The organism is Streptomyces sp. KM273126, assembly GCF_004337435.2.
Taxonomy (GTDB): Bacteria; Actinomycetota; Actinomycetes; order Streptomycetales; family Streptomycetaceae; genus Streptomyces; species Streptomyces acidicola.
Genome location: NZ_SJXB02000002.1, coordinates 1,261,367 through 1,376,709, shown reverse-complemented (window position 1 = coordinate 1,376,709; position 115,343 = coordinate 1,261,367). Strand labels below are relative to the sequence as shown.

Genomic DNA, 115,343 nt, shown 5'->3' with positions numbered 1-115,343 from the left:
GTGGTGCCGGAGGAGTACAGGACCCACAGGGGGTGGTCGAACGGGACCTGCTCGAAGACGGGTTCCACGTCCTCGGAGGTCAGCGCGGACCACTCCAGAGCGCCGTCCGGGGCTTCGGTGCCCAGGAGGGGGATGTGGACGACGGCGCGCAGGGTGGGCAGTTCTCGGCGGAGTTCGGCGACGGTGTCTCGACGGTCGTGCTCCTTGCCGCCGTAGCGGTAGCCGTCGACGGTGAACAGGACGACCGGTTCGACCTGCTGGAAGCGGTCGAGGACGCTGCGGGCCCCGAAGTCGGGGGCAGAGGACGTCCAGACGCCGCCCACGGCGGCCGTGGCGAGGAGGGCGACGACGGCCTGGGGAACGTTCGGGAGGTAACCGCTGACGCGGTCTCCGGGGCGTACGCCGAGGGTGCGCAGTCCGGCGGCGAGCGAGGCGACCTGGCTGCGCAGTTCGGCCCAGGTCACCGCGCGTGGCTCGTGACTCTCGTCGACGTGCAGGAGTGCCGGTTCGTCCGCGCGGATGGCGGCGGCGCGGAGGGCGTGTTCGGCGTAGTTGAGGGTCGCTCCGGGGAACCATTCGGCGCCCGGCATGGTGCGATCGCCGAGTACGCGCGCGTAGGGGGTGGAGAACCGTACGCCGAACCACTCGGTGACGGCTTTCCAGAAGCTCTCAAGTTCGTCGACGGACCAGCGGTGCAGGGCCGCGTATCCGCCTTCGGCCGGGGCCCCGTGGTGCTCGGCGGCCCAGGCCTGGAACTTCGTGACCTGTGCCCGGGCGATGCGTTCTTGATCGGGCTGCCAGAGCGGTGCGGCGTTCGCTGAGGTCATGGGGCGGCTCCCGGGGCTGTGCGCGTCGTGTGCGGCTGTCGCACGGGCTGGGGTGTGCGCGTCACGTGGCTGACACGGACGATGCCATGTGATCGACTTCTACACCAGGGTGCGCCGCACATGGTCGGCGCCGTGAAGATGTGCCCTCACCACGGGTGAACGGCAGTTGAACGACTCACCACCATGGGTGAGTCAGTGGCAGGGTGAGCAGCATGGACGGTCGTGACCTGGTGCGTTCGGTGAAAGCGGTCGGCTCGGCGGGGGCGGCGCAGGGTTTGCGCACCGTGCGGGCCGCATGGCGCAGGAGGCGTACGGATGCAGCCGGGCTGCCCCAGCGGGGTGCCGAGCGCGCGCGGGTGCCCGGGCCCGTGCGGGAGGTGGAGCCGGGGCCCGGTGGCGGCGTCGTCCGGTTCGCCCGGTCCGAGCTGCGGATCACCGTCACCTCGAGCGGCGCTGTGTTCTGGGGCTGGGACGGTGCCGGGCCGGAGCCCTCGTACGCGCTCGCGGACCGGAGCCCGGAGCCCGATCCACGGGCCGTTCTGGAGCCGGACAAGAACGGTGCCTGGCGGGTGGTGGCGGAGCGCGTCACGGTCATCGTCTCGCGGCACGGAGCCGTCGAGGTGCAGACGCCCGGCGGGGTGCCGCTGCGGCGGGACTTGCCGCCCCGCTGGTGGGAACCTGCGGCTCGGGGCGGGGCGCGCTGGATGCAGCGTTCCGAGGTGCCGGCCGACGCGCGGTTCTTCGGTCTGGGAGGGCGCGCGTCGGGGCCTCGGCTGCGTGACGGAACGTACCGCCTGTGGAACACCGACCCCGGACACACGTTCGTTCCCGGTGACGATCCGCTGTACATCACCATGCCGGTGCAGATGGTGGTGGCCGACGCGGGCACACACCTGGTGTTCCACGACACCTCGTGGGACGGCACGGTGACCCTGCGCGAGGGTGAGGAGGGTGCCGGTTCCGGGCACGACCGGGCGGGGACGAGCGAGTTGCGCGTGGACGGCGGCCCGTTGCGGTGCTGGATGGTGGTGGGCACCCCCGCGCGCGTGCTCCACGCCTGGGCCGCGCTCACCGGGGCACCCGCGCTGCCGCCCGCGTGGGCGTTGGGGCACCATCACGCGCGGTGGGGTTTCGGGAGCGAGCAGGAGGTGCGGCGGATCGTCTCGGGCTATCAGGAGCACGATCTGCCGCTGGACGCGGTCCATCTGGACATCGACCACTATGACGCGCACCGGGTGTTCACGGTCGACAAGGAGCGTTTCCCGAAGCTGCCGTTGCTCGCCGAGGAGCTGCGGCGGGACGGGATCCGGCTGGTGTCGATCGTCGATCCGGCGGTGAAGGCCGAGCCGGGCAACGCGGTGTACGACAGCGGGACGGCTGAGGACGCGTTCGTGCGGGACGCGGCGGGCCGGGCCGTGGAGGGCGTGGTGTGGGCCGGGGAGTCGGTGTACCCGGACTTCACGCATGCGCGCGTGCGCGAGTGGTGGGGTGGGCTGTACGAGGAGCGGCTGGCGCAGGGTTTCGCGGGGTTCTGGCATGACATGAACGAACCGACGTCGTTCACGGCCTTCGGAGAGAACACGCTGCCACGGTCCGCGCGGCACGATCTGGACGGCCGGGGCGGTGACCACCGGGAGGCGCACAACGTGTACGCACTGTGCATGGCCCGGGCCGGGTACGAAGGCCTGAGGAGACTCGTCCCCGAAGAGCGGCCGTTTCTGTTCTCGCGCTCCGGGTGGGCCGGTATGCAGCGCTACGGGGGCACGTGGTCGGGGGACGTGGCGACGGGCTGGCCGGGGCTGCGGGCGTCGCTGTCGCTGGCGATGGGGCTGGGGCTGTGCGGGGTGCCGTATTCGGGCCCCGATGTCGGAGGGTTCGAGGGGAGCCCTTCTCCGGAGCTGTATCTGCGGTGGTTCCAGCTGGGCGCGTATCTGCCGCTGTTCCGTACCCACGCGAGTCTGCGGGCGGGGCGCAGGGAGCCCTGGGAGTTCGGGGACGAGGTACTGGCACACGCGCGCGTGGCGCTCGTCAGGCGGCGGCGTCTGCTGCCGTACTTCATGACGCTGGCGCATCTGGCGCGGCGTACGGGAGCGCCCTATGTGCGGCCGGTCTGGTGGGGCGCGCCCGAGGACCGGGCACTGCGCGACTGCGAGGACGCCTTCCTGCTCGGTGACTGTCTCCTGGTGGCGCCGGTGCTGGATCCGGGTGCGGACCGGCGCGCGGTGCAGCTGCCGCGGGGGCGCTGGTACGACACGGTGACCGAGAAGGTGTACGAGGGGCCGGGGCAGGTGCTGATCGAGGCGCCTCTGTCGCGGATCCCGGTGCTCGCGCGCGCGGGCTCCGTCCTGCCTGTCCGGGGCGCCGACGGCGGACTGGAGCTGGAGGCGTGGGCGCCGGAGCACGGTCGGACCGGGGGCGGGGTCGTGGTGGCCGACGTGGGCGAGGGCTGGGACGAACCGGAGGTCGAACGGTATGTGACGCGCTGGAAGAAGCGGCGGGTGGTTGTGAAGCGGGCCGGGGACGACGGACCGGGCGAGCCCCCGTACCCCGTGCGGGTACGCGGACTCGCCCGGTCGTGACTCAGATGTACCGGCCCTCGAAGAACGCCTGGACCGCCAGACTGTGCAGCGGGAAGGCGAGCTCGGCCGGCCTGTGGAGCAGTTGCCAGCCCTCCGTCTCGTCAGTGGCGGCGGACGGGGGCAGGTCGGCGGCCGGGCGCTCCGGAAGGAGCCCGAAGAGGAGCAGGTGGCCGTCGGGTGAGCTCATCGCGTCGGCGAGGCGCACGTCGCGCTCGGGAGCGTCGATGCCCGTCTCCTCCTTGAGCTCGCGCACGACGGCGCCGCGCCAGTCCTCCTGTTGCTCGATGAACCCTCCGGGCAGGGCAGTGCTCCCGCGCGCGGGAGCGATGGTTCGGGTGATGACGACCAGGGCTGTGCCCTTGGTGTCGTACACGGGCTGCAGCGCCACCGCTACGGGCAGCGGGTTGCGGTAAGCGACCGTGTGGCAGGCCGGGCAGGTGCGGGGCCAGCCGGAGACGCCCTCTCCGTAGGGCGCTCCGCAGCTCGAACAGTGGGAGTCCGCCGCGGAGTTGGCGTTTGATTGTTGAATTACGGACACGCGGCGGACTGTATCCGATCGCGTGAGGGGCGTCTCCCGGGGGCGGCTCAATATGCGTGCGTGAGGGATTTCCTGGTCACCGGGAAGTCGAAGTAGGTGTCCGGGTACGATTCCGGTTTATAGGTGAAATGCCACCATTCCTCGGGCAGGTTCACGAATCCGAGGGCTTCCAGAGTGCCTTTCAGGAACTGCCGGTTGGCGCGCTGTTTGCCCGTGATCCGTGGGTCGTCCGTGTGGGAGAGCGTGTCGAAGCAGTCGTAGCCCGTGCCCATGTCGACGGAGTTGTCGGGAAAGCGCTCATTGCGAGGTGCGTAACAGGGCACCAGAGGTTCTCCGGGAATGTACGGGCGGGTCGGCCCGGTGGGGAGTTTCACGAGTGTGAGGTCCACCGTCGAGCCTCGGCTGTGGCCGGACTTCTCCGCGATGTATCCGTCGGTGAACAGGCGGGTCTTGTCGACCTGTGGGTAGAACTCGGTTTTCATCCGCTGATCGTCGAGGTCCTTGGCCCAGCGGACGAAGTGGTCGACGGCGCGCTGCGGCCGGTAGCAGTCGTACACCTTGAGCGTGTAGCCCCGCTTGAGGAGCTTCAACTGGGCCTTGTGGAGTGCTTCGGCGGCGGGGCGGGTGAGGATGCACAGCGGCTGCTTGTAGCCGGTTACGCGGTCGCCCATGAAGTTGTGCCGGGTGAAGTAGCGGATGTCCTGGAGGATGGTCGGGTCGACGGTTCTGAGGGCGACGAAGTCCTCGGGGGCCTTGGGTTCAGGTGTCGCCCGGGCCGGTGTGGCCGTCAGGGTCAGGGCGAGCAGGGACGTGGCAGCGATGAGCAGGGGGCGCAGTCGTGGCGTGAGTCTCCTCATGGGCCTTCCATGTACCAGTCGGCGGGGTTTTCCGACAGATGGCAGTGCGCGGAGGGCGCACGCTCGTTGCGTGTGCGGGACGGGCGTGTGCTCTCGCGGGTGGTACCGCCCTGTGGGACGGTGACGGTACCGAGCACTTCTGCGGAGGTCGGATCGATCATGAACGTCCCACCGGAGCGCACCCCGGATGCCGAACGGCTGGCCGAGGAGGTCGTCACAGGGCTGCGTGCGGCGTTGGAGATCCTCAGCATCGACCTCGGAGTCCGCCGCGGTCTGTACGAGGTGCTGGCCTCGCACGGCTCCATGACGGCCCGCGACCTGTCGAAGACCGCGGGTATCCACGCCCGGTACGCGCGGGAGTGGCTGGAGCAGCAGGCCGTGGCCGGCATCCTGACCGCCTCCGGGCCCGCCGGGGACGACGGCTACGAGCGGCTCTTCGAGTTGCCCGTCGAGCACCAACGGGTGCTGGTGGACCGGGACGACCCGCTGTACCTGGCCACGGGTCCTCAGTTCGTCGTCTCGCTCGCCGAGACCCTGCCCGAGTTGCTGGAGGCCTTCGCCACGGGCGGCGGCGTGCCGTACGAGCGCTACGGCCGGGGGACCCGCGAGGGCATCGCGGGGCTGAACCGGCCCATGTACCGGCCCGAAGTGGTCCGTTCGTGGGTCGCCGCGATGCCGGACGTTCACCGGCGGCTGACGGACGAACCTCGCGCGCGGGTGCTCGATCTGGGTTGCGGGCTGGGCTGGTCGACGATGGCGCTGGCCCGCGCCTTCCCCGGGGCCCGGCTCACCGGCGTCGACCTTGACGCCGCCTCCGTGGATGAGGCACGGCGCAACGCCCAGGAGACGGGTCTGGACGAGCGGGTGGCGTTCGCGCGGACCGACGCCGCGGGCATCGACCTGGACGGCTCCGTGGACCTGGTCACCGTGTTCGAGGCGTTGCACGACATGGCCGATCCGGTCCGGGTGCTGACCGCGGTGCGCCGGCTCCTGGCGCCCTCGGGTGCGGTGCTGATCGGGGACGAGAAGGTGAGCGAGGAGTTCACCGCTCCGGGTCCGGAACTGGACCGGATCAACTATGCCTTCAGCGTGCTGCACTGCCTGCCCGCGACCCGCGCGGAGGGCGCCAAGGTGGAGGCGGGCACGGTCCTGCGGCCGGACACGGTACGCGCGTACGCGCGGGAGGCCGGGTACCGGACAGTCGAGGTACTGGACGTCGAGCACGAGTTGTGGCGCTTCTACCGGCTCGGTATCTGAGCCGTCGCCTCAGCCGCTGCGCCATACGGACGGCAGGGAGGGACGGCCGGAACCACCCCCGTGGGCCCCGGACGCCCCTCCCGATACTCCGACGCCACCGGGGCGCGATTGGTTCACCGTGACGCCCTGCCGAATTGTGGTTCCCCGTGGGAAACTTTCTGACGTTCTGTCAGATTCTTTGCCGGGGAGGGGCTATGGCGCGTACACGCACACCCGTCGTCACGGGATGGTTCACCGGGGAGGGTGACGCCTTCCGGCTCCTCGGCACGCGCTGTTCGGCGTGCGCCTCGGTCTTCTTCCCGCGTGAGGACGCCCACTGCCGCAATCCGGGGTGCGGTGGGGGTGATCTGGAGGAGGTGCCGCTCTCGCAGCGCGGGCGCGTGTGGTCCTACACGGACGGGCGGTACCGTCCTCCGTCACCCTACGTGTCCGATCCGGAACTTCCGTGGGAGCCTCGTACGTTGATCGCTGTGGAACTGGCCGCCGAGCGCCTCGTGGTGCTCGGGCAGGCGGTTCCCGGAGTCACCGTCACCGATCTGGCGGTGGGCATGGAGGTGGAGGTCGTCGCGGGCGTGCTCGGTGAAGACGCGGGGACGGTCTGGACGACGTGGCAATGGCGGCCGACAGGGTCACAGGGGGTGACGGCATGACGGGTGATGTGGCGGTCCTCGGCGTGGGGATGCACCCGTGGGGCAAGTGGGGCAGGAGCTTCGTCGAGTACGGGACGGCGGCCGCACGCGCGGCCCTCGCCGACGCGGGGGTCGACTGGCGGGACGTCGGCTCGATCGTCGGCGCGGACACGGTGCGTGGCGGCTATCCGGGGTACGTGGCGGGGGCGACGTTCGCGAAGGCCCTGGGCTGGCAGGGGGCCCGCGTCACGAGCGTGTACGCGGCGTGCGCGTCCGGGGCGCAGGCCATCGCCACCGCACGGGCGCAGATCCTAGCGGGACTCGCGGACGTCGTTCTCGTAGTGGGAGCCGATGCCGCGCCCAAGGGGTTCTTCCGGCCTGCGGGCGGGGACCGGCCGGACGATCCCGACTGGCTGCGCTTCCGTGTCCTGGGAGCGACGAACCCGACCTACTTCGGGCTGTACGCGCGCCGGCGCATGGCGGTGCACGGGGACACGGTGGACGACTTCGCGCAGGTCAAGGTGAAGAACGCCGCCCTGGGGGCGCTGAATCCGTACGCCCGCTACCGCAAGCGGGTCACCGCCGAGGAGGTCGCCGCCTCCGCGGTGGTCGCCGATCCGCTGCGGCTGCTCGACATCTGCGCGACCTCGGACGGCGGTGCGGCGCTGGTGCTGTCCAGCATGGAGTTCGCCCGGCGTCACGGGGCGGCCGAGGCCGTACGGATCCGGGCGGTGTCCACGGTGACGCCGCGCTATCCCACCGCCGTGCTGGATCTGCCGGACATCGCAACGGACTCGGCGGTGGCGGTGGAGCCCGCCCCCGAGACCTTCCGGGCGTCCATCGCACGTACGGCCTACGAGGAAGCGGGGCTAGGGCCCGAGGACCTGTCGCTCGCCGAGGTGTACGACCTGTCCACGGCACTGGAGCTGCAGTGGTACGAGGATCTCGGCCTGTGCGGTGCGGGCGAGGCGGCGAAGCTGCTACGGGAGGGCGCGACGACCCCGGGCGGGCGAATACCGGTGAACGCCAGCGGCGGGCTGGCCTCGTTCGGAGAGGCGGTTCCGGCGCAGGCGATCGCCCAGGTGTGCGAGCTGACCTGGCAGTTGCGGGGCGACGCGGGTGACCGGCAGATCGAGGGTGCACGGGTGGGGATCACCGCGAACCAGGGGCTGTTCGGGCACGGGTCGTCGGTGATCGCGGTGCGGTGACCTTTGCGGCGGTGGAGGCTCTCTCCGATTCGCCTTCCAGCCGGAGGTCAACCTGACGACCTGAGGGGTCGCTGCACCGGAGAATCCTCATCGCCATCACCAACCGTTGCCGTCCGCGACCTTGACGCTCCCTGGGCGCCGGTGAACACTTCCGGGTGTCAGTCGGCATCGCCACTTTCGAGTCACTTTGCGCACTGCGCCGCTCGGGCAGCCTGCCTGCGTAACGGGCCACCCTCCACGGGCGATTCGGCTGCGACGGACGCTCGACATGGACGCCGGGCGGGGTGCGGGACCCTCCCTGCCTTTGGCGGACGTAGCCATGGGAAACGCACCCTGCACGGAGGACCGGGGTCGATCACCCCGGCCCAGGGCCAAGGAGCCGCCATGAGCAACGGAGACATATTCGTCGGTGAAGTCATAGGTACGGCGATCCTGATCCTGTTCGGCGCCGGTGTGTGCGCCGCCGTCAGTCTCAGACACTCGAAGGCGAGGGCCTCGGGCTGGGTCGTCATCGCGTTCGGCTGGGGCTTCGGCGTGCTGGCCGGCGCGTACACCGCCGCTCCCCTGTCGGGCGGCCATCTCAACCCGGCCGTCACCCTCGGCATCGCCGTGGACACCGGGAAGTGGGACAAGGTCTGGGTGTATGTGCTGGGGCAGATGGTGGGCGCGATGCTGGGCGCGGTTCTCGCGTACCTGGTCTATCTCGCGCAGTTCCAGGCCAACGTCCCCAAGGTGGGCTCGGCGGACGAGCCGATTCCGACCCTCGGTATCTTCTCCACCATCCCGGAGATCCGGAATCCGGTCGCCAACATCGTCACAGAGACCGTCGCGACGATCGCGCTCGTCCTGCCTGTCCTCGCCTTCGGACTCACCAAGGGTCTCGGGGAGTCCGGCACCCAGGCGCTGATCGTGTCCCTGCTGGTCGTCGGGATCGGTCTGTCGCTCGGCGGGCCGACCGGCTACGCGATCAATCCGGCGCGTGACCTCGGCCCGCGCATCGTGCACACCTTCCTGCCGATCCCCAACAAGGGCACCTCCGACTGGGGTTACGCCTGGGTCCCGGTCGTCGGCCCGCTGCTCGGAGGGACGCTCGCGGGGCTCATCTACAACGCAGCCTTCTGACGCAACTGACGTAAGGGGACGTCATGCCGGACAACGCTCAGAAGTACGTCGCCGCGATCGACCAGGGCACCACTTCGAGTCGCTGCATCATCTTCGACCAGGACGGGGCGATCGTCGCCGTCGACCAGCGCGAGCACCGTCAGATCTTTCCCAAGCCGGGCTGGGTGGAGCACGACGCCACCGAGATCTGGTCCAAGGTGCAGGCGGTGGTCGCGGGGGCGATCGCCAAGGCGGGCCTGCGTGCCGACCAGCTCAGCGCGCTCGGCATCACCAACCAGCGCGAGACTACGGTCCTGTGGGACCGCGCCACGGGCAAACCCGTGCACAACGCGATCGTCTGGCAGGACACGCGTACGTCCGCGCTCTGCAACGAACTCGGCGGCCCGCACGGGCAGGACCGTTTCCGCGAGCAGACGGGCCTGCCGCTGGCCAGCTACTTCTCGGGCCCGAAGGCGTCCTGGCTGCTCGACAACGTGCCAGGGCTCAGGGCCCGCGCCGAGCGCGGTGAGATCGCCTTCGGCACGATCGACTCCTGGCTGATCTGGAACCTCACCGGCGGCACCGACGGCGGACGGCACGTCACCGACGTCACCAACGCCGGCCGCACCATGCTGATGAACCTGGAGACCCTCCAGTGGGACTCCTCGATCCTCTCCGCGATGAACGTCCCCGAGGCGATCCTCCCGGAGATCCGCTCCTCCGCCGAGGTGTACGGCACCGCCGTGGGCCAGCTCGCCGGCGTGCCGGTCGCGTCGGCGCTCGGTGACCAGCAGGCGGCCGTGTTCGGGCAGGCCTGCTACGACGTGGGAACGGCGAAGAACACCTACGGCACCGGCAGTTTCCTGCTGCTCAACACCGGAAACAGGCCCGTACCCTCGAAGAGCGGGCTGCTCACCACCATGGGGTACAAGATCGGCGGTGAGGCCCCGGTGTACTGCCTTGAGGGGTCGATCGCGATCACGGGCGCATTGGTGCAGTGGTTGCGCGACCAGCTCGGCATCATCCGGACCGCCGACGAGATCGAGTCCCTGGCGGCGAGTGTGGACGACAACGGCGGCGCGTACATCGTGCCCGCGTTCTCGGGCCTGTTCGCGCCCTACTGGCGGTCCGACGCGCGCGGAGTCGTCACCGGCCTCACGCGGTACGTCACGAAGGCACACCTCGCGCGCGCCGTGCTGGAGGCGACGAGCTGGCAGACGCGAGAGGTCGTGGACGCGATGTTCCAGGACTCCGGGGTGAAGATCACCACCCTGAAGGTGGACGGCGGCATGACCAAGAACAACCTCCTGATGCAGCACCAGGCGGACGTCCTCGACGTGCCGGTGATCCGCCCGAAGGTCTCGGAGACCACCTGCCTGGGCGCCGCGTACGCGGCCGGCCTCGCGACAGGTGTCTGGAACGATCTGGACGAGCTGAAGTCGCACTGGCAGAAGGACGCCGAGTGGACGCCGGACATGGAGGCGCCCGTCCGGGACCGCGAGTACCACAACTGGCGCAAGGCGGTGGAGAAGAGCTTCGGCTGGCACGAGGACGGCGCGAGCTGAAATCGCCAGTCCACGCGCGCGTGCCGCTCGTGCACGTCCGTATGAGGGTCCACGCGCGCGTGCCTCGGCTCACGGCCCGTACCCCGGTCGGCGGGGGTACGGGCCGTGCTCATCCGTCGGGCGTCAGGTCGTCACGCTCGGGCGGCGCTCGGTCGCGTGCGTCATCGCGTGCCGTACGACAGCGACGAGGACGTCCTTGACGGACTCCCGGTCACGTGCGTCGCACAGCACGATCGGTACGCCGGGGTCGAGGTCGAGGGCCTGCCGGACCACGTCGCTGGGGTAACGCTCGGCGCCGTCGAAGCAGTTGACGCCGATCACGAACGGGATGGAGCGCCGCTCGAAGTAGTCGACTGCGGCGAAGCAGTCCTCCAGGCGGCGGGTGTCGGCGAGGACGATGGCGCCCAGGGCACCCGTGGCGAGCTCGTCCCACAGGAACCAGAAGCGGTCCTGGCCGGGTGTCCCGAAGAGGTACAGCACCAGGTCCTCGCGGAACGTGATGCGCCCGAAGTCCATCGCGACGGTGGTGGTGCGCTTGCCTTCCACACCTCTGGTGTCGTCAACCGGGCGGCCTGCCTCGGTGAGTACCTCCTCGGTCCTTAACGGCTTGATCTCGCTGACCGCGCCGACGCAGGTCGTCTTGCCCACGCCGAAACCGCCGGCCACCAGGATCTTGAGCGTGACGGGCTCGACCGGGGACTTGCCGCGCTCAGAACGCCCGAAGATCATCGGTCTCTCTTCCTGCTGGTTCTTGGTCATGCGGCGGTGGCCCGTAGCCTCCGCCGCCGGGGGTTTCGATGACTAGTACGTCGCCGGGGCCGACTTCCGCCGAATCACTTCCGTCGAGTTGTACGACGGCCCCGTCGGCGCGCTCCACCCGGTTGGCGCCCAGGGCACCGGGTGCGCCGCCGGCCATGCCGTAGGGCGGGATCCTGCGGTGCTGGGAGAGCGTGGAGACCGTCATGGGCTCGTGGAACCGGATACGGCGTACGGCGCCGTCCCCGCCCCGCCAGCGTCCGGCGCCGCCGCTGCCGCGCCGTACCGAGAACTCGTCGAGCCGAACGGGCAGGCGCCACTCCAGAACCTCGGGGTCGGTGAGGCGGGAGTTGGTCATGTGGGTCTGAACAACTGGCGCGCCGGGGAAGCCGTCGCCCGCGCCGGACCCGGAGGCGACTGTCTCATAATACTGGTGCCGCTCGTTGCCGAAGGTGACGTTGTTCATCGTCCCGGACCCTTCGGCCTGGACACCCAGGGCGGCGTACAGGGCGCCGGTGATGGCCTGTGAAGTCTCCACGTTGCCCGCGACGACCGCGGCCGGGGGCTCGGGCGCGAGCATCGAGCCGGGCGGGACGACGATGTCGAGAGGGCGCAGACAGCCGTCGTTGAGCGGGATGTCGTCCGCGACCAGGGTGCGGAAGACATACAGAACGGCCGCGTTCACCACCGAGAAGGGTGCGTTGAAGTTGGTGGTGAGCTGCGGGGACGTGCCCGTGAAGTCGACTGCCGCGGAGCGTTTTTCGCGGTCCACGCGTACGCGTACGCGGATGACGGCCCCGGAGTCGGTCTCGTAGGCGTACTCGCCGTCGTCCAGGGCGTCGATGACGCGCCGTACGGCCTCTTCCGCGTTGTCCTGGACGTGTTTCATGTACGCCTGCACGACGTCGAGGCCGAAGTTCTCGATCATGCGGGCGACCTCGTCGACGCCCTTCTGGTTGGCGGCGATCTGGGCGCGCAGGTCGGCGAGATTGGTCCTGGGGTTGCGGGAGGGGTACGGGGCCTCGCTGAGCAGGCGGAGGGTCTCCTCCTCGCGGAAGCCGCCTGCCTCGGCGAGCAGCCAGTTGTCGAAGAGGATGCCCTCCTCCTCGATGGTGTGGCTGCTCGCGGGCATGGAGCCGGGCTGGATGCCGCCGATCTCGGCATGGTGGCCGCGCGAGGCGACATAGAACAGGATCCGGTCACCCTCCGTGTCGAAGACCGGGGTGATCACGGTGACGTCGGGCAGGTGGGTGCCGCCGTGGTACGGGTCGTTGACGGCGTACGTGTCGCCCTTGCGCATGCTGCCGCCGCGGCGCCGGATGACCTCCTTGACGCTGGTGCCCATGGAGCCCAGGTGCACGGGAATGTGGGGGGCGTTGGCGACCAGGTTGCCGTCGGGGTCGAAGAGGGCGCAGGAGAAGTCCAGGCGCTCCTTGATGTTGACCGACTGGGCGGTGGACTCCAGGCGGGCGCCCATCTGTTCGGCGATGGACATGAAGAGGTTGTTGAAGACCTCAAGCAGAACAGGGTCGACTTTCGTGTCGAGATCGGAACTCTCCGTAATCGCCGCGCGTTCCATGACCAAGTGGCCGTCGCCGGTGACCGCCGCCTGCCAGCCGTCGTCCACGACCGTGGTGGCGTTGGCCTCGGTGATGATCGCGGGTCCGGTGACGGTCTCGCCGGGCGGGAGCTGCTCGCGGCGGTGCAGGGGTACGTCGCGCCAGGTGCCGCCCGTGTGGAGGCTGACGGTCTCGGGGGCGGTGGGACGGGATGCGGTGGTGGGGCCCTCATAGGGGGCGAGGGCGGAGAGATCGGGGGGGTCGGTGATGCCGGTGGCTTCCACGGAGAGGGCTTCGACGACGACGGGGCGGTCGAGGGTGAAGGAGTACGTGGCGCGATGACGTTCTTCGAAGGCCTGCCGCATGGTGGCGGGCCCCGCGAGCTCGACGGTGAGGGCCGTGTCGGTGCCGTCGTAGCGGAGCTGGGCGCGGCGTGTGACGCGGATGCGGTCCTCGGGGACGTCCTCGGCGAGGAGTTCGGCGCGGGCGGCGCCCTCCAGGTCGTCGGCGGTCCGCAGGACGCCGGGCATCGAGGCGGGCTCCAGGGGGGCCTCGACGGACTGCTCACGCATGGCCGTGGTGTGGGCGAGGCCGATGCCGAGCGCCGAGAGCACACCGGCCATGGGCGGGACGAGGACGGTCCGGATGCCGAGCGAGTCGGCGACCATGCAGGCGTGCTGGCCGCCCGCACCACCGAAGGTGGTCAGGGCGTAGCGGGTGACGTCGTGGCCCTTCTGGACCGAGATCCGCTTCACGGCATTGGCGATGTTGGCGACGGCGATGTGCAGGTAGCCCTCGGCCACCTGCTCGGGCGTGCGGTCGTCGCCGGTCCGGTCGTGGATCTCACGTGCGAGGACGGCGAACCGGTCGCGGACGAGCGCGTCGTCGAGAGGCTGGTCTCCGTCGGTGCCGAACACGCGCGGGAAGTGACTGGGCTGGATGCGGCCGAGCATGACGTTGGCGTCGGTGACGGTGAGCGGGCCGCCGCCCCGGTAGCAGGCGGGCCCCGGGTCCGCGCCCGCCGAGTCCGGCCCTACGCGGTAGCGGGAGCCGTCGAAGTGGAGGATGGAGCCGCCACCCGCCGCGACGGTGTGGATGTCCAGCATGGGCGCGCGCAGCCGGACCCCGGCGATCTGCGTGGTGAAGACGCGTTCGTACTCGCCCGCGAAGTGCGAGACGTCCGTGGACGTGCCGCCCATGTCGAAGCCGATGACGCGGTCGAAGCCGGCGAGCTGCGACATGCGGGCCATGCCGACGATGCCGCCCGCGGGCCCGGAGAGGATGGCGTCCTTGCCACGGAACTGTCCGGCTTCCGCGAGCCCTCCGTTGGACTGCATGAACATCAGCCGCACGCCCCGGAGTTCGTCGGCGACGTGCTGGACGTAGCGGCGCAGTACGGGCGACAGGTAGGCGTCGACGACGGCCGTGTCCCCACGCGGGACGAGCTTCATCAGCGGGCTGACCTCACTGGAGAGCGAGATCTGCGGGAAGCCCGTGCGGCTGGCCAGCTCGCCGACGGCCTGTTCGTGGGCGGGGTGGAGGTGGCTGTGCATGCAGACCACGGCGACGGCGCGGATCCCGCCGTCGTACGCCTCCCTGAGGGGTCCCGCGAGCGCGTCCAGGTCGGGGGCGTGGAGCACGGTGCCGTCGGCGGCGATGCGTTCATCGACCTCGATGACGCGTTCGTACAACAGCTCGGGGAGGTCGATGCGGCGGGCGAAGATGCGGGGGCGGTTCTGGTAGGCGATGCGCAGGGCGTCGCGGAAACCGCGGGTGATGACGAGGAGGGTGCGCTCGCCCTTGCGCTCCAGGAGGGCGTTGGTGGCGACCGTGGTGCCCATGCGGACGGCGTCGACGGGGTCCCGGGAGCCGTCGAGGAGTTCACGGACACCCGCGACGGCCGCGTCGGCGTACCGCGCGGGATTGTCGGAGAGGAGCTTGTGTGTGAGCAGGCGGCCGTCCGGGCGACGCGCGACGATGTCGGTGAAGGTGCCGCCTCGGTCGACCCAGAACTGCCAGCCCGTCACTTCTCCCACTCCGATTCCGCGCTACTCAGAGCGCCCGGAGGCCGTTGATCACGTCGCGCAGAATACTCTCGTCGACCAGCTCCGCAGGAGGTACGGGGCGTGTCACGTGGACCAGTTCCTCGTCCACGAGGTCGCCCACGAGGACGCGTACCACTCCGACGGGCAGATCGAGTTCCGCGGCGAGTTCGGCCACCGACTGTGGGGTGTCACGGCAGAGTTCGACGATGTGCACATGCTCAGGGGCCAGCGAGTGGTCCGCCTCCTGGTCGTCCGCCCGGCTTTCCGCCACGACCACCGCGATGAGGTCGAGGCGGTGCTGGACCGCATGGCTGGTGCGGCCCCGCGTCATGGCGTACGGACGGACCACGGGTCCGGCCTCGTCGTCGAACCAGTGGCTTCTTCCCTGACCGTCTCCGTTCATGACATCCCACTACCCGCCCTAGGGCACATCGGTGCGCGGAGCGGCACCCAGATGTACGCCGACGCGCTTCACGAGGAGCGTCATCTCGTACGCGATCTGCCCGATGTCCGCGTCGGCGTCCGCGAGGACGGCGAGACAGCTGCCGTCGCCGGCGGCCGTGACGAACAGGAAGGCGTCGTCGAGCTCGACGACGGTCTGCCGGACGTTGCCCGCCTCGAAGTGGCGTCCGACGCCCTTGGCCAGGCTGTGGAAGCCCGAGGACACGGCCGCCAGGTGCTCGCTGTCCTCGCGGGTCAGATCCTTGGAGACGCCGGTGGGCAGCCCGTCGCTGGAGAGCACGAGTGCCTTGCGGATGCTGCCGACGCGCTCCACCAGATCGTCGAGGAGCCAGTTCAGCTCCTTCGACTGCGAGCCGGCGGCGATGGGCCCTGGGCCCTGCGGTGCGGTCATCGACCGTCCCCCTTAGTCGTTCCTGGTGCTGCGCCGTCCCGGGCGTCGTCGCCCGCGGCGTTCTCCTCGCGGCCGCGCTGCCAGCCCCGCTGGAGCGAGGCCATACGGCTGCGAACCTCGTCGGCGTCGCGTTGGGCGACGTCTGCCCGGTCCGGGCCGGCCTTGTCGGCGGCGCGCTGTGCGGGGCCGTCCTTCAGCTGCGGGGCCAGGTTGGCCTGTCGGACGCGTCGGGGAAGCGGCATGCTTCCTGATTCTGCCCCGCCGCGCGCGGTGTCCGCGCCCGGGGTGCCGCCGGCAGTGGGGCTCGGCGGGGTCGTACGGCGGCGTTGGGGCAGCACGGGCGGCTCGTCGGCCGCGCGGGGAAGGGAATCCCTGCTGTCTGCGGCCCGGAGGGCCGACAACCCCGGGCGGTCACCCCGTCGGGCCGACAGCAGCTTCGGCTCCTCCGGGCCGGCCTGCGCCGGCTCGCGGCTCTCCGGGACCTCCTCGTCGTCGCGTCGGGACCTCTCCGCCACGGGGCGGCCGTGGGAGCTGACGAGCTTGGGCACACGGCGCCGCGGCAGCGGTGCGGGGTCGCCCGGCTGGCCGGTGTCCGCGGCAGCGGGACGGGCGGGCTCTCCCCGGCCCTCGCGTTGCTGCGGCTGCTCACTGGGGACACCGGCGATGGAGCGGCGGGGCCGGAACAGACCGCCGCGTTCGCCGTCCTCGTCGTCGAGGGCGCCCGGGAAGGCTCGGAACGCGGCGTCCAGGCCGACCGGCGCCCCGATGTCGACCGGGGCCTCCAGCTCGATCGGGCCGTCCAGCAGGACGGCCGGGAGGCCGGGGAGCCGCACGGGTACGTCGGCCAGGGCCGCCTGGCGCTCCGCCTCAAGCTCGGCCTCCCTGGAGGGATGCGCCCGGTCGAGACGGAAGCCGATGCCGTTGGTGTCCGGGACGTCGTCCGTGAGCAGGGCGTCGGGGATGAAGACGACGGCGGTGGTGCCGCCGTACGGCGAGGGCTGCAGCGAGACCCGGACGTTCTGCCGCTGGGCGAGCCGGCTGACCACGAACAGGCCGAGCCGGTCGGTGTCGGACAGTTCGAACTCCGGGGTCTCGGCGAGCCGCAGATTCGCTTCGAGGAGTGCCTCGGCGGCCATGCCCAGACCCCGGTCGTGGATCTCCAGAGTGAAGCCGTTGGCGACGCGCTCGCCGAGGACCTGTACGGCGGTGTGCGGGGGCGAGAACACCGTGGCGTTCTCCAGGAGTTCGGCCACGAGGTGGGTGAGGTCGGCGACCGCCGGGCCGGTGACGGCGACGCGGGGCAGCCGGCGGACCTCGATGCGCTCGTAGTCCTCGACCTCGGCGACGGAGGCGCGCACGATGTCCATGAGCTGGATGGGTTTGCGCCACTGTCGGGACGGTGCGGCGCCGGAGAGGATGACCAGGCCCTCGGCGTGGCGGCGCATACGCGTGGTGAGGTGGTCGAGGCGGAACAGGTCGGCGAGTTCCTCGGTGTCCTCGGTGCGGCGCTCCATCGTGTCGAGGAGGGTGAGCTGCTTGTGGAGCAGGACCTGGCTGCGGCGGGCGAGATTGACGAACACCTCGGAGATTCCGTCGCGGAGTTCGGACTGTTTGACAGCGGCCTCGACCGCGGCGCGCTGGAGGGTGTTGACGGCCTGGCCGACCTCACCCATCTCGGTCTTGGCGTACTCCAGGCGTGGGGCCTCGGTCTCCACGTCGATCTTCTCGCCCGCGGACAGCCTTCGCATCACGCTGGGCAGGCGGACACCGGCGGCCTCGCTTGCGTCCTGGCGCAGCCGGCGCAGGTCGCGCACGAGGGACCGGCCGATGCGCACGGACATGAAGAGCGAGAACAGCAGGGCGAGGAGGCCGAGGACACCGGCGATGACGGCCTTGAGGACGACGTTGACGACGAGGGGCCGGACCCGCTCCTGGAACCGGTCGCTCGCCTGGACGTTGAGGGCGGCGAGTTCGTCGAGGACGTCTCCGGCCGCGCTGTCCCAGGTCTTCGCGGTGACGCCGCCCGGTTTGCCGGGCTCGGCGTTGATGACGGACTGCTCGATCACCCGCAGGGGACCGGTACCCGCGTTGTTCCAGTACCCCTCGAAGCGGTCGCGTTCCGTGGCGGGGAGCAGCGGCAGGTTGGCCTCGTACATCAGCGTGCGCTGGGCGATCAGGTCCGAGACGTCCCGGATCTCGTCACGCGTGATGCTGCCCGAGACGAGCGCCGAGCCGAGGAGGGCGTCCTCGCGGGAGAGCAGTTCGCGGGCGCGGGCCACGTTGACGAGGGCGCGGCCCTCCTTGTCCATCTCCACGTTGTCCAGGACCTGGAGGTTGGCCAGGAGGACGTAACAGGGGTCCACGAGGCGGTTGTAGAGGTCGAGGGCCTGGGAGACGTTGACGGTGCCCTGCTCGACGCTGCTGCGCAGGGAGGTGAGGCCGTCGAGGGCGTCCAGGATCGCGGTGAGGCGTGCGGACGTGGCCTCGCCCATCTCGTCCTGTACGTCGCCGTCCTCCGACTTCTCCCGGATGGTGGCGACGGCCTTGTCGGTGGCGTTACGGCTGCGCTTCAGCGCGGACAGTGCCTCGGAGGCGCGCGGGTCGGCTAGGTAGACGAGCGTCTGGCGGCGTTCCTCCTGGAGGACCTGGACGGTGTCCTCGGTGGGGTAGCCGACCTCCTCGACGACGTAGGAGACCGTGAAGAGCTCATTGACATCACGGACCGTGAGGTACGTGGCGAAGGCCCAGATGCCTGCCAGGGACAGCAGGGGCACGAGAAGCAGCGCCACGATCTTCCGGCGGATGGACTTCCCGCGAAAGCGCATGGCCTCCCCCAGCTCGGCCCCCTCCGCACCGGGGGCACACACGTACGTCAACAAACTTGCGTGAGCCTACTACTGGGACACAGGTAACTCGAAGGGCAGTCCGGGCGCACACCGCGCGTGCGGGGAACGAGACATGGGGAGTTGTCCGTGCATTACGGGAGATTGCCTCCCGCTGTCCGGCACCGGGGGCGATCACATCCCGTCGGAGAACTTTGCCGGTTGGCCGGAATCCATCGTTCGCCGGGAATCTTCTTCGAGTGTCGGTCGTCTTTCTGTACAGGATTTGGGGGCAGCATCGGCCGCTGGCGCGCATGCCGCGCTCAGGCGGCGTAAATAGGCGTAAGTCGGCGTAAGTCGGGCAGCCGAAGAGGTGCCGGGGCCTGGTGGACCCGGAGAGGGAGCTGTCTGCCGGCGGTGGGGAGGACAGAGTTGATGGGCACGGCGGAGCGGCGCGTGACGCCCGGAGACGGCGTGACGGCGCCCGAGAGGGAGCAGGGCCGGGAGCTCGGCTCGGATCCGGGCGCCCCGGCGGGTGCCGCGCTCCGGCAGAGCGACCCGGCGGGCGGGCAGGACGAAGGGGGCAGCGGCGAGGGCCGGCCGTACTACCGGCCCTTATGGATCGAGGAGCCCGCGCGGAAGCGGCGGTTGCCGGATCCGGTGCGGACGGCGGCCGTGCGCGCGGTGCTCATCACCGCGGTCACCCTGATCCAGGCGATGGTGGCGTTCCTGTGCACAATGGCCGGTTCCTGGCTGGCGTTCCCCATGGTCCTCAGCAGTGTCACCAGCACCGTCGTGGCGACCTGGGGCGTGCTGGACGTGTGGGTGACACGACAGGTGTGGAACCAGCGGAACGGGGTGGTGTCGGTCCCCAGCAGCACGGCTCGCGCCCTGCGCCGGGAGCGCCGCAGGGCGCGCCGGCAGGAGCGGTCCGCGGCGCGGAGTCAGGAGCGAATACGTCGACGGCAGGGCCGAGCCGGGCAGTTGTCACACTCGTAGAGCTCACCGGACCGACGAGCGCACTCGTAGAGCTCACAGGACCGTCGAGACCCTGCCGCCTGCGACCGTGCCTCCGGTGACCCGTCACGGCACGGCCGGCTCCACCTCGCTTGCCGTACGCATCAGTGCGCGTCTCGCCCGCATGAAGGGGCGGGGGCGGTCGACGGAGAGTACGGCTGTCGTCCGGCCGTCGCGTTCGTACACGGCGAGGAAGCCCCCTTCGGCGGGGCCGCCTTCCGCGAGTGCGCCCTCGGTGACGCGGACGGTGTCGCCGTCGTTGCGTCGGCCGGCGAACTGGATGCGGGCTCCGTACTGGTCGGACCAGAAGTAGGGGACCGAGCGGACGGGTTCCACGGTGCGTCCGGCGAGCAGGTTCCGTACGGCGACGCGCGGTTGCTCGGTGGCGGAGGTCCAGTGTTCGACACGCCTGCCGCCGACACGGGCGACGTCGCCGACGGCGACCACCTGCGGCAGTCCCGTCGCACAGCCGTCGTCGCAGAGGACGCCGTCGTGCAGGCCGAGCGTGGAGCCTGAAAGCCAGCCGGTGTTGGGGGTGGCACCGATACCGACGATCACGGTGTCGGCGGGGAGGAGGCGGCCGTCGGAGAGTTCGACACCAGTCACACCACTGACACCGGTCACACCCGTGGCACCCGTGACACCACCGGCGCCGGCGCCGGCGCCGCCGTGCAGTCGGGCCACCCCAGTGCCGGTCACCAGGGCGGCTCCCCCGCGGCGGTGCAGCGTGGCGCACACCGCGGCCATCTCCCGGCCCAGTTGGGGCACGAGCGGCAGAGGGGCCGCCTCGACGACAGTGACGTCATGGCCGAGGGCCGCGCACGAGGACGCGGTCTCCGCTCCGATGAAGCCGCCGCCGATGACGACCACACGGCGCGGGCCGTCGGCGAGTTCGTCACGCAGGGCGCGGGCGTCGTCAAGGGTGCGCAGGGTGTGCACGCCCGTGAGTGCGTCGCCCGGGAGGTGGCGCGCCGACGCTCCGGTGGCGATGACGACGCCGTCCGTGGAGACGGTGCGGCCGTCGCCGAGGAGTACGGTGCGGCCTCTGGCGTCCAGCCCTCGGGCCCGGACACCCAGCAGCCACTCGGCGTCGAGTTCGGCGGTCTCCTCGGCGTCGGTCAGGGCGAGCTGTTCCTCGTCGGCCTTCCCGGTGAGGAAGTCCTTGGACAGGGGCGGCCGGTCGTAGGGGCGGTGGGGTTCCTCCCCGACGATCACCAGCCGCCCGTCGAATCCCTGGGCGCGCAGTTCGCGGGCCGCGTACACCCCGGAGAGCGAGGCTCCGACGATGGTCACGGTCCTCACGAGGCGCACCGTTCCGGCCGTACGCGCCGTATGTGAGCGGCGCCCCTCACGGTCCTCCCGCTCACGCCGCCGTCCCCTCCTCGATCGTGAGGTGCACATGGACGACGCCGTCCTCCACGCTCACCCGGTGCGTACGGACGGGGCGGCGGGCGGGAAGGCAGGTGGGCTTCCCCGTGCGGAGGTCGAATGACGCGGCGTGGAGCGGGCATTCGACCAGACAGCCCTCCAGCCAGCCCTCCGACAGGGAGGCGTCCTGGTGGGTGCAGGTGTCGTCGACGGCGTAGAGCTCACCGTCGGCGTTGAACACGGCGATGGGCGGTGTGGTGTCGATACGGACGGACTCGCCCATGGGGAGGTCTTCAAGACGGCAGACGGGTATCACGTGGCCCCCCTCCAGGTCCGGGACGCGCGGTCCGGGACCTTGTTGGTCCATGCAGTCAGAGAGTGCGGACCGTCGTTGGTCCAGAGGTGCAGCGGTGTTCCGCAGGGTCAGGACGGAGCGGATCTGCGGATCTGCGGTGGTTCCGGCTGTGCGGGACCTTGGCGGTCCGGGACTCTTCGGTAAAATGATGTTTCATATAGCGCGCGAAGGAGCGCTATGCGCAACAGAATCCGGGCGGGACAACCATCGCGTCAAGAGTTTCCCGCAGATGCGGCCCAAAGAGGGCCGTCAGGTGGTGAGAGTTGACCCATGACCCCCACGCAGAAGCGACCCGAGCGAAGCGAGGCGCACGCCGAGAATCCGGAGAGGCAGCAGAACGGCAGGGGCTCGGGCAGCGCCGTCCAGTCGGTGGACCGCGCCGTGAGCGTGCTGGAGATCCTCGCCCGGCACGGCGAGGCGGGCGTCACCGAGATCGCCGACGAGCTGGACGTGCACAAGTCCACCGCGTTCCGGCTGCTCGGCGTGCTGGAGAACCGCGGCCTGGTGGCCCAGGAGAAGGACCGCGGCAAGTACTACCTGGGCGCCGGCGTACTGCGCCTCGCGGGGGCGGCGGCAGTGCGCCTGGACATCTCCCAGGAAGGCGTTCCCGTCTGCCGCGAAGTCGCCGACGAGCTGGGCGAGACCGCCAACATCGCGGTGCTCGACGACGACGCGGCGGTCAACATCATGCAGGTCCGCGGCACCGCGTCCGTCACGGCGCAGAACTGGCCGGGCAGGCGCACCCCCCTGCACGCCACGTCCAGCGGAAAGGTCCTGCTCGCGCACATGCCATCCACGTTGCGCGAGGGCTTCCTCGCCCGCACGCTGCCGCGCTTCACGGAGCGCACGATCACGGGCACGTCCATGCTCCGCGCCGAGCTGGAGGCCGTGGTCGAGCAGGGCTACGGCGTCACCGTCGAGGAGTTGGAGCTCGGCCTGGCCGCGGTGGCGGCGCCGGTGCGGTCGCACGACGGCAAGGTGATCGGCGCGATCAGCGTCTCGGGACCGGTCTACCGGCTCACCCCGGACCGACTGCCGGAGATGGCCAAGCGCACCGTGGCGGCCGGGGCCGAACTGTCCCGGCGTATGGGGTACGGCTTCTGAAGGCGCGCCAGGGCTTCTGAAGACGCATCCAGCCCTTCGGGCGCCGCACGGTTCCTGAGGGCGTATCCGCTCCCGAGGGCGCATCCGGCAGGGGCCCGCACAACACGACTACGACGTCCGGCGGAGGCCGCGGCGGACGTCGAACGCAGCGCGGGACCAGGAATCTCCTGGTCCCGCGCTGCCGTGTGTCCGACAGGTTTCGCCCGGCCCACTCCTTTTGCCAAGGGTTAACCCCACCCTCTTGACGGCTCCATGACGCCGTTCTCAATATGTCTCTCATCGCGCAACCCATCGTGTACTGCGCAACAGCAGAGGAGCCTGTCGTGCCCCACGAGGTCCGTGCCGTAGTCGCTGTCAAAAGGGGCGCACCCGTTGAGGTGCGGACGATCGTCGTCCCCGATCCCGGTCCAGGAGAGGTGCTCGTCACCGTCCAGGCCTGCGGGGTCTGCCACACCGACCTCCACTACCGGGAGGGCGCGATCACCGACGACTTCCCGTTCCTGCTGGGGCACGAGGCGGCCGGCACGATCGAAGCGGTCGGCGAGGGCGTCACCGACCTCAAGCCAGGCGACTACGTGGTCCTGGCCTGGCGCGCCCCCTGTGGCAGCTGTCGCTCCTGTCGCCGCGGCCGCCCCTGGTACTGCTTCGACTCCCGCAACGCCACCCAGCCGATGACGCTCCTCGACGGCACCCCGCTCACCAACGCGCTCGGCATCGGCGCCTTCGCCGAGAAGACCCTGGTCGCGGCCGGTCAGGCGGTGAGGATCAACGCGGCGGCCCGCCCGGAGGCCGCGGGTCTCATCGGCTGCGGAGTGATGGCCGGATACGGCGCCGCGGTCAACACGGGCCAGGTGGGGCGCGGCGACTCGGTCGCCGTCATCGGCTGCGGCGGCGTCGGCAACGCGGCCATCGCGGGTGCCTGCCTGAACGGCGCCATGAAGGTCATCGCCGTCGACATCGACGACAAGAAGCTCGACCAGGCGGAGAAGTTCGGCGCCACGCACACCGTCAACTCCCGTGGTACGGACCCGGTCGAGGCGGTCCGCGCGCTCACCGACGGCTTCGGCGTCGACATCGCGATCGACGCGGTGGGCCGCCCCGAGACGTTCAAGCAGGCGTTCTCCATGCGTGACCACGCGGGCCTGCTCGTCCAGGTCGGCGTCCCCTCGCCGGACATGAAGGTCGAACTCCCGCTGATCGACGTGTTCTCACGCGGCGGCGCCATCAAGTCGTCCTGGTACGGGGACTGTCTGCCGAGCCGCGACTTCCCGTTCCTGATCGACCAGTACCTGTACGGGCTGCTGGACCTCAACGCGTTCGTCAGCGAGACGATCACCCTCGACCAGGTCGAGGAGGCGTTCACGAAGATGCACCGGGGCGAGGTGCTGCGGTCGGTGGTGGTCCTGTGACGGGGAGGGGCCCGGTCCGCGTCGAACGGGTCGTCACCTCGGGGACGTTCAGCCTCGACGGCGAGACCTTCGACGTCGACGACAACGTCCGGCTCGTCGGCGACGACGCGGTGTTCACCGGGGACGCCCTCTTCCACGGTGGCCCGGGCGCCACCGGCCGCTCGTACCCGGACCGTCCCACCACCGAGGCCTCCCTCCGCGAGCGGCTCCTCACGCTGCCCGGTGACAGCGTCGTCCACACCAGGCACGGCCAGGACACGACGATCGCCGCCGAGCGCCACCACGTTCCCGCCGCCTGAGCGACTCCCCAGCGCCTTCACTCCCCACCCCGGCAAGGAGGGGCATGTCCAGCACGCCCGAAAACGGCTCCGCTCCCGGAACCGGCTCCGCTCCCGAGAACAGCTCCGCTCCCGAAGCCCGCCCGCCCGGCCCCAAGGTCGTCATCGTCGGTGCCGGCATCGTCGGCTGCTCCCTGGCCGACGAGCTGACCGCCCGCGGGTGGACCGACGTCACCGTGCTCGAACAGGGGCCCCTGCCCGCCCCGGGCGGCTCCACCTCACACGCGCCAGGCCTCGTCTTCCAGACCAGCCCGTCCAAAACGCTCGCCGCGTTCGCCAAGTACACCGTCGAGAAGTTCGGCTCGCTCGAAGTGGACGGAGTCTCCTGCTTCAACCAGGTCGGCGGCCTGGAACTGGCGACCACCCCCGAGCGCCTGGCCGAGCTGCACCGCCGGGCCGGCTACGCCGCCTCCTGGGGCATCCGCGGCGAGGTCGTGAGCGCGGCCCGCTGCAAGGAGCTCTGGCCGCTCATCGACGAGTCGCTCGTCCTGGGCGGCTTCCACACCCCCGACGACGGTCTGGCCCGCGCGCTCCTCGCGGCCCGCGCGCAGGAGGAACGGGCGACCGGCCGCGGCGCCCGCTTCCTGGACCGCCACACGGTCACCGGCATCGAGCAGCAGAACGGCAAGGTCACCGCGGTCGTCACCGATCGGGGCACCTTCCCCGCCGACCGCGTCGTCTCGGCGGCCGGCTTCTGGGGCCCGGTCATCGGCCGTATGGCCGGAGTCGACGTACCGCTCCAGCCGCTCGCGCACCAGTACGCGAAGACACAACCGCTCCCCGAGTTGGCCGGGGCCGCGGCCGAAGCCTCGAAGCCGATCCTCCGCTTCCAGGACCGCGACCTCTACTTCCGGGAGCACCACGACCGTATCGGCATCGGCTCCTACGCCCACCAGCCCCTCCCCGTCGACCCGTTCGCGGTCCTCGCCTACGACGAGGCCAGGGCCCAGAGCATGGACATGCCCTCTTCGTTCCCCTTCACCGAGGACGACTGGGCTCCCAGCTGGGACGACTGCCGCCGGCTGATGCCGACCCTGCGCGGGTCCGGGATCGAGGAGGGCTTCAACGGTGTCTTCTCCTTCACCCCGGACGGCATGCCGGTCCTCGGCGAGTCCCGGACGCTGAGGGGCTTCTGGCTGGCCGAGGCCGTGTGGGTCACCCACTCCGCCGGGGCCGCCAGGGCCGTGGCCGAGTGGATGGTCGACGGACGCCCCTCCATCGACGTGCACGAATGCGACCTCGCCCGCTTCGAGGACGCCCAGCGCTCACCGTCGTACGTCCGCGAGCGCGGCTGCCGGCAGTTCGTCGAGGTGTACGACGTCCTGCACCCCCTCCAGCCGATGGAGGACCCGCGCCCGCTGCGCGTCAGCCCCTTTCACGCCCGGCAGCAGGAGCTCGGCGCCTTCTTCCTGGAGGGCGGCGGCTGGGAGCGCCCGCACTGGTACGAGGCGAACGCCCCGCTCGTGGACACGCTCGAAGGGCTCCCCGAACGGGACACCTGGTCGGCCCGCTACTGGTCACCGATCGCGGCGGCCGAGGCGAAGGCCACACGCGAGAAGGTCGCGCTGTACGACATGACGCCGCTGCGCCGCCTGGAGGTCACCGGCCCGGGTGCCCTCGCCTTCCTCGACCGCATGACCAGCAACAACCTCCGCAAGAAGCCCGGCGCCGTCACCTACACCCTGCTCCTGGACGAGACGGGCGGCGTGCGCTCGGACCTGACCGTGGCCCGGCTGGCCCCGGACCGTTTCCAGGTGGGCGCCAACTCCCCGGCCGACCTCGACTGGCTCCTCCGGCACGCGCCTGACGACGTTCATCTGAGGGACATCACCTCCGGCACCTGCTGCATCGGCGTCTGGGGACCGCTCGCCCGGGAACTCGTGCAGCCGCTGACCCGCGACGACTTCTCCCACGAGGGCTTCGGCTACTTCCGCGCGAAGGAGACATACATCGGGCATGTCCCGGTCACCGCGATGCGCCTGAGTTATGTCGGCGAGCTCGGCTGGGAGCTGTACACCAGCGCGGACCTGGGCCTGCGCCTGTGGGACACGCTCTGGGAGGCGGGCCGGGAGCACGGCGTGGTCGCGGCGGGGCGTTCGGCCTTCAACTCCCTGCGGCTGGAGAAGGGTTACCGCGCCTGGGGCGTCGACATGACCGACGAGCACAACCCGTACGAGGCGGGCCTCGGTTTCGCCGTCCGCATGGACAAGAACGGCTTCGTGGGGCAGGAGGCACTGCGGGACCGGCCCGACGCGCCCCGCAGGCTCACCCCGCTCCTCCTCGACGACCCCGCCTCCGTCGTCCTCGGCAAGGAACCCGTCCACGTGGACGGCGCTCCCGTCGGGTACGTCACCAGCGCGTCGTACGGCTACACGCTGGGCCGCTGTATCGCGTACGCCTGGCTGCCCCCGCTCGCCACCGGGACGACCGTGCACATCGAGTACTTCGGCGAGAAGGTCCCCGCGACCGTCGCCGAAGAGCCCCTCTTCGACCCGAAGATGACCCGGATCCGCCGGTAGGAGGCCCCTGATGTCCCCCAGTTACGACGTGATCGTGGTCGGTCTCGGCGGCATGGGCAGTGCCGCCGCCCACCATCTGTCGGCGCGCGGTGCCCGCGTGCTCGGCCTGGAGAAGTTCGGCCCGGTGCACAACCGCGGCTCCAGCCACGGCGGTTCACGGGTCACCCGGCAGTCCTACTTCGAGGACCCGGCGTACGTCCCGCTGCTGCTGCGCGCGTACGAGCTGTACGAGGAGGTCGAGCGCGCGACCGGCCGGGACATCGCCGTCCTGTGCGGTGGCGTGATGATCGGGCGCCCGGACTCCCGGACCGTCTCCGGCTCCGTGCGCTCCGCCCAGCAGTGGGACCTGCCGCACGAGATGCTGGACGCGGCCGAGATCCGCCGCCGCTTCCCGACGCTCACGCCCCAGGACTACGAGGTCGCGCTCTACGAGAAGAAGGCCGGCCTGGTCCGCCCCGAGAACATGGTCGCCGCCCACCTCCAGCTGGCCACCCGGCAGGGCGCAGACCTGCACTTCGAGGAGCCGATGGTCCGCTGGGAACGGTACCGGGACGGTGTGCGCGTCCACACCGCCGAGAACACGTACACAGCCGGCCAGTTGGTGATCTGCCCGGGCGCGTGGGCGCCGCGGCTGCTCACCGATCTCGGGGTGCCGTTCACGATCGAGCGGCAGGTCATGTACTGGTTCCAGCCGCGGGGCGGTGTCGGCCCGTTCGTGCCCGAGAACCACCCCGTCTACATCTGGGAGGACGCGGAGGGAGTCCAGGTCTACGGTTTCCCGTCCATCGACGGGCCCGACCTCGGCGCCAAGGTCGCCTTCTTCCGCAAGGGAGAGGTCACCACTCCCGAGACCATCGACCGGACGGTCCACGATCACGAGGTCCGGGCCATGGCGGACCATATGTCGCGCTGCATCCCGGACCTCCCCGGCGCCTTCCTCAAGGCCGCCACCTGTATGTACTCCAACACCCCCGACGAGCACTTCGTCATCTCCCGCCACCCCGCGCACCCGGAGTCGGTGACCGTGGCGTGCGGGTTCTCCGGGCACGGCTTCAAGTTCGTGCCCGTGGTCGGGGAGATCGTCGCCGATCTCGCCCTGACCGGCACCACCGCCCACCCGATCGGCTTGTTCGACCCCACCCGCCTCGCCGCCGCGCCCGCCTGAGGAGTACGCACGTGACGACGACCCCCGCCCCCGAGAGCCCGCTCGTCCCCGGGACCCCGGTCGCAGCCCAGAGCCCGGTCACCACCGAGAGCCCGGTCACCACCGCGATTCCGGCCGTCCCGCACCAGCTCCCGGCGAGCCTGATCGCGACGCTGCCGGGTCACTACTACACCGCCCCGGACATCTTCCGGCAGGAGCAGGAACGTCTCTTCGAGTCGCTGTGGTTCTGCGCGATCCGCTCCGCGGACCTCGCCGGGCCGGGCGCCTTCCGGACCGTGCAGGTCGGCCGGGAGAACGTCCTGATCACCCGCTCCCGCACGGGCGAACTGCGCGCCTTCCTGAACATCTGCCGCCATCGCGGGGCCCGGCTGTGCATGGAGGAGGCCGGCGAGGTCCGGCGCGCCCTCCAGTGCCCGTACCACGCTTGGACGTACGACCTCGACGGCAGGCTGGTGGCCGCCCCGAACCTGGTCAAGATGCCGGACGTGGACCGGGTCGAGTTCGGCCTGGTCAAGGTCGCGCTGCGGGAGTGGCTCGGCTACGCCTGGGTGTGCCTGGCCGACGAGCCGCCCTCCTTCGAGGAGACGGTGACGGGCGCGGCCGTGGAGCGGCTCGGCGACGCGGCGGCCATCGAGCACTACGGCACCGAGAACCTCGCCCTCGGCAAGCGCATCGTCTACGACGTGAAGGCGAACTGGAAGCTGATCGTCGAGAACTTCATGGAGTGCTACCACTGCGCGACGATCCATCCCGAACTCACCGATGTCCTCCCGGAGTTCGCGGAGGGGTACGCGGCCCAGTACTACGTGGGCCACGGCGCCGAGTTCGGCGAGGACATCCAGGGCTTCACGGTCGACGGCAGCGAGGGCTTCGCGAAGCTGCCCGCCCTTGCCGACGACCAGGACCGCCGCTACTACGCGATCACGGTGAAGCCGACGGTCTTCATCAACCTCGTCCCGGACCACGTCATCCTGCACCGCATGTTCCCGATGGCCGAGGACCGCACGGTCGTCGAGTGCGACTGGCTGTACGCGCCGGAGGTCGTCGAGTCCGGTGTGGATGTGACGAAGTCGGTGGAACTGTTCCACCGGGTCAACGCCCAGGACTTCGCGGCGTGTGAGCGGACGCAGCCCGCCATGGCGTCCCGTGCGTACCGGAAGGGCGGTGTGCTGGTGCCCAGCGAGCACCACATCGGGACCTTCCACGAGTGGCTGATCCGGAAGCTGGGAGGCGACGATGCCTGAGCCGTACGACACCCTGGGAGGCGGCAGTGCCGGACCTGTTCGTTGACGACAGTTGGGTGGGCGCTCTCGACGGGCGCACCCGGGAGATCCGCTGTCCCGCCGACGGATCGCTCGTCGCCGTCGTCGACGAGGTCGTACGCCGGACCAGGGAGATCCGGCTCGGCGGCCGTTCGACGAGCGGGCACAGACCGGGCCGCTGATCTCAGCGGAGCACCGCGCGAAGGTCGAGGCGTACGTCGCCAGGGGCCTGGAGGAGGGCGCGGTCCTGCGGTGCGGGGGCGCGCGTCCGGAAGGGCTCGACGAGGGGTAACTACTATCCGCCGACCGTCCTGGACGAGTGCGACGGCTCGATGTCCGTGGTCCAGGAGGCATCGTTCGGGCCGGTGCTGACCGTGGAGCGGTTCAGTGGCGAGGACGAGGCGGTGCGGGCTGGCCAACGCCACCGTCTACGGTCTCGCGGGCGCCGTCTGGACCACCGACGAGGCGAAGACACAGCGGGGGTGGCCCGGCTGCGGATCGGCACGATCTGGATCAACGAGTACCACCCGTACGTCCCGCAGGCCGAGTGGGGTGGGTTCAAGCAGTCCGGCTTCGGTCGCGAACTGAGGCCGTCGGGGGCTCGCCGAGTACCGCGAGGCGAAGGACATCTGGCGGAACACCGACCCCTCGCCGCAGGGTTGGTTCGCCCAACCCTCGCTCAACTCTTCGTAACAATCCGCCAATTGGCCTCGCGGACCACCAGGAGCCCCGCGTAGAACCCCTTCATTGATCACGGCGCCCGCACGAGCCGCTCCCCCTCCCTCCTCCAGGAGTCAGCTCATGACGACAACCGATCACCCAAGAGGCCCACGGGGCCAGGACGACGCCGAACTCGCCGAGTTCGGTTACCGGCCCGAACTGAAGCGCACCCTCGGCAACTTCCACACCTTCGCCGCCGGCATCAGCTACATCTCCATCCTGACCGGCACCTTCCAGCTGTTCTACTTCGGCTACGGCAGCGGCGGCCCCGCCTACTGGTGGTCGTGGCCGATGGTCTTCGCCGGCCAGTTCATGGTCGCGCTCTGCTTCGCCGAGCTGGCCGCCCGCTACCCGGTGGCGGGCTCCGTCTACAACTGGTCGAAGAAAATAGGCAACCCGCACCTGGGCTGGCTCGCGGGCTGGATGATGCTGATCGCCTCGATCGTGTCCATCTCGGCGGTGGCGCTCGCCTACCAGCTGACGCTGCCGCAGATCTCCGACGTGTTCCAGATCGTCGGGGACGGCACCGGCACGTACGACGTCGCGACGAACGCGGTGATCCTGGCCGCCGTGCTGATCCTGTTCACCACGCTGGTGAACGCCTTCGGCGTCAAGCTGATGGCCACCATCAACACGGCGGGCGTCTTCATCGAACTCATCGCCACAGTCGTCCTGATCGTGCTGTTCGCCGTGCACATCACGCGCGGTCCGCAGGTGGTCATGGAGACGAACGGCACCGGCGCGGGTTACGGCGCCGGGTACCTGGGCGCGTTCCTCGTGGCCTCGCTCGCGTCCGCGTACGTCATGTACGGCTTCGACACCGCCGCCTCGCTCGGCGAGGAGTCCCTGGACCCGACCCGCAACGCACCACGCGCGATCATCCGGGCCATCGTCGCCTCCTTCGTACTCGGCGGGCTGATCCTGCTGCTGGCCCTGATGAGCGTCTCCAGCCTGAAGGGCGAGAAGCTGTCCACGGACGGCCTGCAGTACGTCGTGCTCGACGTGCTCGGTCCGACGGCCGGCAAGGCGATGCTGTGGTGCGTGCTGATCGCGGTCACGGTCTGCGCCCTGGCCGTCCACACGGCCGCGGTCCGGCTGGCGTTCGCCATGGCCCGCGACAACAACCTGCCCGCGTCCTCACGGCTGGCCAAGTGCCACCCGCGCTTCCAGACGCCGGTGCTGCCGACCGTGATCATCGGGCTCCTGGCGCTGGCGATCCTCGTGGTCAACATCCGCCAGCCGCAGATCTTCACGGTCGTCACCAGCATCGGCATCATCATGATCTACCTCGCCTACCTGGGCGTCACCGTGCCGATGCTGCTGGCCCGGCTGCGCGGGACGTGGCAGCCGGCGGGCGACGGCCGGTTCTCGCTGGGCCGCTGGGGTCTGCTCGTCAACGTCCTGGCCGTGGTGTGGGGGGCGGCCATGACCCTCAACCTGATCTGGCCCCGGGCCTCGGTCTACAACGCGACCGCCCCGTTCCACTGGTACCTGCGATGGGGTGCGGTCCTGTTCGTCGCGATCATCGCGGGCGGCGGCTTCGCCTACTACTGGTTCGTGCAGCGGCACAGGACCGGCGTGCTGGCGGAGCACCGGCTTCAGGGCGACGTGGCCCCGGCTGTCCCGCCCGCCGCCTCGCCGACGACCGACTGATGGCAGGGCTACTCAAGGAGGTCGATTCCCCGGTGCAGGCAGACGAATTCGACTACGTCGTGGTCGGCGGCGGCACCGCGGGCAACGTGGTAGCGGCCCGGCTCTCCGAGGACCCGTCCGTCACCGTGTGCGTCCTGGAGGCGGGGCCCAGCGACGTCGGCGACGACGCCATCCTCAGACTGGACCGCTGGATGGGCCTGCTGGAGTCCGGCTACGACTGGGACTATCCGGTCGAGCCACAGGCCGGCGGCAACAGCTTCATGCGGCACGCCCGCGCCAAGGTGCTCGGCGGCTGCTCCTCCCACAACTCCTGCATCGCCTTCTGGGCACCCGCCGAGGACCTCGACGGCTGGGCGGCGGCGGGCTGTACGGGCTGGAGCGCCGCCGACATCTTCCCGCTCTACCGGCGGCTGGAGAACAACGACGCGCCCGGCGCACACCACGGCCGTACGGGCCCCGTGAGGCTGCGCACCCTGAAGGGCGACGATCCGTGCGGCACCGCCCTGCTGGAGGCATGCGCCCAGGCCGGCATCCCGACCACGGCGTTCAACACCGGACGGACCGTGATCCGGGGCGCCAACTGGTTCCAGATCAACTCCGACGAGAACAACATCCGCCAGTCCTCCTCGGTGGCGTACCTCCACCCGGTCATGGACAAGCGGCCCAACCTGGACGTACGGACCGGGGTGCGCGCCAAGAAGCTGGTGCTTCAGGGCCGCCGGTGCGTGGGCGCCGAGTACCTGGACCCGGACCTGATCCACAGCCGGACGGTACGGGCGCGGCGCGAGGTCATCGTCTCCTGCGGCGCGATCGACACCCCGAAGCTGCTGATGCTGTCGGGCATCGGTCCCGCCGAGCACCTGCGCGAGGTGGGCGTCGAGGTCGTCGTGGACTCCGCGGGCGTCGGCGAGAACCTCCAGGACCACCCCGAGGGCGTGATCATGTGGGAGGCCCGCCGGCCGATGACCACCACGTCCAGCCAGTGGTGGGAGGCGGGCATCTTCTACGACACCGAACCGGGCCTCGACCGGCCCGACCTGATGTTCCACTACGGCTCGGTGCCGTTCGACATGAACACCGCACGGCACGGCTACCCGACCTCGGAGAACGCGTTCTGCCTCACGCCGAACGTGACGCGTGCGCGGTCGAGGGGGACGGTGCGGTTGCGTACCCGCGACTACCGGGACAAGCCGAGGGTCGACCCGCGGTACTTCACTCACGAGCACGATGTGCGGGTGATGACGTACGGGCTTCGTCTGGCGCGTAGCATCGCCGGGCAGCCCGCGCTGAGCGGCTGGGCGGGCGCCGAACTGGCTCCCGGGCCGGACGTGCGGACCGACGAGGAGCTGCTCGACTACATCCGCAAGACCCACAACACCGTCTACCACCCGTCCTGCACCGTGAGGATGGGTGCGGACGACGACGCCTCGGCCCCGCTCGACACGCGGCTGCGCGTCAAGGGGGTCGAGGGTCTGCGGGTCGCGGACGGGTCGGTGATGCCGGATCTCGTCACGGTCAATCCGTGCATCACGACGATGATGATCGGCGAGAAGTGCGCGGATCTGCTGAAAGCCGACGCCTGAGGCCGACGTGGATCACGGGGCGCCGGCCGGGCGTTTGTACATCCTCGTCGCCGTGATCTCGCTGTGTACCGCCTCTCCTGCCCGGGGCTGCTCCGGCAGTCCCGGGCGGAGGTGCTCCTCCACCCGGATGTACTTGAGGCCGGCGCGCAGGTCGGCGTCGTTGCGGAGACGGATGACCAGCGGGAACTCGGCCAGCGCGGTCGTGTCGAAGAGTCCCGTGGTGTAGAGGAGCTGGACACCCAGCGCGTCCGACACCGCCCGCTGGAGCTCCAGCAGATACGTCGCGTTCGCCCGCCCGATCGGGTTGTCCAGGAACAGCGTGCCCGCGTGCCGGTGCTTGTCGCGGCCCCGGTCATTGCTGCGCAGCGCGGCCATCGTGCAGTAGAGGGCGATGGCGGCCGTGAGCAGCTGGCCACCCGAGAACACGTCTCCCATCTGGCCGACGGGCACGCGCTCGGCACGCAGCACGGCGTCCGGCTTGAGGATCTCGACGGCGACGCCCTTGGGCTGGAGGGCCGCGCCGACCCCTCTGAGCAGCAGGGACATACCGTCGCGGCGCAGGTCGGAGTTCTTCTTGACGGCGGCGCGGGTGGCCTCGTCGATGACCTCGCCGAGCCGTTCGGTGAGGGTGGCCTGGTCGGGCTCCTCGAAGCGGATGCGCAGGAACTCCTGTCCCGACCATTCGCCGAGCCCCTCGGGGAGCCGGGACAGCCGCTGGGCGGACCGGAGGGTGGCCAGGGCCGACTCCACCAGGCCCCGCAACCGGTCCACGATCGAGTCCCGGTTGCGCTCCAGCTGCTCCAGCTCGTCCGTGAGGACCCGGAGCCGGGGCGCGAAGGCGTCCGCCCACTTCTGCGCGTGCTCGGGCAGCGCGGACGCGGGCAGCTCACGGATCTGCTGGCGGGCGGGCGTACGGACCTGCTCGTAGCGCGTGGAGTTGGCATGCCGTACGAGGATGTCGCCGGCCTCGCGCACGGCGGCCTCGGCGGCGGACAGGTCGGCGGCGCAGCCGCGCAGCGAGCGCCGGGCTTCGGCAGCGGCCCTGCGAGCCTCTTCGGGGCCGCCGGGGTACGGCTCGGGCTGCTCCTGCTCCTCGTCGCTCGCGTGCTCACGGAGGAGGTCGCGGAGCAGGGCGGCCGTCTCGTCGAAGCCGCCGGCCGCGTCCTCGGCGGCGCGGTGGGCGTCGAGCAGTTCGGCATGGGCCTCGCGGGCCTGCGCCAACGCCTCGGTGTGAGAGGCGAGTTCGGCGGTGGCGGTGCGCAGCAGGGCCTGGGCGTGGTCGGCGTCGCGCGGGACCAGCTCCTCGGGCGGCTCGGTGTGTGCCTCGCCGTCCTCGGGCGCGTGCCGCTCGGCCTCGCCACGCAACCGGCCGAGTTGCTCGCTCGCGGTGGACATGCGGGTCTCCAGGAGCTGCACGAGCTCCTCCGCGCGCGCGGCGGCCGCCTGCCGGGAGGGACCGTCGGAGCCGTCGGGCGACTGAAGCAGTTGCTCGGCGCGGTTGCGGACCTTGTTGCTGAGCCGGTCGAGGTCCGTGCGCGCGGCGCTCTCGTCGCTCTCCGCCCGGGCCTGCTCGGCCCGCAGATCGGCGCCGACGCCGACCTTCTCGTACACCTGGGAAGCGGCGCGGTACGCCTCGCGCAGGGCGGGCAGGGACGCCTCCGGCGCGCCCGTGCCGTCGTCCGGTACGTCGTCGGGGGCGCCCGCGATCTCGGCGCGCTCGGCGCGCAGGGCGCGCGCCGTACGGCGGGCGTCGTCGGCGCCGCGCTGGGCGGCGCGGCGGTCCTCGTCGGCGGCGCGGGCGCGCTCCAGGCAGACCTGGGCGCGGGTCTCCGACTCGGCGGCCTCGTCGGCGAGTTCGCGCACCTTGACCTGCCAGCCGGAGCGCTCGCGCAGCCGGTAGGCGAGTCCGGCGAGGGCGTCGGCGGAGCGCCGGGCCTTCTGCGCGGCCTCCTGCCGCTCGTCGCGCACCTGGGCGGCCTCGGCGGCGGCTTCCTCGGCCTCGGCTCGCGCGGTGCGCGCCTCGGCGAGCTCTGCCTCGGACTCCTCGGCGAACGCTCGCGTGTCCCGGGCGGCCGTGGCGAGCTCGGTGAGCCGTCCGGCCGGGCATCCCGTGCGCCAGGAGGCGAGCCGTGCCGCCAGTTCCCGGTCCTTGCCGAGCCGTGCCGCGAGGGTGCGGATCTCCTCGTCCCGCTCGGTCGCCCGCGCGCGCAGTGCCTGCCGCTCCTCGTCGGCGGCGTGCTCGTCGTGCATGGCCGGGTTCGGCGGGACGAGGAAGACGCCGAAGACGCCGCTGGGCTCGTCGTCGAGCGCCGGGGTCGGCGCGAGCAGTGCGGCAGCGGTGCCGACGGCCACCGCGGACCTCGGCAGCAGGGCCGCGTCGGAGAGCGCCGCGCGGGCCCGGGCGTGTGAGTCCGGGTCGGTGATGATCACACCGTCGACGAGCTCCGGCCGCGCGGCCAGCACGCGCGCGTGATCGGTGGGGTCGACGGCCTGGGCGAGGTAGCGCCAGCCGGGCAGCGCGGGGATGCCGTGCTCACCGAGGAACTCGACGGTGGCCAGCACGTCCGGGCCCGGCGGCAGCAGCCCGCCGTCGCCGAGGGCGCCGAGGATCCGGGCGTCGTCGGCTGCGGCGGTCCGCAGCTCGAAGAGGTGGCGCTCGGCGGAGGCGACGTTCTCGTCGAGGAGTTCGCGGAGGTCGTCGGCGCAGCGGTCCAGCTCCTCGGGGGTGAGCGGCCCTTCGCCGGTGACGCGGGACTCGGTGCCCGTGGGATCCACGGTCGTCGCGTCGTCGCGCCGCGGCCGGGGTACCGGCTTGCGCACGCCCTTTCCGCCGCCGAGACCCAACAGCTCCGCCAGCCGTTCCTCCCCCGCGAGCGTCTCGGCGGTGCGGCGCTCCGCGGCGTACGCTCGCTCCGCGGCGGTCGCCGCGTCCGCGGCACGGGCCGCGGTCAGCTCGGCCCGCGATTCGGTGGCGGCCGCTTCCCGGGCACGCTCGGAGGCGCGGCGGGAGGCCTCGCGCGCGGTGTCCCAGGCGGCGACGGCCGTCTTCTCGGCGTCGCTCGCCGCGAGCGCGGCCCGCGCGGGATCCGCGTCCGGCGCGCTGTCGTCGAGCCAGCCCGCGCGTACGGCCTCGGCGGTCTCCTGCTCGACCTCGGTGAGCCGCTGCCGCAGGTGCCCGGCCTCACTGCGGGCGCGCTGGGCCTCGGTGGCGGCCGCGGTCGAGTCGCGGTACGCGGCCTCGCCCATCTCCTGGAGCGCGGCGGACCGCTCCTCCCCCTCGTTGGCCAGGGTCTCGGCGCTCTCGGCGGCGCCGTGCAGGGCGCGTACGAGGTCGACGGCGGCCTTGGCGCGGGCGGCGAGCGCCGGGGCCGCGTCCCGCTCGGCCTCCCGGATCGCGGCGGCCACGCGCGCGACCCGGTCGGCGGCCGCGCGGTGGCGCAGCACGGCCTCGGCGGCCTGCCAGGCGGAGTGGAGCGTACGGGCGTCGGCGAGCTCACGCTTCTGCGCCGCCGCGGCCTTCTCGGCGGCGGCGAGTGCCAACGATGCGTGCCGGTAGGCGAGTTCTGCCGCGATCAGGGCGCTGCGCTCGCGGGCGCTCTCGGCATGCGTGACCGCGTACGCGGCGGCGGTGACCCGCTGGGCGAGGTCGGCGCCCCTCAGGCGCTCCTGGGCTGCCCGTGCGGACAGGCGCCGCGCCAGCGTCCGGGTCCTTCGCTCGGCGCCGGCGTGGATGTCCCGCGCGCGTGACCTCGCCCCGGCCGCGTCCACGATCCGGCCGAGCAGGTCCACGGAACCCGCCGTGAAGTCCCGCTCGGCGATCAGCTCGGCCCGCCGGCCCAGCTTGTTGCCGAAGCCGCCGACCAGGTCCGCGAGCCCGTCGGTGTCGCGGGTGTCGGTCACGGCCCGCAGCAGCAGGTCGGTGAAGTCAGAGTCCTTCTTGACCGCGAAGAGGCCGGCGGCCTCGCCCTCGTCGGCGTTCATCTCGCGCTGGTACCGGAAGAGTTCGGGGTCGAGACCGAGCTCCGTCAGGTGCTCGTTCCAGCGGTCGTGGATCTCTTCCCAGTGCGCCTCGAGATGCGGGTACGCCTTGGCCGCCTCCATGAGGGCGTCCCGGAAGCCCTTCATGGTCCGACGCCGGCCCTTCGCGCCCGACTGCCCCTCGACGGGCGGCCGTACGGCGGTGGACTCGGCGACGGGCAGGTTGTCCAGGCTGAGTCCGGGACCTGGCCGGAAGGAGTACCAGGCTTCGGCGAACTTCCGCGGATCGCTGGAGACCTGCCGCCCCCGCCACTCGCTCACCTTACCGACCACGACACACTCACCGGTCAGCGTGTGCTGCCACTCCAGGGCGACGTGCCCGCAGTCGTCGGCGAGCAGGAACTTGCGCAGCACACCCGAGCTGGCGCCACCGAGCGTGTTCCGGTGGCCCGGAAGCATCACCGAGAAGATCAGCTTGAGGAGCACCGACTTGCCGCCGCCGTTCTCCAGGAAGAGCACCCCCGCGGGCGCCGGACGGCGTGGTGGCCCGGTGGGCTCCTCCTCGAAGAACTCCGCCTGCTGGGGTGCTGGGTCGGGCACGGGCCGGCCCACACCCCGCAGGTCCAGCACGGTGTCGGCGTAGCGCGCACCGGCAGGCCCGATGGAGTAGAGGCGGACCCGGGACAGCTCGTACATGGCGGCGGAACTCTCGCAGTCGTAACGGTGGTTCGTGGGGTCAGGAGTGGAACGGCAGCCCGGCGTCGGCCACCAGCTCCAGGTCGTCGGTGTCCTCGGCGGGCAGCAGTGTCGCCGTGCCGTCGGTCACCGGGACGACGCCCAGCTCCAGCAGCTCGGCCATGGCGGCGCTGCCCGCCATGTCGCGCACCTGGAGCTGGTAGCGGGCGGTCGTCCGGTACGTCCCGCCGTTGTCGTCGCCGGTCCGCTGCAGGAACCCGGAGTCGGTGAGGAACGCGACGGCCTTGCCGACGATGCCCGTGGTCGAACCCGCCAGTCTGCGTGCGTCCTTGGTCGCCCCGGTGGCACTGCGTCTGACCCAGATCCGCCAGGCCGCCTCCAGCCCCGGCGCGTCCGTGGCGGGGTCGGTGTTCTCCCCCTGTTCCTCGGCCCGCTCCTCCAGCCGCCGGCAGGCCTGCCGTACGAACGCGTCGACGCCGTTGACCGAGATGCGTCCGATGTACCCGTCGTCGGCCAGATCCTCCGGACGCGGGAACGCCAGGGTGGCTACGGCGAGATGGGCCAGCCCGTGCAGGAAGCGATCGCCTGCGTCGGCCGACGTCCGGCGCGCGTAGTCCCCCATGCGCACGGCGAACACGGAGTCCTCGGCCGCGGTGACGGCCATCCCCGCGCGCGGGGACACCTCCAGGACGACCAGTCCCAGGCCGGCGGCCACGGCGTCGGCGAGCCGGGCGAACGGCGGGTCCTCCCGGTACCGCCGCAGCAGCTCTCCGTACTGCTGGTCACGGGCGGGCTGGAGCTTCGGCTGCAGCCCGAACGCCACGAGCCGGGCCGCGTCGGCGGCGTCGGCGGGGGTGACGGCGGCGGTCGCCGGAGCGGCGACGGCTTCCGGCTCACTCCACTCGACGTGCTCGGTCACGGTTGGGGCTCCTTGGTCTCACGTACCTGACATACGAGGGCGAGGGCACGCGCCCTCAAAGGGGCGCGGGGCTGTGACATATGCGGCTCCGCCGCGTGGGCGCGAGCGACCACGGTCAACCCGCGGCCAGAGAACGTCCCGCTCCACCCCGGCCCTCTCAGCGGAGCGTTCACGCTGCCTCCGTCCTGTCCGCCGCCATCCCCACCGCGTCCAGCAGAGCCGTCCCCACGATCAGATCCGCCCCGCCGAACTCGGGGTCGTCCAGCTCGGTTCCGTCGTCCACGGCGAACAGCAGCTTCTCCTCGCCCTGCCTATACGCGGTACCGACTGGCGGGCTGGCCGCGTGCACGGCCAGCAGAGCGACCAGATAAGGCAGTTCGGGATCCTGGCGGCGCGCGTCCAGCAGGAGCCCGGACAGCCGCCGGGGCGCATCCGCGGGCAGGTCGAGCAGCTCCATGGCCGCTGCCAGCTGCTCCTCGCTGAACCGGCTGTCGTCCGGCGTGGCGATGAGGTCGGGCTCGGGCATCTCCGCACCGAGGTGCTCCCGCTCCACCGGCGGGGTCAGCAGCAGATCGACGAGGTCCGTGAGGCGTACGGAGGCCCGCGTACGGAATCCCGTGCCGCGCGCGAAGAACGCGTCCGTGACGCGGACCGCATGCTCCAGCGGGAGCGGCAGGACGGGTGCGACCAGGTGCCCGTACAGGTCTATCCCCGACGTGGTCAGGGGCGTGGCGAAGGCCTGCCGGTCCTGTTCGGCGCGGAAGAGCGGGCCGGCTTCCAGCAGGCGGGACTGCAACTGCGTATGACGGCGGATGCAGTCCTTCACGATGTCGACGAGCTCGGCGGCGCGCCGCTTGTGCTCGGGGTCCTCGGTCTCGTCGCGGGCCTTGCGGATGTTGGTGAGGATCGCGTTCTCGTGGCGGTAGCGGTCGGCCACGTGGTCGAGGGCCTCGGCGATCATGTCCGGGACGGTCTGGAGCCAGTCGACCGCGCGTACGTTGCGCCGTGTGGCGTCCAGTGCCCTGCGCAGGGTCTCCGAGTACTGCACGGTCCGGTAGCGGGCCTGCTCGGCGGCGAGCTGGGCGTCGGCGAGGCGGCCGCGGTTGATCAGGACCTCCAGCTTGACCTCGGCGGCGATCTGCGCGCTGGTGACGTCGGTGTCGAGGGCGCCGACGAGGACGTTGACGGCTTCGTCGGTGGTACGGAGGTAGACACCGCCCCCGTAGCCGGGGACCTCCTCGATCAGCTTGAAGTCGTAGTCGCGGCGCACATACGTGCCGTCGGGTGCGAACGTGCCGTACACGGCCCGGAATCCGCGGTCCACGCTGCCCACGTTGATCAGGTTCTCCAGGACCCAGCGGGCGACGCGCTCGTGCTCGGTGACGGGGCGCTGCGGGGCCTGGGCGGCGATGCGCGGGATGAGGCGGGCGACGATCTGGTCGTGGTCCGCGCCCGTGTCGAAGTCCATGTTCAGCGTGACCAGGTCGATGGCGGCGAGGGCGACCTCCGCCATGCCGTACACCGAGTACTCACCGGCGAGGCCGGCCTTGCGCGCGTCGAGGTCGTGCAGCGGCGCGGTGCAGGCGAGCGCGCGCAGCCGCCGCGCCAGTCCCTCGTCGGCGGCCGGGCCCGGAGCGGGGCGCGGCCCCGCGCTGAGCTGGGGCGGAACACGGTCCGTCGATGCAGGCGAAGTCACGGTGCACAGACTAGGTCCTGGGTCTGACAACAACGGAAACGCTCTGCTGGGAAAGCCGGGGAACTGCGGGTTTGTCGTCAGGGTGCGGGCCGTCGGCGGTCAATCGCGCCCACGCGGCGGAGCCGCACATCGACACCGCGCCGCGCCCCTTTCCGACACGCCCCCCCACGTTCATCCGACCACGTTCATCCGATCCCCTGTGCTCCGTCCGCCACCCTCCGCCCGTACACCTCGACCAGCCCCTTGCGTGAGTCGTCGAGGTACACCGCGAGGAGATTTTCGGCCTCGTCGCGCTCACCCGCCTGGAGGGTCTGGAGGATCTGCCTGTTACGCGCCAGGTACGGCTCGTGGAGTCGGCGCGGGTCGTCCACCACGTGGAAGGCCAGCCGGAGTTCGGCGAAGACGCTGCGCATGAGTTCGTCGGTGCGTTCGCTGCCGGCGAGGGCGACCAGCTCCCGGTGGAAGTGGATGTTGGCGGTGGACACCCCTTTCCAGTCACCCTCGTGTGCCGCCCTCTGCCCGTCCGCGACGGCGTTGGCCGGCCCCTCCACGGCGTACGGCGGTGCGCCGAGACCGCGGACGACGGCGCACTCGACGATACTCCGGACGCGGTAGATGTCCTCGACGTCCTCGACGGTCAGGACCCGGACGAAGACGCCGCGGTTGAGCTCGTGCACCAGCAGCCGTTCGTGGGTGAGCAGGCGGAACGCCTCGCGGAGCGTGTTGCGGGAGACCCCGAGCGCGCCGCCGATGCCGTCCTCGGACAGCCGCGTCCCGGGCGGGAAGAACCCCTCGGCTATACGGCTCCGGAGGATGTCCGAAACCCGCTCGGCGGTGCTGGTACGGCCCAACAGCGCACGGTCGTCGGCCAGTCCCGTCAGTTCTGCCATGTCCCGGATTCAATCGCAGATACATGAACGAAACAACACGGGTATTGAGGGATCGTTCAACGATCCTCTACCTTGCTGGGAACGCACCTCGATGGGCGCCGAACGCACCGCTACGGCGCCCATCGCTCCCGCACGGCACGGCACGGCACGACTCCTCACGCACCCTCCGTCCCTCATTGCGAGGTGCCCATGAGCACGACTCCTCCCCCTCAGTCCCTGACGGGCGACACTCACCCGAAAGCGGGTGAGACCGGCGCCGATGACGGCGCGTTCGCGTGGCTGCGGGCGCTCGGCCCGCGCGGCCGCCGTGCCTTCGCGGGCGCGTTCGGCGGCTATGCCCTCGACTCGTACGACTACTTCACGCTGCCGCTGAGCATGGTGGCGCTCGCGGCCTACTTCGGCCTGGACAGCGGCCAGACGGGCCTGTTCACCACGGTCACCCTGGTCGTCTCGGCGATCGGCGGGGCGGCCGCGGGGGTGCTCGCGGACCGGATCGGTCGTGTGAAGGCCCTGATGATCACCGTGGCCACCTACGCGGTGTTCACGGTGGCCTGCGGCTTCGCGCCCAACTACGAGACGCTGCTCGTCTTCCGGGCCCTCCAGGGGCTCGGCTTCGGCGGCGAGTGGGCGGTCGGCGCGATCCTGGTCGCCGAGTACGCGAGCGCCAAGCACCGGGGGCGGACGCTCGGTGCGATCCAGAGTTCCTGGGCTGTCGGCTGGGGCCTCGCCGTGATCGTGTACACGCTGGTCTTCCAGTTCCTGGACGACGACATCGCCTGGCGCGTGATGTTCTGGACCGGAGCGCTGCCCGCGCTGCTCGTCGTCTGGGTGCGGCGCCAGGTCAAGGACGCCCCCGAGGCGAAGGCCGCACGCGAGAGGAGCAGTGAGAAGGGCTCGTTCGCGGCGATCTTCAAGCCGGGCACGGCGGACGGTCCGGGCCTGCTGCGCTCCACGGTCTTCGCCGTACTGCTGTCCACCGGTGTCCAGGGCGGCTACTACACGCTGGCCACCTGGGTGCCCACGTATCTGAAGACGGAACGCGACCTGTCCGTCGTCGGCACCGGCGGCTACCTGGCGTTCCTGATCTCAGGGGCCTTCATCGGCTACCTCACGGGTGGCTATCTCACCGACCGGCTGGGCCGCCGACGGAACATCTGGCTGTTCGCGGTCCTGTCGGCCCTGTGCATCCTGGCGTACGCGAACATCCCCAGCGGCGCCAACACCCTGCTCCTGGTGCTCGGTTTCCCGCTCGGGTTCTGCATGTCGGCGATCTTCAGCGGCTTCGGCTCGTTCCTGAGCGAGCTGTACCCGTCGGCCGTGCGCGGCACGGGGCAGGGCTTCACGTACAACACCGGCCGCGCCGTGGGCGCCGTCTTCCCCACCACGGTGGGCTTCCTGGCCGACAGCTGGGGTGTGGGCGGCGCGCTGGTCTTCGGCGCGATCGGTTACGGCCTGGCGGCAGTCGCGCTGCTGGGGCTTCCGGAGACGCGTGGGAAGGAGCTCGTGTGAACGGCACGGAAGAGCGCTCTGCGACGGTCACTGCGGCAGAGGACCGGCCGCTGACCCTCGTCGACGAGCACGCGCACGCGTGGAGCCCGAAAAGCGCCCGGGCCCGCTTCCGGGAAGGGCTCACGGGCCCGACCGCCGGCATCGCGGCGGGCCACACGCAGGTCAATCTGATCTCGGTGCCCGCCGACTGGGCGTACGACATGCTCCTGTTCTGCACGCTCAACCCCAAGCCCTGCCCGGTTCTCGACGTCACGGAAGCCGGCTCCTGGACCACTGTCCTCGCGGACGGGGCGGATCTGCGCACCGATCTGCCGCGCTACCGGGTGTGGCAGGACGGCGAACTGGTGGACGAGCCGACGGACGTGCGCGCGCACTGGCGGGGCGACCTGGTGTCGTTCCTGATCGGCTGCAGCTTCACCTTCGAGTGGGCGCTGGCCGAGGCGGGCGTCCCCATCCGCCACATCGAGCAGGGCCGCAACGTGCCGATGTACGTGACCAGTCGCCAGTGCCGGCCGGCGGGGAGGCTGCGCGGCCCCATGGTGGTGTCCATGCGCCCCGTGCCGCCGGAGCACCTGGCGACCGCCCTGCGGGAGAGCGGACTGCTCCCCGCGGTGCACGGCAGCCCCGTACACTGCGGCGATCCCTCGGGCCTGGGCATCGAGGACCTCGGCCGCCCCGACTTCGGCGACCCGGTGGACGCCGAACCCGACGACATCCCGGTGTTCTGGGCCTGTGGAGTCACCCCGCAGGCCGCGGTGATGGCCTCCCGCCCGCCGTTCGCCATCACCCACGCGCCGGGGCAGATGTTCGTCACCGACGCCCGCGACGAGCAGTACCGCGTGGCCTGAGAAACCACGTGGCCTGAGAAGGAGACACGAAGGATCCATGACCTCGATCGATCTGAACGCCGATCTCGGCGAGGGCTTCGGCCGCTGGCGGCTCACCGACGACGAACAGCTCCTGTCCGTCGTCACCAGTGCCAACGTGGCCTGCGGCTTCCACGCCGGGGACGCGGCCACCATGCGGCGGGTGTGCGAACTGGCGGCCGGGCGCGGTGTACGGATCGGCGCGCAGGTCTCGTACCGGGACCTGGCCGGTTTCGGGCGGCGCGCGATGGACGTGCCGCCCGCCGAGCTGGCGGCCGAAGTGGCGTACCAGATCGGTGCGTTGGAGGTCTTCGCGCGTGCGGCGGGTGCGCGTGTGGCGTACGTGAAGCCGCACGGCGCGCTCTACAACCGCGTCGTGCACGACGAGGAGCAGGCCGGGGCGGTCGTCGAGGGCGTACGGCTCGCGGACGCCGCGCTGCCCGTGCTGGGGCTGCCCGGCTCGCGCTTGCTCAAGCTGGCCGAGCAGGCCGGGCTGCCGGTGGTCACCGAGGCGTTCGCGGACCGCGCGTACACCGACGAGGGCACGCTGGTGCCGCGCGGCCGGGACGGTGCCGTGATCTCCGACGCAGACGCCGTGGTCGAGCGGTCGGTGGGGCTGGCGCGCTCCGGGACGGTCACCTCGCACTCCGGGGAGCTCGTCATGGTCCGCGCCCGCTCGCTGTGCCTGCACGGCGACACGCCGGGCGCGGTGGGGCTCGCCCGCCGGGTCCGGGACGAGCTGGAGTCCGCGGGCGTCCGGGTGGAGGCGTTCGCATGAGGGCGCTGCCGGCCGGGGACCGCGCGCTCCTGATCGAGGTGGGGACGGGCGAGGAGGCACAGGCCCTGCACGCCGAACTGCTGCGCCGCCGCGCCGCGGGCGAGCTGGCGGTGGCCGAGATCGTCCCGGCGGCCCGTACGGTCCTCCTGGACGGTCTGGACTCCCCGTCCCGCCTCGCCGAGCGGCTCGCCTCCTGGGAGGTGCCGCCCGTGCCCCCGCGCGCGGAGGACGTGGTCGAGATCCCCGTGCGGTACGACGGCCCCGACCTCGCCGACGTCGCCGCGCACTGGGACGTGTCCGAGTCCGAGGTGGCCCGCATGCACGCGGCGGCCGAGTTCCGGGTGGCCTTCTGCGGTTTCGCTCCGGGCTTCGGCTACCTCACGGGCCTGCCCCGCGAGGTGCCGCGCCGGGCGACGCCGCGGACGGCCGTGCCGCCGGGGTCGGTCGCCCTGGCGGGGCCGTACACGGGCGTGTACCCGCGCTCCTCCCCCGGCGGCTGGCAGCTGATCGGTACGACGGACGCGGTTTTGTGGGACCACGCGCGCGTGCCGGCTGCTCTGCTGTCACCGGGTACGCGCGTGCGTTTCGTCCCGGCCGGAAAGACGAGAACGACAAGAACGGCGAGCGCGACGAGCACGGCAGGTACGACCAGTGCGGTGAACTCCGCATGACCGACCGTGCCCTCGCCGTCGTGCGGGCCGGGGCCCTCACCACCGTCCAGGACCTGGGGCGGCCCGGCCACGCCCATCTCGGCGTGCCGCGCTCGGGAGCGCTGGACGCGCCCGCCGCCGCGCTGGTCAACCGGCTCGTGGGCAACGCCCCGGAGGCCGCCGTCCTGGAGACCACGCTCAACGGGTGTGCCGTACGGGCGCGTTCGACGGTCACCGTGGCCGTCGGGGGCGCCCCCTGCGCGGTCACCGTGGACGGGCGCCCGGCGGCCTGGGGAGCCCCCCTGCGAGTCCCCGGAGGGGCGCTGCTGGACATCGGGCCCGCCCGCTCCGGAGTGCGCAGCTATCTCGCGGTCTCCGGTGGCGTGGCCGTGGAGCCCGTGCTGGGCAGTCGCTCGACGGACCTGCTGTCGGGGCTGGGCCCGGCTCCGCTGGCCGCCGGCACGGTGCTGCCCCTGGGGCCGCCGGTGAGGGCACGCGCGCGCGTGGATGTCGTTCCGCACCCGGCGCCACCCGCCGAGCTCATCCTGCGCGTGACGTTGGGCCCGCGCGACGACTGGTTCACCGCGGCGGCCGTCCGGGCCTTCACCACGCACCCGTACACGGTGTCCACCGCGAGCAACCGCATCGGCCTGCGCACGGAGGGCCCCGCCCTGGGGCGGGCGGTCACGGGCGAACTCCCCAGCGAAGGCATGGTCCTGGGCGCGGTGCAGGTCCCGCCGGACGGCCGCCCGGTCGTGTTCCTCGCCGACCACCCGACCACCGGGGGCTATCCGGTGATCGCGGTCGTCCACCCGGCGGACCTGCCCGCGACGGCCCAGGCGGCGCCGGGCACCCCGGTGCGCTTCGTCGCTGTGCGCCGGCGGGCCTGAGTCGCGCACGCGTGGGGTCACGCCGCCTCGGGTTGCTCCCCCACCGTCAGCGCGGCCAGCGCCGACGCCACCGCGGCGGAGGCGCTGAGGTCCAGCCGGCCACTGGTGCCGCGGGCCTTGTGGCGGATCTCGGCCATGGCGAGGGCAAGGAGCTGCGGCAGCAGATCGGTGCACCGCCGGGCCACCCAGGCGCTTCCCTTCGTGGCCAGCCACAACAGGCTCGCCGACCGGGTGGGTACGGGGAACTCGGGCTCGGCGGACGGCTCAGTGCCCGTCGCGATGCCCGCCTCGGCGAGCAGGGCGTGGAAACGGACGGCGAGCTGCCGGTGCCCGCGCTCGCTGGGGTGCAGCCGGTCCGCGCTCCACATGGCGCGGTCCATCAGCCACGCGCCCTCACAGGCGTGCAGATGCACCGCCTCGTACCGCTCCGACAGGGCGTGGACCACGGTGTTGACCGCGCGCTGCCGTCGGGCGAGCGGGCGGGCCAGGGAGCCGGGCAGACCGAGCATCGACCCGGGGTCGGGCAGACAGGCGGTGAGCAGGCCGGTGCCCTGGGCGCGGAAGGCCGCGTACGCCTTGTCGAGGCGGGCGGCGACGGCGTGGATGTCGAAGGTGCAGCGCAGGGTGTCGTTGACGCCGATGACGATGGAGACCACGTCCGGTCGCAGGGCGAGCGCGGCGGGGGTCTGGCGCTCCAGGACGTCGCGCGTCTGGGCACCGCTGACCGCGAGGTTGGTGAAGTCCACGGCCGGGTCGAGCCCGTCGGCGAGGAGGGCGGCCCAGCCGCGCCAGCCGTCTCCGGCGGGGTCTCCGACGCCCTCGGTCAGCGAGTCGCCGAGAGCCACGAACCGCAGGGGTCTCATACGACTCCCTCCCGGAGCGGATCGACGCCCTCCCTGACCGGGTCGGCGCCCTCCCGGGCGGGACGACGTCGCACGGCCGCGTCGTGTGCCGCGAGGAACGCCTCCACCGCGGTCGTCCACCCGAAACACTCCGCACGCGCGCGTGCCGCCTCCCTGCGCTCGTGCTCCTGGCGTGCGAGGAGCGACTCCACGGCGTCGGCGAACGACCTCCCGTTGTCGGCCGCCGTGGCCCCGGCAGAGCCGACGACCTCCGGGAGCGCGGACGAGGCGCTGGCCACCACGGGCGTGCCGCAGGCCATCGCCTCCAGCGCCGCGAGCCCGAACGTCTCCGCGGGCCCGGGAGCCAGACACACGTCGGCGGAGGCCTGCAGGGCGCCCAGCATCCCACGGTCGGTCACGTGCCCCAGGAAGGTCACCGGGAGCCCCTGGGCCCGCTGTTCGAGGCGGGCCCGCAGGGGCCCGTCCCCGGCGACGACCAGGACCGCGCGCCTTCCGCGCCGCAGCAGCGCCTCCAGCGCGTCGATCGCCGTACCGGGCCGCTTCTCGACGGACAGCCGGGAGCACATCACCAGCAGCACGTCCCCCTCGCGCGCGTGCCGGGCCCGCAGCCCCGGGTCCCGCAGCGCGGGGTGCCGTCCCACCAGGTCGACGCCCAGCGGAGCCCGTACGACGTTGCGCGCCCCGATCCGCACGAACTCGCGCTCGGCGAACTCGGTGGTGCACACGACCTTCGAGTAGCTGTGGGCCGTACGGACGTTGAGGGCATCGGCGGCACGCCGGGACATCTCCTCGGACAGGCCCCAGGTCCGCAGTACCCCGTCGGCGGTCTCGTGGGAGACCATCATGGCGGGCACCCTGGCCCGGCGTGCCCAGGCGCCCGTCCACCGCAGGGTGGTCCGGTCGGAGACCTCCAGGCGGTCGGGTGCGAGCGACTCCAGGAGCCGGGCCACGCGTCGCTTGTCCGCGAGGACGCGGTAGCCGCCGGTGCCGGGCAGCAGCGGTCCGGGCAGCGTGATGACGCGTCCCTGGTCGGTCTCGCGGTCGGTGTGGCGGTCGCCGGGCACGATGAGGACGGGCTCGTGTCCGGCCTCCTTGAAGCCCTTGCCCAGTTCGCGCAGCGCGGTGCGCAGGCCGCCCGAGGCGGGGGCGACGAAGTTCGCCAGCCGGACGATGCGCAGCGAGTCGCTCATGCCGCGACCACCGTCCGGGCGGACAGCACGTCGGCGTAGTGCCCGATCAGCTGGTCACCGACCGCCTCCCAGGTGCGGCCCTCGACCATCGTCCGCCCCGACGCGCCGTACGCGGCCCGCAGCGCGGGATCGTCGGCCAGGGTCCGTACGGCGTCGCGTACGGCGTTCGCGTCGCGCGGCGGGACCAGCAGGCCCGTCCGCTCGTGCGCCACCAGGTCCAGCGGGCCGCCGGCGGCGGGCGCGATGACGGGCACCCCGCTCGCCATGGCCTCCTGGACGGTCTGGCAGAAGGTCTCGAAGGGCCCGGTGTGCGCGAAGACGTCCAGCGAGGCGAAGATCCGGGCGAGGTCGTGGCCGGTGCGGCGGCCCAGGAAGACGGCACCGGGCAGGGCCTCGCGCAGGCCGGGCTCGCTGGGCCCGTCGCCCACGACGACGACCCGTACCCCGTCGAGGCGGCAGGCGCCGGCCAGCAGCTCCACCTGCTTCTCGGGGGCGAGCCGGCCGACGTAGCCGACGATCAGCTCGCCGTTCGGTGCCAGTTCGCGGCGCAGGTCCTCGTCGCGGTGGTCGGGGCGGAAGCGGACGGTGTCCACGCCGCGCGGCCACAGCTTGACCCGGGGTATGCCGTGCGCCTCCAGGTCCTGGAGGGCAACGCTGGACGGAGCGAGGGTGAGGTCGGCGGCGGCGTGCACGGAGCGGATCCGCCGCCAGGCGGCTCCCTCGCCCGCGTGGACGTAGGTGCGGGCGTATCCCGCGAGGTCGGTCTGGTAGACGGCCACGGCGGGGATGCCGAGCCGGGCGGCGGCGGCCATGCCGCGTACGCCGAGGACGAAGGGGCTGGCCAGGTGCACGAGGTCGGCGCGGTGCTCGGTGATCGCCGAGGCGACACGCCGGCTGGGGAGGGCGACGCGGACCTGGGGGTAGCCCGGGAGCGGAAGGGACGGGACGCGGACGACGGGGCACGGCGCCTGGGCGTCGGTCTCGGTCCCAGCTGCGGTGGCCGGGGCCACGACGAGCGGGGCGTGACCGCGCGCGGCGAGGTGCCGCGCCGTCTGGAGGGCACAGTGGGCCACGCCGTTCACATCGGGGGGAAAGGACTCGGTCACGATGACGACACGCATACCCGTGTTGTCCTCGCGTTGGACGTGGCCGCGTCAACGTGGATCTTTCCGGGCGGGGAACGACGCGTGAGCGTTCCGCACCGCTCCCTTCCGGCTCCTCGGGCCTTTCCCCCAGGTCACCCGCCGTTCATACAGTTGTTCAAACGTTCACACGGTCGTTCGCGTGGCGGGGTGTCCCGCGTGTTCGCACGGCGGGCGTTCCAGGTGTTCACACGGCGGGTGCGTCCGGTCCGATCCGGCTCCGTACGGCTGTCTGGACCTCCGCCTCCTCGGCGGGATCGGCGGCGAGCCGACGCAGCTGTTCGACGACGCGTGCGTCTCCGGTCTCGGCGTGCCGGGCGGCGATCTCGCGGGTGGACTCCTCGCAGTCCCACAGGCACTCGACGGCGAAGCCGGCCGGGAAGGAGGGGTCGGTGGCGGCGAGGGCTCGGGCGGCCCGGCCGCGGAGGTGGGAGGAGGCGGTCTCCCGGTAGATGTGGCGCAGGACGGGGGCCGCGCACACGATGCCGAGCCGCCCGGTGCCGTCGACGAGGGTCCACAGCGTGGGCGCGTCGGGTCCTTCGCCTCGCACGGCCTCCCGGAGCGCACCTAGGACCAGGTCGCTGTCCTTTGCCCCGCCCCGGCAGGCGAGGGTGCGTCCGGCGGCGGCGCCCAGCACGTCGGGCCGGTGCACCCAGCGGCGCGCCCGGTCGACGGCGGCGACGCTGCGCATCCGTTCGAAGGCGTCCACGGCCGCGTCCACGACGGCCGCCGAACCGTCGGCCACGGCGCCCTCGATCAGGTCGAGGGCGTCGGGATCGTTGCTGTCGGCCAGGTAGCGCAGGGCCGTGCTGCGCGCGCCGTCACTGCCGGCGCGGGCGGCTTCGAGGATCTCGGGACGGTCCTCGGGACCCGCGACGGCCGTGAGGCAGCGGGCGGCCGGCACATGGAGTGCGGCGCCACGCTCGATGCCCTGCTGGGCCCACTCGAAGACGGCCCGCACACTCCATCCCGGACGGGGCCCCGACGGCCGCATCTGGCGCTGCCACCGGTCGAAGCAGCCGGTTTCCTGGGCGGTACGCACGCGCGTGGCGATCGATGCGCGGGGATCCTCGGCCCACAGCCGCCAGGGCCGCGGCTCGAAGGCGTCGCGGACGGTCGCCGCGAGTTCGGCCTCGCCCTCGGGGTCGGTGGCGAAGCGCGCCAGCACGGGTGCGGCGAGGGCACGCAGGCCGGCGTCGTCGTCTCTGAGGGCCAGCTCGTCGAGGGCCCAGGCCCAGTTGGTGCCGGAGGCGGCGTACCTGCGCAACAGGAGGAGGGCGTCCCGCCTGCCGTACGAGGCGAGGTGCCCGAGGACCGCGAGGGCGAGTCCGGTGCGCGACTCGCAGGTGTCGAGCACATCCTCGGCGTCGAAGAGGTGCCGCTCGATCGCGTCCAGCTCGCCGTGCAGGTCGAGGTAGAGACGGGCGTAGTACAGGGAGCGGTTCTCCACCTGCCAGTCGTGGCGGGGTCGCTCAGCACACAGTGGTTCAGTGCCGCGAGCGCTTCGGCCCGCGGGGCGGTGAGCGCGTGCAGCGTACCGTCGCCGCGGCCCCGCTGGAGCAGGCCGAGCAGCGTACCGCTGGGCGCTATGACCGGTTCGAACATGGGAAACAGCCTCACATCAAGCGTCGACGCAACCGGGAATCCGCACTACCTGGCCGCGTGACAACACGTCGGAGCGCCCGCCGTCTCTTGCTTGCTGTAGACCATCTTCCTCTGCCTCTCGTCGGTGGCCCATGCGGACCGCATCACGGCCCACGCGGTGCGGCAACACCTGCCCAGCCATCGTGTCCGTGAATCACGACGTCATGATGACTCGCTGGTTCTTCCTGCCGCGACCGAAATTTCCGGCGGCCCCGTACCGCCTCCCCCGTCTTCCGTGTCCTGCCTGGTCAGAACGGTCGGATCAGTGTGCGCCAAACAGTTCGAGCAGTTCTTTCCTCTCGAACATCCGCGCCGTGTCGACGGCTGACGGGGTCCCCGCGAGCGGGTCGGCGCCGCCCTCCAGAAGCACCCGGATGACCGCCTCCTCGCCCTTGAAAACCGCCCCCGCGAGCGGTGTCTGGCCTCGGTCGTTGACGTGGTCGGCCTCGGCGCCGCGCGCCAGGAGGGCGCGCACCGCCTCGGCGTGACCGTGATAGGCGGCGAGCATCACGAGCGAGTCGCCGCGGTCGTTGGTGAGGTTGGCCGGAACGCCCGCGTCCACGTACGCCACGAGCGCCTCGGTCTCGCCCCGGCGTGCCAGGTCGAAGATCTTCGTCGCGAGCTCCACGACCTCGGGGTCGGGGGCTTCACTCATGGGACGGACCGCCTCTCACAGCGAGCGCGTACGAGCCCGGAGGGCTCTGGGGACGACTTCGGGAGCGTACGACGGCAGGTCAGTGCCGCCGTACGGGTGAATCGCCAGAGTACTGGGCTCCGCGCACACATGAGCCGAGCCGCCCGAGGCAAAGTTCACAGCAGACCCCGTCAGGCGCAACGTCCCGCCTCGGACAGCTCAGCAGCGGCTCCACCAGCCGAGCGAAAAGGCCCGCGATTCACCCATTCGCGCCTTTTATCGTATAGATACATCTTGTGACGATGGAAGAACTCATGGTGACTGTCCCCCTCGACCAGGAGAGCACTCATGATCCTGTCCATCTCAGGCGTCGTCCTGCTCGGCGTCATCGTCTTCCTCTTCTTCCGCAAGGACGGCCTCAAGGCCTCACACGCCATCGTGGCCACGCTGTTCGGCTTCTACCTCGCCAGCACGGGCATCGCCCCGAGCATCGAGGCAGGGGGCGAGAGCCTCGCGAGCCTCCTAGGCGGCATCAAGTTCTGATCCCACTCCCGCCCGTACGCACCTCAAGGAGACCTCAGTGGCCCGCCGCCCCCTCCCCCGCATCCTGAGCAACGGCAGTGTGCACCTCGCCCGCAGCCGGGAGCTGGCAAAGACGGCGGCCGACGGTGCCACCGACGTCCTCCACCCGCTGATCACGATCACCCGTGGGATGCGTCGCCTGGCGGCCGCCGGGCGACGCCAGTGGGCCGACACCCCGAAGGACAAACGAGGATCGCTGTTCCTTCTGGTGGCGTCGATGGTGCTGGTGGTGGCCCTGGTGCCGTACGGACCGCTGCTCGCCGTCATCGGACTGATGGCGGCGGCAGCCTGGCAGGGCCGGGAGGGTGCAGGGGCGCCCACGGGCCCCGACGAGGCGCAGAAGCAGCGCCTCCAATCGCTGTACGAGGCCCTCGTGCCGTATTTCGCCGCCGCCGAGGACCCCGACCCCCTCTACGCCCACGGCGGCGACTGGCAGAAGGCGTTCACGGAGTACGGCTTCGACGACTCCGGGCGCGTCCAGCGGCTGGAGATCCACTACCCGGCGTACTTCACGGACGGCGAGGCCTTGTCCCGCGCGCGGATCGAGCGGGTGGTGCACTCCAAGTCGGGCCGCGGCCGCGAGTACCTGTTCGACTGGGACGAGGAGGGCAACCAGCTCACGGTCACGGTTCTGGCGCCGCTTCCCACCGACATCGCCGCCCAGCGCTTCGTCACGGCACCGGGCGAGCTGGTTCTCGGCTTCACCGACCCGACCCATGTCCAGCGCACCCTGCCCGTGGAACACCGCGAGGAGCAGCGCGACGTCCCTCCGGTCGTCTGGCGCACGGGCACCCGCTCCACGGAACCGCATCTGCTGGCGGTGGGCGAGCCGGGCAGCGGGACGACCACGCTGCTCCGCTCCCTCGCGATCCAGGCCCTGCAGTACGGCGACGTCCTGATCGTCGAGGGCAGCGGCACCGACGAGTACGCGTGCCTGACCGGCCGGGACGGCATGCTGGCCGTCGAGTGCGGGCTCGCCGGGGCACGGGCCAGCCTGGAGTGGGCGGCGCACGAGACGGAGCGCCGGCTGATCGCCGCGAACCGCGCCCGCCAGGCGGGCCACCCGCCGCCGGACGACACCAGGCGCCCCCTGTGGATCCTGCTGGACCGCCCGAGCGCGCTGGGCCACGTGGCCGCCGCGGACGGCGGCCAGGACCCGCAGTCCCTGCTGCAGGTGCCGCTGCGCCACGGGCGCCCGGCGAACGTGACGATCGTCGTGGCCGAACAGTTCGACGGTCTCGACACCCTCTCCGACGCGGTACTGCAGCACACACGCGCGCGCGTGTTGCTCGGCTCCGCCTCCCCGGAGCAACTGGAGAGGGTCCTGGGCGCGCGCCCGCGCACCACGCCCACCCCGGACATCCCGCCCGGCCGTGGCTACGCCCGCCTGGGCGCGGGCCCGGTCCACCGCCTGCAGATCCCGGCCACCCCGGACCCGTACGACGACGCCACGACCGAGAGCCTCCGTCAGGGGGTGCTGGACCTGCTTCCGGTCCGGACCGCTCCGGGGGACGAGGTGCCGGCGCAGGCCGACGGGGTGCCGGCCGAGGTCGACCCGGTTCCGGCGGAGACCGGACCGGTACGGATGGACAAGGACGTGATGCCGGCCAAAGCGGCGGTGGCCGCCGAGGGCTGACCCACCGGGTCAGGCCACGAACGTGCGCGGCGCTTCCGTGCCCCCGCCCGCGCCCGTCTCCACCAGCCGCGCCGCCGCCGCGAGCCGCACGGCGGCCTCGTCCGCCACCGCACCGCCCACGGTGAACGGCAGCCGCACATACCCCTCGAAGGCCCCGTCGACGCCGAACCTCGGCCCCGACGGCACACGCACCCCGACCCGCTCCCCGGCCTCGGCCAGCCGCGAGCCCGACAGCCCCCCGGTACGCACCCACAGGGTGAGCCCGCCCCGCGGCACCTCGAACTCCCAGCCCGGCAGTTCCCGGCGTACGGCGGCGACGAGCGCGTCCCGGTTCTGCCGGGCCTGGTCGCGCCGGACCTCCAGGGCGTCCTCCCAGCCCCCGGTGCTCATCAGCCAGTTCACGGCCAGCTGCTCCAGCACGGGGGTGCCGAGATCGGCGTACGCGCGGGCCGCGACGAGGCTGCGGACGACGTCGGGCGCGGCACGCACCCAGCCGATGCGCATGCCCGCCCAGAACGCCTTGCTCGCCGAGCCGACTGTTATCACGGTCGAGCCCGCCGGGTCGAAGCCGCAGACCGGCCGCGGCATCGCGGCGGCACCGTCGAGGTCCGGGTCCAGATGCAGCTCGCTCATCGTCTCGTCGACGACGAGCACGGTCCCCGCGGCCCGGGCCGCGTCCACGAGCCGTCGCCGCTGGTCCTCGCCGGCGAGCGCGCCCGTCGGGTTGTGGAAGTCGGCGACGACGTACGCGAGCCGGGGCGCCGCGTCCCGCAGCACCTGCCGCCAGCGGTCCAGGTCCCACCCGTCGAGTCCTTCGGCCATCGCGACCGGCACCAGCCGGGCACCCGCCTCGCGCATCAACTGGAGGATGTTGGCGTACGAGGGCGACTCCACGGCGATGCGTTCGCCGCGCCCGGCGAAGAGGTGACAGATGGCGTCGATGGCACCCATCGCGCCGGTGGTGACCATGATCTGCTCGGGCATGGTGGGGATCCCGCGCGCGGTGTACCGCTCGGCGAGCATCGCGCGCAGCGCGGGCACCCCGGCCGGGTAGTCGCCGTGCGTGTGAGCGTACGGGGGCAGCTCCTCCAGGGCGCCCTGCACGGCCCGGGTGAGCCATGGCTCGGGCGCGGGCAGGGCCGCACAGCCCAGGTCGATCACCGAGCCGAGCGCCTCCGGCGGCAGGGGCTCCAGCCCGCGCGCGGGGAGCGGGTTCCCGGCGGGCACGGCGGTCCAGCTGCCCGCGCCCCTGCGGGACTCCAGAAAACCCTCGGTGCGCAGGGCCTCGTAGGCCGCCGCGACCGTGGTGCGGCTGACGGACAGGGACAGCGCGAGCTCCCGCTCGGCGGGCAGCCGGGCCGCGACCGGCACGCGGCCCTCCAGCACCAGCAGCCGGATGCCGTCGGCGAGCGCGCGATAGGCGGGCGGTCGGCGGGTGCCCGGACCTGCCGGGCGTTCCTGCTGGGAGGTGAGCAGCCGCGCGAGCTGGGCCGCACCCACTGCCGAAGTCCACTGAGCCATGGTTTTCAGTCCACCTTCCCCGAATTGGCCATGGATGGCATGTCCTGCCAAGCCACAGGGTGTCATGTGCCAGGCCACTGCCACCACATCAGGGGGGAACGTCTTGTCCAATGACCCGTCCACGCGGCGCCACCTCGGGCGACGGTTGATCCAGCTGTACGCAGGTCTCGTGCTGTACGGCGCGTCCGTGGCACTTCTGGTGAAGGCGGACCTGGGCCTGGCGCCCTGGATCGTGCTGGACCAGGGGCTGTCCGAACTCACCGGGCTGTCGATCGGCACGATCGTGATCATCATGGGCGCGGTGGTGCTGCTCCTGTGGATCCCACTGCGCCAGCGGCCGGGGCTCGGCACGATCTCCAACTTCCTCCTGGTCGGCCTCGCGCTGGACGCCACTCTCGCGGCGATGCCCGACGCGCACACCCTGACCGCACGGGTTCCTCTGCTCGCCGGCGGCATACTCCTGAACGGTGTCGCGACCGGTCTCTACATCGCGGCACGCTTCGGGCCCGGCCCGCGCGACGGCCTGATGACAGGTCTGCACCAGCGCACCGGCCGCTCGATCCGGCTGATCCGCACGGCGATCGAGGCGGCGGTCCTCGTGACCGGCTTCGTCCTCGGAGGCACGGTCGGCGTCGGCACGATCCTCTACGCGCTGTCCATCGGCCCACTGTCCCAGCTGTTCCTGCGGGTGTTCGCCGTCCCCACGGCATCCGGCAGCACAGTCGTTGCCACCGGTCCATCCGCGCGAGCGATACTTCCCAGGTGAACACGCCGACACGCCACCCGTACCTCGACCATCCCGGCCCCATAGCGTTCGCCCACCGGGGCGGGGCGGCGGACGGGCTGGAGAACACCGTGGCCCAGTTCCGGCGCGCGGTCGAGGCGGGCTACCGGTACATCGAGACCGATGTGCACGCCACGGCCGACGGGCGGCTCGTCGCCTTCCATGACGCGACCCTGGACCGGGTGACCGACGGCGCGGGCCGGATCGCGGACCTGCCCTGGCAGGACGTGCGGCACGCGCGCGTGGCGGGCGTCGAACCGGTGCCCCTCTTCGAGGAGCTGCTCGAAACGTTCCCCGAGGTGCGCTGGAACGTCGACATGAAGGCGGAGCCGACCCTCGGTCCCCTGCTGGACCTCATCGCCCACACCGACGCCTGGGACCGCGTCTGCGTCGGCTCGTTCTCCGAGGCGCGCGTCGCCCGCGCCCAGCGCCTGGCCGGCCCTCGCCTGGCCACCTCGTACGGCACCCGGGGCGTCCTCGGACTCCGGCTGCGCTCCTGGGGCATGCCGGCCGCCCTGCGCCCCTCGGCGGTCGCCGCGCAGGTGCCCGAGTCCCAGTCGGGCATCCCCGTGGTCGACCGCCGGTTCGTGCGCGCCGCCCACGCACGCGGACTTCACGTCCATGTGTGGACCGTGAACGAACCGCACAGCATGCACCGGCTCCTGGACCTCGGCGTGGATGGCATCATGACCGATCACATCGACACGCTGCGCAAGGTCCTGGAGGACCGGGGGGTCTGGGTCTGAGCCCTCGCGCGGCCCGTTCACGGGGAAGCGAGAGACACGGGTGGGCACCGACACCGCGCGGACGGACGCGGCCGACGAGGCCGCCGGGCGGCGGCGTGAACAGCGCGGCTGGTACTTCTACGACTGGGCGTGCTCCGTCTATTCGACGAGCGTCCTGACCGTGTTCCTGGGCCCCTACCTCACTGCGATCGCCGAGTCGGCCGCGGACGCGGACGGCTATGTCCACCCACTGGGCATCCCGGTGCGCGCGGGCTCCTTCTTCGCGTACTCGGTGTCCCTGTCGGTGATCCTGGCCGTCCTGGTCATGCCCCTGGCGGGCGCGGCCGCCGACCGTACGGGCCGCAAGAAACCACTGCTCGCGGCAGCGGCATACGTGGGAGCCGCGGCGACGGCGGGCATGTTCTTCCTGGACGGGGACCGCTACCTTCTCGGCGGCCTCCTGCTCGTCATCGCGAACGCCGCACAGTCGGTCGCGATGATGCTGTACAACTCCTACCTGCCGCAGATCGCACCGCCCGAGGAGCGCGACGCGGTGTCGTCCCGGGGCTGGGCCTTCGGCTATGCGGCAGGCGCCCTGGTCCTGGTGCTGAACCTGGTGCTGTTCACCGCCCATGACACCTTCGGCGTCTCGGAGAGCATGGCGGTGCGCATCTGCCTCGCCTCGGCCGGCCTGTGGTGGGGTGCCTTCACCCTCGTACCGTTGCGCAGGCTGCGCGACCGCCGGGCTCCGGAGACCAGCGCCACGGTCCCCGGCCTGCGTCAACTCGTCGCCACCGTACGGGACATGCGCCGCCATCCCCTGACGCTCGGATTCCTCCTCGCCTACCTCGTCTACAACGACGGCATCCAGACGGTGATCTCCCAGGCATCGGTGTACGGCTCCGAGGAATTGGGCCTCGGGCAGTCGACGCTCATCGGGGCGGTGCTGCTGGTCCAGATACTCGCGGTGGCGGGTGCTCTCGGCATGGGCCGGCTGGCGCGGAGGTACGGCGCCAAACGCACGATCCTGGGCTCGCTGGTGGCCTGGACGCTGACGCTTGCCGCCGGATACTTCCTTCCGGCGCAAGCACCGGTCTGGTTCTTCGTCCTGGCGTCCGGGATCGGCCTCGTCCTCGGCGGCAGCCAGGCCCTCTCCCGCTCACTCTTCTCCCATCTCGTCCCGCCCGGGAAAGAGGCCGAGTACTTCTCGGCGTACGAGATGAGCGACCGGGGCATGAGCTGGCTGGGACCGCTGCTGTTCGGTCTGACCTACCAACTGACCGGAAGTTATCGTGACGCGATCATCTCGCTCGTGGCCTTCTTCGTCCTGGGATTCGCCCTGCTCGCAAGGGTTCCGGTGCGGCAGGCGATCACCGAGGCGGGCAATCCCGCGCCGGAACGGATTTAGCGCCCGGAGCGAAAGGGCTGTAGTGTACGCGTTTGGCCTGCCAGGCGTACCGTTACTGCGCGTCAAAGATGCCGAAACGCTAGGTGACATCTGCTGTCAGATGTGACAAACCGGGCGCCGGTGGGTACAACAAGGGCGGCTACGACGGCGACGCATGACCCGGAACGGGACACGGAACGGGAATCTTTACCGCCGACCGGACGTTGACCGGATGACGACGACAGCGACACCTGTCCTGTGGGCGACAAGCCCGGGAGGCACGATTCATGAGTGAGCGAGCTCTTCGCGGCACGCGCCTCGTGGTGACCAGCTACGAGACGGACCGCGGCATCGACCTGGCCCCGCGCCAGGCCGTGGAGTACGCATGCGAGAAGGGGCACCGATTCGAGATGCCCTTCTCGGTCGAGGCGGAGATCCCGCCGGAGTGGGAGTGCAAGGTCTGCGGGGCCCAGGCACTCCTGGTGGACGGCGACGGCCCTGAGGAAAAGAAGGCCAAGCCCGCGCGTACGCACTGGGACATGCTGATGGAGCGGCGTACGCGCGAGGAACTCGAAGAGGTCCTTGAGGAGCGCTTGGCCGTCCTCCGCTCCGGTGCGATGAATATCGCGGTACATCCGAGGGACAGCCGCAAGTCCGCGTAGTCCCTCCGGGGGTTGGGCGGCATACACAGCGCAACCGAAGACCGCGGGCACCGTACATGTCGTACGGTGCCTCGCGGTCTTCGTCGTGTGCGGCTACGCAGTCCTGCACGGGTGTTTCCGGGGTTCCCGCCTTCTGGGGGCTCTCCTCCCCCTTCCGAGGCCGAGTCCCTGGATCCCCGGCTCCCGGGGCTCTACGCCTTGGGCGGGCGGAGCCCTGGCGGATGGGATGGGCAGGGGCGGCGGGGGCGACGAAACCTCCCCACCCGCCCGCCCCGGGAAAACTCAGCGGTTCAGCGGTGGCCGTAGCTCCTGCGGAGCGGCACCGGCATCGTCCCTGATCACCTCGCCCTGGACCACCTTCCCGTCGGGCCGGTGGATGCGGGCCTGCTGGAAGGCGTTACCGAGGCTCCCGGCGTCGGCCTCGCGGATCTTGCGTTCGAAGGTCCGCTCCGCATACCCCCCCAGGACCTTCTGGAGCGGCGGGATCAGCAGAAGCAGACCCACGGCGTCGGAGACGAGGCCGGGCAGCATCAGCAGCAGCCCGCCCAGCATCAGAAAGCCGTTGCCCTCGCTACCGCCCTCGGCGGGAACCTCACCACGCTGCTGCTGTTGCACCGCCTCGGTCAGCTTGCGGAACGCCCGCCGCCCGGCCCGCTTGACCACCACCGAGCCAAGGGCGAAACCGGCGACCAGCAACACGAAGACCGTGAAGCCGCCGGCCGCCCCCGCGACCAACGTCAGCAGCCAGATCTCCAGCACCAGCCACGCAGCGATGCCCAGCGGCAGGAACGTACGCAACCGCGACCGCCGCGGCTGGGCGGGATACGGGGAAGTCGGAGCACCACTCGTCATGCTCCCAGTGTGCCTGGACCTGGCTCAGTGCGGGATAAGGGGGCCGACCGGACCGAAACGGAAGCGCCCGGACCTAGGACGGCTTGTCCCCGCGCCCCAGCACCTTGCCCACCCGCTCCCCCACACCCCACGCCGTGACCCGCCACAGCGCCTCCACCAGGATGTCGCGGCTCATCTTGGAGTCACCGAGCTCCCGCTCGACGAAGGTGATGGGCACCTCGACGACGTGGTACCCCGCCTTGATCGCCCTGCGGGCGAGGTCGACCTGGAAGCAGTAGCCCTGGGAGGCGACCTCGTCGAGGCCGAGGCCTTCGAGGGTCTCGCGGCGGAAGGCGCGGTAGCCGCCGGTGATGTCGCGCAGCGGCAGATCGAGAGCGAGCCGCGAGTAGAGGCTGCCACCGCGGGAGATGTACTCGCGGGACTTGGGCCAGTTCACCACACGCCCGCCCGGCACCCAGCGGGAGCCGAGGACCAGGTCGGCGCTCTTGAGGGCGGTGAGCAGGCGAGGAAGCTCCTCGGGCTGGTGGGAGCCGTCGGCGTCCATCTCGATCAGTACGCCGTAGCCGTGCTCGATGCCCCAGCGGAACCCCGCGAGATAGGCGGCGCCGAGCCCTTCCTTGCCCTTGCGGTGCAGCACCTGGACGCGGTCGTCCTTGGCGGCCAGCTCGTCCGCGAGCTTGCCCGTGCCGTCGGGGCTGTTGTCGTCGGCCACGAGAACGTGCGCCTCGGGGACGGCCTTCCGCACCCGGCCGACGATCGCCTTGATGTTCTCCGCCTCGTTGTAGGTCGGGATGATCACCAAGGCCGTGCCGAGCGGACCGAACTGCCTCTTCTGGGCTCCTGCCGCGAGGGTCCCGTCGCCGTCGTTCACTGCTGCCCCTTCAAGTCCGTACGCAGGGGTCCACCATAGTGTCCCCGGCCTGCGCCGACGTGTCGGCACGTGCGCAGGCGGGTGTCGATTCGGCGAGAGCCGGGTGAGCGTGCTCCCCGAGCCTCCTGTGTGTTCCCGGAACGTCCTGTGTGCCGGCCGCAATACGCGGTCTGTTCTGTCCAGGATGCACCGTCTGTGCTGCCCAGAACGCGGGTCGCACCGCGGCACGCGCGCTCCGGACCGAGACCGGGTGAATACCGCTGCGGATCGGGGCCCGGCGCCCTTCGGGCCGACCTGGGACCCGCTGGCTGCGGATCGACCGAAAGCCGTTGTCTACTGAGCGTCCGGGCCCCACCCGGGTCACACCAATCCCCCAGGCTCTCGGCTCCTCCCCCGCTCTCGGCTTCGCTTGAGCGGGAGGGATCCCCATGAGCAGGGAGGGACTTCCCTCACACTGAACATTCCTTCGCCGGGGCGGCCGCGCTGGGCCTGGCTCCCAGTGACGGTGCGCCGGTGCAGCACACCGCCCCTGACCCAGCGGCGCTCCGACGACCGCGCGGAAGGTCCCCGGTCGGACGTCCGGTGGTGGACCCGGCCGAACCTACCCGCCCTCCGCCGTCGGCTGTCAACAGCCGTTCGACCTGCGGTGTTTCACTCAAGCCCCTGGTCAACGCGGCGGATGCCCAGGTGGCGCGACGGGGCGGCCGGCCCCCGATCGGGGCCGCGCCACCCCAGGAGATCACTCGCCCGGCCGTACGAACACGGTCCGCCCGCCCACGACGGTGCGCAGACAGACGGGCAGGTCCCTGCCAGGGCGCAGATCGGGCAGCCCAGGAGTGCCGGAACGGGGGTCGGTGGACCAGCGGGCGACCCGGTCGTCGGGGGCCTGGACGACGAGTTCGTCGGTGCGCCACACGGCGTAGTCGGCGGGCGCTCCCGGGGCCAGGACGCCCGCGTCGTCCCGTCCGACCGCCCGCCAGCCGCCCCGCGTGTGCGCCGTGAACGCGGCGCGCACGGACACCCGGTGCTCCGGCGTGCGGTGGAAGGCCGCCGCGCGGACCGTGCCCCACGGGTCGAGCGGCGTGACCGGGCTGTCCGAGCCGAAGGCGAGCGGGATACCGGCGCGGAGCAGGGCCGCGAACGGGTTGAGGGTACGGGCGCGCCGGTCGCCCAGCCGCTGCGCGTACATGCCGTCCTCGCCACCCCACAGTGCGTCGAAGGCGGGCTGTACGGAGGCGGTGAGGCCGAGTTCGGCGAGGGCCGCGATGGTGTCGGGGGTGAGCATCTCGGCGTGCTCGACGCGGTGCCGGGCGGCGCGTACACGGGCGAGACCGGCCTTCTCGGCGGCGGCGCGCACGCCCTCGACCACGGCGGTCACCGCGGCGTCCCCGATGGCGTGGAAGCCCGCCTGAAGGCCGGCCTCGGTGCAGGCGACGACGTGGGCGGCCACAGCCGCGGCGTCCAGGTACGCGGTGCCGGTGTGGTCGGCGTCGGCGTACGGCTCGTGCAGGCACGCCGTGTGCGAGCCGAGCGCGCCGTCGACGAAGAGGTCACCCGCGGCGCCGACCGCCCCCAGAGCGCGCGCCTTCTCGACGTCCCGCTCGGCCCAGTAGCCCACGACCCGCGGCCCCGGCTCCTCGGCGGCCAGCCGCAGCAGCCCGGTGAAGTCGTCCTCGGAGGAGATGTCCGGGCCCGCGCATTCGTGGACGGAGCCGATGCCGAGCGAGGCGGCATGGGCGAGCGCCGCGCGCTGGGCCTCGGTGCGCTGGGCGGGGGCGACGGCGCCCAGCGCGGTGGCGCGTACGGCGTGGTGGGCGTCGCGGGTGAGCGGGCCGTCCGCGAAGCCGGTGCCTCCGGGGACCAGGTCGAGCAGTGCCGTCGTCACGACCGCCGAGTGCACGTCGATCCGCGAGAGGTACAGCGGGCGCCCACGGGTCGCCTCGTCGAGCTCGGCGCGCGTCGGGGGCCTGCCGCCGGGCCAGCGGGACGCGTCCCAGCCGTGGCCGAGGAGTACGCGGTCGTGGGGGCGGGCGGCCGCGAACTCGCGTACGAGGGCGAGGGCCGCCTCCCGTGAGGGCGCGTCGGACAGGTCGAGCCCGGTCAGCGCGAGCCCGGTGGACGTGGTGTGGACGTGCGCATCGGTGAACGCCGGGGTGACCAGCGCGCCGTCGAGGTCGATCACTTCGTCGGCGCCCTCCACGAAGGCGTCGGCCGCTCCTTCGGAGCCGACCCAGGCGATCTGCCCGCGTTCCACGACCATCGCGGTGGCGAACGGGTCGGCGGGGCTGTGGACTTCTCCACCGCGCAACAGCACGGTGTCCGACGAGGCGGTGCTCTCACTCATGGGAACAGTCTCGCGCCTCGGGTTCACAGCCCGGCGCACGGGGCGCCCGAGCGCCGCACACGCCCTCACGGACGTCGCTGCACGCGCTCCTCAGATGCGCGGGGGCCGGGCCTCGTACGGCGTCGACAGCACCACGGTCGTACGCGTCGACACCCCCGCCAGCGACCGTAGCCGCGCCAGCAGTTCCTCCAGTTCGTGGGGGGTGGCCACGCGGACCTTGAGGATGTAGTTCTCGTCGCCCGCGACGCTGTGGCACGCCTCGATCTCCGGGACACCGGCGAGGCGTTCGGCGATGTCGTCGGGGGCGCTGGGGTCGAACGGTTTCACCGAGATGAACGCGGTCATGGGCAGCCCGACGGCCTCCGGGTCGACGACCGCGGCGTACCCGCGGATGACACCACGCTGCTCAAGCCGGCGCACCCGCTGGTGCACGGCGGACGTGGACAGGCCCGTGGCCTTGCCCAGGTCGGTGTAGCTCATCCGCCCGTCCTCGACGAGCAGCTGCACGATCTGTCGGTCCAGCTCCTCCATGGCGCAAGAACCTACAGGGCGGTTGATCTCCTCGGATACCTGAGCGGCGCAGGTCATGCCCGGTTCGTAATGTGGCTGAGAGCGCTCTGTGAGCCGTGCGGGTGACGGACCGGGCGCATCGGGCACCTGCGATTGGCATGTGACGAACGCCACAGCACCCGAACAGGCTTCGTGATGTCTCCGTGATTACCGCCGAGACGGGACGGGAAGTGCTTGCTGTGGTCGAGGCCGCAGTGCCTTCACGGCCCAGCCCGAGGGGGAGTAACCCATGCAGAGTCTTAAGCGCCTTGGTCGTACCGCGCCCAAGCGCCAGCAGCCGGTCGTCGAGCCCGAGCCGGAGGGCGTCGAAACCGACGACGAGTTCGATGCCTACGACACTCTTGAGATGTACCGGGTGATCTGCCCGGACTGCGCGCAGCCCATCGCGCTCCTCGCGGACGAGGAGGTCCTGCCTGAGCACGCGCTGTGTGCCTCGCCGTGGAACCCGTTCGGACTCACGGTCTGCGCCGGTACGGGCCGCACGGCGGCCGAGGCCCGGTCCGCCGACGAGTCCGAGGAGCTCCAGGAGCAGGACACCGCCCTCCTGTTGACCCTCCCTCAGGGGCTCGACTGGCGGACGCAGCCGTTCTCCCATGTCGGCGGCCCGGGATCGCGCCCGATGCGGATGCCGGCCATTCGACGCCAGATGGACCACCGCCAAGCCGCCTGAGCCAGAGCGCCGCCGCGAGGGCTGTTCAGCCCGCTTCTTGCCAGTAACCGCCCTGCACCATGGATCGCAGACTGCCGTGGTGCAGGATCAGCGTGTCCGGCTCCGCCGGGACGGCGACCTCACCGAAGTACGCCTGGCGGTAGGCGGCGCGCAGCACGACGATCGCGTGCCGCAGGGCCGCGTACAACGTGCGGAAGTCCATATCGTGCGGCGTGCGGCCGGTGAGGGGTGGCGGTGACGGCCCGTCAATCGCCGTGCGCAGTGGGCGCGTTGGGTGACGGGACGGTCGTCGGGCACGACGGGCCTCCCTGGGCGCACGACGGTCGACGTCGCCGGGAGGGGTGCGGCCTCCGGCGGTCCGGTTGACGGTACGCCGGACAGCCGTTGTGGGTCGGAGTCGTGACGCCTGCCGAGGGCGTCCCGTCGTACGGGACGACGGGCACGGTTCTGGACGCCCTCGCCGTGTACCCCCGTACGAGGCCACCGTGGACACACACCCGATTCCCGGGAGCGGTGACCGGCCCGCCCGCACCCGCGTTGCCCCGGTATGACCCCCACCTCGTCCACGACCGGGCGTCACCGTCATCTCCCTGTCCTTCCGCCCCCGGGACCATCGGTTTCCCGCCGGCCCGCGCTCCCGCAGGACCCGCCCATCTACAGCGCCCTGATGCGGATCTGGGCGGACCGGGGCCGCACACTGCCGGGGCGCCGCGACCCGGAGTGGATCCGGCTGGCGGCGCCCCCGAGCGGCCCCGCCCAGTTCACCAGGCTCGGAGACCCATTCGGCTCGGGCCCGCCCTTCGGCGTGACCCGAGATCCGCTCAGCGCGACTCGGGACCCGCGAGGTGACGGGCGATGACCATCCGCTGGATCTGATTGGTGCCCTCGACGATCTGGAGCACCTTGGCCTCGCGCATGTACCGCTCGACCGGGAAGTCCGCCGTGTAGCCGTACCCGCCGAGGACCTGGACGGCGTCCGTGGTGACCTTCATCACGGTGTCGGTGCAGTGCAGCTTCGCCATGGCAGCCTGCTTGGAGAAGGGCCGGCCGGCGTCGCGCAGCCGGGCCGCCGCCAGGTAGAGCGCCCGGCCCGCCTCGATCTGCGTCGCCATGTCGGCGAGCATGAAGCGCAGCCCCTGGAAGTCCGCGATCGGCCGTCCGAACTGCAGCCGCCCGGTGGCGTACGCGACGGCCTCGTCGAGCGCCGCCTGGGCCAGGCCGATCGCACAGGCCGCGATGCCGAGCCGCCCGGAGTCGAGCGCGGACAGGGCGATGGCGAAACCCTGGCCCTCGTCGCCGATCCGCCGGTCGTCGGAGATCCGCACCCCGTCGAGGTGGATCTGCGCGGTGGGCGAGCCCTTCATCCCCATCTTCTTCTCGGGCACGGCGGCGCTCAGCCCCTCGGCATCCCCGGGGACCAGGAAGGCCGTGATCCCCCGGGCGCCCTCGCCGCCGGTGCGTGCCATGACCGTGTAGAAGTCGGCGATGCCACCGTGCGTGATCCACGCCTTGGTGCCATGGAGGACCCAGTCGTCGCCCTCCCGTACGGCCTTCGTGCGCAGGGACGCCGCGTCCGAGCCCGAGGACGGCTCGGAGAGCCCGTATGCGCCGAGCAGGCCGCCGCCGAGCATCGCGGGCAGGTACTCGGCCTGCCGTTCCTTGCTGCCGTACTGGGCGAGCGCGTGACAGGACAAGGAGTGGACGCTGACACCGAGGCCGACCGTGAGCCGGGCCGCGGCGAGCTCTTCGAGAACCTGGAGGTAGACCTCGTAGGGCTGGTCACCGCCGCCGTACTCGGAGTCGTACGGCAGGCCGAGCAGTCCCGACTCCGAGAGCAGCGCGAAGAGTTCGCGCGGGAAGTGGCCGGCGTCCTCCTCCTCGGCCGCGTGCGGGACGATCTCCCGCTGGGCGATCTCACGGACGAGGGAGATCAGATCCCGGGCCTCGTCCGTGGGCAGTTGACGGTCCACCGGCTGCGGGGCGCGGTCGGGCATGGCGACGCTCTCCTCCCTGTCGGGCACTGCGGCGGACGCACCGGGGATGGGGTGGCGCCACCGGGTCTCACTGGCCACGGCCGACGGTCGTCTCCCGGGTCGCGGAAGCCGCTGACCAGCGGCTGTGGCGCTAGGAGTATGCCCGATCCGGACCAGCGAGTCACCAGTTAACGGTCGTTCATTACAACACATCGGAAGATCACCGCCACGGGCGCGGCCGGACCGGCGTCACCCGGTCGGAGCCCGGCGGCCGGGCACCGGGCCCGTCGGCGTCAGGGATCGCGGCGGGCGGGCTTCGGGGCCCGGTACGCGGGGTCGAGCTCCTCGATGGCGCGCAGCGTGCCGCCGAGCGTCTTCACCAGCAGTTCGCGCATGGTGTCCCGGGACAGGTCGGGGCCGGCGATCCAGTCCAGGGTGGCGCCCTCGACGCTGCACACCCAGCCGAGGAGGCCCATACGGGGCAGCGCGGCGATGTCGTGACGGCCGTACGCCCCCTCGGCGATGGTCGCGACGATCGCCTCGCGCACGCCGTCACGAATGGCGTGCACCTGGGCGTCGAAGCCGACGCCGCCGCTGACGATCGTGCGGTACGCGGCCTGGTTGTTCTCGGCGTAGCGGAGATAGCCGTCGAGGGTGCGGTGCACCCGCTCCTGCGGCGGGAGTTCGAGGCCGCTCGCAGCGAAGGAGACCAGGTCGGCCACGGAGTCCTCGACGATGGCGAGGTAGTAGCCGCGCTTGGACTTGAAGTAGTAGTAGATCAGCCCTTTGGCGACATGTGCCTGACGCGCTATGTCGTCCATCGACAGCGCGTCGTAGGAGGTGTCGGCGAATAACGTCCGCCCGATGGCGATGAGTTCGGCGCGGCGGGCGAGGGAGCGGTCGGTACCGCGGGTCCGCGTGCCCTCGATCGCTCCTGGTTGACTGCTCTTCAATTTCGGCCCAAGTCTCCAACGGCCAGCGGGACATGCGCAGTATGGCAGACCGCTGTCAGCCGCCTGTTCGACTCCGATCGCCAGGGTCGGGGGCCGGAAGGGATCGGTTCGGGGCGGACGCGACGGCCGCCGCCGGGACGTCGGTCACACACCACGGCCCCCGGCGGACCGGGGGCCGCGGCACAATCGGTGTGGCGACCCTGCTCAGCGCACCCCCACCGCGGCCAGCGCCTGGCGCTGCCGGGTGGTCAGGTGGGCCGGGAAGTACAGGTAGCACACGCCGCCGGTGCCGGAAACGACCTTGCCGGAGGCGTTGTAGCGCTTGGTCCTGAGCCAGATGTTCTCCCACTCACGCCGCTTGTAGACCCGCCGCACCGCCTCGTTGGTCGGGGAGTTGGGGTCGTTGGCGATCACGTCACCGCCGGCGGTGAAGCCGATCACGGTCATCAGGTGGCCGGCCGTGCCGTAGCCCGCGCCGGTCAGCTCGGTGGCGAGGAACGACTGCGACGTGATGACCGGGATGCCCGCCGCGATCAGCGTCTCCAGGTCCGTGAGCGAACGGAGCCGGGTCACCACGCCCTGGAAGTCCTTGTACGTGGCCGCGTACGCCGCGTTGAAGGGCCAGTTGCCGCAGCCCTCGTACTGGTAGTCGTACGTGAACCGGGCCGCGTGGCACACCTGTGGGTCGGCGTAGTCGGGGTTGACCCAGGCGAGGTCCCCGGCGGTTGGCTTGCGTCCCCAGTACTCAATGATCATCTGCGAGGAGGTGGGGCTGCACCAGGCCTCGCCGCCGTTGTCGTACTCGGGGTACTGCCCCTTGTGGATCTCCTGCGAGTAGCGCGGGACGACCAGTTCCTTCGCGAGCCCCGGGGTGGACTCGGCGACGGTGAAGCGGTCGGGGACGTCGGAACCCATCGCGCCGAGCCGCCAGACGGTGGGGGTGAGCGCGGTGCCGGGCTTGCGGTGGAGGGTGAGCCGCAGACGGTACGAGACCAGCCGCAGGCCGGAGGCCGGGGCGTCCACGGCGAAGGTGTCCGTCCAGACGCTGCTCTTGCCGTCGCTCTGGCCGTCGACGGAGGTGCGCCTGATGTCCTGGTCGCCGGCCGCCCACCGCCCCATCACGTACCAGGGTGTGTCCGTGCCGTCGGAGTACGTGCCCCGCAGCTCGACCTGGAGCCAGGTGCCGGCCGGGGTGCGGGCGTTCCAGGAGGCGATGGCCTCGGTCGACGGGACGGCGAGCTTGTGGACGGGAGACGTCCACGTCGCGTACTCCCAGCTGGAGGTCGTGCCGGTGTGCGGATCGGTGTAGTCGGTGGTGCCGGCCGGCGCGGCGATCACCAGGCCGGGCCGCTTGCCCGCCACCGCGCGCGTGCCCTTGGCGCTGCCGCCACGCCAGTCGGTATACGAGGTCCACGCGCGGTTGTCCACGACGGATGACGGTGCTTTCGCGGGGAGGTCGGGTGCCTTCGCGGGAAGGGCACCGCTCTGCTCGGGGCGGTGGGCCGTGGCGGCCGCGGCCGGGCCGGCGGCTCCCATCGCGGCCGCGGCGACCGCGGCGGCGAGGACGGTTCTGCGGGACGGCTGTGAAGCGCTGGTCATAAGCGGGTGACCCCCAGTGGTCCGAAGCACGGTTGGGACGACGACTGTGGGCCAACTATGGACGCCGGAAGCCGACTTCTGCCAGCACCACGCGCCCCGGCGAACCCTTCACCATTGGTCGGGACCACTGACATCACCCGAGCGGCGGCGAGCGTCACCAAGGAGTGCCGCCGCCGGTCCGCAGTAGAGTCGGCGACCGCGGCGCGCCGGCGTCGCGCCGCCTTCGCACCACACCAGGGAACCGTCATTCACGCCCTCGCCGCCCGCCTGCGCCGACTGCCACCCTCCTGCGGACCGGTCCGCCTGATCGGGATCGACGGGCACGCGGGCTCCGGAAAGACGACCTTCGCAGGTCGGCTGGCCGCCGCGCTCGACGACGCGCCCGTGCTGCACCTGGACGACATCGCCACGCACGAGGAACTGTTCGACTGGACCGGACGGCTCCTGACCCAGGTGATCGAACCGTTCGGCCGCGGCGATACGGCACGCTATCTCCCCTACGACTGGCGCGCGCGAAGCTTCGGCGCGCCCCGCCCGCTGCCCCCGGCACCGGTCGTCCTGGTCGAGGGGGTCGGCGCGGGCCGCCGCGCACTCCGCCCGTATCTGGCGCGGCTGCTGTGGCTGGAGGTAGGGAACGAGGAGGCATGGACGCGAGGGCGCTCGCGGGACGGGGAAGAGCAGCGGGAGTTCTGGGCGGGGTGGGTCGCCGCGGAGCGCCGGCACTTCGCCGAGGACCCCTCGCGCCCCTATGCCGATCTTCTGGTTCGGCAGAGGCCAGAGGGGTACGAGGTGCTGCCGGGACCTGCGGGGACTTCAGGATCGACCCTGTTCCTCACGCACGGTAACGGACCATCCGCAGTGTGCTGAACTTGTGAAGCCCCTTGCGCAGGAACTTCCCTCAGTGCTTCAACTCCGCTTGACCCGGGGGCCGTACAGGACTTACGTTCTCAATGTGCGGTCGTCGGAGACCGCCTCAGACGCGAAGCCCCCGGTTGTTCCCCCGTGATCGGGGGCTTCGTTCTGCCCGCACCCTCCTCTCGGGGCGCTTCGGGGACACAAGTCGTTCACCCTCGGTCACCGAGCGGAGTGTGCGCCGTCTGCTCCCACCTCGTAAGACGGGCCGTGCGGCACCCTTCGGCGGGCGACCGACCCGCGGGTACGATGCCCTCGGTGCGACCTTCGGACGGCTGCAGAAACGCACCGATGCAACTCCCGTCCGCGGCACGACGGTTCGACGAAGGCTGCCACGGGCACCAGCTCGGCAGCATACCGACGGGGGCACGGTTTGTGGGGGACGTGATGGATTTCGGCACGCGGGGCCCCGAGGCCCCGGCCGACCTCGCCTGGCTGCGAGGCGTGGACGCCTACACGATGGGCGCCTATCCGCAGGCGGAGGAGGAGTTCCGCACCGCGGTGCGGATGGATCCCGGGATGGCCGACGGCTGGCTCGGGCTGCACGCGCTGCGGGTGGACACGACGACCGCGCTGCTCAGGATGTTCCGGCACCGGGAGCGCTTCGGGGAACAGCGCGCCCGCCACCGGCGCACCCTCAACTCCTGGTACTGGCTGGGCTGGTGGGTGCAGCCGGTCCTGGAAAGCCCGCGCGATCTGCTGCTGGCCCACGCCTCGCACTGGCTGGACGGCCGCCATGTCCCGGAGCTGGACCGGGCGCTGGCCGGGCTGCCGCCCGTCGACGCCGACCCCCAGGTCCGCTTTCTGCACGGGTGCCGCGCCTATCTGGTCAAGGACTGGGAGCAACTGGTGCGGCACACCGACCCCTTGATCAACGACCCCATGCTGGGGATCGAGGCCGGCCTCTTCGGCGGCATGGCCCGGGTCCGCCTGGAGATGTACGGCCAGGCGGAGCCGCTGCTGTCCACGGCCCTCATGCGCTGTCGCAGCGAACAGCCGCAGCGCAAGGAGCTGCGGTACTGGCTGGCGCGGGCGCACGAGGGGACGGGCCGGTCGGCCGCCGCGCTCCCCCTGTACCGGGCCGTGCATCGGGTGGACCCCGCCTTCATGGACACCTCCGCGCGGCTCGCGGCGATCGCCGAGGGGGACGGCTACGACGACGCGGCGGACTTCGCGGCGATGGCGCTGTCCGGAGTCGGGGACGTGATGGACGGGCCGGACGGGGTGGACCCTCTGTTCGGTGCCGAGGGCCGGGAGGTGAAGCTCTCGGAGCCGGATCTGCCGCCGGGTGGACTGCCGCCCGAGACGGTCGACACGGTGGTGCGGGAGAAGTCCGGGGCCTCCGGGCAGCCGCTGCCGGCCGGGCCGACCGATCCGGCGCTGCTGGAGGAGGCGCTCGCCGAGCTGGAGCGCATGGTGGGTCTGGAGCCGGTGAAGCGCCAGGTCAAGGCGCTCTCGGCACAGCTGAACATGGCACGGCTGCGGGCGGGGCAGGGCTTACCCGTACAGCCTCCCAAGCGCCACTTCGTCTTCTCCGGCCCCTCGGGCACGGGCAAGACGACGGTCGCCCGCATCCTGGGGCGGGTCTTCTACGCCCTCGGTCTGCTCGGCGGCGACCATCTGGTGGAGGCCCAGCGCGCCGATCTGGTGGGCGAGTACCTTGGCCAGACCGCGGTGAAGGCCAACGAGTTGATCGACTCCGCCATCGGTGGCGTCCTGTTCGTGGACGAGGCGTACTCGCTGTCCAACTCCGGGTACGGCAAGGGCGACGCGTACGGGGACGAGGCGCTGCAGGTGCTGCTGAAGCGTGCGGAGGACAACCGCGACCATCTCGTCGTGATCCTCGCGGGCTATCCGGAGGGCATGGACCGTCTGCTCGCCGCCAACCCCGGGCTGTCGTCCCGCTTCACGACCCGCGTCGACTTCCCCTCGTACCGGCCCATGGAGCTCACGTCCATCGGTGAGGTACTCGCCGCGGAGAACGGTGACGTCTGGGACGAGGAGGCGCTCGACGAGCTCCGCTCCATCAGCATGCACGTGGTGGAGCAGGGCTGGATCGACGAACTCGGCAACGGCCGCTTTCTGCGCACGCTCTACGAGAAGAGCTGTGCGTACCGTGATCTGCGTCTGTCGGGGTATCCGAGCACGCCGACGCGGGACGACTTGTCGACACTGCGGTTGCCGGATCTGATGCAGGCGTATGGGGAGGTTCTTTCGGGGCGGGGGCCGCAGGATCCGTCGGGGATGTGAGTGCGGCGGGTCGGGTGAGCACGGGTTTCGCCCCCGCCGCCCCTACCCGTCCCATCCTCCAGGGGCTCCGCCCCTTCGACCCCACCAGCGGGGGCTCCGCCCCCTGGACCTCGATCCGGGCTGCGCCCCGCACCCGCCTTTCGCGGGCACGCCCCCGGCCCGTACTTCGGGGCTCCGCCTCGCACGCCTCTTCGGGGCACCGCCCCGTACTCCGGTCCGGGTCTGCGCCCGGCCCCTCTACAGGGTCCGCCTCGCGCTCCGTTCGAGTCTGCTCTCCGCGCCGCTCTCCGGGACTCGCCCCCACGCCTCTTCATGTCTGCCCCGGACGCCCCTGCGGATCTCCGCCTCGCACGCTTCTCCGGGGCCCCGCCTCGCACACCGCTTCGGGGCTCCGCCCCGCATCCCGGTTTCGGAGGGCCGCCTCACACCCTGTTCGAGTCTGTTCCCTACACCCTCTTTGGGGCCCGACCCGGACCCCCTCTTCGCGTCTTGCCCGCAAGCCTCTCCAGGGTTCGCCTCTCGCGCCCCTTCGGTCTCGCCCCGGGGCCCTCGTGTCTCGCCCCCCAAACCCCTTCGGGTCTCCGCACCGAACCCGGGTTCCGGGAGGGGGAGCCAGCCCCGGACCCCGCTCCTCAAACGCCGGAGGGCCTGGCACTCCAGTCCCCCCGGCGTTTGGGGTGATCACGCTGTGAGGGCCTCCTCCGGCGTGTCGCTGGAGTGGGGGGCGGTGTGCGGGGTGGGGTGGGGTGCGGTGGGCGGGGTCGCGTACCTCGCCCACCAGCAGTTCCAGTACGTCCTCCAGAGCGACCAGGCCCACGATCCGGCCCGAGGCGTCGGCCACCTGGGCGAGGTGGGTGGCGGCGCGGCGCATGACCGAGAGGGCGTCGTCCAGGGGGAGTTCGGAGCCCAATGTGGTCATGGGGCGCCACATCTGCTGGGGGACCGCGCGGTCGGAGTCCTCCAGGTCGAGGACGTCCTTGACGTGCAGATAGCGGCCCATGAAGGCGCCGTTCTCCGCCACCACCGGAAAGCGCGAGTAGCCCGTACGGGCCGTCAGCGCCACGACCTGGGCGGGTGTCACCGACGGACCGACCGTCACCAGGGTCTCGCGGTTCAGCAGGACGTCCGTGACCGGGCGGGAGCCCAGCTCCAGGGCATCCTCCAGGCGCTCCTGCTCCTCGGGGCCCAGCAGCCCCGCCTGCCCGGAGTCCTCCACGAGGCGGTTGAGCTGCTCGCTGGTGAAGACGGCCTCCACCTCGTCCTTCGGTTCGACCCGGAAGAGCTTCAGGACGACCCGCGCGCAGGCACCGAGCGCCGCCGTCACCGGCTTGCACAGGCGTGCGAACGCGACGAGTCCCGGGCTCAGCCACAGCGCCGTCTTCTCGGGCGCCGCCATCGCCAGGTTCTTCGGCACCATCTCACCGATGACGAGGTGCAGGAAGACGACCACGGCGAGCGCGATCACGTACCCCAGCGGGTGAATCATGCCGTCCGGCAGATGCACCGCCTCGAACACCGGTTCAAGCAGCTTGGCCACCGTCGGCTCGGCCACCGCGCCCAGCGTCAGCGAGCACACGGTGATGCCGAACTGCGCGGCGGCCATCATCTGCGGCAACCGCTCCAGGCCGTACAGCACCTGTCGCGCCCGCGCGGTTCCCAGTGGCTCGATCTGGCTGCGGCGGACGGAGACCAGGGCGAACTCCGCGCCGACGAAGAAGCCGTTGGCGAGCACGAGCAGCAGAGCGAAGAGGAGCTGAAGCACGCTCATCGGGCCGCCTCCGCGACAGGAGCGGGGGCGGGAGTGGGAGTGGGAGCGGGCGCGCTGTGGGTGGCCGGCTCGGTGTCGGTGAGTGCAGCGGATTGCGCCGCAGAGGCCCACTCCCTGGTGGAGGCATCCGCCGCAGCAACAGGACCGTCCTCCGTGGCCGGCGCCGTTCGGACAAGCCGTACCCGCTCCGCCCGATAGTGGCCGACCTCCCGCACCGACAGCCGCCAGCCGGGCAGATCGGCCCTGTCTCCGGGGGCCGGGATGCGGCCGAGCAGATCGGCGACGAGGCCCGCCACCGTCTCGTACGGGCCCTCGGGCACATCGAGGCCTATGCGCTTGAGCACATCGACGCGGCAGCTGCCGTCGGCGTCCCACGCGGGGCGCCCGTCCTCGGGCGGGGCCGTGGCGAGTTCGGGCAGGTCGTGCCCGTCGTGCTCGTCGCGCACCTCGCCGACCAGCTCCTCGACGATGTCCTCCAGGGTCACCACGCCGGCCGTGCCGCCGTACTCGTCGACGACGACCGCGATGGGCTGTTCGCTGCGCAGCTGGGCCAGGAGCGGCTGCACGGGCAGCGTCTCCGGGACGAGGAGGGGTGCTTGCGCGATGCGCCCGACCGGGGTGCGCAACCGGTCCCGCGCGGGGACGGCGAGCGCGTCCTTCAGGTGGACCATGCCGACGACCTCGTCGATGCGTTCCCGGTAGACCGGGAAGCGGGACAGGCCCGTGGCGCGGGTGAGGTTCACGACGTCCTCGGCCGTGGCGGACGACTGGAGCGCGCTCACCTTCACGCGCGGGGTCATCACGTTCTCCGCGGTCAGCCCGGCCAGGGACAGTGTCCGGACGAAGAGGTCCGCGGTGTCCTGTTCCAGCGTGCCGGCCTGGGCGGAGTGCCTGGCCAGGGAGACGAGCTCACCGGGGGTGCGGGCCGAGGCCAGCTCCTCGGCGGGCTCGACGCCCAGGGCGCGCACGAGCCGGTTGGCGACCGCGTTGAGGCCGGCGATCACCGGGCGGAAGAGGCGGGCGAAGACGTGCTGGGGGCCCGCGACGAAGCGGGCGACCTGCATCGGCCGGGACACCGCCCAGTTCTTGGGCACGAGCTCGCCGATCACCATCTGCACGGCCGAGGCCAGCAGCATGCCGACAACCACGCTGACACCGGAGACGGCGCCTTCGGGTATGCCGATCGCGGTGAACGGGCCGTGCAGCACCTCCGCGAGCGCCGGTTCGGCGAGCATGCCGACGACGAGCGAGGTGATGGTGATGCCGAGCTGGGTGCCGGAGAGCTGGAAGGACAGCTCCTTGAGCGCGCCCACGACCTTGTGGGCCCGCCGGTCGCCCTCGGCGGCGGCCTGTTCCGCGTCCGTCCTCTGGACCGTCACGAGGCCGAACTCGGCCGCCACGAAGAAGCCATTGGCGAGAATCAGCAGGAACGCCGCCCCGAGGAGCAGCAGGGGGATGGTCATGATGCCGCCGCCTCCGCACAGCCAGAACGGACGCGGTCCGTGCTATGTCGGGAGGGGGCGGCGCAGGTACTACAGGACGATCCGTCCATTGCCGGAGGGAGTCACTCCTCGGGTAGCAGGAACCCCTGCGCACCGGGCGGCGCTACAGGGGCGGTGGCGCAAAGGACACGCCTCCGCCACCAGATTAATCAAGACATGGGGTTCTACGGCAGGGGAGAGTCCCCTGAGTCCGCCCTGAAGGTGCCATGAATCACCCCTGATGCGTCTCGGGGTCTCCGATCGAGCGGGCCTCCGCGAGCGCCCGCAACGTCCGGGCGTCCTCGATCGCGCGCTGCTTGGCGATGCCCGGCTGGATGCCGAGCGCGGGCAGGCTGGAGCCGTCGCTGAGGTTGAGGAACACCCAGGGGTCGCCGGGGCGGAGGTTCACCTGGAGGATCTCCGCCCACTCCAGGTGCCGCTTACCGACGATGTTGACGACGGTGACTCCCGACTCGTCGGCGACGACCTTGGGCCGGGAGAGCAGGAGCAGCACGCAGGACAGCAGCGCGCCGGTGAAGACGAAGCTCATGCGCTCGCCGGGGCCGAGCTTCTCCAGGAGCAACGCGATCACCGTGATGACGACGAAGATCGCCACGCCCGCGGTGAGCAGGACGGCCCGGGTGCGGCCCGGCCGGAACGTGACGGGAAGAGCGGGAAGGTCTGGCAGGTCGGACATCGTGAACCGGTCCTCTTCAGGTCACAGACGGCAGGCGTGGATGGCCGTGGTCAGGATGGCCCTGGCGCCGATGTCGTACAGATCGTCCATGATCCGCTGGGCGTCCTTGGCGGGGACCATCGCGCGGACGGCGACCCAGCCCTCGTTGTGCAGCGGCGAGACGGTCGGCGACTCCAGGCCGGGGGTGAGCGCGACGGCCTTCTCCAGCTGGTCGACGCGGCAGTCGTAGTCCATCATCACGTACGTCCGGGCCACGAGGACGCCCTGGAGGCGGCGCAGGAACTGCTGCACCTTGGGCTCCTCGCCGTCCGCGCCGACGCGACGGACCACGACGGCCTCGGACTTCATGATGGGCTCGCCGATGACGGTCAGTCCCGCGTTGCGCAGCGAGGTGCCGGTCTCGACGACGTCCGCGATGACCTCGGCGACACCGAGCTCGATGGCGGTCTCGACGGCGCCGTCGAGGTGGACGACGGAGGCGTCGATGCCGTGGTCGGCGAGGTGCCCCGCGACGATGCCCTCGTAGGAGGTGGCGACCGTCATGCCGTTCAGGTCCGCCACGCCGCCCGCCGTGCCGGGCTTGGTGGCGTAGTGGAAGGTCGAGCGGGCGAAGCCGAGCGGGAGGATCTCCTCGGCCTTGGCACCGGAGTCGATGAGCAGGTCGCGGCCGGTGATGCCGATGTCGAGGCGGCCGGAGGAGACGTAGATCGCGATGTCGCGTGGGCGGAGGTAGAAGAACTCGACCTCGTTCGCCGGGTCGACGATGCGCAGTTCCTTGGACTCGCGGCGCTGCCGGTAGCCCGCCTCATGCAGCATCTCCGCCGCAGGGCCGGAGAGTGAACCCTTGTTGGGGACGGCGATGCGCAGCATGAGGGTGGCTTCCTTCGCATGGAGATGTACGGAAATGTGTGCGGGTGCGGCTCAGAGATGGGCGTAGACGTCGTCGAGGGAGATCCCGCGCGCGACCATCATCACCTGGACGTGGTACAGCAGCTGCGAGATCTCCTCGGCGGCGGCGTCCTTGCCCTCGTACTCGGCGGCCATCCAGACCTCGGCGGCCTCTTCGACGACCTTCTTGCCGATGGCGTGGACGCCCTTGCCGACGAGTTCGGCGGTGCGCGAGGTGGCGGGATCGCCGTGGGCGGCCTTGTGCTGGAGCTCGGTGAAGAGCTCCTCGAACGTCTTCTTGGACATGGTGGCGCCCACTTTACGCGTGTGCCGACAGACCTAACGCCAGGGTTCGGATACTGAGCGGAGCGTGGCGGCGGTCGCCACGGCGGCCGTCACCGCCTCGTGCCCCTTGTCCTCGCTGGAGCCCTCGATGCCCGCGCGGTCCAGGGCCTGCTCCTCGGTGTCGCAGGTCAGTACGCCGAAGCCGATGGGGACGCCCGTGTCGACGGAGACCTGGGTGAGGCCCTGGGTGACGCCCTGGCACACATAGTCGAAGTGGGGGGTGCCGCCCCGGATGACGACGCCGAGGGCGACGATCGCGTCGTAGCCGCGGCCCGCGAGGACCTTGGCGACGACCGGGAGCTCGAAGCTGCCGGGGACGCGCAGGACGGTCGGCTCGTCGATGCCGAGTTCGCGCAGGGCGCGCAGGGCGCCGTCGACGAGGCCGTCCATGACCTTCTCGTGCCACTGGGCGGCGATGACCGCGACGCGCAGGTCGCCGCAGTTCTTCACGCTCAGTTCGGGTGCGCCCTTGCCGCTCACATTGCTCCTTGGTTCTCGTGCTCGCTCGACTTGCTGAGTGCTCGTCTTGCCGGGTGCTGGTTCTACTGGTTGCCGCAGGTGGACGCGGTGGTCGTGTCCAGCCAGGGCAGGTCGTGCCCCATCCGGTCCCGCTTGGTGCGCAGGTAGCGGAGGTTGTGCTCGCCTGCCTGTACGGGCATCGGCTCTCGGCCGGTGACCGTGAGTCCGTGGTGGGTGAGCGCGTCCGTCTTCTCGGGGTTGTTGGTCATCAGCCGTACGCTGCGGACGCCGAGGTCCTCCAGGATCCGGGCGCCCGCGCCGTAGTCCCGGGCGTCGGCGGGCAGGCCGAGTTCCAGGTTGGCGTCGAGGGTGTCGCTGCCGCGCTCCTGGAGTTCGTACGCGCGCAGCTTGGACAGCAGGCCGATGCCACGGCCCTCGTGGCCGCGCAGGTAGACGACCACGCCCCGGCCTTCGGCCGCGATGCGCTGCAGCGAGGTCTCCAGCTGAGGGCCGCAGTCGCAGCGCAGGGAGTGGAAGACGTCGCCGGTGAGGCACTCGGAGTGGACCCGGACGAGGACGTCCTGCCCGTCGCCGATGTCGCCGTGGACGAGGGCTACGTGCTCGACGCCGTCGGCGGTGGAGCGGTAGCCGTGCGCCGTGAACTCGCCGAAGACGGTGGGCAGATGTGTCCTGGCCTCGCGGCGGACGGTGGGCTCGGACGGGGGTGCCACCTGCTGGGGCAACGTGGCGCGCTCAGAGGAGTGCCGAGTGGAAGGCTCGAGGGAGCGGCGGTAGGTGATCAGGTCCTCGATGGAGATGATCGACAGGCCGTGCTTGCGGGCGAACGGGATCAGATCGGGCAGGCGCAGCATGCGGCCGTCCTCGCCGGCGATCTCGACGATGGCGCCCGCGGGGCGCAGTCCGGCGAGCCGGGCGAGGTCGACGGCGGCCTCCGTGTGGCCGTTGCGCACGAGCACGCCGCCGGGCCGGGCCCGCAGCGGGAAGATGTGGCCGGGGCGCACGAAGTCGCCGGGCTGCGCCGTGCCGCTCGCCAGAAGCTGGAGCGTGGTGGCGCGGTCGGAGGCGGAGATGCCGGTGGTGACGCCGTGCTCGGGTGAGGCGTCGACGGTGACCGTGAAGGCGGTACGCATCGACTCGGTGTTGTGCTGCACCATCTGGGGCAGTTCGAGCCGGTCGAGCTCGTCGCCCTCCATGGGCGCGCAGATCATGCCCCGGCACTCGCTCATCATGAAGGCGATGATCTCGGGGGTGACCTTCTCGGCGGCGATGACGAGGTCGCCCTCGTTCTCCCGGTTCTCGTCGTCGACGACCACGACCGGGCGGCCCGCCGCGATGGCGGCGATGGCCTGTTCGACCGGGTCGAGGGTGAAGTCCGCGAAGTCGTCGGCGGTGTTTGTGCTGTAGAGGATCGGCGCCGTGGTCATGCGGGAACTCCTTCCAGGGCGGGCTGCCGGGAGCGCAGCCACCAGTCGCGCATGCCCCACAGGACGAGCGCGCCGTAGACGACGTAGACGAAACCGGAGAAGGCGAAGCCGTTGGCGAAGTTCAGCGGCACGCCGACGAGGTCGACGAGCAGCCAGGCGAACCAGAACTCGACCATGCCGCGGGCCTGGGCGTACATGGCGACGATCGTGCCGACGAAGATGTACGCGTCCGGCCAGGGGTCCCAGGAGAGGGCCGGGTAGGCGGTGAACAGGCCGCCGACGGCGACTGTGCCGAGCGCGGCCGCGACGACGAGGAGTACGCGCTCGCGCCAGGTGGCGAACCGTACGGCGATGTGGCCGTCGCCACCGTTTTCGGACCGGCCGCGACCGCGGTTCCACTGCCACCAGCCGTAGACCGCGACGAGCATGACGACCACCTGCTTGCCGGCGCTGCCGGAGAGGTGGGCGGTGACGAAGGCCGTGAAGAGGATGACACCGGACAGGAACTGTGCGGGCCAGGTCCAGATGGAGCGGCGCCAGCCGAGCGCGAGGCCGATCAGGCCGATCAGGTTGCCGATCATGTCCGACCACTTGATGTGCTGGCCGAACAGCGTGAACGCCTCGGAGTTGAGCCAGTTCACCGGTCGGCCCCCTGACTGGCCCCGCGGTCGCCGAGCAGCCGCTCGACGTACTTGGCGATGACGTCGACCTCCAGGTTGACCGGGTCGCCCGCCTGCTTGTGGCCGAGGGTGGTGAGGGCGAGGGTGGTCGGGATGAGGCTGACCGTGAAGTGGTCGGGGCCCGCGTCGACGACGGTGAGGCTGATGCCGTCGACGGTGATGGAGCCCTTCTCCACGACGTACCGGGAGAGGTCGGCGGGGAGCGAGATCTTCACGATCTCCCAGTTCTCGGACGGCTTGCGTTCGAGGACCGTGCCCGTGCCGTCGACGTGACCCTGCACGATGTGGCCGCCGAGGCGCGCGCCCACCGCCATGGGGCGTTCGAGGTTGACGCGGGAGCCGACGGTCAGGGCGCCGAGGCTGGAGCGCTGGAGCGTCTCGGCCATGACGTCGGCGGTGAACCAGTCGTCCTCGTGCTCCACGACCGTGAGACAGACGCCGTTGACGGCGATGGAGTCACCGTGCTGCGCGCCCTGCGTGACGACGGGGCCACGCAGGCGGAAGCGGGAGGAGTCGCCGAGGTTTTCGACGGCGGTGATCTCACCCAGCTCTTCGACGATTCCGGTGAACACTTCCCGGGTCCTCCTGCCTCATAGGGCTCGGACTCCGGGGCTGTCGAAGACGACAGACTGAGCGGACAACGGCACAGGGAGCGACGCCGCAGGGGGCCCGTCTTGAAGACGGACCACGAACAGACGGCGGCGCGCACGCATGCCCGCCCGCCGCGCACTGCCTCCCATCCGGACTTTAACCGTCGGTCCAGGAATTTCACCTGGTCAACCGATCGCTGGAAGCGACCGGGTCGCGGACTGTAACCGCCGGTTCGGACTTTCACCGACCCCGGAGTGCGCTGCTTCTGGTACAGGGTCAGTGTGCCACGTCTGATCGTCACTCATGCGACGGACTGCTGTGGGGTGCCTCACAGGCATCCAGACTGCACTTCCCGGACGGCCGGCGGAATCTCAACCGCCGCACTTCAACAGTCCGTTGAATTGGTACGGACTTATTGACCACGTGGTCTAGTCCTCTTAAGGTCTGCCATTGCGGCTCGCACCCAAGAGCGACCCGGCGGCGGTGACGAAGGCCCTTGCCCGTCGCCGGGTCCACGAGGGGGAGTCGGCCGGCCTGTGCCCCCAGCAAGACCAACTGCCGCCAACTGCCGTTTCCCGTCCTCGATGTCACATTTCCGGGAACCGTTCCGTCGAAGCCGGCGTAGGGAGACTCCACGAGGGAGCGCCCACTGTCCGAAGGGCGGAACAGCATGACCACGATCCTGGTGACCGGCGGAACCGGGACGCTCGGCCGGCTCGTCACCGAGCGGCTGCGCACGGACGGGCACGAGGTGCGGGTGCTCAGTCGGCACAGCCCGCCGTACGCCGTGGATCTGCGCGAGGGCGGCGACGGCCTGGACGCGGCCGTGTCGGGCGTCGACACGATCGTGCACTGCGCGAGCACACCGCGCGGGGGTGACGAGCGGGCGGCGGCGAACCTGATCTCGGCCGCGCTCAGGGCGGGCGTGGGCCATCTGGTCCACATCTCGATCGGCGGCGTCGACCGGGTGCCGCTCGGCTACTACCGGGCCAAACTGGCCGTGGAGCGGCAGATCGAGCAGTCGGGGCTCGGCTGGACGGTCCTGCGCACGACCCAGTTCCACGACCTGCTCGTGATGGTCTTCCAGGCGCTGTCCAAGCCTCCGGTCATGCTCCTGCCGGCCGGGGTGAGCGATCAGCCGATCGCCGTCGCCGAGGTCGCCGACCGCCTGGCCGAACTCGCCGCGGGCGCCCCCGCCGGGCGGGTCGCGGACATGGGCGGGCCCGAGGTCCGTACGCTCCCCGAGCCGGCCCGCGCCTACCTGGCGGCCACCGGCCGCCGTCGGCCGATCGTGAACGTCCCGCTCGCCGGCAAGGGGTACCGCGGGTTCCGGGCCGGCGGTCACCTGATGCCGGAACGGGCCGTGGGGAAGGGCACGTTCGAGGAGTTCCTTACCGAACGGTTCGGTGGCGGACGGGTGCGGTGAACCGCCGTGCCGGGGGATCCGGCCACGGCGGGTGACCGTTCCGCCAGGCGGGCCTACCGCGAGGACGGCGGCCCGAACAGCTCGTCCTGAGCGGCGTCCCGCGCCATCAGCAGCGCACCGCGCAGCACGGCGCCACCCCCGAGCAGGCTCGCCCGCACCTCGGTCGCCAGCGGCGACATCCGCCCCAGCCGCTCGGCGACCCGGGCCGCGAGCACGGCGCCGCCCGCCTGCCCGACCTCACCGCCGAGCACCACACAGCCGGGGTCGAGGACGGCGACGACCGAGGCAACGCCTATGGTGAGGCGATCGGCCAGGGAGTCGAGGAAGCCGGAGGCCGCGCCGCTCTCCCCTGCCGCGGCCTCCCGTACGAGATTCGCCGCGCGCACCCCGGCCTCCGCCCCTTCCCCCACCAGCCCGTACTCGTCGGCCAGTGTCACCACGGCCGCGTCGCCGCCGAGGGAGTGGAAGCCGCCGGCGCAGTCCGTGGCCGAGGGGAGCGTGGCCGTGCCGGGCACCGGGAGGAAGCCGATCTCGCCCGTGCCGCCGGAGGCGCCGCGGCGGAGGCGGCCGTCGAGGACGACGGCGGCGCCGGTGCCGAGGCCGAGCCACAGCAGGACGAAGGTGTCGCGGTCGTGGGCGGCGCCGTCCCGCTGCTCGGCGAGTGCGGCGAGATTCGTCTCGTTCTCGACGATCACACGGGCCGGAAGGCGCTCACCGAGCGCCGCGACCAGGCGGCGGTGCCATTCGGGGAGACCGGAGGAGTTGCGGAGTTCGCCGGTGGCGGGGTCGATGAGGCCCGGGGCTCCGATGCCCACGGTGTGCAGCGGGTCGGCCCCCGCCTCCTTGGCCGCGCGCTCCACCAGCGCGACCGCCTGCTCCACCGCGGGTCCGGTTCCGGTGTCGTCCGCGATCGGCAGGGACGCCCGGCCGAGCTCCGTACCGAGCAGGTCGGAGATGACGACGGTCACTCCCTCGGTGCGCACGTCGAGGGCCGCCAGGTGTGCGCGGTCGGCGACGATCCCGTACAGGCGCGCGTTCGGGCCGCGGCGCTGCTCCCCCGACTCGCCCACGATCTCGATGAGACCGGCCGTCATGAGGCGCTCCACGAGGTCGGCGACCGTCGGCCGGGACAGTCCGGTGAGCTGCTTCAGCCGACCTGCCGTCAGCGGGCCCTCCTGCTGCAGCAGCCGCAGGGCGAGCCGGTCGTTGATGGCCCGGGCGGTGCTCGGTGATGCGGGCATGCCGGGATCCTTCCAGATCAGTGGCGGCACACAGCCGGTGGCTGTTGAGCGCCCCTTTCACGCCTATCTATCAGGCAGGGTTCCTGATAGTTTACGCGGCGCGATGATTTCGGTGACGGCGGGGCGCTGTGTGCTCCGGTCCGGGAAGGAGATGAGGATGGGCGAGGTGGTCTACGACGAGCGCACGGTGCGGCGGGCCCGGTATGCCGTGGCTGCCGTGTTCGCGGTGCACGGTGCGGTCACCGGGTCGTTCGCCACCCGGGTGCCGTGGATCCAGGACCACGCCTCCGTCAGCCCGGGCGAGCTGGGTCTCGCGCTCGCCTTCCCGGCGTTCGGCGCGTCGGTGGCGATGCCCCTCGCCGGACGGATCAGCCATAGCTTCGGCGCCCGCACGGCACTGCGCGGCCTGATCTCGCTGTGGACGCTCGCCCTGGTCCTGCCGTCCCTCGCGCCCAACCTGTGGACGCTGTGCCTGGCCCTGTTCGTGTACGGCGCCACGGCCGGCATGGCGGACGTCGCGATGAACGCGCTGGGTGTGGACGTCGAGAACCGCCTGGGCAGGTCGATCATGTCCGGCCTGCACGGCATGTGGAGTGTGGGTGCGCTGATCGGTTCCGCGGCCGGCACGCTCGCCGCGCACCTGGGCTCGGACGCCCGCCTGCACCACGCGCTGGCCGCGGCGACACTCACCGTCCTCGCCCTGGCCGCCTGCCAGTGGGTGCTCGACCTGAGGCCCACCGAGGACGAGGAGCCGCCGCCGCACTTCGCGCTGCCGCCCAGGTCGGCGCTGCTCATCGGCGCGGTCGGGTTCTGCGCGGTGTTCGCGGAGGGCGCGAGCATCGACTGGTCGGCGGTCTACCTGCGCGACCAGCTGGGCACGTCGGCCGGTCTCGCCGCCGCGTGCACCACCGCGTTCATGCTGACCATGGCGCTGGCCCGGATCGCGGGTGACGCGATCGTGAACCGCTACGGCACGGTGCGCACGGTACGGGCGGGCGGTGTCCTGGCCGCGCTGGGCGGGCTCCTCGTCGTCGTGGCCGGGCACCCGGCGGTGGCGATGGCGGGCTTCGCGCTGATGGGTCTGGGCATCGCGGTCGTCGTACCGCTGTGCTTCGCGGCCGCCGGGCGCAGCGGCCCGAACGCGAGCCTGGCCATCGCGGGCGTCGCCACCATCACGTACACCTCGGGTCTGATCGCCCCGAGCGCGATCGGCACGCTGGCGCAGGCGACGAACCTGACGGTGTCGTTCGGGCTGGTCACGTTCCTGGCGTGCGGTCTCGTCGTCCTCGCGGGCGTGCTGCGCACGGGCGAGCGCGACCGCCCGAAGGTCACCGCTCCGGGTGGTGACCCGGCGGCTCAGCGCGCCAGGTCGTAGGCGTACCCGGGTGAGAACGCCCCCGCCGCGCCCTTGCAGCCGTCCGACTCGCCCGGCAGCTTGACCCACAGGTAGGCGTCGATACGTGCCTCTCCGGTGCTGAGGGTCGGCGGCCGGCCCAGCTTGCGGCCGGCCGGGTCGCACCACTCGCCGTCGGCGGGGCGCCGTTGCCGTTCCGGCTGGTGTCGATGACGGCGCCCAGGCCCGCGGGAGCGTCGAGGGCGTCCAGCACCTGCCGGGTGTAGGTGACCTCGGCGTTCGTGGGGTTGAAGTTGGACACGTTGCTGAAGACGCCGTCGGAGGACCCGGCCGAGGCGGCGCCCGCCTTGCCGAGGAGCGCGGCCTGTTTGTCCGGCGCGTTCCACTCGGAGTGGCCGGCGTCGTAGTACACCCGGGCCTTCGGGTTCGCCTCCTTCAGGACACGGCCGGCACGGGCCAGCGACGCGAACCGGTCGATGCGCTCGGCGGACGAGAGGCAGTCGGACTGGGCGATCGAGTCGGGCTCCAGGATCACGATCACCTCCTCCGAGCCGAGCCCGGCGGCGAACCTGTCGATCCACGCGTCGTACGCGTCGAGATCGGGCGCCCCGCCCTGCGAGGCACCGCCGCAGTCGCGGTCCGGGATGGCGTACGGCACGACGACCGGCACCCGCCCCTGCCCGGACCCGCCCGAGGTGACCGCGCTGACCCGGGCGGTGATGTCGGACGGCGTGTAGTCGGCGAACCAGACGGCGGCCGGATGGTCGGCGATCCGGGACTTGATGACCTCGTTCCGGGGGTCCGTCGGGTTGTCGGCGACCCAGTCGAGGACCTGGGAGTCGGGGTACCGGTAGAGGCGGGCCGACGCGGCGACGGTCTCCTTCGTCTTCGTCGCGGTGGGCGTCGGGCTCGGCTTCGAGGACGTCCTCGACGGGGACGGGGCGGCCGACGAGGGCGACGCGGGCGGCGGGGAGGGCTCAGGCGCGCTGGGCACGGCGGGCTTCGGCCGGAGGCTGGGCGAGCGGGTCGCCTGGGGGCGCGCCTCGTCGGTCCCGCGGTCGTCGTCCAGTGCGGAGACCATCCCGGTGATGCTTCCGACGGCGGCCACGACACAGGCCGCGGCGACCATGGCGCCGCGCCCGGCGGCGCGCCTGCGCTCGGCCCTGCGTGCGGCCAGGCGCTGGGCACGTAAGCCTGACACGTGGTGCACACCTCACTTTCCGCCGTGGGCGTTACCCCGATCCGGGGACGCGCCCGGCCCGGCGCTCCTGGCGTCAGCCTAGGGCTGGGACCCTGCCCCTATGGCGCAGTTGGAAGATCTCACCACTCCCGTCGACGGAGTCGTCGCCCGTATGCATGTCCTGGACGCCACCTTGCCGCGACACGACGGGGTCGCCGTCTTCAACCGTGTCTACCTGGCCGTCACGGAGGCGATCGACCGGTGCATCGACGGCGGGGGGTTCCCGGACGTCCGGGCGGCGATCACGCTGGATGTGCGGTTCGCCGAGCGCTATCTGCGGGTGGCGGAGGGAGGGCGTCCGCCCGCCTGTTGGCGGCCGCTGCTGCTGTTCCGGCGTCATCCCGGCGTACAGCCAATGCAGTTCGCGCTCTCGGGCATCAACGCGCACGTCGGGCACGATCTCGCGCTCGCCGTCGTGGACGCCTGTCGTACGCTCGGCTGCGAACCCGCCGAGCTGGAGGACGAGTTCGAGCTCGTGGGTGACATCCTCGTCTCGCTGGAGGAGCGCATCCGCGAAGAGCTGATGCCGGGTCCCGACCTCCTCCAGGTCGCCGATCCGCTCACGCACCTCGTCGGCTCGTGGAGTCTGGAGCGGGCCCGTGACGCCGCCTGGTCGGCGGCCCGCGCGCTGTGGGCGCTGCGCGGACTGCCCGACCTCGCGGAGGAGTTCACCGAGCGGCTGGACGCCGCGGTGGGGTTCGCGGGACGGATGCTGCTCACGCCACTGCCGGACTGATTCGGCCACTCCTGCCCCCGATCCGGGCGCCTGGCCCCAGAAATCCTGGATGCAGTTGTACGTTCAACAAAGACACACCTCTTGCGAAGGAGCTTGAGCATGGCGACGCGACTCGGACTCGGCCTTCCCCAGATGCGGCAGTACGACATCGGCAAGGACGTACCGGAGGTGGCGCGCACCGCCGAACAGATCGGTTACGACAGCCTGTGGGTCTTCGAACGGGCCCTCTTCCCCGAGCCGGCCACGCAGGGCCTGTACGGCATCGAGGGCCTGCCCTGGCCCGACGAGTACCGCCACGTGGCCGACCCGCTGGTCACCCTCACCCTGGCGGCCGCCGCCACGGAGCGCGCCCGCCTCGGGTCGAGCGTGCTGGTGGCCCCGCTGCACGTGCCGTTCCAGCTGGCCAAGGCCCTCGCCTCGCTGGACGCGGCGAGCGGCGGCCGGGTGATCGCGGGCCTGGGCACGGGCTGGTCGCACGACGAGTACGCGGCCGCGTCGGTCCGCCCCTTCGAGGAGCGCGGCCAGGTGCTGGACGAGGTGATCGAGGTCTGCCGCGCGGTGTGGGGCGCCGACCCGGTGTCGTACGACGGGCGGATCACGAAGATCGCCCCCGCCGTCGTGGGCCCCAAGCCCGCCCGGCCGATTCCGATCCTGCTCGCCGCCGCCTCCAAGAAGGCCCAGCGGCGGCTCGTCGACCACGCCGACGGCTGGCTGCCGGTGGCCATGGGCGTCGATCAGCTCGCCGCGCAGTGGCGGGAGTTGCAGGATCTCGCGGCCGAGCGCGGGCGCGAGGAGCCGCTCCAGACGGTGCTGCGGGCGAACGCGGTCTGGACGCCCAAGGCCTACGACGGCGCGAACCGTCAGCCCTTCCAGGGCGACGTCACCCAGATCGTCGAGGACCTCGCGGCCTACGCCGAAGTCGGCCTCGACGAGATCCTCATCGAACTGCAGGCCAACTCGCGGGACGCACAGGAGCTCAAGGACCTCGCCGCCGAGGTGTACGAGGGAGCGCGGGCCGCCGGGGTGTGAGACCCCGTCAGTCCTCGGGGAGTTCGACGGGGGCGATCTCGTCGAACACGTCGCCGGGCCCGGGGTTCGCCGGGTCCGTCGCCCCGCCGAAGTGACGCATGACGCCCCAGACCGCGTTCAGCGCGGTCTGGACGGCGCCCTCGGCCCAGCCCGCCGTCCAGGAGATGTCGTCACCGGCGAGGAAGACACCCCGCTGGTCCGTCGGCAGCCGGTCCTGCACGAAGTGTGTGAACAGGCGCCGCTGGTAGCGGTAGTGGCCGGGCAGGTTGGCCTTGAACGCGCCCATGAAGTACGGCTCGTTCTCCCAGGACACCGTCACCGGGCCGCCGATGATGTGCTTCCTGATGTCGACGCCCGGATAGATCTCGCCGAGCGACTTCAGCATGACCTCCATCCGCTCGTTCGCGGACAGGGGCAGCCACTTCAGGCTGTCGTCGCACCAGGTGTACGACAGACAGATCACGGCGGGCCTGTCCGGGCCGTCGTCGAGGAGGTAGGTCCCGCGCGTCATACGGTCGGTGAGGGTCATCGACATGACGTCACGGCCGGTCGGGTTTCCGCTGTCGTCGACGGCCTTGTCCCGCCAGAAGGGCCTGTCGACCGGCACGAAGAGCTTGCTGGACTCCATGTAGTGGGTGCGCTCGATGGCGGTCCAGTGGTCGATCGGGAAGAGCGACTCGTCGCAGTCGATCTTCGAGAGCAGCATCCAGGACTGGGCGGTGAAGACGGCCGCCCGGTACGTACGGATGTCGCCGTTCGCGTCCGTCACCGTGACCCGGTTGCCCGCGGTGCGGTGCAGCCGGGTCACGGCCGGGCGCGGCTCGCCGTTCACGTGCAGCGACTTCAGTGAGGTCCCGTACGGCCAGTGCACGATCTTCCCGGGCTCGCGCTCCCACAGGCGCAGCGGCAGTTGCTGCGAGCCGCCGACGATGCCGCGGTGGTGGTCGTCCGCCTCCGTGTAGACGACACGCAGGATCTCCAGGATGGAGTTCGGGAAGTCGGTGTCCCAGCCCCCCGTGCCGAAGCCGACCTGACCGAAGATCTCGCGGTGCCGGAAGGACCTGAAGGCCTCCGACTCGCACAGGAAGCCGTAGAAGGTCTGGTTGTCGAGCTTCTCGACGAGCTTCGACCAGATCTCACGGATGCGCGGGACGTCACGCTCACGCATGGCGCGGTTCATGTCCGAGAAGTCGGCGCCCTCTTCGAGACACTTGTTCCAGGCATCGGCCACGTCCCGGTAGACCTGCGGCAGATCGTCGATCGTCTCCGCGTAGTGCGACTCGCCCTTGAGGTCGACGACGGTCGAAGGAGTGACTTCCGCAAGGGGGTTGGGGAAGGGGCGGGTCTCCAGGCCGACCAGGTCGATGTAGTGCTGGAGCGCCGTGGACGACGGCGGGAAGCGCATCGCGCCCATCTCGGCGGTCAGGGACGGGTCACAGCCCTCGAACCCCACGGTCCGCAGCCGCCCGCCGATCCGGTCGGCCTCGTACACGACGGGCTTGAGCCCCATCTTCATCAGCTCGTACGCGGTCACGATCCCGGACAGCCCACCGCCGATGACCGCGACCTCCGCGCCGTGCCCGGTCGCGGGGATCTGGCCCAGGCCCGCTGGATGGGCGAGGAAGTCGTCGTACGCGTACGGGAAGTCCGGCCCGAACATGGTGATGGGCGGCGGCTGGTCGTCTGCGTGCCGGCCGGGGTTGGGCACCGTGGACGTCATGGGGTACGGGCTCCTTGCACAGGGAGGCTGGGGGAAGGCTGAGGACTGAGGGAAGACAGGGGAAGGCTGACGGCGCGGCAAAGGCCCGGCGGTTCAGGTGAGGGACCCGTACAGGCCTGGACGCCGGTCCTCCAGATACGGGTTCGCCCGGCGGGAGGCGGCGAGGAAGGCGGGGTCGACGTCGGCGAGGAGCAGTTGCTCACCACGGCCGGCACGGGCGTGGGCGACCCCGTCGGGACCGGCCAGCGTGGAGAGCCCGACGAAGTCGAACTCGCCTTCCCGGCCGACCCGGTTGACGTACGCGACGTACATCTGGTTCTCGAAGGCACGCACCGGGACCATCGACTCGGCGACGAACCGGAACGGGTGCATCTGGGCCGTGGGCACCAGAAGGAGGTCCGTGCCGGCGAGAGCGTGGGCGCGGACGTTCTCCGGGAACTCGACGTCGTAGCAGATCATGATCCCGAGGCGGAGGCCGCCCAGTTCGGCCTGGACGACCGGCTGCTCCCCCGGCGTGAAGTGGTCGCGCTCGAAGCAGCCGTAGAGGTGGGTCTTGCGGTAGTTCGCCAGCCGGATGCCGTCGGCGGAGACGAGCTGGGCCGAGTTGAAGACCTGGTCCCCGGCGCGCTCGGGGTAGCCGTAGGCGACCGCGAGGCCGTGCCGCCGGGCGGTCTGCGCGATCGCGTCGGCAGAGTCCCCGTCGGCGGGCTCGGCCAGCCGCGCGATGCCGTCGCCGATCGCGTATCCGGTCAGGAACATCTCCGGCGCCACCAGCAGCCCGGCTCCCGCGGCCGCCGCGCGCCCCGCGGCCTCGTCGAGCACCTGGAGGTTCTCGGCGACCGCGCCGGGGCGGCCGGAGCTCTGGAGCAGGGCGGTGCGCATGCGTGTTCCTCACCTGGGCGAAGGGGGGTTGGGGGCCGTCTGCCGGGCCACTGAGACGCTACGGTCGCCCGGCTCGGCCGGACAAGCAGCAGCCGTTGCGCGCCGGTGAACGATCCATTGCGTGGCGCACGGGTCCGGCGGCGATTCGTTGTGCGACGGGAAAGACAGCCGTCCACGACAGGCACCGGCGACTTCACCGTCGTGCCGTGACACCTGAGCTTCCAGCCGCCAGCAGCAGCGCGGTCACCAGGTACGGCGCCGCGAACACGGCGAAAACGGTGCCGTGCGCGTGGGCCGAGCCGAGCATCGCGTACGCGCCGTACACGGTGATCGTGGCGAGTTCGGTGCCCACACCGGCGACCGAGGTCAGGGTGGCCCGTCCCGAGCTGCCGATGCGCTGCTGGAGCCGGACATCGGCCAGCACGGTGGCCAGTTGGAAGCCACCGAAGGCAAGGGCCACGAGGGCGAGGCCGGACGGTGTCCGCGCCACCGCGCCCACGGCCAGGGCCAGCGCCGAGGCGGCCAGCAGCCCGGCGAGCCCGGCCGTGCCCAGGCGTTCGCCCGCCCCGGCCAGCAGGCTCCCCACTGTGGCTCCCGCCCAGATCAGCAGGAGCAGGTAGGGAACCGTCTCCTCGGCCACACCCGTGTCCCGCGCCAGCAGCGGTGTGTACTCGTCGAGCGCACCCCACACGGCGCCGACGGCCGGAACGAGCAGCAGCGCTCCGCGTACGGAACGATCGCGGCGGGCTTCCGCGAGTCCCGTCCGCAGGGTGGTGAGGGTCGTGGCCCAGCTGTCGCCCCGAACGGTGGCGGTCCGGTGTTCCGGGAACCGGCTCGCCACGGCCGCGGTCAGCGAACAGGCCAGCACGGTGGCCAGCCCCACGGCCGGGTACCCGCCGAACGCGAGCACCGGCCCGGCCAGCGCCATGGACGTCACCACTCCGACCAGCCCGGCGGCGTGGGCCCGGCCCATGACCCGCGCGTAACGGTCGGCCGCGCCGAGCCGTTCGAGCTCCTCGTACACGAGCGCCTCCAGCGCACCGGAGCCGAGGGCGCCCCGGATGCCCCAGAGCACGAATCCGGCGGCGAACGCCTCGTACGAGGGGACGAGCACCCACAGGGCGAAGCCGACGGCGCCGAGGAGCGGCCCGAGCCACAGCAGCGTCCGCCTGGAGACGGCGTCGGCCCAGGCCCCGGACGGGACCTCGACGAGGACGCCGGTCAGCGACCACAGCATGAACAGGGAGGAGATCTGCCAGACGGACAGACCGGTGTCGACGAACAGCAGCGCGTACACCGGGTAGAGCAGGACGAGGTCGTCGAGGAACGAGTAGCCGTACAGCGTGGCCGTGAGCCGCCGGACACCGGTGGCAGGCACGCGCTCGGGTGAGAGTGTCATGAGGCCTTCCCGCAGGGACAGTTCGGACGCCGGATGAACGGCGCCCGAGGCGGCCCTCGGGAGGCACGGCTGCTGGATCAATGTCGCCAGGTCATGTGACCGATCTTAAACGGAGGTCCGCGCCTCTGTAAGGGGCGCGGGGCTGCTCTGCAAAGGGCGCGGGGCTGTATCGATGTGCCCCGCGTTGTACCCCCGCGTTCCTAGGCCGGCGCTCCGGACGAGAACCTCCGCAGCAGCGGCGACAGCACCAGCACGGACTTGGTCCGCTCCACGAACGGCTCCCCCGCGATCCGCTCCAGCACCCGCTCGAAGTGCCGCATGTCGGAAGCGAAGACCTGCACCACCGCATCGGCCTCACCGGTGACCGTGGAGGCCGCCACGACCTCCTGGTACCGCTCCAGCCCGCGCTGGATCGTCTGCGGCGACGTGTTGCGTCGGCAGAAGATCTCGACGAACCCCTCGGTCTCCCAGCCGAGCGCGGCGGGATCAACACGCACCGTGAAGCCGGTGATCGCTCCCGTGGCTCGCAACCGGTCCACGCGCCGTTTGACGGCGGGCGCGGACAGGCCGACCAGCTGGCCAATGTCCGCATACGAGCGGCGGGCGTCCTCGGCCAGGGCGTGCACGATGCGTTCGTCGAGATCGTTCAGCACTGCGGGTGGTTCACTTCTCCGGAGTTGCAGGACGGGTGCGGCGACAGCCGTGACTGAAGTAGAACACGAGCCCGGCGGGCACCTTCCCCTCCAGGTCGCTCAGCTCCAGCTGGCGTGCAACGGCTGGCCCTCGGCGTAGCCGGCGGCGCTCTGGATGCCGACGACGGCCCGCTCGGCGAACTCGTCCAGGGAGGCGGCGCCCGCGTAGGTGCAGGAGGAGCGGACGCCCGCGATGATCGAGTCGATCAGGTCCTCGACGCCCGGGCGGGCCGGGTCGAGGAACATGCGCGAGGTGGAGATGCCCTCCTCGAACAGGGCCTTACGGGCCCGGTCGTAGACGGACTCGTCCGACGTGCGGTTGCGGACGGCACGCGCGGAGGCCATGCCGAACGACTCCTTGTAGAGGCGCCCGCCCGCATCCTGCTGGAGGTCGCCCGGCGACTCGTACGTCCCCGCGAACCAGGACCCGATCATGACGTTCGACGCGCCGGCCGCGAGGGCCATGGCGACGTCGCGCGGGTGCCGTACGCCGCCGTCGGCCCACACGTGCTTGCCGTACTTGCGTGCCTCGGCCGCGCACTCCAGGACGGCCGAGAACTGGGGGCGGCCCACTCCGGTCATCATGCGGGTGGTGCACATGGCGCCGGGGCCGACGCCGACCTTGACGATGTCCGCACCGGCCTCGATGAGGTCACGGACGCCCTCGGCGGCGACGACGTTGCCCGCCACGATCGGCACCGTCGGATCGAGCGCCCGGGCCGTCCTGATGGCACTGATCATCGACTCCTGGTGGCCGTGCGCCGTGTCGATGACGAGGGTGTCGACGCCCGCGTCGAGGAGCTGCTTGGCCTTGCCCGCCACATCGCCGTTGATACCGACGGCGGCGGCTATGCGCAGCCTGCCGCCCGCGTCCGTGGCAGGCGTGTAGAGCGTGGCGCGCAGGGCGCCCTTGCGGGTCAGGATGCCGGCCAGCCTGCCGTCGGCGTCGACGGCGGGGGCGTAGCGGCGGTTGGCGCCGTCGAGGGTGTGGAAGGCCTCACGCGGGTCGATGGTCGCGTCGAGAAGCAGCAGGTCCCTGGACATGACCTCGGCGAGCTGCGTGAAGCGGTCGACGCCGGACAGGTCGGTGTCGGTGACGACGCCGACCGGCTTGTGGTCCTCGTCCACGACCACGCCGGCGTTGTGGGCGCGCTTCGGCAGCAGCGCCAGGGCGTCGGCGACGGTCTGGTGGGGACCCAGGACGATCGGGGTGTCCAGGACGTGGTGGCGGCCCTTCACCCAGGAGATGACCTCGGTGACGACCTCGATCGGGATGTCCTGTGGGATGACGACGAGCCCGCCCCGCCGGGCGACGGTCTCGGCCATGCGACGGCCCGCGATGGCGGTCATGTTGGCCACGACGATCGGGATGGTGGTGCCCGACCCGTCCAGGGAGGCGAGGTCCACGGCCTGGCGGGAACCGACCGCGGAGCGGCTCGGCACCATGAAGACATCGTCGTAGGTCAGGTCGTACGCGGGCTGGATGTCATTGAGGAAACGCACGTGCTGCACATCCCAGTCGTTCAGAGGTGGCCCCCGGACAGGTCAGTCAGGGGGAAGAGCACGTACTTCATTTTCCCATGACGGCCGGTATGCGTGGCGCGGACAAATCGTCCAGAGTGGCCGGGGCGGCCTAGGAGGATCCTCCGAGAGCGAGCACCACCCGCAGCGGGGTCTCCGTGTCGCGCCAGCGGTCGCCGGCCTCGCCGAGCACCTCCTGCGCGATGCCCCAGTCGTGCGGCACCGCCAGGGCGAACTCCTGCCAGCCGGTGACCACGACCAGTCGCCCCCGCGCGGGCGGGGCCCACGACAGGTCGCCGAGGCAGTCGGCGAGGGCGTCCCAGTTCCGGCCGAAGTAGTCGGGCAGGTCCAGGGCGCGGGCGCAGCGGTCCATGAAGGCGGACTTGTCGGTGACGCCCGCGAGGTCCAGCTCGATGTGCGTCCAGCCACTGGCGACCAGCGCCTCCGCGAGCGTGCCGTCGCTCATCTCAGCCCCGTCCCGATCGAGTCGTAGTGATCACCGGTCCAGCACACTGCGCTGGGGGTGCGCCCCGGAAGGGGCGCGGTGCTGTGCCGCATGTGCGGCTCCGCCGCGATGGGGGTCCCCACACGGACCCCGACCGGGCGGACGAGGCCCACCGGCTACGCGCGGAGCGCATCGTCCGGGTCCGTACGGTTGAGCGCGGACCGCGGTGCCGGTCCCGCCGTCAGCAGGGCGTCCGCCGCCGCCGTGTCCGTGACGAGGCTGGTCACCAGCCCCGACCGCAGCACGGCGTCGATCGCCGCTGCCTTCCGCTGCCCGCCCGCGATCGCGACGACCTCGGGGATACGGCGCAGCTGGTCGGCCTTGACGGTGATGCACCGCTCCCCCAGGTCCCGTCCGACCCGGCGTCCCTCGGCGTCGAAGAGGTGCGCGGACATCTCGGCGGCGACACCGAGGGACGCGTAGTGGGCGCGCTCCTCCTCGGTGAGCATGTCGTGCACCGTCGAGATGCCCGCCTCCCAGGAGCCGATGGAGACGCAGGCGACCGTGACCTTGTCGAAGTACTCGAAGGCACGGGCGATGCCGGTCTGGTGGCGCAGCGCGGCCGCGGTCGCCGCGTCCGGCAGCAGCATCGGCGCGTAGATGGGGTGGGCGTCTCCGCCGGAGACCTGGGCGGCCCGGCGGACGGCCTCCACAGAGCCGCGCTCGGCGGTTCCGGCGTCGTACACGCCCGTCAGCTGCACCACCGTGCAGGGCGGCAACCGGTCGAGGGCGGCCGCCATGTGGATGGTGGAACGCCCCCAGGCGAGCCCGAGGACGTCGCCCTCGGTCACCAGTTCGCCGAGGAGATCCGCGGCGACCTCACCGAGGTTCTCCGGGTCGGGCGACTCCTCGGCCTCGGCCGGCGACTCGACCACCACGGCGTGCCTGAGGCCGTAGCGGGCGCGCAGCGCGTCGGAGCGCTCGGCGTCCAGCTCGGCGGGGACGCGGATCTCGATGCGCACGAGATCTCGTTCGAGAGCGGTCTCCAGGACCCGGGCCACCTTGAAGCGGCTGACGCCGAACTCCTCGGCGATCTGGATCTTGGACTTTCCCTCAAGGTAGAAGCGGCGGGCCATCGCCGCCGCCTGCACCAGCTCAGCGGGTCCCATCCGCATGGCTGACCGGCCCGCCGACATACCCGACACGGCCATCTCCTCACTGCTGTTCACACTCTGGATACGTCGTTCATCCTTGCAGATCCGACGTATTCGATCAGCCCGGATGGGTGGCGTTCACGTGGTCTTGGCCCAGTGGTCGCGCGTCCCCCGGATTTCTGCGCCCACTGATCGGACGTTCCCGCGGCTCCGTGGGTTTCCTGATCAACGCTCCGCAACCCCTGTGAGGTTCCTGAACGCGGCCGTCCTCCTGCGGCTGCCGGCCCGGTGGGTGCTCAGTGGGCGCACGCCCAGGCCGCCGCGGCCGTCGCCGACTGGGCCTGGGCGCGCAGGGCCCGTACCGCCTCGGCGGGGTCCTCGGCCCCGTACACCGCCGAGCCGGCCACGAAGACGTCCGCGCCCGCGTCGGCGCAGCGCTCGATGGTGGAGGCCGAGACGCCGCCGTCGACCTGGAGCCACAGTTCGAGGCCGTGCTTGGTGATCAGTTCACGGGTGCGGCGGATCTTGGGGAGCATGATGTCGAGGAACGACTGCCCTCCGAAGCCCGGCTCGACCGTCATGATCAGCACCATGTCGAGCTCGGGAAGCAGGTCCTCGTACGGCTCGATGGGCGTCGCGGGCTTCAGCGCCATGGAGGCCCGGGCGCCCTTGGCCCGGATCTCACGGGCGAGCCGCACGGGTGCGGCGGCCGCCTCTGCATGGAACGTGACGGAACCGGCACCCGCCTCGACGTACTGGGGCGCCCATCGATCGGCGTTCTCGATCATCAGGTGGCAGTCCAACGGAGTCTCCGTCGCGCGGGCGAGCGACTCCACGACCGGCACGCCGAGCGTGAGGTTCGGGACGAAATGGTTGTCCATCACGTCCACATGGAGCCAGTCGGCACCTTCGACCGCCTTCGCCTCCTCGGCGAGGCGGGCGAAGTCGGCGGACAGGATGCTGGGGTTGATCTGCACGGCCATGCCCTAAGCCTCCCATGTCCGCCGGAGGGCTGGGGCATCGGTCCTGGGTGGGACCGGCAGTGCGGAATCCACGGGCCTGATCAGGCGATCCGGCGGATGAGGGCCAGATACATCGCGTCCGTGCCGTGCAGGTGCGGCCACAGCTGGACGTCCGGGCCCTCGCCCAGGTCCGGTACGCCCTTCAGCAGCGGCCGGGCGTCGATGAGGTCGGCCGCTGAACCGTACTGCTTGAGGACGTCGTCGACGACCGCGCGGGTCTCGGCGAGATGCGGTGAACAGGTGGCGTACCCGACGACACCGCCGACGCGCACGGCGTCGAGTGCGGTCCGCAGCAGTGCGCGCTGGAGCGGCGCGAACCCGTCCAGGTCCTCGGGCCGCCTCCGCCAGCGTGCCTCGGGCCGCCTGCGGAGGGCACCGAGTCCCGTGCAGGGCACGTCCATCAGCACCCGGTCGAAGGTGCCCGGCCGCCACGGCGGGCGCGTACCGTCAGCGGCGATGACCTGATACGGCCCGGGATTGCCGTCCAGTGCCTTCGCGACGAGCCCGGCCCGGTGGGGCTGCTTCTCGGAGGCGAGCAGCACGGCGCCCCGCTCGGCGGCGAGCCCGGCGAGCAGGGCGGCCTTCCCGCCGGGTCCGGCGCACCCGTCCAGCCACGCCTTGTCGGGGCCCTCCAGGGGAGCGGCCGCAAGGGCGAGCGCGACGAGTTGGCTGCCCTCGTCCTGCACGCCCGCACGGCCCTCGCGTACGGCGTCGATGGCGCCCGGCTCACCGCCCTCGCTGAGCCGCACGGCATACGGCGACCAGCGCCCCGGCGTCGCGGCCTCGTCCCCGAGTGCGTCGAGCAGCTCATCGGCGGTGGCGCGCCCCGGCCGGGCGACGAGGGTGACCTCGGGACGCTCGTTGTCGGCTTCGAGGAGCCGCTCGATGCCCGCGCGGCCGCCGCCGAGGGAGTCCCACAGGGCGGAGACGACCCAGCGGGGATGCGAGTGCACGACGGCGAGATGGTCCTCCGGGTCGTCCCCGTAGGGCGGCGCGACCCGCTCCAGCCATCCGTCGAGGTCGTGCTGCGCGACCTTCCGCAGCACGGCGTTGACGAACTTGGCCCGCCCGTCACCGAGGACGACACGCGCGAGCTCGACGGAGGCGGATACGGCGGCGTGGCTGGGAATCCGCGTCCCGAGCAACTGGTGCGCCCCGAGACTCAGCACGTCCAGCACGGGCGGGTCGACCTCCCGCAACGGCCGGTCGACACAGGCCGCTATGACGGCGTCGTACGTGCCCTGCCGCCGCAGCGTCCCGTACACCAGCTCGGTGGCCAGCGCCGCGTCGCGCCCGTCGAACTTGTCGGGTCCCTCTTTTTCCCGCGCCTTGCGCAGCAGCGGCGGCAGCACGAGATTCGCGTACGCGTCCCGCTCGTCCACCGCCCGCAGCGCCTCGAAGGCGAGGATGCGGACGGGGTCCTTCTGGGGCCGGCGGTAGGGCTTGCCCGGCCTGCGCGGCCGACGGGACTGCTCACTCACGAAAAAGGTGCTCCGGAAATCAGGGTGGGGACACGCGTCAAGCGACGCGTCAAGCGTACGTCGCGCCTGGACAGGCGGGAGTTCGACGACCGTGGCCTACGCCCCGAGGGTCTCTCCGTCGTCGATGCGCACGCCGCGGGCCCAGTCCGCCGCCCGCATCGGCTTCTTGCCCTGAGCCTGCACCCACAGCAGCTCGACGGCGTACGAGCCGGTGCCCGCGTACACGTTGTTCTTGCCGACGGCCAGGGCGCCCGGGGCGAGGTCCCCACGGTCCGGCACGAGCGCGACCTGGATGAGCTTGAGCCGCTCGCCCCGGAACGCCGTCCACGCACCGGGCGCGGGCGTGCACCCGCGCACCACCCGGTCGACGCGCAGGGCCGGAGCGGACCAGTCGACGTGCGCGTCCTCCACGGTGATCTTCGGCGCGAGGGTGACGCCCTCGGCGGGCTGCGGTACGGCCTTGAGCGTGCCGTCCTCGATCCCGTCCATCGTCGCGGCCAGCAGCCCGGCGCCGGCGAAGGCCAGCCTGGTGAGGAGGTCGCCGCTGGTGTCGGTGGGGCGGATCTCCTCGGTGACGGTGCCGTAGACGGGACCGGAGTCCAGTCCCTCCTCGATCAGGAAGGTCGACGCCCCGGTGATCTCGTCCCCCGCCATGAGGGAGTGCTGCACGGGGGCGGCTCCGCGCCAGGCGGGAAGCAACGAGAAGTGCAGGTTGACCCACCCGTGCGCGGGGATGTCGAGGGCGACGCGGGGCAGCAGGGCGCCGTACGCCACCACGGGAGCGCAGTCCGGCGCGATCTCCCGGAGCCGGGCCAGGAACTCCTCGTCCCGGGGCCGGCTGGGCTTCAGCACCTCGATGCCGGCCTCCTCCGCCCGCTGCGCGACGGGGCTCGCGATCAGCCGCCGCCCGCGCCCCGCCGGCGCGTCCGGCCGCGTGACGACGGCGGCCACCTCGTGCCGCCCGGAGGCGATCAGGGCGTCCAGAGCGGGAACGGCGACCTCGGGGGTACCGGCGAAGACGAGCTTCATGGGTGACTGTCGGCCTCTCGGGCGGGAGTTCGGATCGGCCCCGGCGTCTCCGGCGACCGGTGTGCGGGGCAGCACACCAGTCTATGGCGGTGTGCTGCGAGCCCCGACAGCGCACTCGCAGGGGCGGCCGCGGCGGAAAGCACGACCTCAGGGGGCGTACGCAAAACGCCCTTACGCCCCGCAGCGTGACCACAAACCCGGAGGCGCGTTGGTCAAGAAAGAGTTGACCAAACAGGCCGCATTCGCGGCCCATCCTTCAACGCCGGTTCGAGAGGCTTGTTCATGGCCGACCACGCAACCCACGACGCCCAGGCTCGGGCCAGCCTGCACTTGCTGGTGCGGGACATCGAGCGGGTCCGCCGGCAGGTGGACGCACTACGCACCCTGACCGCCCAGCTGGGCAATGTCTACCGCCCGCGCCGCTCCGGCCCCTCCACGGGATTCGTCGTCTACGGACGTGCCCCCGCCCCGACCGTCCGCCTCGCCCAGGAGCTGCGGGACAGCGTCGAGACCCTGGTCACGGCCGCCGTGGACTTCGACCGCTCACTGGGTTTCTCGTGGGACGCAGTGGGATCGGCGCTCGGAGTCACCAAACAGGCCGTGCACCGTCGTTACGGCGCCCGCCGCGCCGCCACCCAGGCCGCGGCGGAAGCCGAGCGCACCGCGGAACCGTCGGGCACACGCACGGTCAATGTCGGCACCGGCATGCCCGGAGTGCCCACGGTCCCGGCCGCCCGCTCGATGCCGACGCAGCCCACCGCCGGCAGCCCGACACTCCGCGACGAGGTAAGGCCCACGGCCTTCCCGGGGCCCCGCAACGGCTGACCCACTTCCCGCTGACTGCCTCCCGGTTCCGAACCGGGAGGCAGTGGCACACCCGGCACACGGCACCCGGCACCCGAACCACCGCGGCACGTCTCGGTGGTCAGCCGATGTCAAGCGGATCGATCCGGACCCGCACCGCCTCAACCCCACTTCCCCCACGCGCCATTCGAGCCGCCAGCGCACTCTTCAACGCGGCGGCCAGCACGGCCCCGCTCCCCGGTGGCACCCGGACGAGCGCCCGCTCCCACCGCTCCCCCGGCGGTGGCGCCCCGACCTTACGAGGCCGCCCGGCATCCGTGACGGGTATCGGAACAGGGCCCAGCACCTCGGCATCACGCGGTAGTTCGGCCTCGGCCAGGAGTTCGGCCACCGCCTCCGCCGTACCCGACACCGCGGCCATCCGCGACACCGGCGGAAATCCCAGCTCGGCCCGCTCGGCCAGCTCCCGCACGGCGTGCCCGACAGGGTCCCACCGTACGAGCGCCTGCACGGGGCGCAGCGTCGGTTCGGCGACGACCACGACCGTGCCGCCGGCTCCCTGGTCCCGTACGAGCACGGCGGCCCCGATCCACCGCCGCAACGCGTCCTCCCCGGCCCGCAGATCGGGGCGGCCGAGCATGGCCCAGCCGTCCAGCAGCAGGGCGGCCGCGTACCCGCCCTCGGCGACCGGCTCGGCGCCCGGCGTGCTCACCACCAGTGCGGGCGCCCCGGACACGGTGTCCAGGACCTGCTCCCGGCCAGAGGTCCGCACCGGCACCGTGGGGAAGGCCCGCCCGAGCTCCTCGGCGGTCCGCCGCGCCCCGACGACCTGCGCCCGCAGCCTAAAGCCCCCGCACTCCGGACAGTGCCAGGCGCCCTCCTCGCGCCCGCACCACCCGCAGCACAGAGCGCCGCCCCCGGCGTCCTGGGCCTGAAGCGGTCCGGCACACCATCGGCACCGCGCCGGCTCCCGGCAGCGCGCACACGCCAGCCTCGGCACGTACCCCCGCCGTGGCACCTGCACCAGCACCGGCCCGTGCCGCAGCCCGTCCCGGACCACCTGCCAGGCGAGGCTCGGCAGCCGGGCCGCCCGTGCGGCCTCGTCCCGCGCCAGCTCGGCATCGCCCACCGTCCGCACGAGCGGCGCGGTGGCCCGCACCTGCTCCCGGTCGGCGACGAGTGGCGCGGCCCAGCCACTCTCCACGAGCTGCGCCGCCTCGACGGTGCAGCTCCAACTCCCCAGCAGAAAGGCGCACTTGTCCCGGGAGGACCGCAGCTCCAGCACCTCGCGCACATGCGGAAACGGGGCGCGGTCATCACTGTGACTGGTATCGCCGTCATCCCAGACGACCACCAGCCCGAGATCACGGACGGGTGCGAACATGGCAGCCCGCGTCCCCACCACGGCCCGTACGGCCCCCCGCCGCACGGCCAGCCACTCCCGGTACCGCCGCTCAGGCCCGGCGTCGGCGGTGAGGACAGCATGCTGCCCCTCGCCCAACAGCTCCCGCAGCGCGGAGTCCACCCGCGCGACGGGGCGCCCGGCAGGCAGGACGACGAGCGCCCCCCGTCCCGATGCGAGCGTGGCCTGCACGGCCCGCGCTATCTCCTCGGCCCACTGCGGCCCGGGCAACGCGGTCCACACGGCACGGGGCGCTCCCCCCGAGGCCAGGGCCTTCAGGAAATCCGCTCCCCTCCCGTACCTCCGCCAGGACCCCGGCTCCGGCGCTGCGGGCGGCGGAGGCGGATCGCCCGTCTCCCGGGCCTCGGCCTTCCCATGGCGCGGCGGAACGGCCAGCTGCAGCACATCCGCCAGGCTCCCCGCATACCGGTCGGCGACGGCCCGGGCGAGCCCCAGCAACTCGGGACCGAGGACGGGCTCGGGCGACACGACCTGCGCCAACGCGGCGAGCGGCCCGGCGTAGTCCGACTCGGCGACCCGCTCGATGAGGAAACCCGTCGATCAGCGAGCCGCCCTCTCGCCTCCCTCCCGCACATTCCGCCCCCCGGCCCCGAACCGCACCCGGACCCGCACCCCCGGCTGGGCCACGGCATCGAGCTCCTCCGGCACCGCGTAGTCGAAGTACCGGTCGAGATGCAGCACCCCCTTGTCCACCAACACCCGAGCGACAGGCAGCTCCTTCGCCAGCGCGGCCCCCCGCCACGTCCGAGGCTTCGCCTTCGGCGCCTTGTTCTTCCGCACGGCCTCCCGAATGAGCGCGAGCTGCTCCGGCACCGCCCCGTGGGCGCCGCCGCTCCTCTGCCCGTTGTCGCTGCTCACGCTTGCATTCTTACCAAATCCCACTGACAACGCCGCCCGCCAAGATCACCCCACCGACCACCCTGGCCTCACTCTCCACCAGCACAACCTCCGCACCGGAAGCTCACACTCAGCTACCCCACAAGCCTGCCCCACCGGCCATTTCCACCGCCGATCCAGCCGCCACGAGCCGCCTGGGCCTGCCACGGCCCCCACCCCGGTATCAGAACTGGAAACGGGAAACTCCGCCGACCACCTTGCCCGCCCCACCGCACCCGGCAGACGCTGATGCGCGAAGACGGGCGTCCCTCGGTATCGGCGGCGTCGGCATGAGGGGGTTCACGTGCTGAAGCAGCCACAGATGTTCGGTCCCGAACTGCGCCGGTTACGGCTGGCCGCGGGACTGACGCCGACACAGCTCGCATCGTCCGTGCACTACAGCAAGGGCCGGCTCAGCAAGATCGAGACCGGGCAGAAACGTCCTACTGCGGAGTTCGCACGCCTATGTGACGCGGCACTCGACGCGGGTGGCTCCCTGGCAGCCCTGGTACCCGTCGCCCCGCGCCGTACCCGGTCCTCCGTCCGCGACGAGGAAGGAAGCATGTCACCACCCGATTCGTACGCACATCCCATTCCGGGAGAACATCCCGGAGGACATTCGGGCGGGCATTCGGGCGGGCATCCGGGCGGATCGTCCTGGAGCGCGCCGTCCCGTCGGCAGATGATGGCCGCCGGAGCCGCCTCCGTCCTTGGTGTTCGAGCCGGTGAGCGCACCCCGGTGCCGAGTGCTCCGTCTGAAGCCGACTCACTGACGAGCGCGTACCGCGAACTGCTCGGCCAGTACCGCCGCATCGGCCAGATGTCCCCGCCGGGCACACTGCTGCCGGTCCTGGCGGAACAGACGCGAGCTCTCCAAACGCTCTCCGCTAGCAGCGACACCCGCGTCGGCCGCGATCACCTCGCGCTGTCCGCCCGCTTCGCGGAGTTCACGGGCGTCGCGGCGCGTGCCCGGCAGCGCGACCCGTTCCCTCCCGGCACGCTGATCGAGCAGCCCGCTCCACCCGTCGTCGAGCGACGTGAACTCCACATCACCCGGGTCCCGTTGCCCAGCGCGGTTCCCGACTACGACTTCCTCTTCTCCGCCCGCGTCCGCTGGTGCCCGGTGGATCCCACCGCCACTGCCCAAATCACCAACCCCGGGGCGCCGGCCGTGGAGGCCGTGTTCGCCCGTGCCCGCACGATCACGTGGACTGTCGAACCGTTCCGCAGCTCTCTTGTGCAGCACGAACTCAACGGCGCGCTGGGGGTGATGGCGCCGGATCGCGAGAATCGAGTCCAGGCCATGGCTCTGGATGTCGTCCTCACCCTCTCGGAAGCGGACCAAGAGCGACTAGACCGGCTCGCGGCGATCCGCAAGGACGAGGCGGTATGGGAACACCAGCGCAGGCATGAGCAGAACAAACGCGAGTACCTGAGCGGTGATGTCCTCACGAGCACGGGCAGCGCAGTCGTGTGGTGGCTCGCGAAGAACGACGACCACGTGGAGAAGACCGTCAAGGACATAGGCCTCCTGGCCCGGCTCTCATCGGCAGCGAACAACTCGGAGGTCTCCGCGCCCTTCCGGCACCTCGTTCCGGAGGCCTTCCCGCCGCCTCCGGTACCCGAGCGGCCTCCCAGCGCTCTCCAGCCCGACAAGCCGCCGGTCTTCGGGTCGCCCGAGGCTGATGTCGCGGGCCTGATCGCCGAGGCCTTCCGGCGGGTGGGATTCCGCCCCGGCGACGACGAGAGCCTCCTCATCGCCGATCAACTGGCGATGGCGATCGCTCCCAGGGACGCCGTGACCGCAGAGGAGATACGCCGTCGCTTCGGGGTCGGAGGCTCGCCGACGGCAGCGCACCCTCATTCCAATGGCTCCGGACCGCCGCAGATGCAGGACGCGGCAGAAGGCCCGTCCCAGCCCTTCTGACGCACCGAGGCCCGGTGTCCCCGCCGGGGCACACCGGGCCTTGTGAACTGCGGCGGCTTACAGCCCCACGGCCTCGCGCAACGCGTCCACCCGGTCCGTCCGCTCCCACGTGAAGTCGGGCAGCTCACGACCGAAGTGACCGTACGCCGCGGTCTGGGCGTAGATCGGGCGCAGCAGGTCGAGGTCGCGGATGATCGCGGCCGGGCGGAGGTCGAAGACCTTGGCGATGGCGGTCTCGATCTTTTCGGCGTCGACCTTGGCCGTGCCGAAGGTCTCGATGAAGAGGCCGACGGGCTCGGCCTTGCCGATGGCGTAGGCGACCTGGACCTCGCAGCGGGTGGCGAGGCCCGCGGCGACCACGTTCTTCGCGACCCAGCGCATCGCGTACGCCGCCGAACGGTCGACCTTGGACGGGTCCTTGCCGGAGAAGGCGCCGCCGCCGTGGCGGGCCATGCCGCCGTACGTGTCGATGATGATCTTGCGGCCGGTCAGGCCGGCGTCACCCATCGGGCCGCCGATCTCGAAACGGCCGGTCGGGTTGACCAGGAGGCGGTAGCCCTCGGTGTCCAGCTTGATGCCGTCGTCCAGCAGTGCCTTCAGCTCCGGCTCGACCACGAACTCCCGGATGTCGGGCGCCAGGAGCGAGTCCAGGTCGATGTCCGAGGCGTGCTGCGAGGAGACCACCACCGTGTCGAGGCGGACGGCCTTGTCGCCGTCGTACTCGATGGTGACCTGGGTCTTGCCGTCGGGGCGCAGGTAGGGGATCGTGCCGTTCTTGCGGACCTCGGAGAGGCGCTTCGACAGACGGTGCGCCAGGAAGATCGGCAGCGGCATGAGCGTGGGCGTCTCGTCCGTCGCGTAGCCGAACATCAGGCCCTGGTCGCCGGCACCCTGCCGGTCCAGCTCGTCCACATCGCCACCCGCGACGGCACCCTCGACCCGGGACTCGTACGCCGTGTCCACGCCCTGCGCGATGTCCGGGGACTGGGAGCCGATGGAGACCGAGACACCACAGGATGCGCCGTCGAAGCCCTTCTTCGACGAGTCGTACCCGATTTCGAGGATCTTCTCGCGGACCAGCTGGGCGATCGGCGCGTACGTCTTGGTCGTGACCTCGCCGGCCACGTGAACCAGGCCGGTGGTGATCAGCGTCTCGACCGCGACCCGGGAGTTCGGGTCCTCGCGCAGAAGCGCGTCGAGAATGGTGTCGCTGATCTGGTCAGCGATCTTGTCGGGGTGGCCCTCGGTGACAGACTCCGAGGTGAACAGGCGACGGGACACAACGCTCCCTGGGGTTGCAGCGGCTGCTGACTGATCATTGGCGGACGGGACGGGGGCTGCGCCCGACATCGTCCGAGAACAGTTTATCGGTTGGGCACAACCGCAGGCCTACCCGTCTCGCCTCTTGGGAGTGCTGTGACCTGCGGCACCTGCATTCTGCCCACAGTGGATCGGTGTTCGCCAGGGGCGCCACGCGCCAATGTGCGGTGTTTGAGGGAACCTTGGGGCGGATGAACCCTTCAGCTCAGACGGGTCACCACAAGGTCCCACACCTTCTCGGCCAGCGCTTCCTTCGGTCCGGGCGGAACCGGGGTCTCACTGCCGTCGGCTCCGAGTATCACGGCCTCGTTCTCCTCTGAGCCGAACGTCTTGCGCTCGCCCACCTCGTTCACTACGAGGAGGTCGCACCCCTTGCGCTTGAGTTTGGTGCGTCCGTTGGCGAGGACGTCGTCCGTCTCGGCCGCGAAGCCGACGATCACCTGGCCGGGCCGGAGGCGGTCGGCCGATATCTCCGCGAGGATGTCCGGGTTGCGGACCAGGACGATGGGGTCGGGCTCCTGGCCGTCCCTCTTCTTGATCTTTCCCTGTGCGTACGCCGCAGGGCGGAAGTCCGCCACCGCGGCGGCCATCACCACGGCGTCCGCGTCCGGGGCCGCCTTGAGGACGGCTTCCCGCAACTGGACCGCGGTCCCGACCTGCACGACGTCCACTCCCGCCGGGTCGGGCAGCCCGGTGTTCGCGGCGATCAGTGTGACCCGGGCGCCCCGGGCGACGGCCGTACGGGCCAGGGCGTACCCCTGCTTGCCGGAGGAGCGGTTGCCGAGGAAGCGGACGGGGTCGAGGGGCTCACGGGTGCCTCCGGCGCTGACGACCACATGGCGGCCGGCCAGGTCGGGCTCGGGCACCCCGCGGGCGAGCACCCTGCGACAGACCTCGAAGATCTCGGCGGGCTCGGGCAGCCGCCCCTTGCCGGTGTCGACGCCGGTCAGTCGGCCCACGGCGGGCTCGATCACCACGGCACCCCGGCGGCGCAGCGTCGCCACGTTCTCCCGGGTGGCCGGGTGCTCCCACATCTCCGTGTGCATGGCGGGGGCGAAGACGACCGGGCAGCGGGCGGTGAGCAGCGTGTTCGTCAGCAGGTCGTCGGCCAGGCCGTGGGCCGCCTTCGCGAGCGTGTCCGCGGTGGCCGGGGCCACGACCACGAGGTCGGCCTGCTGGCCGATGCGGACGTGCGGGACCTCGTGGACGTCGTCCCAGACCTCGGTCGAGACCGGGTTGCCGGAGAGGGCCGACCAGGTGGCGGCGCCGACGAAGTGCAGCGCGGACGCGGTGGGGACGACCCGCACGTCGTGCCCGGACTCGGTCAGCCGGCGCAGCAGCTCGCACGCCTTGTACGCGGCGATGCCACCACTGACCCCCAGAACGACCTTCGGCTTGCCCACCGGGCCTCCCCACACTCGTCACGTGTACGCCGCGGCTCTTCGGCGTACGACTGGCTTATGGCTGGCGTACGACTCAATGCTGCGTCATTGCGGGGGACGACCCCCGCACCCCCGAGCAGACCACAGGCCCGGCAGTCGCGCTGCCGGGCCTGTGGAAAAGTCAGCCTCAGGCTGAAAATACTACTGCGCCGGGCCCTCGATGGCCTCGGACGTCAGCAGACCCGCATTGATCTCGCGCAGAGCGATCGAGAGCGGCTTCTCGTGCACGTGAGTGTCGACGAGCGGACCGACGTACTCAAGAAGACCCTCGCCGAGCTGCGAGTAGTACGCGTTGATCTGGCGAGCACGCTTGGCCGCGTAGATCACGAGGCTGTACTTCGAGTCGGTGGCCTCAAGGAGCTCGTCGATCGGCGGGTTGATGATGCCCTCGGGCGCGGTGATGGAAGAGGACACGCTCTACCTTCCGAAAGGGGGGATGAGATCGAAAACGATCACACTACGTCCATCAAGGTTAGCAGCTCACGCGCCACGTCCTCGACGGAGGTGTTGACCAGGGTGATGTCGAACTCCGGCTCGGCCGCGAGTTCGATCTTCGCCGCGTCGAGGCGGCGCTCGATCACCTCGGGCGGCTCGGTGCCCCGCCCGGTGAGTCTGCGCACGAGCTCCTCCCAGGAGGGAGGCGCCAGGAACACCAGCTGAGCCTCGGCCATGGACTCACGAACCTGCCGGGCGCCCTGGAGGTCGATCTCCAGGAGGACGGGCTCACCCGCCTCCAGCCGTTCGAGCACCGCGCGACGCGGGGTGCCGTAGCGGTTGCCGGCGAACTCGGCCCACTCCAGCAGCTCGCCGTTGGCGATCAGCTTGTCCATCTCGTCGTCGGTGACGAAGAAGTACTGGACTCCGTGCTTCTCGCCGGGGCGGGGCTTGCGGGTCGTCGCCGACACCGAGAGCCAGACCTCGGGATATTCCTTGCGCATATGGGCGACGACCGTGCTCTTGCCGACCCCGGAGGGGCCGGAGAGCACGGTCAGCCGCGGACGTTCACTCATGCAGCGATTATTCCAGCAATCCCGGATACCCAGGACTCAGGAGCCGGTACTGCCGAACTCGCGCTCCAGGGAGGCGATCTGGTTGGAACCGAGGCCACGCACACGGCGGCTCTCGGAGATCCCGAGTCGCTCCATGATCTGCTTGGCGCGGACCTTGCCCACGCCCGGCAGGGACTCAAGCAGGGCAGAGACCTTCATCTTGCCGATGACGTCGTTCTCCTGGCCCTGCTTGATGACCTCGTGAAGGGAGGCGCCGGAGTGCTTGAGTCGATTCTTGACCTCGGCCCGCTCCCGGCGAGCCGCGGCGGCCTTTTGAAGCGCGGCTGCGCGCTGTTCAGGGGTAAGGGGCGGAAGAGCCACGCCTACGTCACCTCGGATGTCGAACTGTCGGATACGGACCGGTGAGGAACCTAGTCGCCCCACACCTGGGGAGCTACGAGCAACACGCTTGCCCGTTCTCCCCCCACTGCCTTGAGGGGCGTGGGAGGTGCCCCCACTCGTCGGAGACTAGCGGTCAAGTCCGCCTGAGTCAGCGAGAACAGCGGAAAAGTCCTGGTCAGCCTCCCTGGAGTCGGACATAACGGGCTTATTGCCCCGGATTTGAGAATGTATTCAGACTCAGGGCGGGACTCCGACCGTCCCCGAGGCACTCATCGGAGGACTCAGGCCGCCGCCACGGCGGCACCGATCTCCGCCGCGAAGCGCTCCGCGGACGCGCGGAGCGCCGCGACATCAGGCCCGTGACGCAGGACACCCCTGCTGACGTTCGGGACGACATGCCGTACGGCCGCTCCGAAGACGCCCGGGAGGTCCGCCGGAGTCGCTCCCTGGGCACCGATCCCGGGCGCCAGGAGCGGACCGTTGATCTCCAAGTCGTACGACGACAGGTCACCCAGCGTGGCCCCGACGACCGCACCGAAGGACCCCATGGGGGCCTCCCCCGCGTTCTCGGCGGCGAGGTGCGCCAGCACGGTCGCTCCGACGCTCCGGCCGCCGGTGTCCCCGGTGCGGACCGCGTGCTGCACCTCACGTCCCTCCGGGTTGGAGGTCAGCGCCAGCACGAACAGGCCCGCGCCGCTCTCGCGCGCCAGCTCCACGGCCGGCCTCAGTGACCCATAGCCGAGGTACGGCGACACGGTCAGGGCGTCCGAGAACAGCGGCGCGTCCCTGCTCAGGAAGGCCTCCGCGTACGCGGCCATGGTCGAGCCGATGTCGCCGCGCTTGGCGTCCATGACGACCAGGGCGCCCGCGGCCCGCGCCTCCTCGACCGACTTCTCCAGTACGGCGACGCCACGCGACCCGAAGCGCTCGAAGAACGCGCTCTGCGGCTTCAGCACGGCCACCCGGTCGGCCAGCGCCGCCACGACGGTGCGGCTGAACCGCTCAAGCCCGGCGACGTCGTCGTTCAGGCCCCAGTCCGCGAGGAGGGATGCGTGCGGGTCGATGCCGACGCACAGCGGGCCGCGCTCGTCCATGGCGCGCCGCAGCCGGGCGCCGAAGGGTTCCGGACCGCTCATGCGGTCTTCCCTGCCTTCCGTGTGTCCGCGCCGACCGCGTCGGCGAGGGTGGCGTACGGGCTGCTGCTCAGGCGCGCGGCGAGGCCCTTGTGGAGGGCGCGGCTCCAGAACGGGCCCTCGTAGATGAAGGCGCTGTAGCCCTGCACCAGGGTGGCGCCGGCCAGGATGCGCTGCCAGGCGTCCTCGGCGTTCTCGATGCCACCGACGCCCACCAGGGTGATCCGGTCGCCCACGCGCGCGTAGAGGCGGCGTAGCACCTCCAGGGAGCGTGCTTTCAGGGGGGCGCCAGAGAGTCCGCCGGTCTCCTTCACGAGAGAGGGTTCGGACTTCAAACCGAGTCCCTCACGCGCGATGGTGGTGTTCGTGGCGATGATGCCGTCCAGACCCAGTTCCACGGCGAGGTCGGCGACCGCGTCGACGTCCTCGTCCGCGAGGTCGGGAGCGATCTTCACCAGCAGCGGGACCCGGCGGTCGCCGACCGTACGGTCGGCGGCCTCGCGGACGGCGCTCAGGAGGGGGCGCAGCGCCTGGGTGGCCTGGAGGTTGCGGAGGCCAGGCGTGTTGGGCGAGGAGACGTTCACGACCAGGTAGTCGGCGTACGGAGCCAGCCGCTCGGCCGACTTCACGTAGTCCCCGACGGCCTCGGCCTCCGGGACGACCTTGGTCTTGCCGATGTTGACGCCCACGACGGTCCTGAATACGGGCTCGCGGGACGCCAGCCGCGCGGCCACCGTCAGCGAACCCTCGTTGTTGAAGCCCATGCGATTGATCAGCGCACGGTCCTTCACGAGCCGGAACAGCCGCTGCTTCGGATTGCCGGGTTGCGGCTCCCCGGTCACCGTGCCGATCTCGACGTGGTCGAAGCCGAGCATCGACATGCCGTCGACGGCCACCGCGTTCTTGTCGAAGCCGGCAGCAAGCCCGAAGGGGCCGTGCATGCGGAGCCCGAAGGCCTCCGTCCGCAGCTCCTTGTAGCGGGGCGCGAGGGCGGCCGCGAGCAACGTGCGCAGTACGGGGATGCGGACGGCGAGGCGGATCCAGCGGAAGGCCAGGTGGTGCGCCTGCTCCGGATCCATCCGTTTGAAAACCAGACGGAAGAATAGCTTGTACATCACTGTGTCCTCTTGACCCTCTTCATGAACCTCATGAGCCTCATGAAGAGGGGGACACCGCTTCCGGTGTCCCCCTCAGGGCTGCTAGTCGCGGGCCGCGGTCAGGTGTTCCGCGTGTTCCTGGAGTGAGCGCACACCCACGCCACCGTGGTTGAGGGCGTCGATGCCCTGCACGGCCGCGGCGAGCGCCTGGACGGTCGTCAGACACGGCACCGAGCGCGCCACCGCCGCCGTACGGATGTCGTAGCCGTCGAGGCGGCCGCCGGTGCCGTACGGGGTGTTGACGATGAGGTCGACCTCGCCGTCGTGGATGAGCTGGACGATGGTCCTCTCGCCGTTCGGCCCCTCGCCCTCGGACTGCTTGCGCACCACGGTGGCGTTGATGCCGTTGCGCTTGAGCACCTCGGCCGTGCCGGACGTCGCGAGCAGCTCGAAGCCGTGGGCGACCAGTTCACGCGCCGGGAAGATCATCGAGCGCTTGTCCCGGTTGGCGACCGAGATGAACGCCCGGCCCTTGGTCGGCAGCGGCCCGTACGCACCCGCCTGCGACTTGGCGTACGCCGTGCCGAAGACCGAGTCGATGCCCATGACCTCGCCGGTGGAGCGCATCTCGGGGCCCAGCACCGTGTCCACGCCGCGCCCCTGGATGTCGCGGAAGCGCGACCACGGCATGACGGCCTCCTTGACGGAGATCGGCGCGTCGAGGGGCAGGGTGCCGCCGTCACCGGCCGCGGGGAGCAGGCCCTCGGCCCGCAGTTCGGCGACGGTCGCGCCGAGCGAGATCCGGGCCGCCGCCTTGGCCAGCGGCACTGCTGTCGCCTTCGAGGTGAAGGGGACCGTACGGGACGCGCGCGGGTTGGCCTCCAGGACGTACAGGATGTCCCCGGCCATCGCGAACTGGATGTTGATCAGGCCACGGACGCCGACGCCCTTCGCGATGGCCTCCGTCGAGGCCCGCAGCCGCTTGATGTCGAACCCGCCGAGGGTGATCGGGGGCAGGGCGCACGCCGAGTCGCCGGAGTGGATGCCGGCCTCCTCGATGTGCTCCATGACGCCACCGAGGTACAACTCCTCACCGTCGTAGAGGGCGTCGACGTCGATCTCGATCGCGTCGTCGAGGAACCGGTCGACCAGGACGGGCCGGGAGGGGCTGATCTCGGTCGACTCGGCGATGTACGCCTCCAGGCGTGCCTCGTCGTACACGATCTCCATGCCGCGCCCGCCGAGGACGTACGACGGCCGCACCAGGACCGGGTAGCCGATCTCGTCGGCGATGGCCTTGGCGCCCGCGAAGGTGGTCGCCGTGCCGTGCTTCGGTGCCGGGAGACCGGCCTCGGCGAGCACCTGGCCGAAGGCGCCGCGGTCCTCGGCGGCGTGGATGGCCTCGGGCGGGGTGCCCACGACGGGTACGCCGTTGTCCTTGAGTGCCTGCGACAGGCCCAGCGGGGTCTGCCCGCCGAGCTGGACGACGACGCCCGCGATCGGGCCGGCCAGCGACTCCGCGTGGACGATCTCCAGCACGTCCTCAAGCGTCAGCGGCTCGAAGTACAGGCGGTCGGAGGTGTCGTAGTCCGTGGAGACGGTCTCCGGGTTGCAGTTGACCATCACGGTCTCGTAGCCCGCGTCGCTCAGCGCGAAGGAGGCGTGGACGCAGGAGTAGTCGAACTCGATGCCCTGGCCGATGCGGTTCGGACCGGACCCCAGGATGATGACGGCCGGCTTCTCGCGGGGCGCGACCTCGGTCTCCTCGTCGTAGGAGGAGTAGAAGTACGGCGTCTTCGCCGCGAACTCGGCGGCGCAGGTGTCGACCGTCTTGTACACCGGGCGCACGCCCAGCGCGTGGCGGACCTCGCGCACGACGTCCTCGCGCAGGCCCCGGATCTCGCCGATCTGCTGGTCGGAGAAGCCGTGCCGCTTGGCCTCGGCCAGCAGGTCGACATCAAGACGCTCGGCGGCGGCCAGCTCGTCCGCGATCTCCTTGATCAGGAAGAGCTGGTCGACGAACCACGGGTCGATCCGGGTGGACTCGAAGACCTCTTCCGGTGTGGCGCCGGCGCGGATGGCCTGCATGACGGAGTTGATCCGCCCGTCGGTCGGCCGGACGGCCTCTTCCAGGAGAGCGGCCTTGTCGCCGGGCTCGCCGACGAACGTGAACTGGCTGCCCTTCTTCTCCAGCGACCGCAGCGCCTTCTGCAGCGCCTCGGTGAAGTTGCGGCCGATCGCCATGGCCTCGCCGACCGACTTCATGGTCGTGGTCAGCGTGGAGTCGGCGGACGGGAACTTCTCGAACGCGAACCGCGGTGCCTTCACGACCACGTAGTCGAGCGTCGGCTCGAAGGAGGCCGGGGTCTGCTCGGTGATGTCGTTCGGGATCTCGTCGAGCGTGTAGCCGACGGCCAGCTTCGCGGCGATCTTGGCGATCGGGAAACCGGTGGCCTTGGACGCGAGGGCCGACGAACGCGACACACGCGGGTTCATCTCGATGACGATGACACGGCCGTCAACGGGGTTCACAGCGAACTGGATGTTGCAGCCGCCGGTGTCGACACCGACCTCGCGGATGACCGCGATACCGATGTCCCGGAGGATCTGGTACTCGCGGTCGGTGAGCGTCATCGCGGGCGCGACCGTGATCGAGTCACCGGTGTGGACGCCCATGGGGTCGAAGTTCTCGATGGAGCAGACGACCACGACGTTGTCGTGCTTGTCGCGCATCAGCTCCAGCTCGTACTCCTTCCAGCCGAGGATGGACTCCTCCAGGAGCACCTCGGTGGTCGGGGAGAGCGTGAGGCCCGTGCCCGCGATGCGGCGCAGCTCCTCCTCGTCGTGCGCGAAGCCGGAACCGGCGCCGCCCATGGTGAAGGAGGGCCGGACGACGACCGGGTAGCCGCCGAGCTCGTCGACACCCTTCAGGACGTCGTCCATGGAGTGGCAGATCACCGACCGTGCACTCTCACCGTGGCCGATCTTGCTGTGAACCGCGTCAACCACCAGCTTGAACTGTTCGCGGTCCTCGCCCTTGTGAATCGCGTCCACATTGGCGCCGATCAGCTCGACGCCGTACTTCGTCAGGACACCGTTCTCGTGCAGGGAGATGGCGGTGTTGAGGGCCGTCTGGCCGCCAAGGGTGGGCAGCAGGGCGTCCGGCCGCTCCTTGGCAATGATCTTCTCGACGAACTCGGGCGTGATCGGCTCGACGTACGTCGCGTCGGCGATCTCCGGGTCGGTCATGATCGTCGCCGGGTTGGAGTTCACCAGGACGACGCGCAGGCCCTCGGCCTTCAGGACGCGGCACGCCTGGGTGCCGGAGTAGTCGAACTCGGCGGCCTGGCCGATGACGATCGGGCCGGAGCCGATGACCAGGACGGACTGGATATCGGTGCGCTTAGGCACGCTGGCCCTCCATCAGGGATACGAAGCGGTCGAACAGGTAGGCGGCGTCATGCGGGCCGGCTGCCGCTTCGGGGTGGTACTGGACGCTGAAGGCCGGGCGGTCGAGGAGCCGCAGCCCCTCCACCACGTCGTCGTTGAGGCAGACGTGGGAGACCTCGGCGCGGCCGTAGGGAGTCTCGGAGACCTTGTCGAGCGGGGCGTCGACGGCGAAGCCGTGGTTGTGCGCGGTGACCTCGACCTTGCCGGTCGTACGGTCCTGCACCGGCTGGTTGATGCCACGGTGCCCGTACTTCAGCTTGTACGTGCCGAAACCGAGCGCGCGCCCCAGGATCTGGTTGCCGAAGCAGATGCCGAACAGCGGCGTGCCGCGCTCCAGGACCGCCCGCATCACGGAGACCGGGTGGTCGGCGGTGGCCGGGTCGCCGGGGCCGTTGGAGAAGAACACGCCGTCCGGGTTCACGGCGTACACCTCCTCGGCGGTCGCCGTCGCGGGGAGCACGTGCACCTCTATGCCGCGCTCGGCCATGCGGTGCGGGGTCATCCCCTTGATGCCGAGGTCGACGGCGGCGACGGTGAACTTCGCCGTGCCGATCGGGACGGCTTCGCCGTCGGGGCCGATCGCCGGGACGACGTACGTCTCCTTCGTCGCGACCTCCGCGGAGAGGTCGGCGCCCTTCATCTCGGGGGCCTGGCGCACCTCGGCGAGCATGGTGCCCTCGTCGGGCAGCGCGTTGCCGGAGAAGATCCCGACGCGCATGGCACCGCGCTCGCGCAGGTGGCGGGTGAGGGCACGCGTGTCGACGCCGCTGATACCGACGACGCCCTGCGTCCGGAGCTCCTCGTCCAGCGAGCGCCGTGAGCGCCAGTTGGACGGCACGCGCGCGGGGTCGCGTACGACGTAACCCGAGACCCAGATCCGCTTCGACTCCGGGTCCTCGTCGTTGACGCCGGTGTTGCCGACGTGCGGGGCGGTCATGACGACGACCTGGCGGTGGTACGACGGGTCGGTGAGGGTCTCCTGGTAGCCGGTCATGCCCGTGGAGAACACGGCCTCGCCGAAGGTCGCCCCCACGGCCCCGTAGGCACGGCCGCGGAAGATCCGGCCGTCCTCCAGGACGAGTACGGCGGGAACCCTGGTGGTTCCCCGGGTGGAGGTCGTCATCGTTCGGCGCCTTCCGTGGTGCTGGTCTTGTTCATGGAATTGAGGGCCTCGACCCACTCGTTGTGCTCGGCCGCCCGGTCGGAGCGGAAGCCCGAGTCGATCAGCCGGTCGCCGTGCTCCCAGGTGACGACGAGCAGTCCGCCCTCGGTGAGGACCTTGCCGGCGATGCCCTTGTCCAGCCGTGCCTCGCGCAGCGCGGCGGCCGGTACGAAGAAGTCGGTTGCTCCGGGGCGTACGACGTCCAGTCCCGCCTCGGTCAGCGTGAGCTCGGCCCTGCTGCGGGTGCCCAGGCCGTGCGCCACGATGCGGTCGAGCCACTGCCCGGCGGTGGTGGAGCCGTGGTAGCGCCCGCTCATCGTCAGTGTGGGCTCGCCCGGGTCGTCCGGCGCTGTGGGCAGCTCAGGCAGGTCGCCCTGGAGCGTGCCGCGCCACTTCCAGCCCTCGCGCATCAGCCAGTAGACGAGCGCGACGAAGAGGAGGAGTCCGACCACCCAGCCGATGCGGGCGGCCCAGTCGGTCACTTCGGCCGACCTCTGTTCAGCGGCGATCGAGATGAGAGGTGTCACGTGAGCTTCCCGTCGACGAGCGTGGCCTTGCCCCGGAGCCAGGTGTGCGTGACACGGCCCGGCAGCTCGCGGCCCTCGTACGGGGTGTTGCGGCTGCGCGAGGCGAAGCCCGCGGGGTCCACGGACCCACGGTATGCCGTGTCGACGAGCATGAGGTTGGCGGGCTCACCTGCCGAGACGGGACGGCCGTGACCCGCGGCCCGGCCGATCTCAGCGGGCTTGAACGACATGCGGTCGGCGACGCCCGCCCAGTCGAGGAGCCCGGTGTCGACCATCGTCTGCTGGACCACGGACAGCGCGGTCTCCAGCCCGACCATGCCCATGGCGGCCGCGGCCCACTC

General features: G+C 71.4%; 92 protein-coding genes, 6 pseudogenes and 1 riboswitch (2 of these 99 running past the window's edge). Of the genes and pseudogenes, 37 read left to right on the top strand and 61 right to left on the bottom strand.

From position 1 onward, the window contains the following. On the bottom strand, nt 1–827 hold the 5' portion of the coding sequence (locus tag E0500_RS36645; protein ID WP_131564043.1) for an acetoacetate--CoA ligase. Its footprint begins 1,150 nt before the window's first position; 827 of the gene's 1,977 nt are visible here — the first part of the coding sequence; the start codon lies at nt 825–827; its stop codon lies beyond the left edge, outside the window. A gap of 212 nt (nt 828–1,039) precedes the next feature. Between E0500_RS36645 and E0500_RS36640 the strand changes: the two genes are divergently transcribed. Continuing rightward, complete coding sequence (locus E0500_RS36640; RefSeq protein WP_131564042.1) at nt 1,040–3,406, top strand: TIM-barrel domain-containing protein; 2,367 nt, start codon at nt 1,040–1,042, stop codon at nt 3,404–3,406. A gap of 1 nt (nt 3,407) precedes the next feature. Here E0500_RS36640 and E0500_RS36635 read toward each other — a convergent pair whose 3' ends face one another. Both E0500_RS36635 and E0500_RS36630 read right to left on the bottom strand, forming a co-directional pair. Further along, complete coding sequence (locus E0500_RS36635) at nt 3,408–3,944, bottom strand: NUDIX domain-containing protein (protein ID WP_131564041.1); 537 nt, start codon at nt 3,942–3,944, stop codon at nt 3,408–3,410. Nucleotides 3,945–3,991: 47 nt separating this feature from the next. Next, a complete protein-coding gene (locus tag E0500_RS36630; RefSeq protein ID WP_131564040.1) occupies nt 3,992–4,801 on the bottom strand; it encodes a M15 family metallopeptidase in 810 nt (269 codons plus the stop codon). 159 nt (nt 4,802–4,960) lie between these two features. Here E0500_RS36630 and E0500_RS36625 point away from each other — a divergent pair, with 159 nt between their 5' ends. The 5 genes from E0500_RS36625 to glpK all read left to right on the top strand — a co-directional run bounded on the left by E0500_RS36625 (nt 4,961) and on the right by glpK (nt 10,561). Further along, on the top strand, nt 4,961–6,058 hold the full coding sequence (locus E0500_RS36625; RefSeq protein ID WP_131564039.1) for a class I SAM-dependent methyltransferase: 1,098 nt from the start codon (nt 4,961–4,963) through the stop codon (nt 6,056–6,058). 194 nt (nt 6,059–6,252) lie between these two features. After that, on the top strand, nt 6,253–6,708 hold the full coding sequence (locus tag E0500_RS36620) for a Zn-ribbon domain-containing OB-fold protein (protein ID WP_131564038.1): 456 nt from the start codon (nt 6,253–6,255) through the stop codon (nt 6,706–6,708). Then, the gene (locus E0500_RS36615; RefSeq protein ID WP_131564037.1) at nt 6,705–7,895 is read left to right on the top strand and encodes a lipid-transfer protein; all 1,191 of its coding nucleotides are present in this window, start codon (nt 6,705–6,707) and stop codon (nt 7,893–7,895) included. Before E0500_RS36620 ends, E0500_RS36615 begins: the two co-directional genes overlap by 4 nt. Nucleotides 7,896–8,279: 384 nt before the next feature. Continuing rightward, nucleotides 8,280–9,017 carry an MIP/aquaporin family protein gene (locus tag E0500_RS36610; protein WP_131564036.1) on the top strand — a complete coding sequence of 246 codons (738 nt, stop codon included), beginning with the start codon at nt 8,280–8,282 and terminating at the stop codon, nt 9,015–9,017. A gap of 23 nt (nt 9,018–9,040) precedes the next feature. Then, entirely contained in the window at nt 9,041–10,561 is a 1,521-nt protein-coding gene (gene glpK, locus E0500_RS36605; RefSeq protein ID WP_131564035.1) for a glycerol kinase GlpK, read from the top strand. 123 nt (nt 10,562–10,684) lie between these two features. On the opposite strand, the gene E0500_RS36600 is transcribed toward glpK, so the two are convergent. The 5 genes from E0500_RS36600 to E0500_RS36580 are packed head-to-tail and all read right to left on the bottom strand — an operon-like array spanning nt 10,685 to nt 18,599. Then, on the bottom strand, nt 10,685–11,290 hold the full coding sequence (locus tag E0500_RS36600) for an ATP/GTP-binding protein (RefSeq protein ID WP_131564034.1): 606 nt from the start codon (nt 11,288–11,290) through the stop codon (nt 10,685–10,687). Further along, nucleotides 11,271–14,903, bottom strand: a complete 3,633-nt coding sequence (locus tag E0500_RS36595; protein WP_131564049.1) for a hydantoinase B/oxoprolinase family protein — start codon at nt 14,901–14,903, stop codon at nt 11,271–11,273. The genes E0500_RS36600 and E0500_RS36595 overlap by 20 nt, the downstream gene beginning before the upstream one ends. 25 nt (nt 14,904–14,928) lie before the next feature. Further along, the gene (locus tag E0500_RS36590; RefSeq protein ID WP_131564033.1) at nt 14,929–15,324 is read right to left on the bottom strand and encodes a DUF742 domain-containing protein; all 396 of its coding nucleotides are present in this window, start codon (nt 15,322–15,324) and stop codon (nt 14,929–14,931) included. 18 nt (nt 15,325–15,342) lie between these two features. Further along, nucleotides 15,343–15,774: a roadblock/LC7 domain-containing protein gene (locus tag E0500_RS36585; protein ID WP_131564032.1), complete on the bottom strand. Its 432-nt coding sequence runs from the start codon at nt 15,772–15,774 to the stop codon at nt 15,343–15,345. Continuing rightward, nucleotides 15,771–18,599: a nitrate- and nitrite sensing domain-containing protein gene (locus tag E0500_RS36580; RefSeq protein ID WP_131564031.1), complete on the bottom strand. Its 2,829-nt coding sequence runs from the start codon at nt 18,597–18,599 to the stop codon at nt 15,771–15,773. Before E0500_RS36580 ends, E0500_RS36585 begins: the two co-directional genes overlap by 4 nt. A 432-nt stretch (nt 18,600–19,031) precedes the next feature. On the opposite strand from E0500_RS36580, the gene E0500_RS36575 reads away from it, so the two are divergent. After that, a complete protein-coding gene (locus E0500_RS36575; protein WP_131564029.1) occupies nt 19,032–19,595 on the top strand; it encodes a hypothetical protein in 564 nt (187 codons plus the stop codon). Between the two features lie 84 nt (nt 19,596–19,679). Here the strand turns inward: E0500_RS36575 and E0500_RS36570 are convergent, their stop codons facing one another. Further along, nucleotides 19,680–20,915 carry an NAD(P)/FAD-dependent oxidoreductase gene (locus tag E0500_RS36570; protein WP_181587351.1) on the bottom strand — a complete coding sequence of 412 codons (1,236 nt, stop codon included), beginning with the start codon at nt 20,913–20,915 and terminating at the stop codon, nt 19,680–19,682. A 61-nt stretch (nt 20,916–20,976) separates the two neighbouring features. After that, nucleotides 20,977–21,297, bottom strand: a complete 321-nt coding sequence (locus E0500_RS36565) for a bifunctional 3-phenylpropionate/cinnamic acid dioxygenase ferredoxin subunit (RefSeq protein WP_131564047.1) — start codon at nt 21,295–21,297, stop codon at nt 20,977–20,979. Between the two features lie 309 nt (nt 21,298–21,606). Between E0500_RS36565 and E0500_RS36560 the strand changes: the two genes are divergently transcribed. The 10 genes and pseudogenes from E0500_RS36560 (at nt 21,607) to E0500_RS36520 (ending at nt 33,089) form a co-directional block, all read left to right on the top strand. Next, nucleotides 21,607–22,440 carry an IclR family transcriptional regulator gene (locus tag E0500_RS36560; protein WP_131564028.1) on the top strand — a complete coding sequence of 278 codons (834 nt, stop codon included), beginning with the start codon at nt 21,607–21,609 and terminating at the stop codon, nt 22,438–22,440. Nucleotides 22,441–22,763: 323 nt separating this feature from the next. Continuing rightward, on the top strand, nt 22,764–23,849 hold the full coding sequence (locus tag E0500_RS36555) for an S-(hydroxymethyl)mycothiol dehydrogenase (RefSeq protein ID WP_131564027.1): 1,086 nt from the start codon (nt 22,764–22,766) through the stop codon (nt 23,847–23,849). Continuing rightward, nucleotides 23,846–24,148, top strand: a complete 303-nt coding sequence (locus E0500_RS36550) for an MBL fold metallo-hydrolase (protein WP_131564026.1) — start codon at nt 23,846–23,848, stop codon at nt 24,146–24,148. Before E0500_RS36555 ends, E0500_RS36550 begins: the two co-directional genes overlap by 4 nt. 44 nt (nt 24,149–24,192) lie before the next feature. Then, the gene (locus E0500_RS36545; protein ID WP_131564025.1) at nt 24,193–26,706 is read left to right on the top strand and encodes an FAD-dependent oxidoreductase; all 2,514 of its coding nucleotides are present in this window, start codon (nt 24,193–24,195) and stop codon (nt 26,704–26,706) included. A 10-nt stretch (nt 26,707–26,716) separates the two neighbouring features. Next, nucleotides 26,717–27,871 carry an N-methyl-L-tryptophan oxidase gene (gene solA / locus E0500_RS36540; protein ID WP_181587350.1) on the top strand — a complete coding sequence of 385 codons (1,155 nt, stop codon included), beginning with the start codon at nt 26,717–26,719 and terminating at the stop codon, nt 27,869–27,871. 107 nt (nt 27,872–27,978) lie between these two features. Further along, nucleotides 27,979–29,115 carry an aromatic ring-hydroxylating dioxygenase subunit alpha gene (locus E0500_RS36535; protein WP_131562395.1) on the top strand — a complete coding sequence of 379 codons (1,137 nt, stop codon included), beginning with the start codon at nt 27,979–27,981 and terminating at the stop codon, nt 29,113–29,115. Nucleotides 29,116–29,141: 26 nt separating this feature from the next. Beyond that, a complete protein-coding gene (locus E0500_RS45615) occupies nt 29,142–29,315 on the top strand; it encodes a hypothetical protein (protein ID WP_399121083.1) in 174 nt (57 codons plus the stop codon). Then, a pseudogene (locus tag E0500_RS36530) lies at nt 29,312–29,870 on the top strand (aldehyde dehydrogenase family protein). Before E0500_RS45615 ends, E0500_RS36530 begins: the two are co-directional and overlap by 4 nt. Before the next feature lie 64 nt (nt 29,871–29,934). After that, nucleotides 29,935–31,506, top strand: a complete 1,572-nt coding sequence (locus E0500_RS36525; protein WP_131562388.1) for an APC family permease — start codon at nt 29,935–29,937, stop codon at nt 31,504–31,506. Nucleotides 31,507–31,538: 32 nt separating this feature from the next. After that, nucleotides 31,539–33,089 (top strand): GMC family oxidoreductase, encoded by a 1,551-nt coding sequence (locus tag E0500_RS36520; protein ID WP_131562386.1) that lies wholly within the window; start codon nt 31,539–31,541, stop codon nt 33,087–33,089. A 12-nt stretch (nt 33,090–33,101) separates the two neighbouring features. Here the strand turns inward: E0500_RS36520 and E0500_RS36515 are convergent, their stop codons facing one another. From E0500_RS36515 to E0500_RS36500, 4 genes are all read right to left on the bottom strand, one after another. After that, nucleotides 33,102–37,763, bottom strand: coding sequence for a hypothetical protein (locus E0500_RS36515; protein WP_131562384.1), 4,662 nt, complete (start codon nt 37,761–37,763; stop codon nt 33,102–33,104). Between the two features lie 40 nt (nt 37,764–37,803). Next, nucleotides 37,804–38,682 (bottom strand): hypothetical protein, encoded by an 879-nt coding sequence (locus tag E0500_RS36510; RefSeq protein ID WP_131562382.1) that lies wholly within the window; start codon nt 38,680–38,682, stop codon nt 37,804–37,806. A gap of 169 nt (nt 38,683–38,851) precedes the next feature. Beyond that, a complete protein-coding gene (locus tag E0500_RS36505) occupies nt 38,852–40,378 on the bottom strand; it encodes a hypothetical protein (protein ID WP_131562380.1) in 1,527 nt (508 codons plus the stop codon). A 185-nt stretch (nt 40,379–40,563) separates the two neighbouring features. Further along, the gene (locus E0500_RS36500; protein ID WP_131562378.1) at nt 40,564–41,268 is read right to left on the bottom strand and encodes a GntR family transcriptional regulator; all 705 of its coding nucleotides are present in this window, start codon (nt 41,266–41,268) and stop codon (nt 40,564–40,566) included. 189 nt (nt 41,269–41,457) lie between these two features. Between E0500_RS36500 and E0500_RS36495 the strand changes: the two genes are divergently transcribed. From E0500_RS36495 to E0500_RS36475, 5 genes are read left to right on the top strand one after another with little or no spacing between them, the layout of a single operon-like run. Beyond that, nucleotides 41,458–42,777, top strand: coding sequence for an MFS transporter (locus E0500_RS36495; protein ID WP_181587349.1), 1,320 nt, complete (start codon nt 41,458–41,460; stop codon nt 42,775–42,777). After that, on the top strand, nt 42,774–43,625 hold the full coding sequence (locus E0500_RS36490) for a putative hydro-lyase (protein ID WP_131562374.1): 852 nt from the start codon (nt 42,774–42,776) through the stop codon (nt 43,623–43,625). Before E0500_RS36495 ends, E0500_RS36490 begins: the two co-directional genes overlap by 4 nt. A 37-nt stretch (nt 43,626–43,662) precedes the next feature. Continuing rightward, a complete protein-coding gene (locus E0500_RS36485) occupies nt 43,663–44,421 on the top strand; it encodes a LamB/YcsF family protein (RefSeq protein ID WP_131562372.1) in 759 nt (252 codons plus the stop codon). Next, nucleotides 44,418–45,092: an allophanate hydrolase subunit 1 gene (locus E0500_RS36480; protein ID WP_131562370.1), complete on the top strand. Its 675-nt coding sequence runs from the start codon at nt 44,418–44,420 to the stop codon at nt 45,090–45,092. Before E0500_RS36485 ends, E0500_RS36480 begins: the two co-directional genes overlap by 4 nt. Beyond that, on the top strand, nt 45,089–45,961 hold the full coding sequence (locus tag E0500_RS36475) for a biotin-dependent carboxyltransferase family protein (RefSeq protein WP_131562368.1): 873 nt from the start codon (nt 45,089–45,091) through the stop codon (nt 45,959–45,961). Before E0500_RS36480 ends, E0500_RS36475 begins: the two co-directional genes overlap by 4 nt. Nucleotides 45,962–45,978: 17 nt before the next feature. On the opposite strand, the gene E0500_RS36470 is transcribed toward E0500_RS36475, so the two are convergent. The 5 genes and pseudogenes from E0500_RS36470 to E0500_RS36450 all read right to left on the bottom strand — a co-directional run bounded on the left by E0500_RS36470 (nt 45,979) and on the right by E0500_RS36450 (nt 51,455). Continuing rightward, nucleotides 45,979–46,824 (bottom strand): SGNH/GDSL hydrolase family protein, encoded by an 846-nt coding sequence (locus E0500_RS36470; RefSeq protein WP_131562366.1) that lies wholly within the window; start codon nt 46,822–46,824, stop codon nt 45,979–45,981. Next, nucleotides 46,821–48,014: a glycosyltransferase gene (locus E0500_RS36465; protein WP_131562364.1), complete on the bottom strand. Its 1,194-nt coding sequence runs from the start codon at nt 48,012–48,014 to the stop codon at nt 46,821–46,823. The genes E0500_RS36470 and E0500_RS36465 overlap by 4 nt, the downstream gene beginning before the upstream one ends. Beyond that, nucleotides 48,011–49,135 (bottom strand): glycosyltransferase family 1 protein, encoded by a 1,125-nt coding sequence (locus tag E0500_RS36460; protein WP_131562362.1) that lies wholly within the window; start codon nt 49,133–49,135, stop codon nt 48,011–48,013. Before E0500_RS36460 ends, E0500_RS36465 begins: the two co-directional genes overlap by 4 nt. A gap of 208 nt (nt 49,136–49,343) precedes the next feature. Beyond that, nucleotides 49,344–50,761, bottom strand: a pseudogene (locus E0500_RS36455) (HEAT repeat domain-containing protein). 301 nt (nt 50,762–51,062) lie between these two features. Further along, nucleotides 51,063–51,455: an ankyrin repeat domain-containing protein gene (locus tag E0500_RS36450; protein WP_131562358.1), complete on the bottom strand. Its 393-nt coding sequence runs from the start codon at nt 51,453–51,455 to the stop codon at nt 51,063–51,065. A 327-nt stretch (nt 51,456–51,782) separates the two neighbouring features. Here E0500_RS36450 and E0500_RS36445 point away from each other — a divergent pair, with 327 nt between their 5' ends. Then, nucleotides 51,783–51,977 (top strand): hypothetical protein, encoded by a 195-nt coding sequence (locus E0500_RS36445; protein WP_131562356.1) that lies wholly within the window; start codon nt 51,783–51,785, stop codon nt 51,975–51,977. A 37-nt stretch (nt 51,978–52,014) separates the two neighbouring features. Further along, nucleotides 52,015–53,652, top strand: a complete 1,638-nt coding sequence (locus E0500_RS36440) for a hypothetical protein (RefSeq protein ID WP_309505277.1) — start codon at nt 52,015–52,017, stop codon at nt 53,650–53,652. 9 nt (nt 53,653–53,661) lie between these two features. Here the strand turns inward: E0500_RS36440 and E0500_RS36435 are convergent, their stop codons facing one another. After that, the gene (locus E0500_RS36435) at nt 53,662–55,173 is read right to left on the bottom strand and encodes a PLP-dependent aminotransferase family protein (protein WP_131562354.1); all 1,512 of its coding nucleotides are present in this window, start codon (nt 55,171–55,173) and stop codon (nt 53,662–53,664) included. Between the two features lie 64 nt (nt 55,174–55,237). Here E0500_RS36435 and E0500_RS36430 point away from each other — a divergent pair, with 64 nt between their 5' ends. From E0500_RS36430 to E0500_RS36415, 4 genes are all read left to right on the top strand, one after another. Continuing rightward, complete coding sequence (locus tag E0500_RS36430) at nt 55,238–55,939, top strand: YitT family protein (protein ID WP_131562352.1); 702 nt, start codon at nt 55,238–55,240, stop codon at nt 55,937–55,939. Beyond that, the gene (locus E0500_RS36425; protein ID WP_131562350.1) at nt 55,936–56,703 is read left to right on the top strand and encodes a glycerophosphodiester phosphodiesterase; all 768 of its coding nucleotides are present in this window, start codon (nt 55,936–55,938) and stop codon (nt 56,701–56,703) included. The genes E0500_RS36430 and E0500_RS36425 overlap by 4 nt, the downstream gene beginning before the upstream one ends. A gap of 40 nt (nt 56,704–56,743) precedes the next feature. After that, nucleotides 56,744–58,090, top strand: coding sequence for an MFS transporter (locus E0500_RS36420; RefSeq protein ID WP_131562348.1), 1,347 nt, complete (start codon nt 56,744–56,746; stop codon nt 58,088–58,090). Nucleotides 58,091–58,356: 266 nt separating this feature from the next. Next, nucleotides 58,357–58,731: an RNA polymerase-binding protein RbpA gene (locus tag E0500_RS36415; protein WP_003977404.1), complete on the top strand. Its 375-nt coding sequence runs from the start codon at nt 58,357–58,359 to the stop codon at nt 58,729–58,731. Between the two features lie 282 nt (nt 58,732–59,013). Here E0500_RS36415 and fxsA read toward each other — a convergent pair whose 3' ends face one another. The 4 genes from fxsA to E0500_RS36395 all read right to left on the bottom strand — a co-directional run bounded on the left by fxsA (nt 59,014) and on the right by E0500_RS36395 (nt 63,329). Continuing rightward, on the bottom strand, nt 59,014–59,583 hold the full coding sequence (gene fxsA, locus E0500_RS36410; RefSeq protein ID WP_181587348.1) for an FxsA family membrane protein: 570 nt from the start codon (nt 59,581–59,583) through the stop codon (nt 59,014–59,016). 73 nt (nt 59,584–59,656) lie between these two features. Next, on the bottom strand, nt 59,657–60,454 hold the full coding sequence (locus E0500_RS36405) for a polyprenol monophosphomannose synthase (protein ID WP_131562344.1): 798 nt from the start codon (nt 60,452–60,454) through the stop codon (nt 59,657–59,659). A gap of 739 nt (nt 60,455–61,193) precedes the next feature. Beyond that, complete coding sequence (locus tag E0500_RS36400; RefSeq protein WP_131562342.1) at nt 61,194–62,798, bottom strand: amidohydrolase; 1,605 nt, start codon at nt 62,796–62,798, stop codon at nt 61,194–61,196. A gap of 90 nt (nt 62,799–62,888) precedes the next feature. Continuing rightward, entirely contained in the window at nt 62,889–63,329 is a 441-nt protein-coding gene (locus E0500_RS36395; protein ID WP_131562340.1) for an Lrp/AsnC family transcriptional regulator, read from the bottom strand. 268 nt (nt 63,330–63,597) lie between these two features. Here E0500_RS36395 and E0500_RS36390 point away from each other — a divergent pair, with 268 nt between their 5' ends. Beyond that, on the top strand, nt 63,598–64,038 hold the full coding sequence (locus tag E0500_RS36390; protein ID WP_131562338.1) for a hypothetical protein: 441 nt from the start codon (nt 63,598–63,600) through the stop codon (nt 64,036–64,038). A 25-nt stretch (nt 64,039–64,063) separates the two neighbouring features. Here E0500_RS36390 and E0500_RS36385 read toward each other — a convergent pair. The 4 genes and pseudogenes from E0500_RS36385 to E0500_RS36370 all read right to left on the bottom strand — a co-directional run. Next, nucleotides 64,064–64,264: pseudogene (locus tag E0500_RS36385) on the bottom strand (phosphotransferase family protein); the annotation flags it as partial. A 595-nt stretch (nt 64,265–64,859) separates the two neighbouring features. Next, nucleotides 64,860–66,032, bottom strand: a complete 1,173-nt coding sequence (locus E0500_RS36380) for an acyl-CoA dehydrogenase family protein (RefSeq protein WP_131562393.1) — start codon at nt 66,030–66,032, stop codon at nt 64,860–64,862. Between the two features lie 272 nt (nt 66,033–66,304). After that, nucleotides 66,305–66,964 (bottom strand): TetR/AcrR family transcriptional regulator, encoded by a 660-nt coding sequence (locus E0500_RS36375; protein WP_131562334.1) that lies wholly within the window; start codon nt 66,962–66,964, stop codon nt 66,305–66,307. A gap of 204 nt (nt 66,965–67,168) precedes the next feature. Continuing rightward, nucleotides 67,169–68,563, bottom strand: a complete 1,395-nt coding sequence (locus E0500_RS36370) for a peptidase C39 family protein (protein WP_131562332.1) — start codon at nt 68,561–68,563, stop codon at nt 67,169–67,171. 246 nt (nt 68,564–68,809) lie between these two features. On the opposite strand from E0500_RS36370, the gene E0500_RS36365 reads away from it, so the two are divergent. Both E0500_RS36365 and E0500_RS36360 read left to right on the top strand, forming a co-directional pair. Further along, nucleotides 68,810–69,430 (top strand): uridine kinase, encoded by a 621-nt coding sequence (locus E0500_RS36365; protein ID WP_131562390.1) that lies wholly within the window; start codon nt 68,810–68,812, stop codon nt 69,428–69,430. A gap of 432 nt (nt 69,431–69,862) precedes the next feature. Continuing rightward, a complete protein-coding gene (locus E0500_RS36360) occupies nt 69,863–71,725 on the top strand; it encodes an AAA family ATPase (RefSeq protein WP_131562330.1) in 1,863 nt (620 codons plus the stop codon). Nucleotides 71,726–72,406: 681 nt separating this feature from the next. On the opposite strand, the pseudogene E0500_RS36355 reads toward E0500_RS36360, so the two are convergent. From E0500_RS36355 to E0500_RS36315, 9 genes and pseudogenes are all read right to left on the bottom strand, one after another. After that, nucleotides 72,407–73,493 (bottom strand): annotated as a pseudogene (locus tag E0500_RS36355) (hemolysin family protein). After that, nucleotides 73,490–74,956 (bottom strand): hemolysin family protein, encoded by a 1,467-nt coding sequence (locus E0500_RS36350; RefSeq protein ID WP_131564841.1) that lies wholly within the window; start codon nt 74,954–74,956, stop codon nt 73,490–73,492. Before E0500_RS36350 ends, E0500_RS36355 begins: the two are co-directional and overlap by 4 nt. Before the next feature lie 250 nt (nt 74,957–75,206). Next, nucleotides 75,207–75,671, bottom strand: a complete 465-nt coding sequence (locus tag E0500_RS36345; protein WP_131564839.1) for a PH domain-containing protein — start codon at nt 75,669–75,671, stop codon at nt 75,207–75,209. A gap of 21 nt (nt 75,672–75,692) precedes the next feature. Continuing rightward, nucleotides 75,693–76,541 (bottom strand): ATP phosphoribosyltransferase, encoded by an 849-nt coding sequence (gene hisG, locus E0500_RS36340; RefSeq protein WP_131564837.1) that lies wholly within the window; start codon nt 76,539–76,541, stop codon nt 75,693–75,695. Between the two features lie 51 nt (nt 76,542–76,592). Further along, nucleotides 76,593–76,865 (bottom strand): phosphoribosyl-ATP diphosphatase, encoded by a 273-nt coding sequence (locus E0500_RS36335; protein WP_128789165.1) that lies wholly within the window; start codon nt 76,863–76,865, stop codon nt 76,593–76,595. A 33-nt stretch (nt 76,866–76,898) separates the two neighbouring features. Beyond that, the gene (ribH, locus tag E0500_RS36330; RefSeq protein ID WP_131564835.1) at nt 76,899–77,384 is read right to left on the bottom strand and encodes a 6,7-dimethyl-8-ribityllumazine synthase; all 486 of its coding nucleotides are present in this window, start codon (nt 77,382–77,384) and stop codon (nt 76,899–76,901) included. 62 nt (nt 77,385–77,446) lie between these two features. Beyond that, nucleotides 77,447–78,808, bottom strand: coding sequence for a bifunctional 3,4-dihydroxy-2-butanone-4-phosphate synthase/GTP cyclohydrolase II (locus tag E0500_RS36325; protein ID WP_131564833.1), 1,362 nt, complete (start codon nt 78,806–78,808; stop codon nt 77,447–77,449). Then, nucleotides 78,805–79,449 (bottom strand): nicotinamide mononucleotide transporter family protein, encoded by a 645-nt coding sequence (locus E0500_RS36320; protein ID WP_131564831.1) that lies wholly within the window; start codon nt 79,447–79,449, stop codon nt 78,805–78,807. Before E0500_RS36320 ends, E0500_RS36325 begins: the two co-directional genes overlap by 4 nt. Further along, nucleotides 79,446–80,060 (bottom strand): riboflavin synthase, encoded by a 615-nt coding sequence (locus E0500_RS36315; RefSeq protein WP_131564829.1) that lies wholly within the window; start codon nt 80,058–80,060, stop codon nt 79,446–79,448. Before E0500_RS36315 ends, E0500_RS36320 begins: the two co-directional genes overlap by 4 nt. Before the next feature lie 150 nt (nt 80,061–80,210). Further along, nucleotides 80,211–80,341, bottom strand: a riboswitch (FMN riboswitch). Nucleotides 80,342–80,749: 408 nt separating this feature from the next. Here E0500_RS36315 and E0500_RS36310 point away from each other — a divergent pair. Then, nucleotides 80,750–81,505, top strand: a complete 756-nt coding sequence (locus E0500_RS36310; protein WP_131564827.1) for an SDR family oxidoreductase — start codon at nt 80,750–80,752, stop codon at nt 81,503–81,505. A gap of 53 nt (nt 81,506–81,558) precedes the next feature. Here the strand turns inward: E0500_RS36310 and E0500_RS36305 are convergent, their stop codons facing one another. After that, nucleotides 81,559–82,746, bottom strand: a complete 1,188-nt coding sequence (locus tag E0500_RS36305; RefSeq protein WP_131564825.1) for an ROK family transcriptional regulator — start codon at nt 82,744–82,746, stop codon at nt 81,559–81,561. Nucleotides 82,747–82,903: 157 nt separating this feature from the next. On the opposite strand from E0500_RS36305, the gene E0500_RS36300 reads away from it, so the two are divergent. Further along, nucleotides 82,904–84,121: an MFS transporter gene (locus E0500_RS36300; protein ID WP_131564823.1), complete on the top strand. Its 1,218-nt coding sequence runs from the start codon at nt 82,904–82,906 to the stop codon at nt 84,119–84,121. Here the strand turns inward: E0500_RS36300 and E0500_RS36295 are convergent. Continuing rightward, a pseudogene (locus E0500_RS36295) lies at nt 84,103–85,229 on the bottom strand (glycoside hydrolase family 6 protein). The gene E0500_RS36300 and the pseudogene E0500_RS36295 overlap by 19 nt on opposite strands. Before the next feature lie 172 nt (nt 85,230–85,401). Between E0500_RS36295 and E0500_RS36290 the strand changes: the two are divergent. Together E0500_RS36290 and E0500_RS36285 are read left to right on the top strand one after the other, a co-directional pair. After that, nucleotides 85,402–86,076, top strand: a complete 675-nt coding sequence (locus E0500_RS36290; protein WP_131564821.1) for a DUF5995 family protein — start codon at nt 85,402–85,404, stop codon at nt 86,074–86,076. Nucleotides 86,077–86,175: 99 nt separating this feature from the next. Beyond that, entirely contained in the window at nt 86,176–87,105 is a 930-nt protein-coding gene (locus E0500_RS36285) for an LLM class F420-dependent oxidoreductase (RefSeq protein WP_131564819.1), read from the top strand. Nucleotides 87,106–87,112: 7 nt separating this feature from the next. Here E0500_RS36285 and E0500_RS36280 read toward each other — a convergent pair whose 3' ends face one another. The 10 genes from E0500_RS36280 to fmt form a co-directional block, all read right to left on the bottom strand. Next, nucleotides 87,113–88,825, bottom strand: a complete 1,713-nt coding sequence (locus E0500_RS36280; RefSeq protein WP_131564817.1) for an NAD(P)/FAD-dependent oxidoreductase — start codon at nt 88,823–88,825, stop codon at nt 87,113–87,115. Nucleotides 88,826–88,918: 93 nt separating this feature from the next. Next, on the bottom strand, nt 88,919–89,707 hold the full coding sequence (locus E0500_RS36275; protein WP_131564815.1) for a carbon-nitrogen hydrolase family protein: 789 nt from the start codon (nt 89,705–89,707) through the stop codon (nt 88,919–88,921). A 193-nt stretch (nt 89,708–89,900) separates the two neighbouring features. Further along, nucleotides 89,901–91,106 carry an MFS transporter gene (locus E0500_RS36270; protein ID WP_131564813.1) on the bottom strand — a complete coding sequence of 402 codons (1,206 nt, stop codon included), beginning with the start codon at nt 91,104–91,106 and terminating at the stop codon, nt 89,901–89,903. A gap of 200 nt (nt 91,107–91,306) precedes the next feature. Further along, entirely contained in the window at nt 91,307–91,759 is a 453-nt protein-coding gene (locus tag E0500_RS36265) for an Lrp/AsnC family transcriptional regulator (protein WP_131564811.1), read from the bottom strand. 99 nt (nt 91,760–91,858) lie between these two features. Next, nucleotides 91,859–93,301 (bottom strand): GuaB1 family IMP dehydrogenase-related protein, encoded by a 1,443-nt coding sequence (locus tag E0500_RS36260; protein WP_165935042.1) that lies wholly within the window; start codon nt 93,299–93,301, stop codon nt 91,859–91,861. Between the two features lie 130 nt (nt 93,302–93,431). After that, a complete protein-coding gene (locus E0500_RS36255) occupies nt 93,432–93,785 on the bottom strand; it encodes a barstar family protein (RefSeq protein WP_131564808.1) in 354 nt (117 codons plus the stop codon). Nucleotides 93,786–93,940: 155 nt separating this feature from the next. Beyond that, nucleotides 93,941–94,993, bottom strand: coding sequence for a sugar-binding transcriptional regulator (locus E0500_RS36250; protein ID WP_165935041.1), 1,053 nt, complete (start codon nt 94,991–94,993; stop codon nt 93,941–93,943). A gap of 221 nt (nt 94,994–95,214) precedes the next feature. Next, entirely contained in the window at nt 95,215–95,901 is a 687-nt protein-coding gene (gene rpe, locus E0500_RS36245) for a ribulose-phosphate 3-epimerase (protein ID WP_131564804.1), read from the bottom strand. A gap of 80 nt (nt 95,902–95,981) precedes the next feature. Then, the gene (locus tag E0500_RS36240) at nt 95,982–97,421 is read right to left on the bottom strand and encodes a transcription antitermination factor NusB (RefSeq protein WP_131564802.1); all 1,440 of its coding nucleotides are present in this window, start codon (nt 97,419–97,421) and stop codon (nt 95,982–95,984) included. Nucleotides 97,422–97,517: 96 nt separating this feature from the next. Beyond that, nucleotides 97,518–98,450: a methionyl-tRNA formyltransferase gene (fmt, locus tag E0500_RS36235; protein ID WP_131564800.1), complete on the bottom strand. Its 933-nt coding sequence runs from the start codon at nt 98,448–98,450 to the stop codon at nt 97,518–97,520. Nucleotides 98,451–98,732: 282 nt separating this feature from the next. Between fmt and E0500_RS36230 the strand changes: the two genes are divergently transcribed. Further along, nucleotides 98,733–99,275: a hypothetical protein gene (locus tag E0500_RS36230; protein ID WP_131564798.1), complete on the top strand. Its 543-nt coding sequence runs from the start codon at nt 98,733–98,735 to the stop codon at nt 99,273–99,275. Nucleotides 99,276–99,375: 100 nt separating this feature from the next. On the opposite strand, the pseudogene E0500_RS36225 reads toward E0500_RS36230, so the two are convergent. After that, nucleotides 99,376–101,325 (bottom strand): annotated as a pseudogene (locus E0500_RS36225) (primosomal protein N'). Between the two features lie 532 nt (nt 101,326–101,857). Between E0500_RS36225 and E0500_RS36220 the strand changes: the two are divergent. Further along, nucleotides 101,858–103,480 (top strand): helix-turn-helix transcriptional regulator, encoded by a 1,623-nt coding sequence (locus tag E0500_RS36220; protein ID WP_309505276.1) that lies wholly within the window; start codon nt 101,858–101,860, stop codon nt 103,478–103,480. 57 nt (nt 103,481–103,537) lie between these two features. On the opposite strand, the gene metK is transcribed toward E0500_RS36220, so the two are convergent. The 11 genes from metK to E0500_RS36165 all read right to left on the bottom strand — a co-directional run. Then, nucleotides 103,538–104,761 (bottom strand): methionine adenosyltransferase, encoded by a 1,224-nt coding sequence (gene metK / locus E0500_RS36215; protein WP_131563082.1) that lies wholly within the window; start codon nt 104,759–104,761, stop codon nt 103,538–103,540. Between the two features lie 239 nt (nt 104,762–105,000). Then, nucleotides 105,001–106,203 carry a bifunctional phosphopantothenoylcysteine decarboxylase/phosphopantothenate--cysteine ligase CoaBC gene (coaBC, locus tag E0500_RS36210; RefSeq protein ID WP_131563080.1) on the bottom strand — a complete coding sequence of 401 codons (1,203 nt, stop codon included), beginning with the start codon at nt 106,201–106,203 and terminating at the stop codon, nt 105,001–105,003. Nucleotides 106,204–106,383: 180 nt separating this feature from the next. After that, a complete protein-coding gene (gene rpoZ / locus E0500_RS36205) occupies nt 106,384–106,656 on the bottom strand; it encodes a DNA-directed RNA polymerase subunit omega (RefSeq protein WP_005319902.1) in 273 nt (90 codons plus the stop codon). A gap of 38 nt (nt 106,657–106,694) precedes the next feature. Continuing rightward, nucleotides 106,695–107,252 (bottom strand): guanylate kinase, encoded by a 558-nt coding sequence (gmk, locus tag E0500_RS36200; RefSeq protein WP_131563077.1) that lies wholly within the window; start codon nt 107,250–107,252, stop codon nt 106,695–106,697. Nucleotides 107,253–107,288: 36 nt separating this feature from the next. Beyond that, nucleotides 107,289–107,612, bottom strand: a complete 324-nt coding sequence (locus E0500_RS36195; protein ID WP_131563075.1) for an integration host factor — start codon at nt 107,610–107,612, stop codon at nt 107,289–107,291. A gap of 302 nt (nt 107,613–107,914) precedes the next feature. Then, entirely contained in the window at nt 107,915–108,769 is an 855-nt protein-coding gene (gene pyrF / locus E0500_RS36190; protein ID WP_131563073.1) for an orotidine-5'-phosphate decarboxylase, read from the bottom strand. Next, complete coding sequence (locus E0500_RS36185; protein WP_131563072.1) at nt 108,766–109,881, bottom strand: quinone-dependent dihydroorotate dehydrogenase; 1,116 nt, start codon at nt 109,879–109,881, stop codon at nt 108,766–108,768. The genes pyrF and E0500_RS36185 overlap by 4 nt, the downstream gene beginning before the upstream one ends. An 84-nt stretch (nt 109,882–109,965) precedes the next feature. Then, nucleotides 109,966–113,274: a carbamoyl-phosphate synthase large subunit gene (carB, locus tag E0500_RS36180; RefSeq protein ID WP_131563070.1), complete on the bottom strand. Its 3,309-nt coding sequence runs from the start codon at nt 113,272–113,274 to the stop codon at nt 109,966–109,968. After that, the gene (carA, locus tag E0500_RS36175) at nt 113,267–114,436 is read right to left on the bottom strand and encodes a glutamine-hydrolyzing carbamoyl-phosphate synthase small subunit (protein WP_131563068.1); all 1,170 of its coding nucleotides are present in this window, start codon (nt 114,434–114,436) and stop codon (nt 113,267–113,269) included. The genes carB and carA overlap by 8 nt, the downstream gene beginning before the upstream one ends. Then, a complete protein-coding gene (locus E0500_RS36170; protein ID WP_131563066.1) occupies nt 114,433–115,002 on the bottom strand; it encodes a hypothetical protein in 570 nt (189 codons plus the stop codon). Before E0500_RS36170 ends, carA begins: the two co-directional genes overlap by 4 nt. Then, nucleotides 114,999–115,343, bottom strand: the 3' portion of a protein-coding gene (locus tag E0500_RS36165; protein ID WP_131563064.1) for a dihydroorotase. It continues 969 nt past the right edge of the window; only the last 345 of its 1,314 coding nucleotides appear in the window; the start codon falls outside the window, past its right edge — the gene reads right to left on this strand; it ends in the stop codon at nt 114,999–115,001. Before E0500_RS36165 ends, E0500_RS36170 begins: the two co-directional genes overlap by 4 nt.

Excerpts from the sequence above, each read along its gene's own strand:
- E0500_RS36640 (WP_131564042.1), top strand. The coding sequence starts at position 1,040 with ATGGACGGTCGTGACCTGGTGCGTTCGGTGAAAGCGGTCGGCTCGGCG.
- E0500_RS36630 (WP_131564040.1), bottom strand. The coding sequence starts at position 4,801 with ATGAGGAGACTCACGCCACGACTGCGCCCCCTGCTCATCGCTGCCACG.
- E0500_RS36625 (WP_131564039.1), top strand. The coding sequence starts at position 4,961 with ATGAACGTCCCACCGGAGCGCACCCCGGATGCCGAACGGCTGGCCGAG.
- E0500_RS36620 (WP_131564038.1), top strand. The coding sequence starts at position 6,253 with ATGGCGCGTACACGCACACCCGTCGTCACGGGATGGTTCACCGGGGAG.
- E0500_RS36615 (WP_131564037.1), top strand. The coding sequence starts at position 6,705 with ATGACGGGTGATGTGGCGGTCCTCGGCGTGGGGATGCACCCGTGGGGC.
- E0500_RS36610 (WP_131564036.1), top strand. The coding sequence starts at position 8,280 with ATGAGCAACGGAGACATATTCGTCGGTGAAGTCATAGGTACGGCGATC.
- glpK (WP_131564035.1), top strand. The coding sequence starts at position 9,041 with ATGCCGGACAACGCTCAGAAGTACGTCGCCGCGATCGACCAGGGCACC.
- E0500_RS36600 (WP_131564034.1), bottom strand. The coding sequence starts at position 11,290 with ATGATCTTCGGGCGTTCTGAGCGCGGCAAGTCCCCGGTCGAGCCCGTC.
- E0500_RS36590 (WP_131564033.1), bottom strand. The coding sequence starts at position 15,324 with ATGAACGGAGACGGTCAGGGAAGAAGCCACTGGTTCGACGACGAGGCC.
- E0500_RS36585 (WP_131564032.1), bottom strand. The coding sequence starts at position 15,774 with ATGACCGCACCGCAGGGCCCAGGGCCCATCGCCGCCGGCTCGCAGTCG.
- E0500_RS36580 (WP_131564031.1), bottom strand. The coding sequence starts at position 18,599 with ATGCGCTTTCGCGGGAAGTCCATCCGCCGGAAGATCGTGGCGCTGCTT.
- E0500_RS36575 (WP_131564029.1), top strand. The coding sequence starts at position 19,032 with ATGGGCACGGCGGAGCGGCGCGTGACGCCCGGAGACGGCGTGACGGCG.
- E0500_RS36560 (WP_131564028.1), top strand. The coding sequence starts at position 21,607 with ATGACCCCCACGCAGAAGCGACCCGAGCGAAGCGAGGCGCACGCCGAG.
- E0500_RS36545 (WP_131564025.1), top strand. The coding sequence starts at position 24,193 with ATGTCCAGCACGCCCGAAAACGGCTCCGCTCCCGGAACCGGCTCCGCT.
- solA (WP_181587350.1), top strand. The coding sequence starts at position 26,717 with ATGTCCCCCAGTTACGACGTGATCGTGGTCGGTCTCGGCGGCATGGGC.
- E0500_RS36525 (WP_131562388.1), top strand. The coding sequence starts at position 29,935 with ATGACGACAACCGATCACCCAAGAGGCCCACGGGGCCAGGACGACGCC.
- E0500_RS36515 (WP_131562384.1), bottom strand. The coding sequence starts at position 37,763 with ATGTACGAGCTGTCCCGGGTCCGCCTCTACTCCATCGGGCCTGCCGGT.
- E0500_RS36500 (WP_131562378.1), bottom strand. The coding sequence starts at position 41,268 with ATGGCAGAACTGACGGGACTGGCCGACGACCGTGCGCTGTTGGGCCGT.
- E0500_RS36495 (WP_181587349.1), top strand. The coding sequence starts at position 41,458 with ATGAGCACGACTCCTCCCCCTCAGTCCCTGACGGGCGACACTCACCCG.
- E0500_RS36485 (WP_131562372.1), top strand. The coding sequence starts at position 43,663 with ATGACCTCGATCGATCTGAACGCCGATCTCGGCGAGGGCTTCGGCCGC.
- E0500_RS36480 (WP_131562370.1), top strand. The coding sequence starts at position 44,418 with ATGAGGGCGCTGCCGGCCGGGGACCGCGCGCTCCTGATCGAGGTGGGG.
- E0500_RS36475 (WP_131562368.1), top strand. The coding sequence starts at position 45,089 with ATGACCGACCGTGCCCTCGCCGTCGTGCGGGCCGGGGCCCTCACCACC.
- E0500_RS36470 (WP_131562366.1), bottom strand. The coding sequence starts at position 46,824 with ATGAGACCCCTGCGGTTCGTGGCTCTCGGCGACTCGCTGACCGAGGGC.
- E0500_RS36465 (WP_131562364.1), bottom strand. The coding sequence starts at position 48,014 with ATGAGCGACTCGCTGCGCATCGTCCGGCTGGCGAACTTCGTCGCCCCC.
- E0500_RS36460 (WP_131562362.1), bottom strand. The coding sequence starts at position 49,135 with ATGCGTGTCGTCATCGTGACCGAGTCCTTTCCCCCCGATGTGAACGGC.
- E0500_RS36450 (WP_131562358.1), bottom strand. The coding sequence starts at position 51,455 with ATGAGTGAAGCCCCCGACCCCGAGGTCGTGGAGCTCGCGACGAAGATC.
- E0500_RS36445 (WP_131562356.1), top strand. The coding sequence starts at position 51,783 with ATGATCCTGTCCATCTCAGGCGTCGTCCTGCTCGGCGTCATCGTCTTC.
- E0500_RS36435 (WP_131562354.1), bottom strand. The coding sequence starts at position 55,173 with ATGGCTCAGTGGACTTCGGCAGTGGGTGCGGCCCAGCTCGCGCGGCTG.
- E0500_RS36430 (WP_131562352.1), top strand. The coding sequence starts at position 55,238 with ATGTGCCAGGCCACTGCCACCACATCAGGGGGGAACGTCTTGTCCAAT.
- E0500_RS36415 (WP_003977404.1), top strand. The coding sequence starts at position 58,357 with ATGAGTGAGCGAGCTCTTCGCGGCACGCGCCTCGTGGTGACCAGCTAC.
- fxsA (WP_181587348.1), bottom strand. The coding sequence starts at position 59,583 with ATGACGAGTGGTGCTCCGACTTCCCCGTATCCCGCCCAGCCGCGGCGG.
- E0500_RS36400 (WP_131562342.1), bottom strand. The coding sequence starts at position 62,798 with ATGAGTGAGAGCACCGCCTCGTCGGACACCGTGCTGTTGCGCGGTGGA.
- E0500_RS36395 (WP_131562340.1), bottom strand. The coding sequence starts at position 63,329 with ATGGAGGAGCTGGACCGACAGATCGTGCAGCTGCTCGTCGAGGACGGG.
- E0500_RS36390 (WP_131562338.1), top strand. The coding sequence starts at position 63,598 with ATGCAGAGTCTTAAGCGCCTTGGTCGTACCGCGCCCAAGCGCCAGCAG.
- E0500_RS36380 (WP_131562393.1), bottom strand. The coding sequence starts at position 66,032 with ATGCCCGACCGCGCCCCGCAGCCGGTGGACCGTCAACTGCCCACGGAC.
- E0500_RS36370 (WP_131562332.1), bottom strand. The coding sequence starts at position 68,563 with ATGACCAGCGCTTCACAGCCGTCCCGCAGAACCGTCCTCGCCGCCGCG.
- E0500_RS36360 (WP_131562330.1), top strand. The coding sequence starts at position 69,863 with ATGGATTTCGGCACGCGGGGCCCCGAGGCCCCGGCCGACCTCGCCTGG.
- E0500_RS36350 (WP_131564841.1), bottom strand. The coding sequence starts at position 74,956 with ATGACCATCCCCCTGCTGCTCCTCGGGGCGGCGTTCCTGCTGATTCTC.
- E0500_RS36345 (WP_131564839.1), bottom strand. The coding sequence starts at position 75,671 with ATGTCCGACCTGCCAGACCTTCCCGCTCTTCCCGTCACGTTCCGGCCG.
- hisG (WP_131564837.1), bottom strand. The coding sequence starts at position 76,541 with ATGCTGCGCATCGCCGTCCCCAACAAGGGTTCACTCTCCGGCCCTGCG.
- E0500_RS36335 (WP_128789165.1), bottom strand. The coding sequence starts at position 76,865 with ATGTCCAAGAAGACGTTCGAGGAGCTCTTCACCGAGCTCCAGCACAAG.
- E0500_RS36325 (WP_131564833.1), bottom strand. The coding sequence starts at position 78,808 with ATGACCACGGCGCCGATCCTCTACAGCACAAACACCGCCGACGACTTC.
- E0500_RS36310 (WP_131564827.1), top strand. The coding sequence starts at position 80,750 with ATGACCACGATCCTGGTGACCGGCGGAACCGGGACGCTCGGCCGGCTC.
- E0500_RS36305 (WP_131564825.1), bottom strand. The coding sequence starts at position 82,746 with ATGCCCGCATCACCGAGCACCGCCCGGGCCATCAACGACCGGCTCGCC.
- E0500_RS36300 (WP_131564823.1), top strand. The coding sequence starts at position 82,904 with ATGGGCGAGGTGGTCTACGACGAGCGCACGGTGCGGCGGGCCCGGTAT.
- E0500_RS36290 (WP_131564821.1), top strand. The coding sequence starts at position 85,402 with ATGGCGCAGTTGGAAGATCTCACCACTCCCGTCGACGGAGTCGTCGCC.
- E0500_RS36285 (WP_131564819.1), top strand. The coding sequence starts at position 86,176 with ATGGCGACGCGACTCGGACTCGGCCTTCCCCAGATGCGGCAGTACGAC.
- E0500_RS36280 (WP_131564817.1), bottom strand. The coding sequence starts at position 88,825 with ATGACGTCCACGGTGCCCAACCCCGGCCGGCACGCAGACGACCAGCCG.
- E0500_RS36275 (WP_131564815.1), bottom strand. The coding sequence starts at position 89,707 with ATGCGCACCGCCCTGCTCCAGAGCTCCGGCCGCCCCGGCGCGGTCGCC.
- E0500_RS36270 (WP_131564813.1), bottom strand. The coding sequence starts at position 91,106 with ATGACACTCTCACCCGAGCGCGTGCCTGCCACCGGTGTCCGGCGGCTC.
- E0500_RS36255 (WP_131564808.1), bottom strand. The coding sequence starts at position 93,785 with ATGAGCGACGGCACGCTCGCGGAGGCGCTGGTCGCCAGTGGCTGGACG.
- rpe (WP_131564804.1), bottom strand. The coding sequence starts at position 95,901 with ATGGCCGTGCAGATCAACCCCAGCATCCTGTCCGCCGACTTCGCCCGC.
- fmt (WP_131564800.1), bottom strand. The coding sequence starts at position 98,450 with ATGAAGCTCGTCTTCGCCGGTACCCCCGAGGTCGCCGTTCCCGCTCTG.
- E0500_RS36230 (WP_131564798.1), top strand. The coding sequence starts at position 98,733 with ATGGCCGACCACGCAACCCACGACGCCCAGGCTCGGGCCAGCCTGCAC.
- gmk (WP_131563077.1), bottom strand. The coding sequence starts at position 107,252 with ATGAGTGAACGTCCGCGGCTGACCGTGCTCTCCGGCCCCTCCGGGGTC.
- pyrF (WP_131563073.1), bottom strand. The coding sequence starts at position 108,769 with ATGAGCGGTCCGGAACCCTTCGGCGCCCGGCTGCGGCGCGCCATGGAC.
- E0500_RS36185 (WP_131563072.1), bottom strand. The coding sequence starts at position 109,881 with ATGTACAAGCTATTCTTCCGTCTGGTTTTCAAACGGATGGATCCGGAG.
- carA (WP_131563068.1), bottom strand. The coding sequence starts at position 114,436 with ATGACGACCTCCACCCGGGGAACCACCAGGGTTCCCGCCGTACTCGTC.